General features: G+C 47.0%; 92 protein-coding genes, 1 tRNA gene and 1 riboswitch (2 of these 94 only partly in view). Of the genes, 45 read left to right on the forward strand and 48 right to left on the reverse strand.

The genetic code is table 11. The annotated features are described in order from the left end of the window. Together RIH33_RS08560 and RIH33_RS08565 are read right to left on the reverse strand one after the other, a co-directional pair. Positions 1-2060: the 5' portion of an ATP-binding protein gene (locus tag RIH33_RS08560; protein ID WP_406650477.1), read on the reverse strand. It extends 136 nt beyond the left edge of the window; only the first 2060 of its 2196 coding nucleotides appear in the window; its start codon is at positions 2058-2060; the stop codon falls past the left edge of the window. Positions 2061-2344: 284 nt separating this feature from the next. Beyond that, positions 2345-10219 (reverse strand): MBG domain-containing protein, encoded by a 7875-nt coding sequence (locus RIH33_RS08565; protein WP_406650479.1) that lies wholly within the window; start codon positions 10217-10219, stop codon positions 2345-2347. Between the two features lie 407 nt (positions 10220-10626). Between RIH33_RS08565 and RIH33_RS08570 the strand changes: the two genes are divergently transcribed. Continuing rightward, positions 10627-12750, forward strand: coding sequence for an ATP-binding protein (locus tag RIH33_RS08570; RefSeq protein ID WP_406650480.1), 2124 nt, complete (start codon positions 10627-10629; stop codon positions 12748-12750). Positions 12751-12814: 64 nt separating this feature from the next. After that, entirely contained in the window at positions 12815-13537 is a 723-nt protein-coding gene (locus tag RIH33_RS08575) for a LytR/AlgR family response regulator transcription factor (protein WP_406650481.1), read from the forward strand. 23 nt (positions 13538-13560) lie between these two features. Here the strand turns inward: RIH33_RS08575 and RIH33_RS08580 are convergent, their stop codons facing one another. Both RIH33_RS08580 and RIH33_RS08585 read right to left on the reverse strand, forming a co-directional pair. Beyond that, on the reverse strand, positions 13561-14403 hold the full coding sequence (locus tag RIH33_RS08580) for a DMT family transporter (RefSeq protein ID WP_406650483.1): 843 nt from the start codon (positions 14401-14403) through the stop codon (positions 13561-13563). Beyond that, the gene (locus tag RIH33_RS08585) at positions 14400-15050 is read right to left on the reverse strand and encodes an ABC transporter ATP-binding protein (protein ID WP_406650485.1); all 651 of its coding nucleotides are present in this window, start codon (positions 15048-15050) and stop codon (positions 14400-14402) included. Before RIH33_RS08585 ends, RIH33_RS08580 begins: the two co-directional genes overlap by 4 nt. 209 nt (positions 15051-15259) lie before the next feature. Between RIH33_RS08585 and sucC the strand changes: the two genes are divergently transcribed. Beyond that, positions 15260-16471, forward strand: coding sequence for an ADP-forming succinate--CoA ligase subunit beta (gene sucC / locus RIH33_RS08590; RefSeq protein ID WP_406650487.1), 1212 nt, complete (start codon positions 15260-15262; stop codon positions 16469-16471). An 87-nt stretch (positions 16472-16558) separates the two neighbouring features. Here sucC and RIH33_RS08595 read toward each other — a convergent pair whose 3' ends face one another. Together RIH33_RS08595 and RIH33_RS08600 are read right to left on the reverse strand one after the other, a co-directional pair. Beyond that, positions 16559-17611 (reverse strand): DUF4249 family protein, encoded by a 1053-nt coding sequence (locus tag RIH33_RS08595; protein ID WP_406650489.1) that lies wholly within the window; start codon positions 17609-17611, stop codon positions 16559-16561. Positions 17612-17787: 176 nt separating this feature from the next. Next, a complete protein-coding gene (locus tag RIH33_RS08600) occupies positions 17788-18345 on the reverse strand; it encodes a DUF3575 domain-containing protein (protein ID WP_406650490.1) in 558 nt (185 codons plus the stop codon). A 387-nt stretch (positions 18346-18732) separates the two neighbouring features. Here RIH33_RS08600 and ilvE point away from each other — a divergent pair, with 387 nt between their 5' ends. From ilvE to thrC, 9 genes are all read left to right on the forward strand, one after another. After that, on the forward strand, positions 18733-19623 hold the full coding sequence (gene ilvE / locus RIH33_RS08605; RefSeq protein ID WP_159582063.1) for a branched-chain-amino-acid transaminase: 891 nt from the start codon (positions 18733-18735) through the stop codon (positions 19621-19623). A 1-nt stretch (position 19624) separates the two neighbouring features. Next, entirely contained in the window at positions 19625-21301 is a 1677-nt protein-coding gene (ilvD, locus tag RIH33_RS08610; protein WP_406650492.1) for a dihydroxy-acid dehydratase, read from the forward strand. Between the two features lie 10 nt (positions 21302-21311). After that, positions 21312-23045: a biosynthetic-type acetolactate synthase large subunit gene (gene ilvB / locus RIH33_RS08615; protein WP_406650494.1), complete on the forward strand. Its 1734-nt coding sequence runs from the start codon at positions 21312-21314 to the stop codon at positions 23043-23045. A 19-nt stretch (positions 23046-23064) separates the two neighbouring features. Then, positions 23065-23658, forward strand: coding sequence for an acetolactate synthase small subunit (gene ilvN, locus RIH33_RS08620; protein WP_406650495.1), 594 nt, complete (start codon positions 23065-23067; stop codon positions 23656-23658). A gap of 28 nt (positions 23659-23686) precedes the next feature. Next, positions 23687-24733, forward strand: a complete 1047-nt coding sequence (gene ilvC, locus RIH33_RS08625) for a ketol-acid reductoisomerase (protein ID WP_406650497.1) — start codon at positions 23687-23689, stop codon at positions 24731-24733. Between the two features lie 8 nt (positions 24734-24741). After that, positions 24742-26013, forward strand: a complete 1272-nt coding sequence (ilvA, locus tag RIH33_RS08630; RefSeq protein ID WP_406650498.1) for a threonine ammonia-lyase IlvA — start codon at positions 24742-24744, stop codon at positions 26011-26013. Positions 26014-26109: 96 nt separating this feature from the next. Further along, complete coding sequence (gene thrA, locus RIH33_RS08635; protein WP_406650500.1) at positions 26110-28539, forward strand: bifunctional aspartate kinase/homoserine dehydrogenase I; 2430 nt, start codon at positions 26110-26112, stop codon at positions 28537-28539. 36 nt (positions 28540-28575) lie between these two features. Continuing rightward, positions 28576-29496 carry a homoserine kinase gene (locus RIH33_RS08640; protein ID WP_406650501.1) on the forward strand — a complete coding sequence of 307 codons (921 nt, stop codon included), beginning with the start codon at positions 28576-28578 and terminating at the stop codon, positions 29494-29496. A 15-nt stretch (positions 29497-29511) separates the two neighbouring features. Beyond that, positions 29512-30795, forward strand: a complete 1284-nt coding sequence (gene thrC, locus RIH33_RS08645) for a threonine synthase (protein ID WP_406650503.1) — start codon at positions 29512-29514, stop codon at positions 30793-30795. Between the two features lie 47 nt (positions 30796-30842). Here thrC and RIH33_RS08650 read toward each other — a convergent pair whose 3' ends face one another. Beyond that, on the reverse strand, positions 30843-31367 hold the full coding sequence (locus tag RIH33_RS08650; RefSeq protein WP_406650504.1) for a DUF6252 family protein: 525 nt from the start codon (positions 31365-31367) through the stop codon (positions 30843-30845). A 153-nt stretch (positions 31368-31520) separates the two neighbouring features. Between RIH33_RS08650 and RIH33_RS08655 the strand changes: the two genes are divergently transcribed. The 5 genes from RIH33_RS08655 to RIH33_RS08675 all read left to right on the forward strand — a co-directional run bounded on the left by RIH33_RS08655 (position 31521) and on the right by RIH33_RS08675 (position 39727). Next, entirely contained in the window at positions 31521-32012 is a 492-nt protein-coding gene (locus RIH33_RS08655) for a hypothetical protein (protein ID WP_406650506.1), read from the forward strand. A 30-nt stretch (positions 32013-32042) separates the two neighbouring features. Then, entirely contained in the window at positions 32043-35504 is a 3462-nt protein-coding gene (locus RIH33_RS08660) for a YHYH protein (RefSeq protein ID WP_406650507.1), read from the forward strand. A 169-nt stretch (positions 35505-35673) separates the two neighbouring features. Further along, positions 35674-36201, forward strand: a complete 528-nt coding sequence (locus tag RIH33_RS08665) for an RNA polymerase sigma factor (RefSeq protein ID WP_406650509.1) — start codon at positions 35674-35676, stop codon at positions 36199-36201. 54 nt (positions 36202-36255) lie between these two features. After that, positions 36256-37158 (forward strand): FecR family protein, encoded by a 903-nt coding sequence (locus RIH33_RS08670; protein ID WP_406650510.1) that lies wholly within the window; start codon positions 36256-36258, stop codon positions 37156-37158. Next, positions 37151-39727 (forward strand): TonB-dependent receptor plug domain-containing protein, encoded by a 2577-nt coding sequence (locus RIH33_RS08675; protein ID WP_406650512.1) that lies wholly within the window; start codon positions 37151-37153, stop codon positions 39725-39727. The genes RIH33_RS08670 and RIH33_RS08675 overlap by 8 nt, the downstream gene beginning before the upstream one ends. A 3-nt stretch (positions 39728-39730) precedes the next feature. Here RIH33_RS08675 and RIH33_RS08680 read toward each other — a convergent pair whose 3' ends face one another. Continuing rightward, positions 39731-40300: a nitroreductase gene (locus RIH33_RS08680; protein ID WP_406650514.1), complete on the reverse strand. Its 570-nt coding sequence runs from the start codon at positions 40298-40300 to the stop codon at positions 39731-39733. A 156-nt stretch (positions 40301-40456) separates the two neighbouring features. Here RIH33_RS08680 and RIH33_RS08685 point away from each other — a divergent pair. The 4 genes from RIH33_RS08685 (at position 40457) to RIH33_RS08700 (ending at position 43903) form a co-directional block, all read left to right on the forward strand. Next, a tRNA-Arg gene (locus tag RIH33_RS08685) sits at positions 40457-40530 on the forward strand. Positions 40531-41423: 893 nt separating this feature from the next. Then, a complete protein-coding gene (locus tag RIH33_RS08690; protein WP_406650515.1) occupies positions 41424-42017 on the forward strand; it encodes a DUF6088 family protein in 594 nt (197 codons plus the stop codon). After that, on the forward strand, positions 42017-43024 hold the full coding sequence (locus RIH33_RS08695; protein WP_406650517.1) for a nucleotidyl transferase AbiEii/AbiGii toxin family protein: 1008 nt from the start codon (positions 42017-42019) through the stop codon (positions 43022-43024). The genes RIH33_RS08690 and RIH33_RS08695 overlap by 1 nt, the downstream gene beginning before the upstream one ends. Before the next feature lie 684 nt (positions 43025-43708). After that, on the forward strand, positions 43709-43903 hold the full coding sequence (locus RIH33_RS08700; protein ID WP_406650518.1) for a hypothetical protein: 195 nt from the start codon (positions 43709-43711) through the stop codon (positions 43901-43903). Between the two features lie 12 nt (positions 43904-43915). Here the strand turns inward: RIH33_RS08700 and RIH33_RS08705 are convergent, their stop codons facing one another. After that, complete coding sequence (locus RIH33_RS08705) at positions 43916-44644, reverse strand: response regulator transcription factor (RefSeq protein WP_406650520.1); 729 nt, start codon at positions 44642-44644, stop codon at positions 43916-43918. Between the two features lie 103 nt (positions 44645-44747). Between RIH33_RS08705 and RIH33_RS08710 the strand changes: the two genes are divergently transcribed. From RIH33_RS08710 to RIH33_RS08720, 3 genes are all read left to right on the forward strand, one after another. Then, positions 44748-45491: a sulfite exporter TauE/SafE family protein gene (locus RIH33_RS08710; protein ID WP_406650522.1), complete on the forward strand. Its 744-nt coding sequence runs from the start codon at positions 44748-44750 to the stop codon at positions 45489-45491. 47 nt (positions 45492-45538) lie between these two features. Continuing rightward, positions 45539-46381, forward strand: coding sequence for an ATP cone domain-containing protein (locus tag RIH33_RS08715; RefSeq protein WP_406650524.1), 843 nt, complete (start codon positions 45539-45541; stop codon positions 46379-46381). A 322-nt stretch (positions 46382-46703) separates the two neighbouring features. After that, positions 46704-48530, forward strand: coding sequence for a tetratricopeptide repeat protein (locus RIH33_RS08720; protein WP_406650525.1), 1827 nt, complete (start codon positions 46704-46706; stop codon positions 48528-48530). 112 nt (positions 48531-48642) lie between these two features. Here the strand turns inward: RIH33_RS08720 and RIH33_RS08725 are convergent, their stop codons facing one another. The 5 genes from RIH33_RS08725 to RIH33_RS08745 all read right to left on the reverse strand — a co-directional run bounded on the left by RIH33_RS08725 (position 48643) and on the right by RIH33_RS08745 (position 52747). Continuing rightward, on the reverse strand, positions 48643-49302 hold the full coding sequence (locus tag RIH33_RS08725) for an energy transducer TonB (RefSeq protein ID WP_406650527.1): 660 nt from the start codon (positions 49300-49302) through the stop codon (positions 48643-48645). Positions 49303-49335: 33 nt separating this feature from the next. Then, positions 49336-50355 carry a potassium channel family protein gene (locus RIH33_RS08730; protein ID WP_406650528.1) on the reverse strand — a complete coding sequence of 340 codons (1020 nt, stop codon included), beginning with the start codon at positions 50353-50355 and terminating at the stop codon, positions 49336-49338. Between the two features lie 99 nt (positions 50356-50454). Further along, complete coding sequence (locus RIH33_RS08735) at positions 50455-50991, reverse strand: DUF4199 domain-containing protein (protein WP_406650530.1); 537 nt, start codon at positions 50989-50991, stop codon at positions 50455-50457. 82 nt (positions 50992-51073) lie between these two features. After that, complete coding sequence (locus RIH33_RS08740) at positions 51074-51502, reverse strand: response regulator transcription factor (protein WP_406650532.1); 429 nt, start codon at positions 51500-51502, stop codon at positions 51074-51076. Positions 51503-51505: 3 nt separating this feature from the next. Then, on the reverse strand, positions 51506-52747 hold the full coding sequence (locus RIH33_RS08745) for a M48 family metallopeptidase (RefSeq protein WP_406650534.1): 1242 nt from the start codon (positions 52745-52747) through the stop codon (positions 51506-51508). A 181-nt stretch (positions 52748-52928) separates the two neighbouring features. On the opposite strand from RIH33_RS08745, the gene RIH33_RS08750 reads away from it, so the two are divergent. Next, positions 52929-54293 (forward strand): hypothetical protein, encoded by a 1365-nt coding sequence (locus RIH33_RS08750; RefSeq protein ID WP_406650535.1) that lies wholly within the window; start codon positions 52929-52931, stop codon positions 54291-54293. Between the two features lie 57 nt (positions 54294-54350). On the opposite strand, the gene RIH33_RS08755 is transcribed toward RIH33_RS08750, so the two are convergent. The 3 genes from RIH33_RS08755 to RIH33_RS08765 all read right to left on the reverse strand — a co-directional run bounded on the left by RIH33_RS08755 (position 54351) and on the right by RIH33_RS08765 (position 58639). Then, complete coding sequence (locus RIH33_RS08755; protein ID WP_406650536.1) at positions 54351-55202, reverse strand: DUF4249 family protein; 852 nt, start codon at positions 55200-55202, stop codon at positions 54351-54353. Continuing rightward, entirely contained in the window at positions 55202-57532 is a 2331-nt protein-coding gene (locus tag RIH33_RS08760) for a TonB-dependent receptor domain-containing protein (RefSeq protein ID WP_406650538.1), read from the reverse strand. Before RIH33_RS08760 ends, RIH33_RS08755 begins: the two co-directional genes overlap by 1 nt. 69 nt (positions 57533-57601) lie before the next feature. Next, the gene (locus RIH33_RS08765; RefSeq protein WP_406650698.1) at positions 57602-58639 is read right to left on the reverse strand and encodes a type IX secretion system membrane protein PorP/SprF; all 1038 of its coding nucleotides are present in this window, start codon (positions 58637-58639) and stop codon (positions 57602-57604) included. Between the two features lie 173 nt (positions 58640-58812). Here RIH33_RS08765 and RIH33_RS08770 point away from each other — a divergent pair, with 173 nt between their 5' ends. The 4 genes from RIH33_RS08770 to RIH33_RS08785 are packed head-to-tail and all read left to right on the forward strand — an operon-like array spanning position 58813 to position 66830. After that, entirely contained in the window at positions 58813-63042 is a 4230-nt protein-coding gene (locus RIH33_RS08770; protein WP_406650539.1) for a PKD domain-containing protein, read from the forward strand. 2 nt (positions 63043-63044) lie between these two features. Beyond that, complete coding sequence (locus RIH33_RS08775; RefSeq protein WP_406658561.1) at positions 63045-63635, forward strand: hypothetical protein; 591 nt, start codon at positions 63045-63047, stop codon at positions 63633-63635. A gap of 25 nt (positions 63636-63660) precedes the next feature. Beyond that, entirely contained in the window at positions 63661-64020 is a 360-nt protein-coding gene (locus RIH33_RS08780; RefSeq protein ID WP_406650543.1) for a carboxypeptidase-like regulatory domain-containing protein, read from the forward strand. Further along, complete coding sequence (locus RIH33_RS08785; RefSeq protein ID WP_406650545.1) at positions 64020-66830, forward strand: FlgD immunoglobulin-like domain containing protein; 2811 nt, start codon at positions 64020-64022, stop codon at positions 66828-66830. The genes RIH33_RS08780 and RIH33_RS08785 overlap by 1 nt, the downstream gene beginning before the upstream one ends. Here RIH33_RS08785 and RIH33_RS08790 read toward each other — a convergent pair. Then, positions 66827-66982 (reverse strand): hypothetical protein, encoded by a 156-nt coding sequence (locus RIH33_RS08790; RefSeq protein WP_406650547.1) that lies wholly within the window; start codon positions 66980-66982, stop codon positions 66827-66829. The genes RIH33_RS08785 and RIH33_RS08790 overlap by 4 nt on opposite strands. A gap of 111 nt (positions 66983-67093) precedes the next feature. On the opposite strand from RIH33_RS08790, the gene RIH33_RS08795 reads away from it, so the two are divergent. The 3 genes from RIH33_RS08795 to RIH33_RS08805 all read left to right on the forward strand — a co-directional run bounded on the left by RIH33_RS08795 (position 67094) and on the right by RIH33_RS08805 (position 69965). Then, positions 67094-68053 carry an L-threonylcarbamoyladenylate synthase gene (locus RIH33_RS08795; protein WP_406650549.1) on the forward strand — a complete coding sequence of 320 codons (960 nt, stop codon included), beginning with the start codon at positions 67094-67096 and terminating at the stop codon, positions 68051-68053. Positions 68054-68115: 62 nt separating this feature from the next. After that, positions 68116-69303 carry a phosphoglycerate kinase gene (locus tag RIH33_RS08800; RefSeq protein WP_406650551.1) on the forward strand — a complete coding sequence of 396 codons (1188 nt, stop codon included), beginning with the start codon at positions 68116-68118 and terminating at the stop codon, positions 69301-69303. Between the two features lie 113 nt (positions 69304-69416). Further along, complete coding sequence (locus RIH33_RS08805) at positions 69417-69965, forward strand: hypothetical protein (protein WP_406650552.1); 549 nt, start codon at positions 69417-69419, stop codon at positions 69963-69965. On the opposite strand, the gene RIH33_RS08810 is transcribed toward RIH33_RS08805, so the two are convergent. The 4 genes from RIH33_RS08810 to RIH33_RS08825 all read right to left on the reverse strand — a co-directional run bounded on the left by RIH33_RS08810 (position 69962) and on the right by RIH33_RS08825 (position 75444). After that, positions 69962-71839, reverse strand: a complete 1878-nt coding sequence (locus tag RIH33_RS08810; RefSeq protein WP_406650554.1) for an ATP-dependent DNA helicase RecQ — start codon at positions 71837-71839, stop codon at positions 69962-69964. The two genes, RIH33_RS08805 and RIH33_RS08810, sit on opposite strands and share 4 nt — an antisense overlap. 13 nt (positions 71840-71852) lie before the next feature. Beyond that, positions 71853-73985 (reverse strand): ComEC/Rec2 family competence protein, encoded by a 2133-nt coding sequence (locus RIH33_RS08815; protein WP_406650556.1) that lies wholly within the window; start codon positions 73983-73985, stop codon positions 71853-71855. An 80-nt stretch (positions 73986-74065) separates the two neighbouring features. Beyond that, on the reverse strand, positions 74066-74500 hold the full coding sequence (locus tag RIH33_RS08820; protein WP_406650558.1) for a GNAT family N-acetyltransferase: 435 nt from the start codon (positions 74498-74500) through the stop codon (positions 74066-74068). Next, positions 74497-75444 (reverse strand): PhoH family protein, encoded by a 948-nt coding sequence (locus RIH33_RS08825; RefSeq protein ID WP_406650560.1) that lies wholly within the window; start codon positions 75442-75444, stop codon positions 74497-74499. The genes RIH33_RS08820 and RIH33_RS08825 overlap by 4 nt, the downstream gene beginning before the upstream one ends. Before the next feature lie 88 nt (positions 75445-75532). On the opposite strand from RIH33_RS08825, the gene RIH33_RS08830 reads away from it, so the two are divergent. Continuing rightward, positions 75533-76315 (forward strand): S-adenosyl-l-methionine hydroxide adenosyltransferase family protein, encoded by a 783-nt coding sequence (locus tag RIH33_RS08830; RefSeq protein ID WP_406650561.1) that lies wholly within the window; start codon positions 75533-75535, stop codon positions 76313-76315. Further along, positions 76312-76608 (forward strand): putative quinol monooxygenase, encoded by a 297-nt coding sequence (locus tag RIH33_RS08835; protein WP_406650563.1) that lies wholly within the window; start codon positions 76312-76314, stop codon positions 76606-76608. Before RIH33_RS08830 ends, RIH33_RS08835 begins: the two co-directional genes overlap by 4 nt. Before the next feature lie 174 nt (positions 76609-76782). Here the strand turns inward: RIH33_RS08835 and RIH33_RS08840 are convergent, their stop codons facing one another. Then, on the reverse strand, positions 76783-77274 hold the full coding sequence (locus RIH33_RS08840; RefSeq protein ID WP_406650565.1) for a hypothetical protein: 492 nt from the start codon (positions 77272-77274) through the stop codon (positions 76783-76785). A gap of 111 nt (positions 77275-77385) precedes the next feature. Here RIH33_RS08840 and RIH33_RS08845 point away from each other — a divergent pair, with 111 nt between their 5' ends. The 4 genes from RIH33_RS08845 (at position 77386) to RIH33_RS08860 (ending at position 84397) form a co-directional block, all read left to right on the forward strand. Further along, positions 77386-80319 carry a hypothetical protein gene (locus RIH33_RS08845; protein WP_406650567.1) on the forward strand — a complete coding sequence of 978 codons (2934 nt, stop codon included), beginning with the start codon at positions 77386-77388 and terminating at the stop codon, positions 80317-80319. A 1-nt stretch (position 80320) separates the two neighbouring features. After that, positions 80321-81262, forward strand: a complete 942-nt coding sequence (locus RIH33_RS08850) for a mechanosensitive ion channel family protein (protein WP_406650568.1) — start codon at positions 80321-80323, stop codon at positions 81260-81262. After that, entirely contained in the window at positions 81262-82149 is an 888-nt protein-coding gene (locus tag RIH33_RS08855) for a mechanosensitive ion channel family protein (RefSeq protein ID WP_406650570.1), read from the forward strand. The genes RIH33_RS08850 and RIH33_RS08855 overlap by 1 nt, the downstream gene beginning before the upstream one ends. Before the next feature lie 112 nt (positions 82150-82261). Continuing rightward, a complete protein-coding gene (locus RIH33_RS08860; protein ID WP_406650572.1) occupies positions 82262-84397 on the forward strand; it encodes a M3 family metallopeptidase in 2136 nt (711 codons plus the stop codon). 52 nt (positions 84398-84449) lie between these two features. Here RIH33_RS08860 and corA read toward each other — a convergent pair whose 3' ends face one another. From corA to RIH33_RS08900, 8 genes are all read right to left on the reverse strand, one after another. Further along, positions 84450-85424 carry a magnesium/cobalt transporter CorA gene (gene corA / locus RIH33_RS08865; protein WP_406650573.1) on the reverse strand — a complete coding sequence of 325 codons (975 nt, stop codon included), beginning with the start codon at positions 85422-85424 and terminating at the stop codon, positions 84450-84452. A 25-nt stretch (positions 85425-85449) separates the two neighbouring features. After that, on the reverse strand, positions 85450-86418 hold the full coding sequence (locus RIH33_RS08870) for a calcium/sodium antiporter (RefSeq protein WP_406650575.1): 969 nt from the start codon (positions 86416-86418) through the stop codon (positions 85450-85452). 120 nt (positions 86419-86538) lie between these two features. Next, positions 86539-86739, reverse strand: a complete 201-nt coding sequence (locus RIH33_RS08875; RefSeq protein ID WP_406650577.1) for a YwbE family protein — start codon at positions 86737-86739, stop codon at positions 86539-86541. Positions 86740-86800: 61 nt separating this feature from the next. Beyond that, positions 86801-87208 carry a DUF3124 domain-containing protein gene (locus RIH33_RS08880; protein WP_406650578.1) on the reverse strand — a complete coding sequence of 136 codons (408 nt, stop codon included), beginning with the start codon at positions 87206-87208 and terminating at the stop codon, positions 86801-86803. 103 nt (positions 87209-87311) lie between these two features. Continuing rightward, entirely contained in the window at positions 87312-87800 is a 489-nt protein-coding gene (locus RIH33_RS08885; RefSeq protein ID WP_406650580.1) for a gluconokinase, read from the reverse strand. 126 nt (positions 87801-87926) lie between these two features. Beyond that, on the reverse strand, positions 87927-88598 hold the full coding sequence (locus tag RIH33_RS08890; protein ID WP_406650581.1) for a bifunctional 4-hydroxy-2-oxoglutarate aldolase/2-dehydro-3-deoxy-phosphogluconate aldolase: 672 nt from the start codon (positions 88596-88598) through the stop codon (positions 87927-87929). Then, positions 88598-89815, reverse strand: a complete 1218-nt coding sequence (locus RIH33_RS08895; RefSeq protein WP_406650583.1) for a 6-phosphofructokinase — start codon at positions 89813-89815, stop codon at positions 88598-88600. The genes RIH33_RS08890 and RIH33_RS08895 overlap by 1 nt, the downstream gene beginning before the upstream one ends. A 78-nt stretch (positions 89816-89893) precedes the next feature. After that, a complete protein-coding gene (locus tag RIH33_RS08900; RefSeq protein WP_406650585.1) occupies positions 89894-90940 on the reverse strand; it encodes a PfkB family carbohydrate kinase in 1047 nt (348 codons plus the stop codon). Between the two features lie 164 nt (positions 90941-91104). On the opposite strand from RIH33_RS08900, the gene RIH33_RS08905 reads away from it, so the two are divergent. Next, on the forward strand, positions 91105-92142 hold the full coding sequence (locus RIH33_RS08905; RefSeq protein ID WP_406650587.1) for a LacI family DNA-binding transcriptional regulator: 1038 nt from the start codon (positions 91105-91107) through the stop codon (positions 92140-92142). Between the two features lie 95 nt (positions 92143-92237). After that, positions 92238-92651: a hypothetical protein gene (locus RIH33_RS08910; RefSeq protein WP_406650589.1), complete on the forward strand. Its 414-nt coding sequence runs from the start codon at positions 92238-92240 to the stop codon at positions 92649-92651. On the opposite strand, the gene thiL is transcribed toward RIH33_RS08910, so the two are convergent. Beyond that, positions 92648-93679 carry a thiamine-phosphate kinase gene (thiL, locus tag RIH33_RS08915; protein ID WP_406650591.1) on the reverse strand — a complete coding sequence of 344 codons (1032 nt, stop codon included), beginning with the start codon at positions 93677-93679 and terminating at the stop codon, positions 92648-92650. The two genes, RIH33_RS08910 and thiL, sit on opposite strands and share 4 nt — an antisense overlap. A 16-nt stretch (positions 93680-93695) precedes the next feature. Then, positions 93696-94103, reverse strand: coding sequence for a methylmalonyl-CoA epimerase (gene mce, locus RIH33_RS08920; RefSeq protein WP_406650593.1), 408 nt, complete (start codon positions 94101-94103; stop codon positions 93696-93698). A 100-nt stretch (positions 94104-94203) separates the two neighbouring features. Here mce and RIH33_RS08925 point away from each other — a divergent pair, with 100 nt between their 5' ends. From RIH33_RS08925 to RIH33_RS08935, 3 genes are all read left to right on the forward strand, one after another. Beyond that, positions 94204-94611 carry a hypothetical protein gene (locus RIH33_RS08925; protein WP_159582152.1) on the forward strand — a complete coding sequence of 136 codons (408 nt, stop codon included), beginning with the start codon at positions 94204-94206 and terminating at the stop codon, positions 94609-94611. A 2-nt stretch (positions 94612-94613) separates the two neighbouring features. After that, positions 94614-94940, forward strand: a complete 327-nt coding sequence (locus tag RIH33_RS08930; protein ID WP_406650595.1) for a HesB/IscA family protein — start codon at positions 94614-94616, stop codon at positions 94938-94940. A 591-nt stretch (positions 94941-95531) separates the two neighbouring features. Then, positions 95532-95741 carry a hypothetical protein gene (locus RIH33_RS08935; protein ID WP_406650597.1) on the forward strand — a complete coding sequence of 70 codons (210 nt, stop codon included), beginning with the start codon at positions 95532-95534 and terminating at the stop codon, positions 95739-95741. A gap of 88 nt (positions 95742-95829) precedes the next feature. Here RIH33_RS08935 and RIH33_RS08940 read toward each other — a convergent pair whose 3' ends face one another. From RIH33_RS08940 to RIH33_RS08995, 12 genes are all read right to left on the reverse strand, one after another. Then, positions 95830-96495: a phosphoadenylyl-sulfate reductase gene (locus tag RIH33_RS08940; protein WP_406650598.1), complete on the reverse strand. Its 666-nt coding sequence runs from the start codon at positions 96493-96495 to the stop codon at positions 95830-95832. A 5-nt stretch (positions 96496-96500) separates the two neighbouring features. Further along, positions 96501-97103, reverse strand: coding sequence for a bifunctional precorrin-2 dehydrogenase/sirohydrochlorin ferrochelatase (locus RIH33_RS08945; RefSeq protein WP_406650600.1), 603 nt, complete (start codon positions 97101-97103; stop codon positions 96501-96503). Continuing rightward, on the reverse strand, positions 97100-97867 hold the full coding sequence (cobA, locus tag RIH33_RS08950) for a uroporphyrinogen-III C-methyltransferase (RefSeq protein WP_406650602.1): 768 nt from the start codon (positions 97865-97867) through the stop codon (positions 97100-97102). The genes RIH33_RS08945 and cobA overlap by 4 nt, the downstream gene beginning before the upstream one ends. A gap of 3 nt (positions 97868-97870) precedes the next feature. After that, positions 97871-99991: a nitrite reductase gene (locus tag RIH33_RS08955; protein ID WP_406650604.1), complete on the reverse strand. Its 2121-nt coding sequence runs from the start codon at positions 99989-99991 to the stop codon at positions 97871-97873. A 344-nt stretch (positions 99992-100335) separates the two neighbouring features. Then, a riboswitch (SAM riboswitch) is annotated at positions 100336-100444 on the reverse strand. A 173-nt stretch (positions 100445-100617) separates the two neighbouring features. Further along, complete coding sequence (locus tag RIH33_RS08960) at positions 100618-102504, reverse strand: amidophosphoribosyltransferase (RefSeq protein WP_406650606.1); 1887 nt, start codon at positions 102502-102504, stop codon at positions 100618-100620. Positions 102505-102510: 6 nt separating this feature from the next. After that, positions 102511-103947 (reverse strand): NADH-quinone oxidoreductase subunit N, encoded by a 1437-nt coding sequence (locus RIH33_RS08965; protein WP_406650608.1) that lies wholly within the window; start codon positions 103945-103947, stop codon positions 102511-102513. Positions 103948-103950: 3 nt separating this feature from the next. Then, on the reverse strand, positions 103951-105579 hold the full coding sequence (locus RIH33_RS08970) for a NuoM family protein (protein WP_406650609.1): 1629 nt from the start codon (positions 105577-105579) through the stop codon (positions 103951-103953). Positions 105580-105592: 13 nt separating this feature from the next. Continuing rightward, complete coding sequence (locus RIH33_RS08975) at positions 105593-107557, reverse strand: NADH-quinone oxidoreductase subunit L (protein ID WP_406650611.1); 1965 nt, start codon at positions 107555-107557, stop codon at positions 105593-105595. Continuing rightward, entirely contained in the window at positions 107557-107865 is a 309-nt protein-coding gene (nuoK, locus tag RIH33_RS08980) for an NADH-quinone oxidoreductase subunit NuoK (RefSeq protein WP_406650612.1), read from the reverse strand. The genes RIH33_RS08975 and nuoK overlap by 1 nt, the downstream gene beginning before the upstream one ends. Then, positions 107862-108365 (reverse strand): NADH-quinone oxidoreductase subunit J, encoded by a 504-nt coding sequence (locus tag RIH33_RS08985; RefSeq protein WP_406650614.1) that lies wholly within the window; start codon positions 108363-108365, stop codon positions 107862-107864. Before RIH33_RS08985 ends, nuoK begins: the two co-directional genes overlap by 4 nt. Continuing rightward, a complete protein-coding gene (locus tag RIH33_RS08990) occupies positions 108352-109221 on the reverse strand; it encodes a 4Fe-4S binding protein (RefSeq protein ID WP_406650616.1) in 870 nt (289 codons plus the stop codon). The genes RIH33_RS08985 and RIH33_RS08990 overlap by 14 nt, the downstream gene beginning before the upstream one ends. Continuing rightward, complete coding sequence (locus tag RIH33_RS08995; RefSeq protein ID WP_406650617.1) at positions 109218-110273, reverse strand: NADH-quinone oxidoreductase subunit H; 1056 nt, start codon at positions 110271-110273, stop codon at positions 109218-109220. Before RIH33_RS08995 ends, RIH33_RS08990 begins: the two co-directional genes overlap by 4 nt. Positions 110274-110553: 280 nt before the next feature. Here RIH33_RS08995 and RIH33_RS09000 point away from each other — a divergent pair, with 280 nt between their 5' ends. Both RIH33_RS09000 and RIH33_RS09005 read left to right on the forward strand, forming a co-directional pair. Beyond that, positions 110554-111036, forward strand: a complete 483-nt coding sequence (locus RIH33_RS09000) for a hypothetical protein (protein ID WP_406650618.1) — start codon at positions 110554-110556, stop codon at positions 111034-111036. An 83-nt stretch (positions 111037-111119) separates the two neighbouring features. Continuing rightward, a complete protein-coding gene (locus tag RIH33_RS09005) occupies positions 111120-111596 on the forward strand; it encodes a gluconokinase (RefSeq protein WP_406650619.1) in 477 nt (158 codons plus the stop codon). 1 nt (position 111597) lies between these two features. Here the strand turns inward: RIH33_RS09005 and RIH33_RS09010 are convergent, their stop codons facing one another. The 3 genes in view from RIH33_RS09010 to RIH33_RS09020 are tightly spaced (at most 42 nt apart) and all read right to left on the reverse strand, a layout consistent with a single transcriptional unit that may run on beyond the window. Further along, on the reverse strand, positions 111598-114552 hold the full coding sequence (locus RIH33_RS09010; RefSeq protein ID WP_406650620.1) for a T9SS type A sorting domain-containing protein: 2955 nt from the start codon (positions 114550-114552) through the stop codon (positions 111598-111600). A 2-nt stretch (positions 114553-114554) separates the two neighbouring features. Next, positions 114555-115058, reverse strand: a complete 504-nt coding sequence (locus RIH33_RS09015; protein WP_406650621.1) for a hypothetical protein — start codon at positions 115056-115058, stop codon at positions 114555-114557. Between the two features lie 42 nt (positions 115059-115100). After that, positions 115101-115343, reverse strand: partial view of an ATP-binding protein gene (locus RIH33_RS09020; protein ID WP_406650622.1) — the 3' end only. 1656 nt of this gene lie beyond the right edge of the window; only the last 243 of its 1899 coding nucleotides appear in the window; the start codon falls outside the window, past its right edge; its stop codon occupies positions 115101-115103.

Consider the following 115343-nt stretch of genomic DNA (forward strand, 5'->3'; position numbering starts at 1 on the left):
TTGGGGTTGTCGGTGTTCCTTATTCGCTGGGAAGCTTCTATTCCATCCATACTAGGCATGTGGATGTCCATAAGGATACAATCGAAGACCTGGGACTCGGCCAACTTCACAGCTTCCTCGCCGTTTCGGGCATGCACGCTTTCCATACCCCAGTTGCCGAGAAGCTTCAGGGAAACCATCGCATTGATCATGTTGTCCTCTGCCAGCAAGATTGACTTGGGGTTGAGCTTCTTCCTTCTGATTTCGGTTTTCAAGCGGCGCGGCTCAGCTTTTTCCAGATAAAGGGTAAAATAAAAAGTAGCTCCATGACCCACCTGACTCTCCACATGAATATTGCTTCCGTGCAGTTCGATGAGCTTTTTCACAATGGCCAGCCCCAATCCTGATCCACCATACTTTTTGCTTTTGTGAAATTGCGGTTGGGAGAAACTATCAAACACCTCATGAATAAAGTCCTCCTCTATTCCTATTCCCGTATCCACCACACTGAACCTGAGCAGATCTTTATTGTTTTTCGTCTCTCCATACTCAATATTCAGGCTGACAGATCCTTTCTCGGTGAATTTGATTGCATTGCTCACCAGGTTGCCCAAAATCTGAGTGATGCGTGTTTCGTCTACCATATAAAAATCAGCTACCTGATCTGAAATGTGCATTTTCAAACTGATGCCCTTCTCTATGGCCATATTGCTATAGGTAAGGCGGATATTCTCCATTAGCCTTCTAAAGGCTACCGGTGATGGCTGTAGCCTCAGCTTACCCACATCCAGCTTGTTAAAATCCAGGATGTCGTTGATGATCCTCAATAGATTGTTGGAGGAAAAACTGAGTGAACTCAATAAGCTAACCTGATCCTCCCGGGCACTCTCCTGCAGCAACGAGGTAATTGTGGTCACTGCATTCAGGGGAGTCCTGATCTCGTGGCTCATGGTAGAGAGGAAGTCCTGCTTCATCTTGGAAGACTGCTCCGCTTTGTTCTTTTTATCCATGATTTCAGCCTTTTCGCGCTGATTCTCAGCATCCTTTTGCAGGCGCTCCATGGTGGTAATGGCATCATAGCTGTGGATAACTTTCTGGGTTTGCGCGCCTATGAGCACTTCTTTTTCTGTCACATAGTCTTCTATGTAGCCAAGCGCATTCTCAAAGTCCCCTCGCTCTTTGAAAATCCGATACAGGAGGTTATTACACTTAGATTTGATCACCACCAGATTATACAGCCCAGCAAAATTCAACGCCCCCTTCAGGGCCTCTATGGCTTTGTCAAGGTCACCCTCCTCATAGTACATGACCCCAAGCTTGTGATAACACATGCCTAACCCCAGTAACTCTCCGCTCTCCCTGTGCAGCCGTATGGCCTCCTGATAAGCCTCCTTAGCACGATTACCCTGCCCTTTTTTCACGTAGACTTTCGCCTTCCCGTATAGTGCGAATGCCAATCCCCGCTTGTCCCCCAACTCCTGCTTCATCTGAAATGACCGCTCAATTATCTGCTCTGCCTTTTCTGTGTTGTTTTGGTTCAGGTAAATTCCAGAAAGCGGGTTATAAGCGTCGGATTCCAGGTCTCTGGCGCCGATCCTTTTGGCCGCCTGCGCCGAGCGCTCGTAGGCCATGATGGCATTGCGCTCATCACCAAAGTACTCGTAAATCCCTCCGAGAAACTTCTGCACCCCGGCCAAATTATAGTAATCCTTTACGCGATTGTAGATATCCAGACAATCGAGCAGGTAGATAAGGCTCAGGTGGTAATTTTCAGTCTTATAATGGATCTCCGCCAGTTGGAATTTGCTGCGTGCAATGAGTTTCTCCTCACCCAGTACCTGATAAAGTCCAATGGCCTCACGGATATAGTGAATGGATTGATCGATTTCACCCAGGGCCTGGTGCATCTCAGAGAGCTTATACATACTTCTGGCCATCAGGCCGGTATCGTCCAGTTTCATGCTGAGCTCAAGCGCTCTACTGGCCAATCCCAAACCAATGTGCAAGTCAATGTCCTGCTGATTGGCCCTTGTCAGAAATTGTAAAACTCTTTTAGCATCTGTCAGGTCGGTGTAATACATTCGGTGGTCTGGCTGTTAGCAATCCTGAAAATACAAAATCCCCACCTTTTGGAATGCTTTCTCTGTAAAAAGAATTTGCAAAGTCGGTCTCCCAGGAAAACACACTCCATCATACCGTTTTGAATAAACATCCGGTGAGGCCTTGCTCCTCTTGATTTTTTGCAGCTGCTCTAAAACAACAAAGCCCTTCTGCATACACGCAGAAGGGCTTTGTGATTTCAAAAAAAACCAGCCCCCTCGGGGCTGGTTGGAGCAGACTCTGAGAGCCTGCCCCCGCCTTAGTATCATTTTTTAATCAGTCTAAAAACCTGACCTTCTACCTTAATCAGGTAAATGCCAGCAGGTAACTCACCAACCTCCATCTGTTGATTGGTTACGCCCGATCTTAGCAGATGACCTACCGCATCGTAAAGCTCCAATGGTTTCGATTCGGTAGTTTTTACCATCACAAAATTCATGGCCGGATTGGGGTACACCTCAATCAGCCCTGCCTTGTCAACACCCAGTATCGGTTCGCCCGCTTCGATAGTCAGCACCCCATTGATGAGCACAAAAGTATAGTTACGATCTTCCTCTGCTGTCAATACAATGGGGTATTCCCCGGGCAGACTCGAAGGAGTTGCTGTGGTAGAAGCCACCGGCTCCTTCTGGAGCGCAGCTTTGGTATCACCATTCACAAATCCTGAATACGTCATCGCCAGCACTGGAATAAGATCACCTTCTGTGATCACCACATCATGAGCGGTCACTGTCAGGGAGGCTTTCCCCACAGTCAATTCCGCACCTTGATATTGAACATCATAGTTGGCACCAGCTGACACACTGCCAAGGCCAATCGCATACACGCCCACATCCTCCCCGGATTCTCTTGTCAAAACTCCTGAGAGTACATCCTCCCCTATCAATACTCCTTCGGTAATCGAATAGGTCAGTGCAGGATCTGACTCGCCATAGACTTTTGACCTGGCATCAGCAGTCACAGTAAGAGGTGCCTGATCAATAATAAATTCGGCACTTTGATACTGAACATCATAATTGGCCCCAGCTGACACAGTACCTAAACCAATCTGGTATACACCAGCATGCTCACCGGCTCCTCTTGTCAAAGCGCCTGAGAGTGCATCCGCCCCTATCAATTCGCCTGTAGTAATCGAGTAGGTCAATTCGGGATCAGCCGCTCCGTAAACTTTTGATTTGGCATCAGCGGTCACCCCTATACTGGCCTGACCGATGCTTAGAGCAGCCGATTCAAACTGAAGTTCATAGTTAGAGCCGGCCGATAATGTTCCCTGATTGATCGGGTACAGCCCCACATTTTCGCCCGCTTCTCTTTCCAGTGAACCAGAGAGCGCATCTTCACCTACCAGATTTCCTTCGGTGATCACATAGTCCAGTTCAGGATCTACCGCTCCGTATACTTTTGTCTGATCATTGGCACGGACAGTAAGCCCTTTTGAACCCACAATCAACAATCCATCAGTGTAGCTGATCAGATAATTCGTGGCTGCAGCCCCTGAGACAGTGATGGCATATTCGCCGACAGAACTCTCCGTTGTGGCTGCGGTGACCACCATAGCAGGACTGCTAAGCACGGTTGCGTCCTCCTCTTTCACAAAACCCAGGTAACTCATGGTTAAGACCGGGTTCTCCTCTCCATACACCTTGGATGCATCATCAGCCGTAATCAACAGGTCGGCCTGTAGGACAGTCAATGCACCACTGACATAGGTAAACTCATAGTTGTTATCCTGTGCATCCTCGTTGGCGAGCAGCACATGGCCCCCTGCGTCCAATACCTCAGTAGAGGACATGGCACCACTACAAGGTGTATCGATGGCTGCCAGGTCATCTCCGTTGACAAAGCCGGCATAGCTCAGAGTGTAAACAGGTTCTTCAGCTCCATAAGTCATCTCAGCATCATCAACTGTCAGCTCCAGCATCGCCTTGCCGATGGTCATTACCTGCTGCACGGTAGCAGCCGCATCATAGATGTCCTCATCACCTGTCTGCACAGCGTTGATGGTCACACTGCCAGCTCCAGTCACAGTGGCGCTTGTCCCACTAATGGCTACAATAGACTCATCGGAGCTGGAAAAAGAGACTTCCAAGCCAGACGATGCCGATGCTACCAACTCAAATGCCTCGTCCCCATAGACCTTCACATAGGTGGTATCAAAAGTAATCTCCTGTTCGAGCAAACTCACATTCACGGTAAACTTGTCTGTGATTGAACCACCTAATGGATCGGTAGCAGTCAACGAAATTACAGATGTACCCACAGTCAGCTGGCCAATGGTCAGCACCGTGCCAGACAGACTCACTTCAACTACTGCATCAGAGCCATTCGTCATTGCATAAACCAGCTCCTGACCTTCAGGATCTTCAAAATTGGACGCTATATCCAGAGTTAGTATTTCAGAAACTCTGGTCAATTCCACGTCAGCGAGAGGTATCGCCACGGGATTTGCATTCACATTGATCTCGAATTTCTCTGTGGCGGTATTTCCGGTAGCATCACTGGCGGTGATTACAATGGATGACTGACCGTATCCTGTTTCTGTGAGCACCAGGTTTCCATCCAGAATGTCAGCAGCAATTGCAGATTCGTTTGAGTTACTTACCGAGAGACTCAGCACATCGCCTTGTGCATCTGCAAATACATCACTCACATCTATAGAAAGTGACTCAAACCCTTCATTTAGCTGCAAGTCATCCAGAAAACGATCGACAATGATCCCTTTGACAGAAAGTGAAACCGGTGCCTTAACGACTCTATTGACAGGGTCATTGCTCAAAATGGCCAGTGGCAATTCGAAATCTCCGTTAAAAGTTGAATTTGGATTGAAGGTGATCAGCACAGTCGCAGATTTGCCAGGAGCAATCACTCCATCGGTATCCGAAAAAGAAACGGCGTTGTACTCAGGGCCAAACGCCACCTTTCTTCTGTATGAAAAGCCACCGCCATTACCATCTGAGGTCCAGCTGTCCCAGCTGATATCATAGAACTGATCAGATTTGATGTCATGCATAGAAAATGTTTTACCAGGCTGCTCATCCGGTGGGTATGCGACATCCCTCCATCTACCATAATCATTCGCCTCAACCCTAATAGCAGGCCCTGACCCAGGCCCATCACCCAGCCATTCGGTTCCCTTTGGAGACTCATAGCTGGACCTGTTGAATTGAGTTTCAAGCGCAGCATTGAAAATACCCCGCTCATTTTGTCTCGTGATCCACAGGTGGTCCGCGATTCTATCCTGAAACTCTTCGAGTTTATAATCTGCATAATCCGGCTTCAAAAATGAAATCTCCTCCCCATAGACACCCAGCGACCAATTCAGGTCAAAATCTCCACTATTGGATATGGTGACGGATCTGGTGATCGTTTCGCCAAAAAACAGCGAGGCTTTAAGACTCGGTTTCGCCAAAGTGATGGTGGCCGCTGTGGCACCAGAACCCGAAACACCCACTTCGAATGTTGGATTGACAGCATCATCTGTGGTGATGGTGATGATACCACTGAAATCACCTGACGAGGAGGGATTGAAAACCACCTCTACCGTTTTGGTTTCATTGGCCTTTATACGTATATCCTCGGCCCCCACGGTAAACGCGGGATGGTCAGAAGATAAACTAATCACTCCACTGGATGAACCCGTATTGGTGATGGTTATTTCCTGATAAGATTCATCACCTATTGGGGATACCCCAAAAGCCAACGCCTCCTCAGCCACCGACAAGGCCGGAGCTCCAAGCACAGTGATTTTAGCGACCACTTTTTTGGATTGGGCCAGGGCATTGTGCATAATGGTATACTCCTGATAATGCATCCCGGCATCCAAACCGTCTGCACTGACACTCAATTGAACTATTTCCTCATCGCCTGGAAGGATTTCGCCTGCATTCGGAGAAATGCCGCCAGCCTCAGCATAGTAAAATGCCAACACTCCATAGTAGTTGTATTTGGTAAACAGAAAGTCAAAGTAACGATCCTCCTCTACCAGATACAGAGATACCACTTCACCCGGAAGGTTATTGAAATCGTAACCTATCCCATAACTCACAGTATACCAATCAGATAAATAGTTGTTGGGCAGGAGATTTTTGGAATAGCCCAGCGCCCATTTGATGGAAGTCGGGTAATACATATAACTGCTGGATTCCTTGATGTTGAAAGGCCCATTAGAGCCATTTCGGGTAATCGACACCTTATCACTTAAACGAAGCTGATTTGCTTCCAGCTTGTAATCGGTCAGTTCATCCATCTCAAAGAACCCAGCCCAAAAGCTCCACTCCAGGTTGGTACCTCCGGTATTGGAAAGGGTAATGGGCTTTTTAACCAGCCCACCACTTATCATGGTCACGGCTATGGTGTCAGCACTTACTATCAACTCTGGTCCATAAAAACCCGCTGCAGAAACCGCCAGATTGATGACAGACTCATCGGCATCATTGCTGGTAATGGTGATGGTACCTTCGTAAGCCAATTCAGCTTCCGGCGTGAAGGTCGGATAAACGAACCTGGAGCTACCCCCACGTATCACAAACGAGGCGCTTTCAAAAGTAAACGCTTCATTGTCCGAACTCAAAGTGATTTCCAAGTCAGCACCACCAATGTTATTGATTTCTATTCCGGTTTCCGGAGTGTGACTTATTCCGATAGGAAAAGAACCCAAATCCACAGGATCCAGTCCCACTTCAATCTCAGGCTCACCATCCACGTGCAGCTTGAAAGTGACAAGTTGCTCCGGGTTATTGGGGTCATTGGTGGCGATCCTGTAAGTAAATTCATGATCCCCGGCTGTGGTATTCAATGCACTAAAGTTAAGCGGAACTTCTACAGACTCCCCGGCTTCCACCACGCCTTCCATAAACTCCATACCCAGCCATTTAACTCCTTTGCGTCGTTCATAGGCAAAACCGCCTCCTCCTCCATCATCACCAGATGTCCAATTGGTAAAATGAAAGTCGTAATACAAATCATCGGCAATCATATGGATGGAAACCGTGGCACCATCTCTTAGGTCACCACCATCCCAGAAATCAGTAAAGTAACTGTATTCAGTAGACTCATAAGTGGATGGTCCATTACCCCACTCAAATGTCTGGGAGACCCGAGTGTACTCATCTGCCTCCAAAATATTGAAAAGTCCCCGCTCATTGGCACGGGTCAACCATACATGATCGGTAATTCTGTCCTGAGAGGATGCCTCAGTAGGTAAAGCAAAATTCTCCTTTTCGAAAAAAACATCGTAGGGCACAGTCCACTCCATCTGCCCCAATCCATTGTTTTCAATAGTAAGGTATTGTAAGGAACTGCTACCATACTGGAGGGTATCATAGAATACCACCTCGGTCATGGCAAAAACTGGTTTGTCCAAAATTTCCCCAGTGATCTGGATGGTAAATTCCGAATGATCAGGGTCATTGGTAGTCAGTGTGAGAATGGCAGTAATGGGCCCTGAAACCGATGAATTAACTGTCACGGGAAGCTTGTATGAAGCCCCCGCCGCCATTGAAAAACCTTCTGAACTTACCTCAAAACCGGCGTTATCAATAGCTGCAGCAGTAATATCCAGCACATCCGACCCAGTACTTCTGATGTTTAAATCAAAGGTTTTGGACACTCCCTGAACAGAAGACCCAAAATCGTGAGACTGATCGGTCTCAGAAATATCCGGAGTACCTGTGGTGGTAATGGTTATTGGCACCACGGCCGAAGGTAAAAGCGGATCGTTGGATTCCACAGTAACCGATCCCGAATAAGTACCCGCAGGCATATTGGCGTTCACATTGATGACCGCATAGTCTGTCAAGCCTGCTCCAGTGGAAGTTGGCAGTACCTCTCTGCGCACATACGAATAACCTCCCGGGGAGTAAGTGGAATAATTATCCGCTGTCCAGGAAATGAAATCCAGGTCAAAAAACCTCTCTTCAGATGGAATATAGATGGAAACTGTCTTTCCTGGTAGGTCGCTCGCATTGCTTACGGCACTCGGAAAGTAATTGACATAGTCTTCCTTACTCAGGTATTGGGCAGAACCCATCGCGTACCCGATTTGAACACTACTATTGTAGTTAACCATGTTATTAAACATGTTACGTGCCAGCGAGACGTTTGCCGTCAGACTGTCCCGGTATTGCGGTAAGTTGATGTTCACGTTTTCTGGCTTTTCAAAAAATACATCGAGCTCGGGGTTATACTTATATTCCGGGCCGATCCACTTGAATACCTCATAGCGGGTGTAAGACAGTCCGCCACCGTCTTCGCAGCACGTCCATGAATCAATGTGCAGATCAAAGTACCTATCCTCCGACGGAATGTAAATTGAAAGTATCTGTCCGGGCAGGTCACTGGCGCCTGTGTTTACCGCAGACCTGAAGTTACTCTGGTATTTAGAGGGAACATTGTCCTTAGCTGATTCCAATGCATATAATATGGGCTCAGAAAGGTAGTTATATACGCCGCCGTTATTGCCTCTGGTCAGCTCCACATTAGGCGTGAGCCGGTCACGGTTCTGCGATAAAGACACGTCCGCATAGTTCTTCTTTTCGAAAAAAGATCCACCTGATGAGACCACTCCGGCAACCGAGAAATCCCATATCAGATCTGATGTTCCGCTGTTGAAAATCGTCAAACTGTCCTTGGTGCTCTCTCCCTGACTCAAATCAAAATTGAACACAGTTTGAGCAATCGACAAAACTGGTGCTCCTATAGAAGTAGCAGATATACTGACATAAAGTGAGTCTTCTGCAGCGTCGCTCACGATTAGCAGTTCACCCACATGGGAGCCAGCGGACTTGGGGATAAATTTCATCGGCACAGACACGCTGGTGCCTGGTTTAACGGTGAACGTTTTCCTGGTGGGAGAAAAAACAGGGTTATCACTGGAAATATCTGTGATGTGCAAATCGGCAGTTCCTGTAGAATGAAGCATCAAAGTACCGGTAGAGGATACTCCGGCGTATGTTTCTGTAAATACAGGTGCGGTATAGTCCAGTGTCGCACTTCCGTCCACAGCCGTACTCAGCTGAAGGGTCACCTTCGGTCGGTCAGGATCATTGGATGTAATAACAAACGGCCATTGATAAGTCCCCTCGTTACATACACCAAAGGTAATGGTATACTCAGCCGACGCTCCTGGTTCGATAGAACCACTCAACGCGCTGAAGCTGGCGCACATTCCTTGTGAATTGCTGGCCGTGGTCCCGCTCCAGTTAAGCGTAGAACTCCCGTGATTAGAAAGGGTAAACACCCTCTCCACAGGCCCATCAGCATTGTTCATTGCTACGGAAATAGTAGACTCAGACACCACTATTTGTGCTGCAGGGAGTACCTCCAGTTTCACCACAACCGTGGTGACTGGCTGGATGGGGTCATTGCTCACAATGTCAACATGTCCATAATGGATCCCTGATTCCAATCCCGCATCACTTATCAGGACATTCACAGTCTTACCAGAACCCGCAGCTATCTCACCAGTAAAGGGAGCTGTCAGGCTGTAATAAGGAAGCATCTCTCTTCTGATATAGGTAAAGCCACCACCTGTTTTTCCACCGCTCCATTGCTGCATGTAAACGGAATAGTATTTGCTGGCAGTGCCATTCGCAAAATCAATTTTCAGTGTAGCCGTATCTCCCACCAGGGACTGAGGATCGTTGCCATGCATGGTATTGAAGTTGGTAAAATCCTCTGCCGACACCTGATTGACCGTGCCCAGTGCCCAGGAAGTACCTTCCGGTGAACTCCCCTCCGAGGCTACTTCACTTTTGGCGTTGAACAAACTTTTGGTTTCATCTCTGGTCAGCCAGACATGAGGTGCAATCCGATCCTGATTGGCCGGGAGAAGCCAGTTGGCATAATTGGCTTTCGTAAATACCACAGCCTTGCCGGCACCATAGGGATCGCGCTCCATGTAGGAGTCGATCACCAACGGGGCATCTCCGGCATTCGTGATACTGAAAGATACTGCTGCGGTCGCTTTTGATTGAATCACGACAGAAATAGTATCTGTGGAAACAACTAATTGCTGCTGAGCGGTAGCCATCGAAGCTCCAGAAAGGAGGATGGTCACAAGACATAACGCCTTCCACAACACACGCGCAAATCCGGGTCTTTTACCCGGTTCGGCTAGAAATAAATGGTAAACTTGATTCATAGAATTTATTAGAGAATAGAAAAACCTTGATTTTGAATTTGGATGATGATGAACTCGTTTTATGGGATTCGAAATCCCATTATTACAGGTGATCTCATGACTGATGGCTTGAATAGCATTTGTTTGAGCGTATGAATTGGTCATTCTGACCATAAAGAAGATCATTTGGCCAATCGCCCTTGGGTTTTTGTCCACGAATGCCGTGCTTTGTGGCGCCAACAATAGAATTCATGTCGCGAACCTGGCCGCCCCATCCCGACATATTTCAAAAAAGGACAAACGATAACAGATGAAACCAGCTCATTGGCAAGCCGCTGGATAATTGTATGGGGTACCCGAAAAAGCTACTGCTTTTAATTGTTCTAATCCTCACTTTTCACTTCAGCGGCTTTGGTCAAAGCCACCGGATGGACAGCATAAAATCAGTCATCCATCATACAGCCACGGCAGATAGCACACGCATAATTTTTTTGCTGGATTTGGCCGAGTATTACCGCCAAACCCGGATACCCGACTCCACGATCTTCTACGCCGAATGGGCGTTATCACTCCCGGAGCAGTCTCGTAAGTACCATCAACATATTCAGGCACTGCGCCTGATGGGGGCATCCTACGTCATCAAAAACGACTATCCAACGGCTCAAACCTATTTAGACCAGATCGTTCCGGAGGAAGCAACATCAGACAAGCCGACCCAAATGGAAATGGCCAATGCGCTCAATTACAAAGGCATCGTGGCGGGATATCTGGGAGACTTCAAGCAATGCATTCGTTATTATGAAGAATCGCTGATCATGCATAAGGCATTGGAGGACTCCAATGCCATCGCCGGCAGGTTGACCAACCTCGGAAACGTACACATGCGACTGGGTAATTACCCGGCTGCCATCAGTTCCCTTTTCGAGGCATTCAACTATCTCAATGAACACGGTAGCGAAACCCGGGCCATCCTCAATCTCAATCTTGGTGAGTGTTATATCCTCCTGGAAGACTATGAGAAAGCCAGACAACAGGCACAAAAAGCACTGGAAGGATTCAAAAGCAGTACCCAGTCACCGGTGGGTATCTCTGAGAGTCACTACATCCTCGGCAATGTGTATTCAAAAATGGGCCTTCAGGATTCCTGCATTCTTCATATTAACAGGGGTGTCTCTGTAGCACTCAGGGCCAACGACGGAGATCGGGTGGCTGAGGGGCATTACTATTTGGCACTTCACTATCAAAGCAACGAGGAATGGAATAAAGCTGTCGAGAATGCCATGATTACCTATCAGCATTTTGAAGAGGTGAAGTCTCCACGCAGATATGTTGCCGCATTGTTGGTTTTGTCGGAGGCTTATAGGAAGCTTCAGGAAACCCAAAAATCACTCTCACTGGCCGAAAAAGGACTCTCCCTCACCCGTGAACTTCAACTAAAAGGCACAGAAAAAGATTTTCTGATTCTATTATCCAGGCTCTACGCTTCACAGAACAAATTCTCCACAGCCTACCAGCTCAGCCTGGAATACTCCGCTGTGAAAGATAGCGTACTGAATCAGGAAAAAACCCGACAGATTGCCAGCATAGAAGCGCTTTATGAAAACGAGAAAAGGGAACAGCAACTGGCTCTGGCTGTTGCCAGGCAAAAAGCTGCACAGTCCAGGCTGGAAGAGCGTAAAACCCGGGAACTCTTTCTGATCGCAGGGCTAATGATGACCATGGTAGTACTCGCTTTGGGTATTTTTCTCTACGTCACCTTGCGGCAAAACAAAAAAGTGGTGGATGATCAAAACACCAGACTTCAGAACCTGATCGGGACAAAAGATCGCTTTTTCAGTATCATAGGGCATGATCTCAGAGGCCCCATCACCTCCTTCGCGGGCATCAATAACCTGATAAAATGGTACATAGAAAAGAAAGATGAGAAGAAACTAAGAGAGCTTGGTGAAAACATTTCTAAATCCGCCGAGCAGCTGGACACCCTCCTTAATAACCTCCTTAACTGGGCCATGGCTCAAACGGAAGGCCTCCCTTATCACCCTGAAAGCTTCTTACTGGAACCACTTATCAGCGAGATAGAGGCGCTGTTTAAAAACCAGCTGAAAGGAAAAAACATCACGCTGGTGGTTAAAATAACCGAACCCATCTGGGTGCTGGCAGATAAAAACGCACTGCTGCTGGTGTTGAGAAATCTGGTTTCTAATGCACTCAAATTTACCGCCGAAAAGGGTTCTATTGAGATCGTGTGCCTGCAGGAAGAGGAGCAGGTGATCATCAAGGTGCAGGACTCCGGGGTTGGTATTCCTAAGGAAAAACTGAAGACCCTCTTTGAGTTGAACGAAAGCAAGTCCACCTTTGGCACCTCCAATGAAAAAGGCACCGGGCTCGGACTCATCCTATGTAAAGAATATGTATCACTCAATAAGGGAACAATTACAGTGAACAGCCATCCGGGTGCTGGCACCGTGTTCACTTTCACATTGCCAGCATATCGGGTTACAGAGGGTGAGCCTGCCATTGCAGATTTCAATAACCCTGAAAAACGACTTTGACATACTTTTTTAACACCTAAACAATCGGTCACCCCCCGGGTTTGCCTTTGTACCCAAAAGCAATATGTCCAACATCAGAATACTCTCCGTAGAAGACGATCCGATATACGCAGAAACCATACGGTTCACAGTAGAGCAGGCAGGCTACCAGATCATAGACGTACTGGCAGACGGCAGGGATGCCCTGCGCATCATCGAATCCACCAAACCGGACCTGCTGCTGCTGGATATCCAGATTTCGGGACCTTACAATGGGATAGAACTGGCAGGTAAACTGGACCAGGCCATTCCTGTCATATTCGTCACCTCGCTGCGTGAGCGGGCCATATTCGAACAAGCAAAGAAAACCAGGCCTTTGGCTTTCATTCTCAAACCCTTTGACCCGCTCATGTTGACCAACACCATCGAACTGGCGGTGGCTGATCTTGCCGGAGAGAAAAAGGATGTCTGGAAAGAAAAAGACGTGATGCTGTCAGACAGCTTTTTCATCAAGGAAAAAAATGTGTTGGTAAAAGTGATGGTCAGGGACATCCTTTATATCAAGTCTGAAGACAAATATTGCATCCTTCATACCCAAAAAAGAAAGTACGTCATCCGCATTTCCCTGAAGGACTTACTGGCTAAAGTCCCTTCAAATTTCATGCAGGTACACAGGTCTTACGTGGTGGATACCCATCGCATCAGTCAGATCATTCTGGAGGACTTTATGCTCTATATAGAAGGCGAACCTGTACCCATAGGCATGTCATATAAGGATCAGGTGCTTTCTCAAATCAAAAAACTATAAAGGTCATTTCGTGGGTCATCGCTTCAATTTTTCTTGAAGACCACATTGCCAACAACACCTGCCAGCACCAGCCCCATGCCCACATAGGTCATCAGGTTAAATGTCTCATCAAAAAGAAGCCAGCCAAACCCCAGCGCATACACGATACCCACGTAATTGAGGATTGAAACCTTGGAAAGCTCTGCCGACTGGTATGATTTGGTCATGAAAAACTGGGCGATTTGTGTACACAGACCCACCGCGAGAAGTACCAGCCAGTCCCAGCCCACAGGCTGTACCCACACCATCACAGACCACAAACCAGCAACGGGCAGCATAACTAGAGGAAAATAGAAAATGATCACCAGTGGGTGCTCGGAGGTTTTTAGCATTCTGATAAAATTATAGGCTAACCCCATGAATAAGGAGGCCCCCACGCCCATGAGTAGATGTAATGTGGAAATACGCGGATCAAAACCCTGCACCACGACCACACCGGCAAAGCTTATCGCAAAGAAGACCCACTGCCAGGACCTCACCTTTTCTTTGACCAAAAAAATCCCAAGAATTGCCGTGAAGATCGGAGCCAGGTACTGAAGAGTGGAGGCAGTAGCCAGCGGTATTTGCTGCAGCAAACTGAAGTAGGTAATCAATGCGATGGCCCCTGTCACCCCCCGTAGAAGCAGGATTGGCTTGTTATTTCCCCATACGCTCACCTGCTGTCTGGTCAGATAGAAGACACTGATCACCAGAGAAATAACCGAACGAAAAAGGATAATTTCGATGGCCGGAATGTGTGGAATCAGCTTCACGCACACCTTCATCAATGTGAAGGTAAAAGTGGCCAGCAGCATGAACCTTACGCCAGCTGATAACCGGGCCCTCACAGGATCACCCCATCTTCGATCTCCAGCTTTCGGTCAGCCATTTCGGCCAATTCTTTATTGTGGGTCACAATCACAAAAGTCTGATTGAGCTCCTTTCTCAAATCAAAAAAGAGCTGATGCAGCTCATCTGCATTTTTGGAATCCAGGTTTCCGCTAGGCTCATCTGCAAACACAATAGACGGATCATTGATGAGTGCACGTGCTACGGACACACGCTGCTGCTCGCCTCCGGAGAGTTCGCCCGGTTTGTGATCTTTCCGCTCCAGCAGTCCGAGAAGCCCCAGAAGTTCCAGAGCTCTGCGTTTAATCTCAGCCGTTGACCGCTTGGCGATCAGTCCCGGGATCATCACATTTTCAAGCGCTGAAAACTCCGGCAGCAGGTTATGAAACTGAAAAATGAATCCGATGTGTTTATTTCTGAACCCGGCCAGTTTCTGCTGATTGAGCTGAAAAACATCGGTATCGCTGATGAAAATCTTTCCCTTCTCAGGCGAATCCAATGTACCCAGTAAATGCAGCAATGTGCTCTTTCCTGCACCGGAAGCTCCAACGATAGAAACGATCTCACCCTCCCTGATGTGGAGGTCTATCCCCTTGAGGACGGGCAGCTTGCCATACGCCTTATAAATGCCTTCAGCTTTTAGCATGGCGCAAATATAGAGATGTTCTTTTGTTGATTGACTTCTGTGGATGGTTTAGTCTATCTCAACCAATCGTATCTTTCCTTGCCCGGACGCAAATGGGCAAATGAACATCCCCTATAACCTCAGAATGTCTATTAACCATTGAACTTTCAATCACTTTAGGTTGAATAAGCAAGCCGTTTGCCGTAGATTCGCAAGAAAATTCAGACAGCATGAACATCCACGAATATCAAGCTAAAGAGATATTGAAAAGCTATGGTGTAACCATCCAGGAAGGAATCGTAGCTGATACCCCAGAAAAAGCCCACGAAGCAGCCAAAGAACTCAATAGAGAGACAGGCACAGAATGGTATGTGATCAAGGCGCAAATCCACGCTGGTGGACGCGGTAAGGGCAAGATCAACGAAACCGGATCCAATGGAGTGGTATTGGCAAAAGGTTTGGCAGAAGTAAAGCCAAAAGCGGACGCCATCCTGGGCGGCACACTGGTGACACACCAGACCGGAGCGGAAGGCAAAAAAGTAAATAAGATATTGATTGCTCAGGATGTATACTACCCCGGTGAGTCTGAGCCTAAGGAATACTACCTGTCTATCCTGCTGGATCGTGCAAAAGGATGCAATGTCATCATGGCCTCTACAGAAGGCGGTATGGATATCGAAACGGTTGCTGAAGAAACTCCTGAGAAGATCGTAAAAGAATGGATTGACCCGGCTGTCGGGCTGCAGGGATTTCAAGCCAGAAAAGTGGCATTTGCTCTTGGACTGGAAGGTCAGGCTTTCAAAGAAATGGTCAAGTTCATCTTTGCCCTTTACAAAGCGTACGAGGCTACGGACAGTTCTCAGTTTGAGATTAACCCTGTACTCAAAACCTCAGACAACAAAATTCTGGCAGTGGACGCCAAGGTAAACGTGGATGACAATGCACTGTATCGCCACAAAGACATTGCCGAAATGAGAGATCTTTCGGAAGAGGATCCTTTGGAGGTAGAAGCAGGACAGAATGGACTGAACTATGTGAAGCTTGACGGAAACGTGGGCTGCATGGTGAACGGTGCTGGTTTGGCCATGGCCACTATGGACATCATCAAATTGTCAGGCGGTGAGCCTGCCAACTTCCTGGATGTAGGAGGTGGGGCCAATGCACAAACGGTAGAGGCAGGTTTCAGAATCATCCTGAAAGATCCTAACGTAAAAGCCATTCTCATCAACATCTTTGGTGGAATCGTGAGATGTGACCGGGTAGCCAATGGAGTGGTGGAAGCTTACAAAAACATTGGCGAGATCAATGTACCCATCATCGTACGTCTGCAAGGTACCAACGCCGAAGAAGGTGCTAAGATCATCGAAGAGTCAGGCCTGAAGGTCACGTCTGCCATCGTGCTGAAGGATGCCGCTGAGAAGGTAAAACAAGTACTGGCATAACGAATAAGACTGTAAGACAAGCCTGGCCCAATCAGCCAGGCTTTTTTTGTGCCAATTAAGATGAAAGTACACATTCTAAAGTACCCTCTATTCCACCCGCTCGTATAACCTGGGCCTTTCAAAACTCCCTCCTATATTTTCACAATTGAAACATCGCGTATCATTGTAATATCCACAAACTTCGTTGACTGGAAATTCAATTTGATTCGGGTAGATCGCCAGTGCCATTGTATCTATATAAACTGCTCTTAAGTAGCCATTTACCCGGTCTTCAAGGGCAGATTCATTGTAATACAAATTACCCCGTAGCCTGCCCCTTGGCTTATCGAAGATTGAGCCCACATTCTCAATTAATTCCTCCATATCTATTAAAAAAGAGAAATATCCCTCAGAAACTGATTGCTGATAAATCAAAAAAACATGTTTTCGGAGAAAGGTTTCATCAATATCTCGCTGAATAAAGTGTTCCTTTGAATAAACCAGTTCTGATCCAATCGTCGGTTGCAGCAACTCCAATTGACCAAGACCCAAATCACCATAATGATAACAGGGAGGTGGTGGTTGAAATGGATAAATTTGATTCTTCTGGAGATACTGATACAGTTCATCAGCTGTCCAGTAAAGAAACAGTGGCTGCTTCACCAGAGGAATCTGAGCTCGCATTTTAAAATCCAGTATCTTCTTTTTAGTGTCTATCCCCAACGAGGAAGTTTCAGTTAACCACACCTCCTTCCAGTCAATTTCAACACTAACATCGCTTCGCATGGGCAATGTATCTGGTTCACTAAAAATCTCGGTACCGTCGTTAAGCAGCACACTGATCCTGTACGCACCACCGGACACCCCCCTCACAATTAAGCCGGGGCAAACATACCGGCCGATTTCAGAAGACAGACACGGCTCACAATTACCCAAATGATCATAAAGGTTCACTTCCGCTCCGAATACAACCGCACGGTCAGTGGAGTTTATCCTCGACCGCTCCACATCTACATAATAAGGTCCCGGCCCCTGATGTATCAAACCCGAAATCACCAATTCAGTTTCTGACCCGCGCCCAGAGAAATTCAATTCATAAGGCTCTTCACAACCGAAAAAGCAGCAAATGAGAATTGAAAATAAATAAACGATACTTTTCACACCTAACTTTTCTTTAAAAAGAAACGTATTTTAAAGTTACAAAAATTCCAATTATCCATTACATGTAATCAAATAGATGCCGTTTCATAAACTGAGTTAAGCATTGTTAACATCAAACAAAAAAAAGGCTTCCAGATTCGCTGGAAGCCTTTTTTTTGCGTTACTCAGTTGGGTAATTAGAATGCGTAACCGATCGCAAAGTGCAATTCCGGGCTAAAACCCTGAAACAGATTTTCATTATCAAAATCATCTTCGCTACCCTCTTTGACTTTCAGGTTAAAATCTGAGTATTTGCCACCAAAAGCCAGGTCCATTACAAAGTTCTTGCGCTTGCCCATCAGCCACTGAAAACCGGCCTTGGCACCAAATCTATAGGCATTCAGACTCCCTTTGAAGTCTTCATCGTCATTCTTCAGGGTGAAATTATTATACTTCATAAACGGAGCCAGATAAAACCCATCAAGGGCTTCCTTAGTCACATAAAACCGGTACTCAGGCAGCAAGCCAAGTCCTGAAAATGATGTGCCATCAGATGAATAGCTAAAGAAGGAAACACCCAGCTGAGCTGAGCTGGCATCACCAAGTTTGCGCTCGTAATTGATCTTACCCAGCCCAATAATTAAACCCAGTGGGTTAGCTTTCAACGTGTTCTTCTTGTCCGGTGCATCCTGTGCTGATACTGTGGCAACTCCGAATACTGCAATGAGAAAAAATGAGGTTAGAACCTTTTTCATAAGTATATAAGTTTGTTTGGCGGGAGGGAAACAAATGGCGTGCCAGACCCGCTATCAATACACTACACATCGTAGATAAAAAACCCCATTAATGCCATTTTAACAGCATTAAAGACCACTCTTTATAAATGAATCTGGTTTGATGTCGTAATTATTATCATTTCTGTAAAAAAATCAGGGAGGTAGGTTGTCAATTTGCTGGCTTATATATTAGCTTTGATTTCGAATAATGAAAAGAATAAACCTAAATATTGTCATTGTACCAATTATTATTCTGGTCACCACTGTGATTAGGAATGGGAATGGCTGTGTTTAGCAGAAAATATAAAATAAACACAAAGCGCCATTCCTTACTCGGAATGGCGCTTTTTTTTAATCAAATTGACTATGTACTACGACGATCGTACAGAAGTATTTTTGGATGGGGAATGGATCAAGGCCAAGGACGCAAAAGCCAGTCTTTTTGATCAGACCCTTCACTATGGCACAGGCGTTTTTGATGGCTTGAGGTCATATAACAATGGTAATGGGTTCAATATTTTCAAACCGGCCGAGCACTTCAAAAGACTGCACAAGGCCGCTGAAAAGGTTTTCCTGAAAATCCCCTATCCCATCGAAGACCTCATCAAAATAGCCTACGACCTGATAGACAGAAACAACCTGACCAATGCCTATATCAGGCCTTTGGTTTTTGCCGGACCCAATATGATCCTGGCACCCTCTAAGGAATCACACTTTTTCATGACCGCATGGAAATGGGCCAAATACCCCGGATACGAGCCACTCAACACCATGATCTCGTCCTACCTGAAGCCTAGCCCAAAATCTACCGTGGTAGACGCCAAAATCGTAGGAAACTACTCCGCCAATACCCTGGCATCCGCTGAAGCCAAACGACTGGGCTACGATGAAGCCATCCTACTGGATCACAACGGGCACCTTGCCGAAGGGCCTGGCAGCAACATCTTTTATGAAAAAAACGGAGAACTCTTCACACCCAAACTGGGCAACATCTTCCCCGGGATCACCAGAAGCACTGTGCTGGAGATTTGCGAAGAACTCAAGGTGAAGGTCACCGAAAAAGACATCACTCCCGAAGAATTTTACAAAGCTGATCACGCTTTTTTCTGTGGCACCGCCACTGAGATCACTCACATCAGTTCTGTAAATGGAGAAAAATTCAAAAAAGAGTGGGAAGGTTCCATCGGACACAACCTCCACTTGATCTACCAACAAAAAGTAATGTTTGACGAGTACCAGGGACTCACGATTGTATAAAATGGCGCAAGAACTCAACACTTTTAGCAAAGTAATCACGCAAGATCCTACACAGCCTGCCTCGCAGGCACAGCTCTATGCTACAGGCCTCACTGAGGAAGACATGGACAGAGCTCAGGTGGGCATCGTATCCACAGGCTTTGAGGGCAACCCGTGCAACATGCACCTCAACATCCTCGCCCATCAGGTGAAAAAGGGTGTAAGAGAAGCTGACCTGGTGGGTCTTATTTTTCACACCATTGGTGTCAGTGATGGTATTTCCAATGGTACCGTAGGGATGAAATACTCTCTCATTTCTCGCGACATCATTGCCGACTCTATCGAGACTGTGGTCAATGCCCAGTTTTATGATGCTGTGGTGCCTGTAGTGGGATGTGATAAAAACATGCCGGGAGCCATCATGGCCCTCGGAAGGCTCAACAGACCCGGACTGATGGTCTACGGAGGCTCTGTAAAGCCCGGAAAATGGAAAGGCGAAGACCTGAACATTGTATCGGCTTTTGAAGCTTATGGTGCCAGAATGCAGGGCAGCATGTCCGATGAAGACTACAAAGGCATTATCAAAAACTCCATCCCCGGGCCGGGAGCCTGCGGAGGCATGTACACTGCCAACACCATGGCATCAGCCATTGAGGCCATGGGCATGAGCTTGCCTTTTAGCTCTTCCAACCCTGCCGTGAGTGATGAGAAACAAACTGAAACTCAAAAAGTGGGGGCAGCTATCAGAAACCTGCTGGAGAAAAATATTCTACCAAGAGACATCATGACAAAAGAGGCATTTGAAAATGCCATTACCACTGTGATGATACTGGGTGGCTCTACCAATGCGGTACTTCACCTCATTGCCATGGCCAGATCAGTGGATGTCAACATCGGATTGGACGACTTTCAGCGAATCAGTGACAAGACCCCTTTCCTTGCCGACCTGAAACCTAGTGGCCGGTTCCTCATGGAGGACCTGCACATGATTGGCGGAGTACCCGGTGTATTGAAGCTTTTGCTGAAGGAAGGCTACCTTCATGGCGACTGTATGACGGTCACAGGCAAGACACTGGCCGAAAACCTGGCTGAGGTTCCGGATCTGCACGATGATAAAGGACTGATGTACAGCTTTGATAAACCAATCAAAGCCAAGGGACACCTTCAGATTCTCTATGGCAACCTGGCTCCAGAAGGAGCCGTGGCCAAGATCACCGGCAAAGAAGGAGAGGTATTTGAAGGACCCGCCCGAATTTATGAAGATGAATTTGATGCCATTCGCGGCATACAGGAGGAAGTACAAAAAGGAGAGGTCATTGTGATCAGATACTCAGGGCCCAAAGGGGCACCCGGAATGCCGGAAATGCTCAAACCTACGGGTGCGGTGATGGGCAAAGGCCTTGGCAAAGACGTTGCACTGATCACCGATGGCCGGTTCTCAGGCGGATCGCATGGTTTTGTGGTGGGTCACATCACCCCGGAAGCTCAGGAAGGGGGCCCGCTGGGGTTGATTCAAAACGGTGACATCATCCGCATAGATGCCATCACCAACAAACTGGAAGTGAAGCTTTCGGATGAAGAGTTGGAGGCCCGAAGAAAGTCCTGGAACAAGCCGCCATATAAGGCTACCAAGGGCATATTAAGGAAATATATTAATTCAGTAAAATCAGCCTCAGAGGGTTGCGTAACTGATGAATAAACATAAGACTATGAATTCACCATCTTTAGCGGTAGAGAAGGAGCCCAAACAGTCCACGATCAAGGTATCGGGAGCAGAGGCGGTTTTATTGTGCCTGATCGAAGAAGGAGTTGATGTCATATTTGGCTATCCCGGAGGTGCCATCATGCCTATTTATGATGCGCTGTATGGTTATGCCGACAAGCTCAACCACATTCTGACCAGACACGAGCAAGGTGCAGCGCATGCTGCACAAGGATATGCCAGAGTCAATGGACGTACCGGAGTCTGCTTTGCAACCTCAGGTCCCGGAGCGACCAACCTCATCACCGGCATAGCCGATGCGCAAATCGACTCTACACCTTTGGTGGCCATTACCGGCCAGGTGCCTTCACACCTTTTGGGCACGGATGCCTTTCAGGAAACCGACGTGGTAGGCATCTCCATGCCTGTCACCAAGTGGAACTATCAGGTGACACGGGCGGAAGAAATCCCTGAAGCCATAGCCAGGGCCTTCTATATTGCCGGCACAGGCAGGCCAGGTCCCGTATTGGTGGATATCACCAAGGATGCACAGTTTGGTGAATTTGAGTTCAGCTATAAGAAATGCACCAAAATCAGAAGCTATCACCCTTATCCCATATTGGAAGAAGATAAGATAGCCGATGCTGCCAAAATCATCAATGAAGCCAAAAAACCATTTCTGTTGGTAGGGCATGGCGTGTTGATCTCGGAGGCTCAAAAGGAACTCCTTGCTTTTGCAGAAAAAGCCAATATCCCAATGGCCTCTACCTTGATGGGACTCTCTGCAGTACCAGTGAACCATCCACTCTATGTGGGGTATCTGGGCATGCATGGTAACTATGGGCCAAACATCAAAACCAACGAGTGTGATGTGATGATCGCCATAGGAATGCGCTTTGACGACCGGGTAACCGGTGACCTGAAAAAGTACGCACGCCAGGCCAAGGTCATTCACATAGAAATAGATCCGGCTGAGATTGATAAAAATGTAAAAACTACGGTGGCCATCAACGCAGATGCCAAGCAGGCGCTGCAATCATTGATTAAGCAGACGGAGTCCAACAACCACGAGGCATGGATTGCAGAATTCAGGGCATGCGACAAGCTGGAAGAAGAGAAAGTAACTAAAAAGGAGAAATTTCCTACGGAAGGCCCCATTTTGATGGCTGAAGTCATCCGAATGATTTCTGACAAGACAGAAGGTAAAGCGGTGATAGTAACCGACGTAGGTCAGCATCAGATGGTAGCCAGCCGCTACTATGAATTTGCAGACACCGACTCCAATATCACTTCGGGTGGATTGGGCACGATGGGCTTCGCCCTGCCCGCCTCTATGGGTGCACAGGTAGGCCGCCCGGACAGAATGGTCATTGCAGTGATCGGTGACGGTGGATTTCAGATGACCATACAAGAGCTGGGTACGATCTATCAGAACAATCTGCCAGTGAAAATCCTCATTCTCAACAATAACTTCCTGGGAATGGTACGTCAGTGGCAACAGCTCTTCCATGACAGAAGATATTCTTTCACCGAGTTGACCAACCCTGACTTTCAGAAAATCACTGAAGGCTACGGCATCAAAACCAACAAAGTAGTGGAGAGAGCCGCACTGAATGCAGCAATCGACGAATGGCTGGCTGACGAAGGCCCTACCCTGCTGGAAGTAGTGGTAGAGAAAGAAGAAAATGTATTTCCAATGGTGCCATCAGGAGCCTCAGTATCTGACATCAGATTAGAGTAACCCATTTAATAAACAAACCATGTCAAACTCTATATATAGCGAAGACAGCAGTGAGAAAGTGGAAAAAGACTTCACGCTTTCGGTCCTTACCGAAGACAAGGCGGGGCTCTTGAACCACATCACCATCATTTTCACCAGGCGGAAAATGAACATTATCAGCTTGAATGTATCCACCACTGAGGTAGCGGGAGTATCCCGGTTTACCATTGTGCTGCATTCCACCCGCGAAACCATCGAAAAAGTGGTGAAGCAGATCAGAAAGCTCATTGATGTGCTCGGTGCCTTTGTCTACGAAGACAGTGAGATCTACTATCAGGAAATAGCCCTTTACAAAGTGCCCACCAAGGTGTTTTTGAATGGGAGCAAGATAGAAGACCTGGTGAGAAACAGCGGCGCACGCATACTCGTGATCGAAGAGGATCACATCATCATAGAAAAAACCGGTCACAAGAAAGACACGCATGACCTTTACAAAAAACTCGAGCCCCATGGTTTGCTGGAGTTTGTGCGGTCCGGAAGGGTGGCCATTTCAAAATCAAAAAGAAAGACCGAGGCCTACATCAAGCAATTGGAGGATGCCCCGTCACATTATTTAAGCATAAAAGATTTTTAAACTTATTTTATTACAAACAAACAAAACAATGGCGAAAATCAATTTTGGAGGTGTAGAAGAGGAAGTAGTAACAAGAGAAGAATTTCCTTTATCAAAAGCTCAGGAAGTACTAAAAGGTGAGACAGTAGCAGTATTGGGCTACGGCGTGCAGGGTCCTGGTCAGGCACTCAACCTCAAAGACAATGGCATCAACGTGATCGTTGGTCAGAGAAAAGATTCTAAAACCTGGGACAAGGCAGTAGCCGACGGATGGGTACCAGGTGAGACACTTTTCGAACTGGAAGAAGCTTGCGAAAGAGGCACTATCCTTCAGTTCTTACTTTCAGATGCTGGTCAGATAGCACTTTGGCCTACCGTAAAGAAATACCTTACTCCAGGAAAAGCACTTTACTTTTCTCACGGATTTGGGGTGACTTACAAAGAAAAAACCGGCATTATTCCTCCGGCAGATGTAGATGTGATCCTGGTAGCCCCTAAAGGTTCAGGAACTTCACTCAGGAGACTTTTTGTAGAAGGAAAAGGGCTTAACTCCAGCTTTGCCATCCACCAGGATGCTACTGGAAAAGCCAAAGACCGGGTAGTGGCTTTGGGAATCGCAGTAGGATCAGGATACCTGTTCGAAACCGATTTTTACAGAGAAGTTTCTTCTGACCTGACTGGTGAAAGAGGTACATTGATGGGTGCTATTCAGGGAATCTTCCGTGCACAGTACGAAGTGTTGAGAGCCAATGGTCACTCACCTTCTGAGGCTTTCAACGAAACGGTGGAAGAAGCTACTCAGTCTCTTTATCCGCTGATCGCTGAGAATGGCATGGACTGGATGTATGCCAACTGCTCTACCACTGCACAAAGAGGTGCTTTGGATTGGATGGGACCTTTCTATGAAGCTACCAAACCAGTTTTTGAAAAACTCTATAAGTCAGTGACCGATGGCATAGAAGCTCAGAAATCTATCGACAGCAACTCTCAGCCAGACTACAGAGTAAAACTGGAAGCAGAATTGAAAGAATTGGAAGAATCTGAAATGTGGCAGGCCGGCAAAGCTGTAAGAAAGCTGCGTCCTGAAAACAGTTAATTAATAGAATGACTACAAATACTACCCATACGGCTTTTTATCCGGAGGTAGAAGAGGTAAAAAAAGCACACAATATACTCAGCAAGGTGATCTATAAGACCGCCTTGCAGTATAGCTTCAATCTGAGCGAGCGCTATGACGCTCACATCTATCTCAAACGAGAAGACACCCAGATTGTACGCTCATACAAGATCAGAGGTGCTTATAATAAAATCACTTCGCTTTCTCCTGACCAGCTCATCAATGGGGTAGTATGTGCCAGTGCTGGCAATCATGCACAGGGTGTAGCATTCTCCTGTTATAAACTTGGGGTGAAGGGCGTGATATTCATGCCCGCTCCCACCCCCAAACAAAAAGTGCAGCAGGTCAAAATGTTTGGCAAAGACAAAGTGGAAGTGATCCTGGCAGGAGACACCTTCGACGATGCCTATCAGACAGCCATGGAATACTGCACAGTTAATAAAAGCACGTTTGTGCACCCCTTTGATGACCCCAAAGTCATAGAAGGTCAGGCCACCATCGGCCTGGAATTGTTCAAGGATGCCAACTTCAGCATCGACTATCTGTTCTTACCTGTAGGTGGTGGTGGATTGTCTGCCGGAGTATCCTCCATCCTCAAAGCCCTGAGCCCGCACACCAAAATGATCGGTGTGGAACCCGCCGGAGCGCCGGCCATGTACGAGGCGTTTCAACAAGGCAAAGTGGTGACCCTGGAGGAAATTGACAAGTTTGTGGATGGTGCGGCAGTGAAACGAGTAGGTGAACTTACTTACCCGCTCTGCAAGGCCAACCTGGACGAAATAGCGCTGGTAGACGAAGGCAAGCTTTGCTCATCACTCATCAGCATGTACAATGAAAGTGGCATTGTGCTGGAACCCGCCGGAGCACTTTCCGTGGCGGTATTGGATCAGTACGAGGATGTGATCAAAGGCAAAAACATCATCTGCCTGCTGTCTGGCAGCAACAATGACATCACCCGCACCGAAGAAATCCGGGAGCGATCGCTGTTGCATGAGGAACTCATGCATTACTTTATTATCCGGTTTCCACAGCGCGCCGGAGCACTGAAGGAGTTTGTGGCCGAAGTACTGGGCCCTGACGATGATATCGTGCATTTTGAATACACCAAAAAGACCTCACGAGAAAAAGGCCCCGCACTCGTAGGTATCGAACTCAAAGCCAAAGAAGATTTTGAGCCCCTGTTAACCCGAATGAAACAAAGGAATTTTTTCGGCGAGTATCTCAACGAAAAACCAGACTTATTTAGTTATATGATCTGAAATATTAGACTTTTGGCATTGGCTTTACCAAGTAGCCAAAGATTTTTTATAAAACCTGTAAATGCTGAGGCAATGAGCCGAAGCTAAGCGTCAAATATGAAAGTACTAAAATTTGGAGGTACCTCTGTAGGTAGTGAGGAAGCAATCAGACAAGTAGCCAGAATTGTTCATTCATCCATCGATCAGTTGGTGCTGGTCACATCTGCCGTAGGTGGGGTCACCGATCAGCTGGTGCACATCGGAGAGCTGGCAGCATCCGGTCGCAAGGATTACGCTTCGTTTATAGAAGGGGTGAAAGTGCAACACGAGCAGCTCTATTACAACCTCATAGAGAACAAACCCGACGAGCAATTCTACAAAATCATTGAAGAGTTTGAAGACATCTGCAAAGGCGTGTGGCTCCTGCGTGAGCTCACCCCGAGGAGCGCAGACTACATCTACAGCACCGGTGAGCGACTTTCTACCCTGATCATTTCAGAGTTTTTCAGAAATGAAGGCATCGACGTAACGCTCTACGACAGCCGGAACTACATCATCACCGATGACCATTTTGGTCATGCCCATGTAGATTTCAAAGAAACCACCAAACGACTTAAGGAAGTCAGCAAGACATTCAGCAAAGTCAATCTGTTTCCGGGATTCATTGCGTCTACGGCTGACAACCAGACAACAACCCTCGGACGTGGGGGATCAGACTACTCTGCCGCCATACTGGCCGGGGTGCTCAATGCAGATCATTTTGAAGTGTGGACAGATGTGGACGGACTCATGACTGCCGACCCACGGATGGTGAAGCGTGCACATTTTATTGAGCACGTTTCCTATGAAGAAGCCTTGGAACTTTCGCACTTTGGTGCCAAGGTCATCTATCCGCCGAGTATCCAGCCTGCGCTGGAAAAAGGCATCTCCATTACCATCAAAAATACGTTCAACCCTGACCACCCCGGCACGCTGATCACCAAAGAATGGGACCAGGACAAGGAACTGATCAGAGGTATTTCCAGTATCAAAGACATCTCACTGGTTACACTCAGTGGCAACAGCATGGTGGGCGTACCGAAGTTCTCTTACCGCTTTTTCAGGGCACTGTCAGAAGCACACATCAATGTGATCCTGATCACTCAGTCCAGCTCGGAGCATTCCATCACGGTGGGTATCGACACCAAGGATTCCAAAGCCGCAGTGAAAGCCCTCAATACGGAGTTTGAAGAACAAATTGAAAGCCATAAAATCGATCCCATACAGGCAGAGAACAGTCTTTCGATCATCGCCCTGGTAGGCTCCAACATGAAAAACCAGGTGGGCGTAAGCGGTCAGATGTTCAACGTATTGGGTAAGAACGGCGTGAGCATCAAAGCCATCGCCCAGGGATCCTCTGAGCGGAACATCTCCGCCGTGATCGCCAAGGATGATCTCAGCAAAGCGCTGAACGTGCTTCACGAGAGCTTCTTTCTTTCTGTTACGAAAAGAATCAACCTCTTCATCATTGGTACGGGCAATGTGGGTAAGGCTTTCATCGAACAGCTGGTGCAGCAATTCACTTACCTCAAAAAGCACCATCAACTGAACATCAAAATCATCGGACTGGGCAACTCCAGACTCATGCATTTTGAGAATGACGGCATTCCCCTTTCGAAATGGGAATCGATCCTACAGGCAGGAGAAAAATACTCCAGCGAAAAGTTCTTGGAGAAAATGTACAGCGCCAACCTGCGAAACAGCATTTTCATTGACATTACTGCCTCTGAAGATGTGGCGGCACTCTATCCGCAGATTCTGAAAAAGAGCATTTCGGTGGTGACACCTAATAAAATAGCGGCCACGGGCCCTTATGCAGACTACCTCAGCCTGAAAGGCATGAGCAGACGCTACGGCAGCCGCTTCCTGTTTGAAACCAATGTATGTGCCGGCCTGCCGGTACTCTCAACCCTGAGCGATCTGGTGCGCAGTGGAGATCAGATTCATCAGATCGAAGCGGTGCTTTCCGGTACTTTGGTCTTCCTTTTCAATGAATACAACGGCAAAACCAAATTTGTAGATGTGATCAAAAAAGCCAAGGAACTGGGCTACACAGAGCCGGATCCACGGCTGGATCTATTCGGGTCCGATGTGAAACGAAAGATCGTGATTTTGATCAGAGAAAGTGGATACAAATGCGAGTATGAAGACATCCAATTAAACTCATTCTTACCAGAAAGTTGTCTGGAGAGCAGTTCCGTAGAAGACTTCTACACCAAAGTGGGAAAAGAAGAGGCTCACTTCAAAAACCTGTTTGAAGCTGCCAACAAGGAAGGGAAACGCCTGAAAGTGGTAGCCAAATATAAAAACGGGCACGGCTCTGTTGGGCTGGAAGCGGTGGATTCAACTCACCCTTTTTACAACCTGGAAGGTAAGGACAACATTGTGCTTTTCTATACCAACCGCTACAAAGAGCAGCCTATGGTGATCAAAGGTGCAGGCGCAGGTGCCGAAGTGACCGCCTCTGGCATATTTGCCGATGTACTAAGGCTGGCTCAGACCGACTAGTAAACAAATTTTTTTCGAACTCTTGACTTTAGAAACTTGGAAAGCATTCAAGTATTTGCACCGGCTTCAGTGGCCAACGTAGGACCGGGTTATGACACTTTTGGCTTTGCCATAGAGCAGCTGGGAGATGTGATTACACTCACCAAACGAAATGATCATAAGCTGAAGGTGCTGAAAGCCGAAGGTGCCGACCTTCCGACCGATCCTAAAAACAATGTGGCCACGGTGGCCATCCAGTCACTGCTGGACTATCTGGAGAGTGATCAGGGCATGGACGTGCACATCAAGAAAATATTCAAACCGGGAAGTGGACTGGGAAGCAGTGCCTCCAGTGCCTCAGGCGCCGTGTTTGCGGCCAATCATCTATTGGGTAATCCGCTGAAAATCGAAAAACTCCTTGATTTCGCCCTGGAGGGCGAAGCCCTGGCTTCCAAAAGCTATCACGCTGATAATGTGGCTCCTTCCCTGCTTGGCGGCTTTCAGGTGGTGCGGAGTTACGAACCTTTGGAGCTCTTCCGCATTCCCACCCCTGCTGCATTGCGGGTGCTCATCATTTTCCCGGATGTGGAAATCAAGACTTCAGAAGCCAAGGGCTTGATTCCCAAAGAACTTTCAGTGAAGGATGCCCGTGAGCAGTGGGGCAACGTGGGTGCGCTCATCCACGCCATGCATAGTGAGGATTATTCGCTACTTTCCCATGCGGTGAGAGACCGCATAGCTGAGCCTGTGCGCAAGCAACTGATCCCGGAATATGGCAAGGTCAAACAAACCACACTTGATTTTGGTGCTGTAGGATTTAACATCTCCGGGTCTGGCCCGAGTATGTTTGCCTTTTTCAAAAGCTCGGAAGCCGCCAAAGCCTGTATGACTAAAATTGAGAAAATGTACCAAAAGGTGAATCTCCCGGTTATGCTGCATTTGACCAAAATCAATCCGAACGGGTGTCAGATCCTTTAAAAGAACCAAAGCAAAATGAAATTTTACTCTACCAATGGCCAGTCCAGTCCGGTATCCTTTAAAGAAGCCGTCATCAAAAGCCTTCCCTCAGACAAGGGGCTTTACTATCCCGAGGAAGTACCGGAGCTAGATTTCCTGTTTTTGGAAACCCTCGATTACTACTCGCTCCCACAAATTGGGTTTGAGGTACTGAGACAATTCTGCAAGGATGACATTCCTGAAGCCAAGCTTCAGGAAATCCTGGAGGGTGCCCTCAATTTTGAGCTTCCGGTGGTAGAAGTGGAAAAAAACATCTATTCCCTGGAGCTGTTTCATGGCCCCACCTATGCCTTCAAAGACGTAGGTGCCCGGTTTCTGGCCAGGTGTCTGGGTTACTTCAACGAAACAGAAAACAAAGAAGTCACCATACTGGTGGCCACCTCTGGTGATACCGGCGGGGCAGTAGCTTCGGGCTTCTATGAAGTACCCGGAGTGAATGTAGTCATCCTGTACCCGAGCGGTAAGGTGAGTGACCTTCAGGAAAAGCAGCTCACCACGCTGGGCAAAAACATCAGAGCCATCGAAGTTCAGGGCAACTTTGACGACTGCCAGGCCATGGTCAAAAAGGCCTTTCATGACGAAGACATCAATGCAAGGCTGAACCTAAGTTCGGCCAACTCTATCAACATCGCGCGGTGGTTGCCTCAGTCCCTGTACTATTTTGAAGCGTACAAACAACTCAAAAAAGACAAGCTGGTGGTCTCTGTACCATCCGGAAACTACGGCAACATCACGGCCGGTATGCTCGCCAAGAAAATGGGATTGCCCATCCATCGGTTCATTGCTGCCAGCAATGCCAACGACGTGGTGCCCAGGTACCTGATCGACGAACAATATTCGCCCCGGCCTACAGTGCCTACCTTGTCCAATGCCATGGATGTGAGTGATCCAAGCAACCACCCCCGGATGCTGGAACTGCACCAAAAGCGCTTCAAAGACATCATCCAACACATCTCTGGTTTCACACTCAATGATGAGCAAACCCTGAGAGTGATGAAGGAATGCCATGATGCCAATGGCTACACAATGGACCCGCACGGAGCCATTGGGTATGCCGCCCTGAAAGCTGGTCTACAAAAGAAGGAAACAGGACTCTTCCTGGAAACCGCTCACTACAGCAAGTTTCTGAGTACGGTAGAGCAAGCCCTGGGAAAAAACATACCACTGCCCGACTTTGTGTCAGACCTGATGAAAAAAGAGAAAGAAGCCGCACTGATCGGTAATGACTACCAAGCTTTTAAGGAATACCTGATTGGGTAACAAATGAAGTTTTCTGAAAGGAAACAATCACTGATTCCACAAACTATCTAAGGAATGTATTGCATATCGAAACGGCCATCGGTGATTTTTACAGTATCGCAATCCGCTGTGACCGTGGAAAACTCGAAGGTGCCGGAGATAGTGAAATCAGACTTATTGATATTTGTAAACTCTACGAACCCTTCATATGTATTTTCATACTCATAATAACAAATTGGCGGATCCATTCTTGTTCGATATCTTGACCGAAAGTTAGATGTTACACCTAGTTGATAGTTTGTGTTTTCTAATAAGGGGTCATCTAGAATGAGGCGAATACTCTTTGTTATGTTAGACTTTTCTTGCTCTGCTCCAAACTGAACAACCCCCCCCTGATATATTGCTGACATTCGTGACGTATTTGTCACTACAAACGCCCCCCCATTTACCAGGCAGCCAAAAGTATTTTCACCGGTGGTCGTCAGAGGCGGGAGTTTTTCCAGCTCCGTAGGTTCGTGAATGCCCAGGCCCAGGTCGCAGGAGATGCACAGACCAAGGGAGATAAACAGGGCAAAAGTGAGTAGGGTCTTCATAGGCAATGGTTCTTAACTCTAATATAGAAAGAGAAATTAATTGGAAGCTAATGGTTGTGTGAAGTTTTAGTTACCGTGCGCTCGGCCTCACCTCCAAAGTAGGGTTTTTTAAACACCTCCCGTTTTACACTCAACTAATCGGAAATCCAACCTATGATGAGTGTGAAAAAAGCCGTGGGCCTGCTGGGCCTCCTCCTTATCCTCCAGACTCCCTCCTCCGCACATAGCGAGATGGCAGGTCAGCTGACCTTTGAGAATTTCAGGAACGAACTCTACGTCAAAAGCATCATCGACAAGCGCATGCTCAGTCTGGCACTGATGCAGGAAGCAGACTGCACACCTGATCAGATGATTTCCATCTGCGGAGATGCGTACCTGCAGGCGCACATCCAGATCACGGTCAATTGTCAGCCGGTTACTTATGAGAAGCTTTCGGTAACGCTCGAAAAAAACACGGTGGTCTATGCCTACCGAATGATCAAAGCAGATGAACCCATTGCTTCCATAGGTGTTAGTAGCGATTTCCTTCTCCAATACAACGATCATGCTTTTGTGCGTACTCAGTTTGCCATCGATGATGTGACCAAATCATTTGACCTCAAGGCCTCCAGGAAAACCATTGAAGCCTCCTTCATTCAGCCATAAACCATTTTTCTAACCCGCAACCCCTGACTTATGAAAAAGTTGATACTCTTAATTGCCATGATGCCACTCTTCGCCTACGGACAGACCTGTGTGCCGGAGGATATCTACGCCGTGGAAGATGCCAATGCCGTGTGCTACGAAATCGTAGACAATGTCCGGCATTTCTATACCAACAACTACCCTGACCACACGGACAGTTACAACTCACCCTTTGATCTCCTCACCAGTGATGCAGAGTATTCCATCTGTGCCTATCCGGAAGAAGCGAGTGAGTTCACACCGCTGTATGAAGAAACCGAAACCACCAAAGGTTGTACTTTCACCTACACCTTTGGGGTGGGCGTGAATGGGGTGAAGTATGATCCCAGCTCTGCTGAGTATTTTGAAAACACCTCCACCGGCGAAAACAACATAGACTGGCACGTGGAAGCCCGCTACATCTTTAGCGCCAACTTTGGGAACAATGGTGGCCACCTGAATCCATTCGGAGAATACCACTACCACGACGTGCCGGCAGATTATTTCGCCGATGACCTGAGCATTGATGGCTCGGCACACTCGCCCATCGTGGGCTACTCGGCCGATGGTTTTCCCATGTACTACAAATACATCTATTCGGATCCGGAGGACAACACCAGCGCTATCATGGAAGCCGGTTCGGGCTATACCCTCAAATCTGGCACGCGCCCGGGAGATGGGGTATCCGCTCCTGATGGAGACTACACAGGCCTTTATTATGAAGACTATGAATACTTCTCAGCCAACACCGTCCTCGACGAGTGCAACGGCAGATATGGGGTCACGCCGGAGTATCCCTACGGTACATACTACTACGTCCTCACGGACACTTATCCGTATATCCCACGTTGTTTCAAAGGCACTTCCGTAGACAACACCTTCCGTGTGGGGCCAGGCCCCTCCTGTCCGGAATCCACAGCAGAAACGGACTGTGCAGTGGCAGTAGCCGGCTGCATGGATCCATTTTCAACTAATTACAACCCTAATGCGAATGTGGACGATGGTAGCTGCACCTACTCCTCCACCTGTGAAACCAGCATTTTCGTTGCCTCACAGGTCGATGCTTCCTGCTTTGGAGAAGCAGACGGTACGGTCACCATTTCCGTCTCCGGTTTTGGGGACACCCCCACCTACGAATGGACAGACGGGGGTACTTCCGAAAGCAGAACCGGACTGGCTGCTGGTACCTATACGGTGACAGTCTCCGGTGACGACTGCACAGATGAACTGGAAATAACCATCACCGAGCCAGCTGAGATCACCTACTCTGTTTCCGCTACGGATGCCACTTGTGGCGGCACTGACGGCACCTTAACATTCGCAGCATCAGGAGGCGCCGGAACTGATTACGAATACAGCATCGACAATGGCTCAACCTATCAGGGTTCCGGTCTCTTTGACAACCTGGCAGCAGGTAGTTATTCCGTACTCATACAGGAATCTTCGTCAGGTTGTGAGATCACAGCCTCTGGTACTGTGGGCGAATCAGGTGCGCCGGATGCCCCGGCTACCTCAGGAGATGCCAGCTATTGCTTCGGCGAAACACTCGCCGCAATGACTGCCACAGGAGGGAATGGCACCCTCACATGGTACGCGGATGCTGATCTGTCCACAGCACTTGCTACAGGTGGAGCGTACATGCCTGGTGAGTCCATCGGTACGACAGTCTATTATGTTACAGAAACGCTTGACAATTGTGAAAGTGTAGCTTCCTCTGTTAGCATCACAGTAAATGCCCTGCCGGAAGTTCAGGCTTTGGCAGATAATACAGCCATTTGCGCTGGAGAATCCGTCACGCTCACGGGCTCAGGAGCAGCCACCTACCTTTGGGATCAAGGCATCACTGACGGTGAAGCCTTCATCCCGGAAGCAACAGCCACTTACACATTAACCGGTACTTCCTCCGAGGGCTGTTCTTCTTCCGATCAAATCACCATTACGGTACTCAACCTGCCGGAGGTAAGCGCGAGTGCATCGGCAACTACCCTATGCTCGGGAGAGACCGTGACACTCACCGGATCCGGGGCCCTTACCTATGAATGGAGTCAGGGCGTAGAGGATGGGATAGCCTTCACGCTGGAGGAAACTACCACTTTCACGGTCACAGGGACGAATTCGGATGGCTGTACTGCCTCAGCGGAAATCACCATCAACGTGGAGGATGCAGAGGTTCAGGCCAATACCTCCTCAGAAAGCATTTGTCTGGGCGAGTCTGTCACCCTTTCCGGGTCCGGCGCCACCACCTATAGCTGGAGTGGGGGAATCATAGATGGTGTGCCCTTTTCTCCTGAAGAAACCACCACTTATACAGTGACTGGTACCGGGGACAACGGCTGCAGTGCGTCAGATGAAATTACCATTGTGGTGAATATGCTGCCCACGGTAGTAGCCAGCGCCACATCCCTATCAGTGTGTAGCGGAGAGGAGATTACCCTCACAGGATCAGGTGCGGATACTTATATGTGGGATCACAACGTGACGGACGGGGAAAGCTTCATCATAGCATTGACCACCACCTTTACTGTCACAGGTACGGATGCCAATGGCTGTACAGCCTCAGATGCAATCACGATCACAGTCAATGAGGCTCCGCAAATCACTGCTACGGCCAGTACTACGGAGATTTGTGCAGGTGAAACCGTAACACTCAGTGGATCCGGAGGGACCACTTACGAATGGGACAATGGCGTCACCGATGGAGTGCCCTTCACTCCCACACAGACAACAACGTACACGGTCGTGGGAACAGATGATCACGGCTGCTCGGGTACCGCTCAGCTCACCATCACAGTCAACCAAGCCCCAATGGTGACGGCCAGCTCCACAGCCACCACCCTCTGTAAGGGTGAAAGCATAACCCTGACAGGATCCGGTGCCAGTAGCTATACATGGAGCGGTGAGGTGGAAGATGGGGTGCCCTTCGCCCCTACGGCAAGTGGGGTGTATACGGTGACAGGTACCGACACCAACGGCTGCTCTGCGAGTGCAGACATTACACTTACTGTCGTGGATGTTCAGGTAGAAATCCATTCGGAAGACTCCAAACTAATCGCCAGTGCCACAGCTGGAGTGACCTATCAATGGATCAATTGTGCCAGCAACACACCCATTGAAGGAGCAAATGCAGAGGAATTTTCTCCTGAAAAAAGCGGGGGATATGCGGTCATTGCCGAAATGAATGGATGTTCCGTTACTTCTTCCTGTCTCGAAGTAAGTATCATGGTACTGGAATCAGAACCCACCGCGGCGTGGGCTGAAATTTATCCAAACCCTATGTTAGAAAAACTCTCGATCACCAACCCAGACGGTGAGCCACTCCATGTGGAGATCATCAATCTGTCCGGCGAACGCTTGGTGCAAACTACTCTGAAGCAAAGTCAGACCTTTGATGTGTCCACCTGGAAAACGGGGATTTACCTGGTTCACCTCACATCAGCGCATCAGGAAAGCTGGACAAGGGTGATCAAAGATTAATGTTGCGGTGATAAGACGTCATCGGGTATAGTGGCTGCCCGGTGCGTCTTTTTCCTGTTGTTAGGCTAAACCATGTGTTGAGTAGGTAATGTATCTTAGTGAATCTTGGTCCATTATTTTTTCCTGCCAAAATTTTTACCTTTGGCAAACCAACCAATCAACCCTATTGATGAATCACCAATCGGTCTGTGAAGAACAAACCTTCCACCAGGTGCATAGTGATCACGCTACACCACTGAGAAATTTTCTGTTCTACAAATTTGGGGACCTGGAGAAAGCCAAAGACTTTGCACAGGATGCCTTCATCAGACTTTGGGACAATTGCAGTAAAGTTCCTTTCGAAAAAGCCAAAAGCTATTTATTCACCATCGCCAACCGCCTTTTTCTGGACGATGTAGATCATCAAAAAGTGGTCCTGAAGTTTCAGTATCGGCAGGGCACCTCAGAAAAACAGATGGAGACCAACCCCGAATACCTCTACCAGCATGACGAGTTTAAGGAAAGACTTGAAATGGCCGTATCGGAGCTGCCTGATAAGCAACGGGCGGTTTTTCTGCTCAGCAGAATCGATAAAATGAAAAATAAAGAAATAGCAGAAACACTGGATATCTCTTTGAAAACAGTGGAAAAACACATTGCTAGCTCGCTCCAAAATCTGAAAGGTAAACTGGATGAGCTATCCAATTCAAAAATCTGAAGTAGGGTTTATTGCGAGGTGCCCGTTACACTAGTAGACATAATCTGAGTCAAGATGGCTGACAATGAACACAATGATCAAATTATCAAATGGCTGAACGGTGAGCTCCGTGAGGAGCAGCTGATCCAGGAAATAGGTGCGGAAAACTTCCTGAAATACAAGCAGATCATTCAGGAAGTGGATCAGTGGACCCCGGACAATGAGGCGGTGGTTTTCGACCCTGCAGTGGTCACCAAAAAAGGAAGGGTCATGACCATGACCCGCTGGCTGTCTCTGTCTGTAGCAGCATCCGTAGTGTTGGTGGCGCTATTTAGCATCTGGCTTCTGCGCCCCGATCAGACTGTGCATTTCACCAATGCCGGGGAAATACAGAAAATCACACTGCCGGATGGAAGCTCCTCTGTTACCCTGGCGGCGAATTCCAGTATTTCCTGGGCAGAAGATGACTGGAGCTCATCCGGAAGGAGACTCCAGCTAAAAGGCAAAGGTTTTTTCCGGGTAGAGAAAGGCAGTCCTTTTTCGGTCGGTTTTCAAAATGGTGAGGTGACGGTACTGGGCACCTCTTTTGAAGTTTCAGAGTTTGATGAGTCCTTTCAGGTCATCTGCTTCGAGGGGCTGGTGAGCGCCAGTGACAAGCAACAAACCTCTCGCAAAGTAGCTGGCGGAGAGGGTTATCTCTACCATCACTACCAATGGGAGGAAAAAGTTAACATCACAGACAGCATTCCCTCCTGGCTACAGGAGGAAACAAAGTTCACCAATGTGCCCCTCACTTTGGTGTTGAAAACCCTGGAAAACGAATATGACCTGACCATCATCAAAAATGCGGTGAACCTGGAGCGAAGGTTTACGGGATCTATTCCTAATAAAGACCTTGACCTGGCGCTGAAAATCGTGTTTGACCCACTGGGTATTAACTATGAAGTAAAAGCAAACAAACTATACCTGAGTGAGTAAGCTTATGACAAAGGTGCTTTTGGTCTCACTGGGCGTATGCTGGGCAATTCACACCAGTGGACAGTCCACCGATGACCCTTCCTTAACCGCCTACCTCCACCATTATCAGGAGCAAACAGGTATGAGGTTCTCCTACGATCCGGAGCTACTGGAGCAGATGGAAATGCCCATGACTTCAGACTCCATGGATATCGCCGACTTTGTTGCGTTCGTTGAAGGGCAGTATCCCCTCAGGGTAAGTCAGGTAGATGAGCTGTATTACACCATTGCACTGGCCGAGCGGTTATATTCCATCAGCCTCACGGACTCCATAGATGGAAAGATGATCTCCCCGTCCCAGTCCGTAGCACTGGTGAATGGGCAGCCTGTGGCCAGCACAGCATCAGACAGTACCCTCATTATTAGTTATAAACCCACTCCGACCGATCAGCTGGAAATTTACGCCCTCGGCTATAACCGCAGACCGGTCTCTTTTGACCAGCTTATCAACAGCAGGTCAATCGCGCTTAGCCTTCAGTCTCAGATTATTGAATTGAGGGGAGTGACCATAGAGGACTACCTCACCAAAGGGATTAATATGAACCCCTCCAGCCAGAGCATTTCCATCAAAGTGTCGGATCTCCCCCTCCTCCCTGGCGAAACTGACGGTGATATCTTTGCTTCCCTGGCGGCACTTCCCGGCATTACCACGCCGGACAACCGCCCGGGTAACCTTTTCATCAGAGGGAGCTCTACGGACCAATCGCTCATACTTTTCAATGACATCCCCATCTACCACAGAGGTCACTACTACGGCACCATTTCGCCATACAACCCCAAGATGGTGGACGATGTGAAGGTATACCGCAATGGCTTTCACCCCAAAATGGGCGGCCGTGTGGGCGGCGCCCTGGAAATCAACTCATCCGATGAGCCACAGCAGACCCTGAGTGCTGGTATCGGATCCAATACCCTCTATGGAATGGGCTATGCCAAGCTCCCATCCAAAAACAAAAAAATTGGCTTCTCTATAGGTGCCCGGAGATCCTATCCATACTCCTTCAGCTCCCCCAAGCTCAGATCGATGTCCGAGATGGTCTTTGCCGCATCTGCCTTGCTGGATTCTGTGGGAAACCTACAGGAAGATATCAAGGTGATTTTTGAAGATTATGTAGGCAAAATGACCTGTCAGGTGAACAAAAACAACCTTATCACCCTCACCTCAGTCTACTCCCGATCCGATGTAGCCTATCAGGTTTCTCTCAAAAATTCGGATGAATCCAATCGGATCGATAACCTGGGACTTAACCTGAAGTGGAAATCGGTGATCGGCCCCAGGCTGGTATCCAGGCTCTCGGCCACCTCCTCCAATTACCAGTTTGCCTTTAGGAATCAGATCACACCGCCCCAATCCGGAACTCCTAAACTACCTGAGACGTATTCGACCAACGAACTTACGGATTTCCGCATTCGGGAGGAATTTTCCCTTGACCTTGCACGGGGAAACCGCCTGCAATTTGGCCTGGACTATAAGTATCAGAATGCCTATTTTGATTATCAGGACATCAACACACGTGACACCCTTGTGCAAACCCGAAGCAGTGATGAATATGCCCACACCACTTCTCCGTTTGTGAATTTTGAATGGAACTCTTCCAAAAAACTATATGTCCAGATTGGCGCCCGGGCCAACTACTATAGTCGACTGAATGACCTCAAAGTAGCGCCTCGCATTTTCATGAACTACTTTGCCAACAGGCAACTCACCCTGAAGGGCTCTACAGGATGGTACTACCAGTACCTGAGCCAGGTAAAGGTTTTGGAGTTTAGCGGAGGTGGGTTTGACAATGAGCTTTGGCTGCTTGCCGATCATGAGGATGCCCGGATCATCCACGGCATGCAGTCTATGACAGGAGCGATACTTAACCTTAAATCATGGATTATTGACATGGAGGGCTACTACAAGACCGCCGACAACATTTCCTACTACAGTGCCGGGAGGTTCTCTTCACGCGGGCAATTTTACTTTGCCTCGCACCAGATGTATGGTGTAGACCTTTTGATCAAAAAGCAACTCAACAGCCGTACTTCTGTATGGGCCGGGTACTCCTGGGCCGAATCAAAAATCAGGGTGGATACAGCGAGCGACACCCGATATGAATCGCAATTCAGCCAGCCGCACGTATTTTATGTAGGTGGTGCTTTACAGCAACAGGGTTGGAAATTTTCACTGGGATGGAACTATGCCTCCGGACAGTATGCCCGGTCGTTCCGTGTGAGTGAGGCTGAAACCAGCTATTACAGATTTGTCAACCGGCTGCCCCCCGATGCGCCAAGACCCATTGACAGCTATACCGATCTGGAAGACAGGTATCCGGCCGTGCACACGCTGAACCTGTCCACCTCCTACCAACTGCCCAGAACAGCGGAGCGAAAATGGAGCGCTACCTTCGGCCTCTCCCTGATCAATGTGTACAACCAGCAAAACCTCACCGATAAAGCGGTCAGGGCCGGCAGACCCACGGCCTTTCTGGTAGATCGCTATGCCATTGGCTTTGCGCCCAACCTGATGGTCACCGTGGAATGGTAATGTCTACAGCCACTTGACCTTTTCCTCTATTGGTTTTCTTCTGATCCGACCACTCGGTGGGTTGGCATAGCCCATGTAGAACAAGCCAATGCAGCGCTCCTCATCTGCCAGCGGCTCAAATTCAGAGAAATACTCCAGCAAATCAGGCGTGCTCCAGTAGCAACCAATGCCATAGGCGCAGGAGGTGATCCACATGTTTTGCACGGCCATGGCCACAGAAGCGATCTCTTCCCACTCAGGCACTCTTTTCCGCGGATCACGCTGCATGCAAATGGCAATCAGCGCCCCGGCCTTCTGAGGGTTCATCTTTAGCTTCTCGTATTTGGCTACCGAGAACGATTCCAGGCCATTGAGTGACCGGTATTTTTCTGCCATGAAGGTGCCAAATTTCTTAAGGGTGGCCCCTTTCATGACCTTAAAGCGCCAGGGCTCTGTGAGCTTGTGTGTGGGGGCCCAGTTGGCATTTTCCAGGATGTTTCGGATCAGCTGGTCGGGTATTACCTTGTCTAAATACTGATCCGGGTATACAGATCGTCTGTTTTGCAATAGCTGGTGCACTTCTTCAATCGTCATGCCGCAAAATTATAAGTCTCAGGCTAGAGTGGTGCGGTATTTATGCATGAATTTCTCCATCTTATTGAAATGTAATCCCGGGGCATTGACTTTATTAAATGTTTGCTTCATTCTTAATCAGATAAGCCGTTATATTTGCATTCCAATTTTGGAAATGCACTCGTAGTTCAACTGGATAGAATACCAGATTTCGGCTCTGGGGGTTGAGGGTTCGAATCCTTCCGAGTGCACAAAATAGTGAAAGCATCTTCATTAGCGTATGGAGATGCTTTTTTTGTTTCAAATGTATTTTAGGGAAGGATGAGAACCGTTCGAAATGAGCGTAGCGAATTCACGAGAGGCTAAGCGCATGGATGTGCGTATGAGTAAATGGAGTACAGCGGAATTCACGGATCAAGCAACATTCGTGTGGGGTATTACTATATAGTTATATTCTGAAAAAACGAATTAATCCACTGTGAATTAAGAAACGTTAGGACGCAAAGGTGGGTGGGGCATCCAAGGCTTGCCCGGCCGGGACAAGTGTGAATCATTTTGACTCCAGAAAGTTTTAAAAAAGGGCCAAAAACGATGAGTCAAAATGATTTTTTGCGTGCGACCGGCTAGGTTGGTGCCTATTGTCGTTTAACGTACTGTTTTCTTTGCCTTCGCGGCCCGGGGCAAGCAAAGAAAATGAAGGGTTAGTAGCCAATCGGTTGGATTGAGTCATATGAGATGTCAGATTGCGGATCACTATCAACCTTTAATACAATCTCCCCACAACTTTATTGCTTGATCCGAATTCACGAGGGGTAGCGCGCATGGTTGTGCGTATGAGTAATCCTTCCGAGTGCACAAAGAGACACTTCATTATGAGGTGTCTTTTTTTGCTTTTAGGGTAACAGAATCTTTAATTCCTTATGAGGAAGGATGAGAACCGTTCGAAATGAGCGGTTCAAATTCTCTCAAATAGCTTTTAATGTTTGCATTGCCAAATAGTCCTATATCAGTAAAGAAGATTTGCTGTCACATATTATTAGATTCTGGGACTCCAATTTATTGCAACCATAATATCACATTTTGCAACTATTTTGTTAAATCTTAGTTGCAATACATATATTTGATAGTTTCATATTTCAAGAACATGCCAAGTACAGTAGATATACATGATCTAATTGCCAGCAAACCAGACAAGGAAATTCTGTTCACAGAGGATTTCCGTGAATTTGGAAGTAGTGAAGCAATTAAGAGTGCTATGCACAGATTTGTAAAACGAGGGGTACTAAAGCGATTAGCCAAAGGGATTTATGTAAAGCCTGGTTATAGTGACTTGCTAAAAATGGAGACCATGCCACCCTTGGAAGCCCTGGCTCAAGCCATCGCCAAACGTGATCATGCAAGAATAACCCCAACAGGAGCCATGGCTATGTATAAACTGGGACTTACTACTCAGGTACCTTTGAAGTTAACATATCTGACAGATGGTAGTGCAAGGAAAATCAATATTGGAAAGACAGAAATCACTTTTAAGCGAGTGACACCTAAAAAGCTTGCATTCAAAGGTAAGCTCAGCTCTTTGGCAATACCGGCATTAAGTGAAATAGGCCAGACAAACCTTGATCAGGATCTGGAGAAAAGAGTAATCACACAACTCAAAAAAGAGAAATACGAAGACCTAAAACATGACATTCGGCTTGCCCCGCAATGGATAGCAGAGATCATGGCAAAAGCATTGTAATGGGATACTTGGAATTTTACAAATTGAGCGATAGTGACAAACTGGATATTTTCACAAACGTCACCTATACAACAGGTCTTCCAGAGTTCGCTGTTGAAAAGGATTGGTGGGTGGTTCGTACTCTTGAGGCTGTATTTCAGACACAAATTGCACCTCATGTGGTTTTCAAAGGCGGTACCTCATTGAGTAAGGCATGGCAGCTGATCTCAAGATTTTCCGAAGATATTGATTTGGCCCTGGATAAAAAGTTTTTAGGTTTTTCCGATGAACTCACCAGAAAAAAGGAAATAAACAAATTGAGAAGAGCCTCTTTCTCTTTCATTTCAGAAACCTTTCTACCGGAGCTGCAAAATCAATTTGCACTAAACGGGCTTGAAGTGGAAATTCGACAAAGGTCTGTGACATCCACAGACCAGGATCCGCTAATTCTTGAAATCTACTATCCGAATGTGGTTGACCCATCAAAGTACATGGAGCCAAGGGTTTTGGTTGAGCTTGGCAGTCGTTCTCTGAGAGAACCATTTACCATCAGACAAATCAGGTCTGCAATTGCCGAAGAATTTGGAGATGTTCCCTTCACGGATGACCCCATATTAGTGCCGTCAGTGAATCCGGAGCGAACTTTCCTCGAGAAGTTATTCTTGCTCCACGAGGAATTCCAGAGACCAAAGGATAAAATACGTATTGATAGATTGAGTAGGCACCTGTACGATATTCATCAGATCAGTCAGACAAGTTATGCTTCTCAGGCAATTGAAGATCATGAATTATACAAATCAATTGTAGAACATAGAAATGTTTATAACTATTTGTCTGGCATTGATTACAACTCTCACTATCCTCCAAACTTGAATTCCGTCCCACCGCATCACTTGATTGAGGCTTGGGCCAAAGACTATGACACCATGCAGAAAGAGATGATCTATGGAAATAGTCTTAGTTTTAACGAATTGCTCGAGGAGATCAAGTTGCTATTGGCTCGAATCAATGGAAGTACACCCAAATAATCACCCTCAAATTCCAATTATTCCAATTTTACATCACCAAAATCACAATAAAATCAACCCGATTTCCCAATAATTCCCGATTTATTCAACCAAAATTCAACCAAATTAAAGCGTATACAACCCATAAACACGGTTTTTGAGTCAAGCTAAGACTTCCCCCAAAGGGTACCCCTATGAAAGCATCATCCACGGATCTTAATACCCCTTCACCGCTCCCCTTGATATGACATTCATCCTACCTAACACGATCCCCCGCAGCTAAAGCGGTATTCCGTATCAGTTGCCTGCATCAGCCGCTATAAGGTGTAGTCACACCAGCATTCGCCTACCACCTGTAAGCCACTCCACAACCCTTTCAAAGTACGGGCAGTTAGTTAATGTAATGTTTTCGCGTTTTTCTTTACTTTACTTAGATGTCATGCAACCATTTTTCCATTTTCTTTACATTGTAGATCAACAAAGTGAAAAGTTATCATTTATTTAACAGTCGTTCGAGGGGCTTCCAGATCGTTGCGGTTTTGATCCATTAATTGCTTGATGTCCTTCTCTCCATCTTTCCCATTGACCGAGATGCAGTCTTTTTGCATGCGGAATAAACATTCAAATTAATTGGATGCCCATCCCTTTCAAACAGGTCCTCCCAAATAAATTGGCCATTCCAGCTACATCTTTTATCTTAGGGCCATGGTAAGAAAAATACTCCTTTCAGTCTACTTATTCGGTATGTTCATGATGGCCCAAGCCCAGGAGGCTGCAGCCGAAGCGCCTGAGAGTGGCGATTACTTCTCTGAGCAAATCAAATTTTATATGGTGGCTTTTATTTTTGCCTTGTCAATCTTCTTTACGGTTCGCACTTTTAGAAACAAGCCGGAAGCCTAAGCGCTCAGGTACCTAGATCAACTCAAACGCCTGAGCAAAACGCACGAGCTCCGCATTGCTGGAGATCTCCAGCTTGGCCAGGATGTTCTTACGATGAGTCTTCACCGTATGCTCAGACAAAAACAGCAATTCTGAAAGTTCTTTGCTGGTATATCCACGTGCCACGAGCGCCAGTACTTCACGCTCGCGCTTACCAAGCGTCTCAAATCGCTCCCAGGCATTCTTCTCCACAAACACCTCATCCAGTAAATCCCGAATCATGGCACCCGGCTTACCCAGGGTCTGAATATCATACCCACAGTTGAGGTACGACTGATCATCAAAAATGGTCTTGTGCGTGGAAATCCACTGATAGCCACCCCGAAAGTAAATGCGCTGTAAATAGGAGCAAAATCGCTGCCCATCAGGATAGGTGCGCTCAAACCGCTGAACCTCACGAATGGCCCTGTTCAGCACTTCCGTATCTGAAATCTGACGAATGCGCTTAAAACCAAGTGCTATGATCAGCTCCCGATCCAGTTCCATCCAGTTTTCCAGGGTTTGGTTGGCGTAAGTGGTATTCAGGGTTTGGCGGTCGTTGAAGGTCACAAAGAAATTCACATGATCACACACGGCTCTAAAAGTAGTCTCATCTTTAGACGCAAGCTTTGCCAGTCGATAAATTTGAATTTTATCAGCATTGATCAGTTCCCTCTCTGTATGAAGCTTTCCCAAAATCGCTACGACAAGTTTTCTTTGCATAATTTTAGTGAATCGAACCTTGAAATCACAGCAAGGAGCTGAAAACCTCACCGTACGGTCACTCCTTACGACTATGTTTTCTTCACCTTAGAATCAATGTCCCATGGACCTAGAGTACCTGTTTACCCTCCTCCTACTGCTGCTCAGTGGCATGGTAGCTTTTAGCATATCCACCCTTACGGCTGGCGGCGGAGCTCTGCTCCTGGTACCCATACTGAACCTGCTGATAGGCGTCAATAGCACTGCGCCGGTGCTGAATGCCGGCAACCTGCTGGGGCGCCCAGTGCGGCTGGTTCTTTACTGGCACCACATCAGCTGGCGGGCAGTGCTCTGGTATGCACCGTTTGCCGTCCTCGGTGCGCTGGGTGCAGGCTTTCTTTTCTCCAGAGCCAACCTCCCGGTGCTTCAGTTAATCGTCGGTCTGTTTCTGGTCAGTACGGTGTTTCAGTACAGATGGGGCAAAAAGGAACGCTCCTTTCCTATGACCTTCCCCCTACTGGCACCTTTGGGTGTGGTGATCTCAGCCATCGGCACACTCATAGGAGCCGGCGGACCATTACTCAATCCCTTTTACCTCAACCTGGGTCTTTCCAAAGAAGCTTTGATTGCCACCAAAACAGCCAATAGCTTCTTTATGGGACTGGCGCAGATCGGGTCCTACACCTATTTCGGGCTTATGTCCACCGTAGAGTGGCACCAGGCCCTTGCCCTGGGCATCGGCATTTCGGCAGGTAATTATCTGGGCAAAAAGGTGCTACACAAAGTCAGTGACCTAAGTTTCAGAAAATGGGCGATTGCCTTTATGGTGATCAGTGGACTCATGCTAATCGGGCAGGCCATTGGGTGAAATATCAGTAAACCATTTTATCTTGAGTAAAATCAATCATACAGTAAATGGAGCCATCGTCGGTACAGGTAGTAAAGTATTCGGGAGAAACCACCCCGTTTGACATTGATAAACTGCGGCAAAGCCTGCTGGATGCCGGGGCCACCGAGTCCGCCACAGCGCGAATTTCCCGGAAAATCACTGACGAACTCCACGATGGCATCACCACCCGGCAAATTTATCAGCGTGCTCACCGCCTGTTGAAAAATCATGCCCAGTCCAAGGCTTCACGGTACGGCCTGAAAAAGGCCATCCTGAATATGGGCCCCACAGGGTATCCGTTTGAGCTGTTCATAGGGGAACTGATGAAGGCCCAGGGGTTTACCGTGAAGGTGGGCACAGTAATGCCTGGCAGGTGCGTGACCCACGAGGTAGATGTATATGCCGAAAATGAAAAAGTGATCAGGATGATGGAATGCAAATTCCATAACCGGCTAGGCTACAAAACCGATGTGAAGGTGACGCTGTACATCAAGTCCCGCTTTGAAGACCTGGAGGCCGTCTGGAAAAATGATACACATATCGGTCACAAAAAACATGAAGGCTGGGTGGTGACCAATGCGCGGTTTACCAAAGACGCCATTGATTTCGGCACATGCTCCGGACTGCAGCTACTCAGCTGGGATTACCCTGCACAGGGCAGCCTGAAGAGCCTTGTAACCAGATACGGGTTGTATCCGATCACCACCATTGCGGCTCTTTCCAAATCCAACAAAGAATTCCTGATGGGAAAAGGAATCGTGCTGGCCCAAACCCTCTGCGATCAACCAAACGCCCTGGAAGGACTAGGACTGGAAAGGTCCAAAATGGAGAAAATCATTAAGGAGGCTGGGATGATTTGTGATTTGTGAAAGAGTAGGCCACTTTGTAGACAATGTCAAGAATTATTTTCTGCCTTGTGCGGGCATGCCAGAAACCTCCAAGGTTTTAAAAACCTTGGAGGTTTGCGGAAACTTGCGTTTAAGGATGATAGAAAAAATTCAAACGGATAAAGTAGATGGATCGGCGTTGTCTTACACTCTGAAGGCTCGAGCCTGACAATGCATCAACGTCCTAAAATGTCAAGGGGATCTGTCAATATTCACCACCCCAGAGCAAGCTGCAGGCGCATCGCCTTCCATTTTTTTGAAAAAATCCTATTATTGCACATTGAACCAACCGCCACCCATGATTATGAAACGAATTGTGCCTATCTGGATTTTTGTCTTGATTACTTTTTCAGGATATTCACAATCATTCAGAGTCGGGTTTAAGCCCATCATTGAATTCACCAGAGATTTTCACCTGGAAAACTCCAATCTTTCGACGGATGCAGAAAAGATCATTAATCTACTCAGAAGCAACCAATTTGACTCTGGACTGCTGGCTTCGAATGATCTCATAGAGTATGGCGCAGAAAAAGCGCTGGGTTACTACTTCAAAGGCCTTTGTCTTCAATCAATGTTGCTGACTGACTCGGCCCTGCAACAATACGATCGAGCGATCTTCAGTGATCCTTTTTTAATAGAAGCAAAGTACCAGAAAGGGGTTCTATTAACAGCTCTTAACCGAATAAAAGAAGCTGAATTAATATTTCAGGCCATCAAAAATTCATCGAAGGATAGTCCATTAGGCTACATTGGGCTGGCATTTGTGGAAGCAAACCAGGGTCATATCAAAGCTTCCGAAAGCTTTCTGGAGAAAGCAGAAAGAATAAACCCGGACCTTATACAAGTCAAATTGCTTTTGATAGAAGTTCATGAACGAAGTAGGTCATGGTTCGAATTAAGAACAACACTCGACGATGTGCTGCAGTCAGGTTTTGAAAATGAGAGAATCTATTTCTTAAAAGCAAAATTAGACTTTGACGAAGGGCCACAGCTTTATACCGCCCTTGAGTATATCAACAGGGCCCTTGAATTCAATCCTGAATCAGATGAAGCTTTGGAGTTAAAAATCAAAATACTCATTGGTCTCAACAGTTACTTCGAAGCCTATACCTCGTTAAGAGAGTTGTCATATCTCATCGTTCAGGAAAGAATAACGAGCCCTCTCATGATAATGGGTCCTCTTCTTCTCTCCCAATCCTCCAATTACAGCTTGAAGACGCCCGGCATTTATGACTTGGTCGTTTTATTTGAGCACGAACGAGAAAAGTATGATAGACCAACATCTCAATTATTAGAAATGACGCTGACCATGGGGTTTGTTGATCAAAAACTCAATGCAATTGCGATGCTCAAAGAGAAAGAGGATTGTGCCATTTGCGCCCTAATCATTTCTAATTACTTCAATCAAACCAATCACCCTGGATACGCCAACAATTGGAGAAAAAAAGCGCTAAAGCTTTACCCCAATAATTGCATCATTTTGGCCATTGACGCTCTAAATCAGCCTAATCAAAACTTAGTAGTTCCCGGACTTGACTCTGCCCTTTCGCTTTGTCCGGACAATCCGGAAATAATAAAGGAGAAAATCATTTTCCTGCTAAAACAAGACGAAACTCAAGTAGTACTCAAACTAATCTCTGATTGGGAAAGAAATAATAAGCTGAGCTACCATCTCCATCAAATCAGGGCCGATTTACTTTATAAAGATGTAATTGTAGATTTGGAGCAGGGCCGTGATATCATAGCCATAGAAAAACTGGAGACTATTACATCCGGCGAATACTTCCATTTACAGGCATTTATGCTTCACTCAAGTTTGCTCGTAAAACATATGAAATTCGAGGAGGCATTGCCAAAACTCGACCTATTGATTGAAAAGAACCCAGAAGATTTCAATTCACTCATCAATAGAGGAATTGCCCGTATCTACACTAAAAAATTTGCACTCTGCCTCATTGATTTTAGAAGAGCCAACCTATTAGATCCCACTCATACAGTTCCTATGTATTACCTGGGCCTTGCTCATATGGCAACCGGCCACAGGTCTGAAGGGATTGATTGGATCAAAAAAGCATCCATTGCAGGCAGCGTAGATGCTCGGAATTTCTTAGAGAGCAATGGGATCTATTAGAAATCATGCTGGTTCGTCTGGTCAATAGCCTATGGCTGGTAATCGAAGGCTCGAACCAAGACATTAGCTGATCTAATAGATGAAATATACTTTTTATCGTCATTCCACTGAGTTAATGCTTTGATCTTGGGGTAGTTACAGTTACTTCTTCCAACTTTTTTCCATCAAGAAAATTCAAAGTGTTTGTATCAAAAACGGAGGATTCTTTTCCTCCTGTGAGCTTAAAATAAAATGGCAAAACGAATTTAGAGCAGACATTCTTTCCATCGCAGGCAGCAGTTAACCATAGGTTTGGAATCAGGTTGAATGTATCTATTATTTCGTCGGTGAAATAACCACCACTATCGTTCAAAACTTGAATATTGACTGCCTTGCCAACTTGGTTCACTTCAAAGTTGAGGAAGACGGTTCCTTCCACCTCATCTCTTCGTGCCTCTGTCGGATAATCTAAATTATTTCCCAAAATCGTATAAAATTCGCCGTAGCTACCAAGGTACCTGGGGTGAGGATTCACCTTCTTATAGGTCCAGACAGAATCTATCATCACTAAGTATTTGTTAGTGTCAGGCTTAAGGTAAATTAGTGCCCCTCTATCGTAATCTATTTTGAGTTCAACTGACCGGTCAATTCCCATATACTCCCAGGTACCTACTTTATACCCATTTTCCATTTTTCCCCTTTCATAGCCATTATCAACATCAAGTGGTTGAGTGAAGCCCGGGAAGGAGTTTACCAATACCATCAGAATCACTAAAACAAATTTTCTACTCATCTATATCAAATTATGAATGGGAACCAATGAAACTCATAAATCACTATAATTAAGCACGGTATACTCCTTCACAAATGCCTTCAGCTTGCTATCAGAGCCGAGAACGATCAGGTAATCATCTTCGCCAATGAAGGTGTCAGGTGAGGGTGCGGGGATCAGCCCTTTGATGTTATCCTTTACCCCCAGCACAATCACACCCGTGGAGGCGGCTATGTTCAGCTCTTTCAATGTCTTGTCCTTATACTCGGATTTCAGATTTTGATAACCAACCTCCTCCAGGTGGTAGCTGGTTTCAGACACTCCATTCAGCAGGTCCAGAAACTCAATGACAATGGGCTTGGTGACCAGCTGAGCCATAAACATCCCCCCGAGTATATCCGGCATCACCACTTTATTGGCGCCCGCCCTGTATAGCTTATTCTCAGTGTCTTTGCTGGAGGCCCTCACTATGATCATGATTTTATCATTGAGGTGACGTGCCGTGAGCGTAATAAAGACATTGGCGGCATCTGAGGGAGTCGTGATGATAATCGTGCTGGCCTTTTCGATGCCCACAATACGCAGGTGATCATCTTCTGTGGCATCTCCTATGAACTGCTTCATCGAATCAGGAATCACCTGAGACATCTCCGGATCCTTTTCAATGATCACAAATTCTTTACCACTCCTTTGCAACTCATCACAAGCCATACTCCCATTGCGTCCAAATCCGCAGACAATCACATGATTTTTTAGTTTACTGATTTCCATACCCGATCGATAGCTTTCAAAAATAGTTTTTAGTTTTCCCTCGAAAAAATAGCTGGAGACTACAGAGACCACATAGGCAAAAAGCCCGAGGTTCATGAGGATATAAATCGAAGTAAAAACCCTTCCCGCCGAGCTCAGCTCTTTCACCTCAGTGAAGCCCACGGTGCCCACGGTAATGATTGTCATATAAAGGGCATTGACAAAGTTCAGTTCTTCTATGAGGGTGAACCCGGTAAGACCTACCACCAGGCTAAATATAAAGAGGGCAACCGCTGTAATGAGGCTCTCCAGTTGCTTGTTCATTCCGTAATTTGCTTAAAGCCAGACATTCTCCACATGGACGTGACACTTGGATGGGGCTTTCAGAAAATTACGGAAATTTTTCTCAGGACGGCAACCGACTCACTTTTTCTTTTTCAAAATGACCGCAGAGATGGCCGATATCAGGAAGCCTACCGGAAAAATCTCCATAAAAGTCAATCCCGCCATCACCAGAGGATTCTCATAGAGTTCCATCCAATCCTTCATCTCCTGTTGCTTCACCGCTATCTCCCCGGCGCTCATTCCCTCTTTGGCATACTCCTGCATTTGGTGGGCTGCGTACTGGTCCATAAAGTCGGGCATAAAATTGGGGTAGTAGATCATCCAGCCCACTACATAAATACCGGAAGCCACCAGCACAATGTAAAGTCCCATGAAGAAAGCTTTTTTGAATGAAATCACCCCACCTAGGGTAGTGTCTCTATAGTTTTTAACTCCTATAAATACGGCAGAAAGCGCCAGAATCATAGTCAGGTAACCCAAAAACTCACCCTGGGAAAAGTCATAGGGTTCGCCTTCTGCCGGAGCGAAAAAGAGTTGGGTAATCCACCAGCTGGTAATGACGACCAAGCCACCGACCAGTCCAAATTGTAAAGCCTTTTTAAGTTGCGTATTCATGTTTTCTGTTTTTAGAATGAATGAAATAAGGCTCCAAGGAAAATAAAAAAACTAAAGTACCTGTCATACTTTCGGGTGATTTCTACTTTTTAGTACTTTCTGGTGAGCTCAAACTGGCAAGCTCCCGCACCTTCTGAATGGCCTGTGTTCGGCTGGATACATTGAGCTTCTGGTAAATATTGGAGAGGTGGGTTTTGGTGGTATTGAGCGACACGAACAGGCGGTCGGCGATCTCCTGATTGGAGCAGCCATCCACCAGCAGGCCGAGCACTTCAGTCTCCCGGGCACTTAGCTGAAGCGCCTGCGCCCTGGATCGATCAATAAGGGTGGTCTGGCGTCGCTTATAGAGTTGGATTCCTACCCACACTCCCAGCACCATAAAAATCACCGCAATGACCACCCCGAATACTTCCAAACGAAGATCTCTCACTATGGCGCGGTAGTGGAGTACTTGTAACAGCAGCAAAAGTATGCCTGTGGCCCCTCCATATATCCAATAGCTCTTTTTCATGACTTACATTTTTTGCCGCATGGCCCTTACGCGCTCCAGCAGCGGAGGATGCGAGTAGTGCACGAATACATAGGCCGGATGAGGGGTGAGGTTGGACAAGTGATCACTGCTTAGTTTCTTCAGTCCATCTATGAGCGGCTGACCAGCATAGGTAGTTACCGCGTATTCGTCCGCTTCAAACTCATTTTTTCGGCTCAGCGCATTGCTAAACAGTCCAAGCATCCTGGATACCGGGGTGTACAGGATCGCAAACGCCAGCATGTTCAGGTGAAGGGCTGTGGTATCCCCGCCCATGGCCCAGCTCACCTCACTGTTGAAGATCATTTTGGAAAGAAGGAACAACATCAACCCAATGGTGAGTATGCTGATCACCGTACCCAGGATAATGTGCTTTTTCTTAAAGTGACCCACCTCATGCGCAAAAACAGCCGTGAGCTCTTCGGTAGTATGTTGCTCGATCAGCGTATCAAAAAGCACTACCTTTTTCTTCTTCCCCAGTCCTGAGAAAAAGGCATTCCCTTTACTCGATCTTTTGGAGCCATCCATCACAAAGATATTCTTCAGGGGAAAATTCACCTTCTCACTGTAGGCCTGTATGGATTCCTTCAGAGGTCCCTCCTCCATCGGTTTCAGCTTATTGAAAAGCGGCAGCAGTAGCGAGGTATAAAACATATTCAGGAACAAAATAAACACGGTGATGATGATCCAGAAATAGACCCAAAAGCCACTCCCCATAGCCATCACCAGGTATATGAGCGCTGCCAGCAGGATACCTCCTATTAGAAGCGTGAGTACATAGCCCTTCACTTTGTCCAGCCAAAAGGTTTTTTGGGTCATCTTATTAAACCCAAATTTCTCCTCAATCACAAATGTCTGATACCAGGAAAAGGGCGTCCCAAAAACATCAGAAATAACGAACACCGCCCCAAAAAACATGAGGGTGGTGAGCGGCGCAAAAGGTGAAAATCCACGCAACCACTTATCCAGGAGGCCAAACCACCCAAAATAAATAGCTGCAAACATGAGCACAAAGCTCATTGTGGCTGTAAGGGTGCCAAATTTTGAAGTGGCGCGCTGGTACGCCTGCGATTTGGCATACTTTTCGCTATCGTAAATTCCGTCCAGCTCCGGGGGGATCGGTTTTTTAGAGCTTCTGTTGTTGAGTGCAGTGATGACCCGCTCAAATACGAAATCGATGGTGATGATTGCCAGCAGGACAATGAGTATTGTTTGTTCATTCCACATAGCTCAAAACTAGGCAGAACAAGCGAATAAAGCCGAAAAATGCATTTTAGAAATTACCTAAATAGGGGTATATGAAGTCATCTAACTTACTACTAACTTTGTTTCGTACTTAGAATATTACAATTAATATATCGAATACTACAATCACATTTTTTAACTGTCTACAATCACAATCACTACTATGAAACAATCGCTTAATTTATTACTCGCACTCGCCATGGTGTTGACTCTGTCATTCTGTAATAAGGATGATGATCCCAAACCTGGTGACAAAGACCCGACTGACACTACAGATACCACCAGCAACGTAGTAAAACTCACTCCTGAGCAAAACAAAGACCTTCTCCAAACCATTGGAGTCCAGTTTGTAAACGAAATGTCCGCTATGCAGCAGACTGAAGGTATACAGGCGCTAACTTCCTTTGGTCTTTTAGTAGAAGGTGAAGATGAAGAAGATCCGGGAGCTCCCAACCAATTGATAAAGATCAACAAAGCCATCGTCGCTTTTGCCCATGGTCAGATATCAGCTAATCAATTTGGGGCCCTGCCAGTAGCTCTGAGAACTAGTAATGATGATGACGATGACTTTGAGTCCCTGGAGGAGCTGTTTGATGAAGCCACAGGTACTTACGACTGGAATGCTGCAACTGAAGAATTTGACTATACGGACAACAGCAACGACAAGATCATTTTCAAGTACCCCACACCGGAAACCGCGGCATCAAATAACACCACCCTCACATTGAGCAATTACACCAGCATACAGGTAGCTAACCCCATAGATGAGGAATACACCGGTGACCTTCCAACAAGCCTGGATGTAGAGCTGAAATTGGATGGTGTCACTCAGGTGACCTATGGATTTGAGGTGGACTACAACAGCGAGGGAGTTCCTGAAAAGGTGGAAACAGCACTTTTTGTGAACCCATTTACTTTGTCTGTTGACCTTACCAACAACAAGACCAAAATTGGAACAAGCGTTGATTTCTCTAATGGCACCAAAACGCTGATCGCCACAAGTGTAGAATTCAATGGTGACTTTTCCGATGACGCCATAGAAGCGGCTGAAGAAGATGAAGATAAGATTGCAGATGTGTTGAAGGATGCCAATTTCTCTTTCACCCTGCTGGATCTGAAAATGGTGGCTGCAATTGATTTTGCGAACTTCTACCCTGAGGTGGCGGATCTGGAAACCTACTATGACGAATATGATGGCAACACTGATCCAATGCCAAACCTGGAAGCCAATGCTACCACACTAGAGGCCGCACTCAACCAGTATGTAAGCCTGACAACCTCTTATGTAAGCACCGGTAAAATCGCTGCAGAGGTCGAGTGGTATACCTTTGTAGAGTCAGAAGAGTACTGCTGTGGTACTGACCACTCCATCGAACTTGGTGCCCGTATGATCTTTGAAGATGGTAGTAAGGTAGATCTGGAAGATTATCTGGAAACTGGCTTTGGTCAGCTGGAAGGAGCCATCAACGACTTGCTGGATCAAATCAGCGAAGACATTGGTGAAGATCTGGAGCACATAGAATTTTAATTTTTTTTAGTAGAGTTTCTCATAAAAAATGGCTGCCCGGTTTCCGGGCAGCCATTTTTATTTTAAGATCAGCCGATGGTAGCTTGCTCCATATCCACCCCACACACCCAGAGCGGGTTTTGTTCCCCGGATATTGCTCTCCACCTCATTTCCTGACGACCCAAAAGGATTACCCGCGGAATAGAGCTCCCGCTCCAGCGTCCTCCAAAAGTCAAAATGCACCTGATCCAGGGTGCAAAACTTCACATTCACGGTATCCCCAAGCGTGAAATACACATCCTGAGCCACCTTGGTGAAGTCATCAGGTTGCTTCAAAATGGGATAACTAAATGATTCTCCATTAAATGCCCGGTCGGAAAGTGTGGATTGATAGGCCGGAATGTACCGGTCATTCCTGCTAATGATTCTGGTAAAGGAGCGGTATCGATTGGCCATGCTCCCATCGTCTTTAAATCGTACCCAAATATTGACCAGGGAATCGGATAGTCCATCCTGTAAAAACCACAGGCTATCCAGAGCCACAGGAGCGGGAATGGTAGTAGTAGCAGTGTAGGTCTCCCCTCTGCTTCGCACCTCCAGGGTGTACTCCTTACCGATGGCCCCGCGCAAATCTGTGCCCCGATAGTAATATGGTGGGAAATAACCCTCATTTCTGAACAGCGTGAGTACCTCTTCATTTTCCCCATCAGACACTGAAACCCTCGCGGTGGTAACAATCAGATCGAGTAGGTTCATAGAGTCTACAGGATCATAAAAGCCCGAGCTGAGTGTGAGGTACACAATGGGAAACTGGCCCTGTTCAATCGCTCCGTCTATGACCAGCTTCTGCTCAGCAGATGGCAGTCCCTCCTCTATGGACTCGCATCCCCAGATCAAAAGCATCGATATGATGAGATAGATAGGTTTCATCAGAAGCTATATTCAAAACTAAGTGAGGGCAGCACAGGAAAGAGTGCCACTTCTTTCAAACTAATATCCAGTTCGTAGGCAGCCACGTCCCCTTTCACATCGAAGTACACAAAATAAGGATTTCGACGATTGTAGACATTGTACACAGAAAATACCCAGGTCACCTGCTCATTGCCCCTTGGGTGCCAACTGGCCGCAATGTCCAGCCGATGATACATGGGCAACCGAAACGCATTTCTGTCAGAGTACTCACTCACGATACTCTCATTAATGACATATTTGGCCACAGGCACCGTCAGGTTATTGCCAGAACTCAGCTTAAATAATCCTGAAAATGACCAGTTACCCAGGTGATAAGTGCCAATGAGATTGAGGTCATGTGTACGGTCATACTTGGCGCGAAAGGTCTCGCCTCCCTGTACCTCCTTAAAGCTTCGTTCGGTTTTACTGAGGGTATAGCTGGCCTGATACTCCACCAGGCCCACATCTCTGGTTACAGAAAATTCAATACCGTAGGATTTACCCTTTCCGAAGATAAAGTCATCATCAAAGTTTTTACTGCCGGAGTAGCCGGCAATGGCCCCATTCCGATACTCAATCTGATTTTGCAGCAGCTTGTAATACCCCTCCACAGAATACTTTATCTGGCTCGGAAGAAGGCTGTAGTAACCCAGCGCCACCTGATGTGCCTTTTGAGGGCGAATCCTCTGAGAACTGGGCACCCAAATATCGGTGGGCAAAGAAACTGACCCCAATGGAGAAAGGTGGATGTACTGAACATTCCGGTCATAGGAGGCCTTCAAAGCACTGTTTTGATTTATCAAATAGTTAACCCTCACTCTGGGCTCCGGATTGACATAATACTGCACCCATTCGCCATGTGAAAAATGTGTGGAGTCCACAGATACCAGATTTTCTGTGGTCTCATAGCGTGTGAATGGCCCCAGATGAACAAAGCTACTCAGACGCAACCCCAGCCCGATCCGCAATTGCTCAGTGAGGGTGATCTCATCATCGACACTCAGAGCCAACTCAGCAGTCGGCAGCCAGGACACCTCGGAAAGGTTAAACTCCTCCTGAGTGGATTCTATATGCACCTGACTGGGCCTAAAGCTCCTGTAAGAATACTCCGCACCAAAGGTCAGTTGATGAGCTCCCCTGGTCAGAAAGGCATTGGCTCCCGCTCTGGCATTGGCAATGTAAGAATCCAGATCGATCTGATAGATGCTCAATCCCGCGCCATATCGCTGTTCGTAATGCCCCACGGTGGCATACACTTCACCATCCAGATTGGCATTGGCCATCCATTTCCAGTTCACCGCGCCATTGAGTGTTTTCCAATAAATGTGATTTTCGAATGTGCGCTCACTTCGGAAAAGGTAATCGTCCGTACCCATGAAGCCAACCAAAGAAATGGTATGATGTGGATTGATCCGATGATTATACTTCACGATTAAGTCTGAAAACCGATAGTCGGTACGTCGGCTCATCTCGCTTTCATCATCCATCAGATTTTGCGTAATCAGATCGAGGTATGACCTCCGCGCAGCCACCAACAGCGAAGACTTCTGTTTGATCACCGGTACCTCCAGGCTGACTCCCCCAGCCAGCACTCCTACTTTCACATGCCCATGAAAGGCATTCACATCTGGGTTGATGGTCTCTATTCGCATCATGGAAGAAAGCCTGCCGCCTATTGATGCAGGGAACCCACTCTTCATAAAACTCACCTGATCAATGGCTTTGGGATTGAAGGTAGAAAAGAAACCAAACAGGTGATTGGTATTATACAGCTCTATATGATCCAGCTCAATGGCATTTTGATCGATACCGCCGCCACGTACGTAATAGCCATTGTTCCCATCCGTACCCGATGCCACTCCTGACTGACTCTGAATAAATTTGAGGGGATCCTGCTCACCCAGCAGGTAGGGCAACCCACTCTCACCTTCCATACTAAAGGTGATATAGCCGGTGCCAGACTCCTGGAGCTGCTGCCGGGGCTGGTTCCCCCTGATCTCTACGGCGTCCATCACCACTTCATCCGGCTCCAAAAGAATCACATGGGTCGTATCACCGTCTATCTCAAAAGCATTTTGCACTGGTTTGAAACCCACAAAAGAGATTTGAAAACCGATCTCAGAAGCTGCGGTTGTCTTTCTGACCTTTCCATCAATGTCTGTGATCAAGACCTCCCCGCTCTCCAGCAGGACGGTAGCCCCCAATACGGGTACCCGATCGTTGTCCTTCACTTGCCAGGTAACGACAGATTGTGCAAAAGAACCACCAGTCAGGGCAAGAAAAATGACCAGCAAGACACCTCGAATCATTTGACTAAGATATTCGGAAAAACACACCTCCAAAAGTCAGAAGTGAATAATCACCATAAAGAGGTATGCTTAGAAAATAAAAGGAACGGGACACCTCAGCTGACGCACCTCGCGTGATGGTTTTCTGGGATCAGAAAGATCAAAAGCATAAATAAGGGAGATCTCATGAGCGCCTCCACTGCCTATGCCCAGGTCAGAGATGGTGTAATCAAAGCTATATCCAATGGTCAGATTATTTTTATTGATTCCCACCATCGAAATGATGGCTTCACTGTTTTTGGTACTCGTAAAGCCATCAATAGGCAAACCACGATACCATGCGCCCAGCAAAATAGGCTCCAGCGTGAAGTAAAGTCCCACATCCAACTGCTTAAATGACCCTTGTTGCTTATAGTTCACCGAAGGGGTCATGCTTCGCTCACGGCCTTTGCCCTGTGGCCTGGCCCGCTTGTTCAGCTCAGTAAAGAGAATTTTATAACCTCCATGCAGGGAAAATTTCCGGGGAAGGGGCGCATCACCGCCGGCTACGGCCTGGTTAGGCTCCAACACGTGGTGCATGGATGCTCCAAACCACATCTTTTCATTATACAAAATTCCCCCAAAGGCCAGATCAAAGAACCTGGCACTGAAGCCGGTATCGAAAGTCTCACCGGTGGTAGGGCGCACCTGACCCGAGTTGTCAAACTGGTCCCCAAAAGTCAGCCTATCAAAATTCAAATCCCTGAAGTAGTAGGATGCTTCTACACCCGGTCTAAAAGTCCACGTGTCGGTGAGGTTCAGCTGATAAGCATATTGCAGGCCAATATTCGTTGATCTGAGTCCTGCGATCCCTTCCTGATCGGTATTTACAATCAGCCCGAGGGCACTGAATTCGTCTTCAAAAAAGTAGTCGATAAAAAAGGAATAAGTCACATAATTTGCATCGATCGATGGCCATTGATTTCGATAATTCAAACCTGCACGCCCTATCTGATTGATCCCTACCAACCCCGGGTTGAGGTACATAGGTGCCGCGTAGTACTGCGAAAACTGCGGGTCTTGAGCTTTTGAATTGTTTGAAGAAAGTACACTAAACAGTACAAACAAAAAGCTCAAGCGCCGGAACACAGGCAGCTGAAATGAATTAAAATGAATCAAATTAAGTGTCAAATTGATTTTTGCCTTAAAGTTGCTAAACTAGGTAATGTAACGTAAAGTTTACCGTTAGTATTTTATGCTAAATTTACATAGTGTTGTGATGCTAAGGACATTTTCCCTCTAAATAACCCTTAATAAGTTTAATGTCAAAGATTTTGCGTTCAGGTGTAATCAAATTTATTCTCTGCTTTTTCATGGTCCCATCTGCGGTAGTGGCCCAAAACATCACAGAGACTCAGTGGTATTTTGGAAATTCCCCGGATGCCTTTATAATAGATAAAAGCGGGCGAACACCCAATATTGTGGACGATCAGGTGACCCCTTTTGGCACCAACGGCTCCACAGTGATCAGTGATCAGGAGAAAGGAAACCTGCTATTCTATTCGGACGGACAGCTGATCTACGACAATACGCATCAGGTGCTCCCCGGTCTGGGTGCTGCCACCCTGAGTGCAGACCTTACCAAAATACAGCCAGTGGTCTCCTGCCCTTTTCCTGACGGCACACCTCAGTATTACATTTTTACCAACACCGGAAGTGCCATTGAATTCACCGTGGTGGATGCCTCCCTTCCGGGAAATTCCACGATTCTTCAATTCCCACTGGGAGATGTTTCCGGCACGATCAATCAGCCAACAGGTCTGACAAATCCCGGAGAACTGATGAAAATACTGGAAAGTGCTGATGGACAGCGCTTTTACCTGGTAACCCAGGAAGCCACCACTTTGAACTTTCAGGTCACCGAGATCAACAGTACAGGCCTGGGTGCCACGACCAGCTATGATGTTTTTCCATCAGCCCTGCCCCGGTTTCAGGCCACAGCCCTGGCGATCAAAACAGATACCACCGGTACTTATGTAGCCGCATCACCCAAAAACGCCAACCGAAACACCATCATACTGGACTTTGATCCACTCACCGGAGCATTGACCTTCAACCAACAAGTGATCGGCTCAGGCTTTGACGACTCAGGGGCTTCGGTCATTTATGATACAGAATGGTCCAACGATGGTTCCAAACTGTACATTTCCCGAACAGGAGATGCCACCAATCAGGGAAATATTTATCAGATTGATTTTGCGGACACAGTCAACGCCAATCCGCCAGTCACACCCATCCTGAACAATGCTTACTTCCGAAGTTATGGCCTCAAAAGAGCCATAGATGGCAATATCTATCACCTTTATCAGAGAAACAGCACAGCTCCTTTTATTCTGGGCAGAATCAATCGTCCGGACAGCTCAGCAGCCATCGGGGTGTTTTATGACAGTCTGGTTTTCAATAATGATTTCAACGGCACCCAATTTCCTGAATTTGCGCCTTCCTACCTGCCCACGAACTTCTTTACCATGAGCTTCACCTATCTGGACTCGTGCGTGGAAAGCGCCACGAAGTTTATAGCACTCGTTGACCCCTTGCCCAACAACTACTTTTGGAACTTCGGTGATGGAACCGGTAGCGTGGGACCCGCCCCCATTCATACGTATGATCTGCCCAGTGGCTACTTTGTAACCCTCACAGCAGAACTCAACGGCACGTTTCAGTCGGTAACACTGCCCGTGGACATTCTGCCCGGAGACTCTGAAGTAGACCTGGGAAATGACACCACCATCTGCGTGGATGAAACACTTGTACTGGATGCCGGAGATGGAATCGCCTACCTCTGGAGTACAGGAGAGCTCACACCAACCATTGAAGTGGATACTGCAGGTACCTACTGGGTGGAAGTGACCGGCCCATCAGGGTGTACATCGTTTGACGACATTGTGGTTACCGAATACGGAGTGCAGCGGCAGCTCTACAACCAGTGGTACTTTGGTGAAATGGCCGGACTCGACTTCAACTTTAATCCGCCAGCGGCCTTGCTGGATGGAATGATCTTCTCGGAGGAAGGGTGCGCCACGGTGTCTGATGAAAATGGTCAGTTGCTCTTCTATACCAATGGATCTACGGTCTGGAATAAGGAGCATCTGGTGATGGCCAATGGACAGGGAATAGGTGGAGACAGTACAGCGGCCCAATCAGCTATCATACTCCCACTACCGGATGACAACACCATGTTCTACATTTTCACGACAGAAGAGGTTTATGGTGACTTCACCTTTAACCTGAAAATGTCCATTGTGGACATGAAAAAGGACACCGCTCGCGGACAGGTATTGGTCAAAAACATCCCGATCATCGAGTGTAGTACAGAAAGAGTCACCGCCTCAGGATTTGGTGGTACGCCCTGGCTCCTGGCTCACGAATACGGAAACAACAACTTCAGAGCCTATCAACTCAACACCAATGGGGTAATAGGCGCCATACACTCCTCTGCAGGCGAACCCCACGTATTTCAAAGTGAACCACGTGCTACGGGCTATATGAAGTTCTCGCCTGCAGGTAATCTGGTGGCTGTGGTGGTACCCGGCAGTCCCAACTACATCGATCTGCTCGATTTTGACCTGACCACCGGAGTGGTAAGCAACTCCCGGCTGATTGACATTGAAGAAGCTGGTGAAGCGTATGGATTAGAGTTCTCCGGTGATGGACTCAAACTGTATGTGACCACCACAGGAGTAAATTCCAAACTGATCCAGTATGACCTGGACAGTATCAACTCGCAAAACCCGGCCGCAGACATTCAGGCCACCAAATTTGATGGGTATAATGTGACTTTGCCGGGTTATGGTGCGCTGCAACGTGGACCCAATGGTGTCATTTATCTGGCCATCGATGGGCAAGTCCAAATAGGGTCTATCAGTAGCCCCGGTGGCAATGACCTGGCTGCATCCTATCTGGAAAACAACACTGATCTCGGAGGAAGGGTATCCAGACTGGGTCTGCCTAACTTCACTCAGCAGATCACTGCTTCTCCGCAACAACCCGGAATCACCACGGAGGTAGCCTGCGCCGGCCAACCGACCTCCTTTACTGCGGTAGGCCGTGACAGTAGTATAGAAACCTATAGCTGGGATTTTGGTGATACCACTGGTGTGGTTACTGACCAGAACCCTCAACATACCTACCTTAACCCAGGGACTTATATTGTGACATTATCCCTCTTAAATCGATGTGACACCTTGCTAGAGCTTAGGGATACCATTCAGGTTTTCAATATCCCAATGCTCCCTACAGTACCTACAGACACTGCACTCTGTGGCGGCCCGGTAACGCTCTTTGCATGGGATACAGATGATCCAGGCCTCAACTACTACTGGTCGTCCGGGGACACCACCCGAGCGGTTACTTTTACCTCTCCCACTATTGTGAATGTGGCCATCATCAATGATGACGGATGTAGCTCTGATACGCTTACCGTATTCATAGGAGAGGATGAGTCATTCATTGATCTGGGGCCTGATCGGTTGATTTGTCAAAATGACACCCTGATTCTGGACTCCAATGACCCAGGCCCAGATTACACCTGGTACCGGGATGGCGTAGTGGTAGGTGACCAACGAACTCAGCTGGTGGCTTCCGGTACCCCCGGGGACTTTCTATACGCCGTGGAAGTAATCAACGATTTCTCAGGGTGTATTTACAGGGATACCATCCAGATTACTATACAGGGTGGCCCCCAGGCCATTCAGTCTAATGTACTCACACCCGATTGCGGGCAGGCCAACGGCTCCTTTACCCTGGACATCAGCACCACAGGCAACTACAGCTATGCCCTATCGGGCCCTGTGAGTGCCGGACCGTTTAATTTCGACGGACCAGGTACCACATCAGCCTTCACAGACCTTCCGGCTGGCACCTACACCTCCACTGTTACCAATACTGTGACGGGATGTAGCATTGATGAAATTGTGCTATTGGAAGACAATGCGCCGTTTGAAATGGAAGCCATCGCAGAGAATGCCTGCGCCCTTACCGGTGATATCTCCGTCCGGTTCAGTAATCGCATTCCCGCCCGGGTGGAAATAAACGTGGTGAATGAAGCAGGGAATAATGTCTTCAGCTCCACGGAAACCCTGACCCGTAGCAACTTTACCATCAATGACCTGGATAGCGGCCTCTATTTCGTGGAAGTGCGCGATACGAATCCACCCAACTGTATCCAATCGGACACTGTGCGCCTCAGTGTTTCCAACGAATGCTACCGAACCATCTTTGTTCCCAATGCTTTCAGCCCAAATGGAAACGGCACCAACGATGTGTGGTTTGCTTTCCCCAATGAATTTGTAGATCAGTTTCAGGTCTATGTATTCAACCGATGGGGAGACCTGGTTTTTTATTCTAACAATAAAAACTTCAGTTGGGACGGCTCTTTTGCCGGTGGAGAAGTACCCATGGGTACCTATGCATATCGCATGCTTTTCACCAGCACGCTGGAGCCGGAAAAAGGCACCTTTGAACAGTATGGTTCGGTGACGGTTGTAAAATAAGCATGATGTCATTTTTCGATCAGGTATATCAAAAACTCTTTTCCAAACCGGAAACCGCCAATGAGGTACTGGTGTATGAGCCCATCTCAAGAAATGAGCATTACAGCGAGGGTTATGCCTTCTGGCTGCATTCTGTCAATCATAAAAGCCTAATCCGGAAGGTAGCAGAGTCCTATTTGTTAAAGCAAAATAACATGGTGGGAGAACCTGATGTACACTTGCTGGCTACCAGCGTATCCAATGGCTTTGCTATTTCCTTCAATGAAGAAATAGACAAGAAGGAATTTCAGTTTTTCTTCGACTGGCTGGGCGAAAAAGTAGAGGCACTGCCTTACAAACGATCCAACAGTGATGTAACCATCACCGATAAGGGTAATGTGGTTGAATCCAAAGAAAAGCATTACTTCAAACCCATTCAACAATCACAGGAACCTCCGCTGGATCAGCAGTTTGGAAACATCCTGATCGAACACATCTCCATTGATAATCGTCCAAGTTTTATCAAATTTGTGGCCAATACGTATAATGACAGAATGTATAAAAACCCGGACAGTTTTGAGGTTTTGGCCAAATATTTGTTTGAGGTAAGTTGAAATTAAGAATCTAATTATGAAAATTATGAAATACGTACTTTTTGTCCTCTCCACCGTGCTTTTGGTAGGTTTGTTCTCTTTTAGGCCCGCACAGCCCGAATTGCTGCCAACCAAGCTCCGAATCACGGTAATTGACGGACTCGGTAACCCTGCAGAAGGTGCCACAGTGACCATCTACCTCAATGAGGATGATTACAGGAACAGTGAAAACCCTGTGGCCAAGGCCATATCTGACAGCAAGGGAAGAGTTACCTTCAAGGACCTGAAGCCGGTTCCTTATTTTATCGATGCCCGAAAAGGTGATATGAATAATGACTTTGAAGGAGTGCGGACAGCAGCACTGGAAGAAGGCAAACTCAATAAAGTAAACACCGTCATCGAATAGTGAATAGGGTCACCGGTTTTCTATCCTTTATCCTATTTTTTAGCATAATCCGGGAGCAGAAACCGCTTCCGGATTATTCATTAGTACTCGATCAGCAACCATCGGCCATCGGCACTATCGAAGACCCTCAGGCCCGGGCGCACTACGAAAACAAACTCCTGGCTGACCCTTCTACCGGCCTTATCCCCATTGACATCAGAGAGAAAGAGCTCCGCTTTGCCGAGCAGCTACTTTCCAATCAGCGCCGGGCTGGACAACACCAGCGGGCAATGGCCCAGGAGTATGAACTGGCCGGCCCCTTCAATGTGGGCGGACGTACCCGGGCAATCTCTCTGGACATTCGAGATGAAAATACCATTCTGGCTGGTGGTGTTTCCGGTGGGATATGGAAAACCACCAATGGCGGAACGGATTGGAAAAGAACTTCCAACCCGGCATTGAGAAATAGCGTGACCGCCCTGAACCAGGACCTGAGGCCGGGAAAGCAAGACATCTGGTATGCCGGCACCGGTGAGCTCGTCGGTAATTCTGCCAGGAGCATTGCCGCACCCTACAGAGGTGCGGGTCTTTTCAAATCCACAGACGGTGGAGAAAGCTGGGAAGTACTCCCGGCTACCATAGACAATGCCACCCCTGATCAGTTTAGCAGCCAGTTTCAGTACATATGGGCCATAGAAACGAACCCATCAAACCTCAGCGCGGATGAAGTATTGGTGGCAGCCTATGGAGCCATTCTCAAATCCTCAGATGGAGGCATGACCTGGGAGGTCGCACTTGGTCAGAAATTATTTGACCTTCCGGAAGAGACAGACCTCAATGAATCTGACGCACCATTCTATACCAGTTTAAGAAAAACCCCTTCGGGTTATTTCTTTGCTACACTGAGCAGTGCCTCCTCATCCAATGACCTTTCACCTTCGGCCGGTTTCTACTTCTCCGCAGACGGAACACAGTGGCAGGCAATCACTCCACCGGGTCTGGCGCAATTCCATGAGCGTACGGTCATTGGTATTGCCCCGGATGAATCAAAGGTATATTTCCTTACCCAGGGCGAAGAGACTTCACTCTGGAAACTCAATGTGGCCCATATTCAGAATGGGATACTCTCAGGATCCTGGACAGACCTGACCAACAATATACCAGCACTGGGGGGCGAATACGGTGATTTTGAAAGCCAGGGTGGTTATAACATGCTAATAGAAGTCCACCCCCAGAACCCCAACGTCATGTTCATAGGTGGCACCAACCTCTACCGTTCCTCCGATGGCTTTTCATCATCCAAAAACACTCAATGGATAGGTGGGTACAGCCCGAAAAACGATGCATCAGTGTATCCCGGTCATTATCCCGATCAGCATGCTCTGCTTTTTTATCCCTCAGATGCCAAACGAATGATCTCAGCCAATGACGGGGGCATCCGGCTCACCACCAATGTGCTGGCGGACTCTGTTTCCTGGAAAAGCCTGAACAATGGATACCTGACTTCACAGTTTTATACCATCGCCCAGCGGGCGGATAAAGACACCGATGAAATCCTGGGCGGGATGCAGGACAACGGCAGTTATCTGAGAGATGCTCTGGGTGAAAATCCCTCATGGAACAGAATCCTCGGTGGAGATGGTGGCTACTGTGCCATTTCGCCTAACCGTGATTTTGTTTACGTTTCCTTCCAGAACAGTCAAATCTACAGACTGTCACTCAGCTCCAATTATCAGCTCAAATCTTTTGCAAGAGTGGATCCAATAGGAGGCGGAGAACGAGAAGGACAGGGCTACCTTTTTATCAATCCATTCATTTTGGACCCTACCAACGCCAGTCGCATGTTCCTCACCGGAGGCGATGTGATCTGGAGAAATGAAAACCTGCTCCAGATTCCTGGTGGAAATCAAAAAAAGACCTCTGTCAACTGGACGGAAATCAAGGATACCCAACAGGCCTCCGGCCTATACACTGCCCTGGATAAGGCCCGGGATCAGGATATTCTCTATGCTGGCATATACAGCCAAAGTCCTACCATTGCCAAGGTGGAATATGCTACTGATGCCACCCGGGAAACGGTTACTTTTATGTCACCCTCCATATTTCCGGAAAATGGCCACATCGCATGTATCTCAGTGAACCCGGAAAATGCAGATCACGTGATCATCATCTTCTCCAACTATGGCATCCCATCTGTCTTCATGACCACAGACGGAGGTGCATCCTTCTCAGACATCAGTGGAAACCTGGAAGAAAACCCCGATGGCTCAGGCAGTGGCCCCAGCATTAGGTGGGCAGAAATTGTGCCCACCACAGTTGGCATCAGTGTCTTTGTGGGTACCAGTACCGGATTGTATTCTACCACCGCCACGAATGGTGATCAAACTGTATGGATCAAAGAAAGTGAAGGCAAAATCGGCAATGCGGTGATCACCATGATGGATTATCGTGACATAGATGGCCGTTTGGTGATTGCTACACATGGCAATGGTACTTTTCAGGCCTTTCTGGAAGACGCACGTCCCTTCACCAATCAGGTCTCTCCTGGTGAAAAACTGGTCAGTCCACAGAATTTTCCAAATCCATTTACCCGGGAAACCACAATCACCTACTCACTGCCACAAGATGGTGAAGTGAAAATAGACCTCTACGACGCCTCAGGGAAACTGATCAGAAATTTGATTTGGGGCCCGCAATATGCAGGGGAAAACAGAACGATCTGGGATGGCACCAACAACTCCGGAACACGCCTGAAGCCAGGCATCTACACCTATGTACTCCAATTCCAAGGCCAACAGATCAGCAAAAGAATGATTTACCTACCGAACTAGCGATAGGTAATCAATGCCAGGGCATAAGCTGCTACCATAAACCAAAACTTATAGTTCAGCAGGTCTGGGATTACATTCAATTCCATCAACACCAAAGCCAAAACGATAATGACAGAAATCAATCTGAGGGTATTTCTAGTACTTTTACTCATATCTACAGTTAGTTGGTTTTATACAACTGGCGGTGATGTTGCACTCGTAAATATATAGACCTCTCATAAGTTGTCAATAATTTTCAAGATAATTGTGCATTGAATTACCAAATGGCAGAAATAGGTACCAATATCGATCAGGCAGCGGCCCTTCTTCAATCGGGTAAACTGGTGGCAATTCCTACGGAGACAGTATATGGTCTTGCAGGAAATGCCCTGGATGAGTCCGCCATTCTGGACATCTTTAAGGTCAAAAAACGACCCAAATTTGACCCACTCATTGCGCATACAGATTCATTAGAGAAAATAAAGGGCATAGTCACACACATCCCCGAAAAAGCGCTCATGCTGGCAGAAGCATTCTGGCCGGGCCCATTGACGATTTTATTAAATAAAAAACCACACATCCCAGACATTCTGACCTCCGGGCTTTCAGATGTGGCCGTGAGAATTCCCCGTCATCCGCTCACACATGCGCTGCTTTCACAGCTGGATTTCCCGTTGGCCGCACCTAGTGCCAATCCTTTTGGCTACATCTCCCCCACCTCGGCGCAGCATGTTCAGGATCAGCTCGGCGCCCATATCCCCTATATCCTGGATGGCGGCACCTGCGCGGTAGGTATAGAATCCACCATCATCGGGTTCAATGAGCACGAACAACCCATCGTATACCGGCTTGGTGGAAAGAAAATAGATGATATTGAGCAGGTGGTTGGTAAAGTAAAACTACGGATCAATCACAGCTCTGACCCCATTGCACCGGGCATGCTGAAATCTCATTACGCCCCTTCCAAGCGGCTCATCATCGGTAATCTGAGTGAGTTGGTTCCCCGGTTTCACAAAAGAAATTTCGGAGTGATTAGCTTTCATCAGTCATTTGACGGGTTGACAGCAGACCGACAGATTATTCTCTCCAAAACCCGTAACCTGGATGAAGCCGCCCGTCACCTTTTCGGAGCACTGCGCACCATGGATCAGAAGGATGTGGAGTTTATCATTACTGAGAAATTTCCCGATATGGGCCTTGGACAAGCCATAAATGACCGCCTGAAGCGAGCTGCCACAAGATAAGTCTCCAGAAGCTTTGCTTTTTTGCCCAGATCAGACAATTTAGCACTCCAAAATAAGTGGATATGAGAACCATAGATGATTTTAACTTTAGAAACAGAAAGGCACTAATCAGGGTAGACTTCAATGTACCCCTGGATGAAAACAGCCAAATTACCGACGATACACGACTAAGAGCAGCCATACCTACCATCAAAAAAATAATTGATGAGGGTGGAGCCGTCATACTGATGAGCCACCTGGGCAGACCTAAGACAGGACCAGAGGAAAAATATTCTCTTAAGCACATCGTGGCAGACCTGAGTGAAAAACTAGGCGTCAGCGTTCATTTTGCTAGTGACTGCATTGGCGAAGAGGCGCAGGAAAAAGCCAAAGCCCTCGGAAATGGTGAGGTGTTATTACTGGAAAACGTACGTTTCTACCCGGAAGAGACCAAAGGCGACGAGGCTTTTGCTGAAAAGCTGGCCAGTCTGGGTGATATCTACGTCAATGATGCATTTGGAACAGCTCACCGGGCCCATGCCTCTACCACCATTGCTGCCAAATTTTTCGCCGACAAATGCTGCGGGTATGTGATGCAACAGGAGCTGGTCAATGCCGAAAAAGTTTTAGGTGAACCCACGCGTCCTTTTACGGCCATCATGGGTGGTGCGAAGGTGTCTGACAAAATATTGATTATCGATCGGTTGTTGGATGTAGCCGATAACCTCATCATAGGTGGTGGTATGTCTTATACCTTCTCTAAAGCTAAAGGTGGAAATATAGGCAAATCTCTCCTGGAAGCAGATAAAATGGATCTTACCAAAGAGCTGGAGGCGAAAGCGAAGGCCAAAGGTGTGAACCTTATCTTGCCTGTAGATACCGTAATCGCAGATGATTTTAACAAAGATGCCAACAAGAAAACGGTTCCTGCAGGCCAAATTCCTGATGACTGGCAAGGATTGGACATAGGACCTGAAACCATTAAGTTATTTTCAGAGACCATCAAAAACTCCAAAACCATTCTATGGAACGGCCCAATGGGTGTTTTTGAGTTCCCGGCCTTTGCCATAGGTACTGAGGCCATTGCCAAATCACTGGTGAGTGCCACTGAGAACGGCGCTTTCTCATTGATCGGTGGCGGAGACTCTGCTTCGGCTGTCAACAACCTTGGGTTTGGGGACAAAGTATCTTACGTAAGTACGGGTGGGGGTGCACTTCTGGAGTACATGGAAGGAAAAGTACTACCCGGAGTAGCCGCTCTGGAGGAATAAGAATCAGATCGATCAGACATAAGTAAAAAGGGTGAATGCATTAATTCACCCTTTTTTTATCCCCTTGATTCTTAAAAAATCGGTACTTTTGATTCAAAGAACCCTTCTTTTTTATGGAAGAGTGGAAAGTTTGGGAAAGCGATGAGATTCGCAACAAGTTTCTGGTAAGCAGCTACGGTGAGGTCAAATCACTGTATTTTGACCCACCAAAACTCCTTAAACACTACAAAAACATGGGCTATCGGGCCATTCCCACCAGGAAAAAGGATGGGAAAAACACCCTGATATACGTGCATAAAGTAGTGGCAGAGCTCTTTGTTCCCAATCCGAAAAACCACACCCACCTTATTTTTATCGACGAAAACAAAGGAAACCCGGAAGCGGATAACCTGCGATGGGTGGATAAGGCTACCTTCAAAGACCACATGAGTAAGTATCATAAGTCTGCATATACTTATGATAAGGACTTCACCCCCAACAACAAGCTCACACGAACGCAGGTAGCGGTAATCAAAAAAATGATGGGTGACCCCAACCGTAAAACCCGTGTGAAAATCATAGCTAAGCAATTTGGGGTCTCTGTAGGTACGATCTTCAGTATCAAACGTGGAGACTCCTGGAAACACGTGAAAGCGGCTGGTTCGGATAAATCCTCCTCCTAGGCACGCTTTACTTCGAACAATTCCTCTTTGGTCAGTCCTATCCTCTTCTGATCCATTAATACGCGCAGGGAAGTGACCAGATCATCCAGCGCCAGTCGGCTAAATTGCTGAATCAACTCACTCTCCTTTTTAGGGTGTTCCCGGATAAAGGCCTCTATTTCATCCAATGGCATGCTCTGGATTTTCTTATGCCTTTGAATACAGATATCACAAACCCCACAATTCTGATAGGTGAGCTCGTCAAAATAATTTTGTAATACCCGGGATCTGCACTTGTGCTCAGAAGTCACGTATTCTTCCACCATTTTCGCTTTGGTGAGTGTTACCTCTTTTCGCCAGGCCATTTGTTTTTGGTCTATCGGCAGGTTATTAGCCTCCACGCGCGGTGTTAAAAAATTAATCCTTGGCTTATCACTGGCCTGCTGATAGATCAGTACTTCAGCCTGGTGCAGGTACTGAAGCTGATTTCTGACCATATCTACGGGTTCTTTTAGAAGTTTGGCCACGTCCTCCTCCCGAATGGTCACAAAGTCCGAAAACATCTCTCCACCATACAGTCGCATTAGCGTTTTGATCACGGGGTCCATGTTTCTGTTGGCCACCTGATATTTGTACACTTCGGACTGTTCTAATAGGAAAATCACTTTGGAGGACTCCTTGAAAGATTCATTGAGTTCAATCAGCCCTTCATCGGCCAGCTTGCCCAGGGCGTGGTAGGTCTCCACCATTGGAAGGTCAAATGTGCGGATAAAGCCCTCATAGTCAAATTCAAAACTGGTAAAGGCACTGCTCCCTACAGCCAATTTGAAGTGATTGGCCAGAGACTGGTAGACTTTGCGCATAAAATCGACAGACACTGCTGACTGCTCAGCCCTTCGCCTTAGATTGGTCAGATCATTCTGAGCATAGAGCTGAATCGCATAGGCTTTTCGCTCGTCCCGACCTGCTCTGCCCGCTTCCTGATAATAGGCCTCCAGGGAGTCCGGCAAGTCGTAATGAATAACCGTGCGCACATCTGGTTTGTCAATCCCCATCCCAAAGGCATTGGTGGCCACGATCACCCTGGTTTGTCCCGAAACCCACTGGTCCTGCCGTCGACCCCTGATGTGACCCGGAATACCAGCATGGTAGTAATCTGCTGAGATGCCACTGTTTCGCAAAAACTCCGCCAACTCTCTGGTTTGCTTCCTACTACGCACATAAACCACACTGCTCCCGGGAACACTGCGTAAAATCTCCAGCATCTTTTGCTCCTTATTCTCCAGTTCAAATACCGAGTAGGACAGATTGCTCCGGGCAAAGCTTTTTTGAAAGACCCGTGGTTCTTCCATCCCCAGCTTTTCCAGTATATCTAATTTCACCTGGGCGGTAGCCGATGCTGTAAGGGCAATAATCCTGGTGATTTTAAGTGCTTCTATAAATTGAGCAATTTCCAGATAAGAGGGCCGAAAATCATACCCCCACTGTGAGATACAATGTGCTTCATCAACGGCAAGGAGAGAAATATTCATCTGGGCAGCGCGGGCCAGAAATAAGTCTGTCTTGACCCTTTCGGGAGAAACGTATATGAACTTTATGGCCCCGTATATGCAGTTATCGAGTATAATATCTATTTCCTTCAGGGACATTCCTGAATAGATAGCCGCTGCCTTGATGCCACGTTTCTTCAGTTGCTCCACCTGATCTTTCATCAGCGCAATCAGCGGTGAAATCACCACGCAAACCCCTTCAAGACACAATGCCGGCACCTGAAAGCAGAGGGATTTGCCTCCTCCTGTGGGCAGGAGCGCCAGCACATGCTGGCTATCCAGTACTGCGCCTATTATCTCTCCCTGCATAGGCCTGAAGGCATCAAAGCCCCAGTATTGTTTCAATATTTCCTGTGGTCTACTCACTGATAGTTGCCAGCTGATTGTTTCTCTGGCTAAAAGGTCTTGTTTGATTCAAATCTAACTCCAAGAAGCCATCCTGCGACAAACTGCGGGCTTCAATTTTCATGCTTCCAAATTTGTCCTTGGCAGAACGAGTGTCATAATAGTTAAAACCAGTACCCAGAAGGACCATTCCTGGCAGCAACCCCTCATGTGAAATCGTTTGGGGATCCTTAAAATAAATAACATCCGCCTCCAGGGGATGAGTGAGTTGGTAGTCTTCCATGTGCTTCATTAGGATCACCCTCACACCATCCCATTCAATCAAATCGAAGCAGGAATGAACCTCCACCCACTCTGAATTGCTCATGAGCTGCCAGGAGTCATCCACCTTTGGCAGTCCGCTAGCCAGTCTGTTGGGGTTGACCTGAAAAGCAATCAGCTCTCTGTTGGCCTCAGAAAAATCATCGGTAAGTAATACGGCTTCCTTCCCATTGATCAGGTCAATGGCCGTCACTCCATCTATTTCATAAAAAACCATTCTCTTTTGATTTCCCTGCTCAAAGGATTTGACATGGAGCCAAACTGTCAAGGTCATAGCTACCAAACAAGCGAGCACCATGTAGTGATAGCTGTATTTCCAAATGGCCAACACAAGAAAACTCATGATCAGATAGGTGAAAATGGTATCCAGGGGATCGAAATACAACCAATCAAAGATCGGATAGGGTAACCACTTAATACCCAGTATGAGTTCATTCACCACCCATGAAAAGCCCTGTAAAACAACACCAAGGAGCCCGCCGAGAGCCGGCAGTATGCTCCCAATCAGGAGCATAGAGATCCCACCACCCAGCATCAAAAATGCCGCCGGGATCACAATGAGATTTGACACAAGAAAGTAAGTAGGGAACTGATGAAAATAGTGCAGGGCCAAGGGAAAGGTAGCTACTTGAGCCGCAATGGATACACACGTAATGGACCAGATATAATCCGGAACCCTACCGGAAAAATCCAGCAACCTGTATAAACGGGGATGTAGTACCACTATGCCAATCACTGCCGCAAAGGATAGCTGAAACCCTACCGCATAAATGACATAGGGGTTATATAGGATCAGCACGAAAGCGGCCAGGCCTAGTGAATTGTAAATATTGGCCCTTTGCTTGAAAGCGCTGCTGACTATGATTACCGTGAACATAGTGGAAGCGCGCATTACCGAAGGAGTAAACCCGGTAACCAGGGCATAAAGCCAAATGATCGCCACAGACCCAATCGTAAACACTACGTTTCCCCACCTGGTCTCCTTCCATTTCTGAAAAATAACACTCAAGATCATCACTACGATGCCCACATGTAACCCGGATACGGCCAGCACATGCATGGCGCCTGCTGCGGCATAAGCCGAGGTGGTATCTTCATCCAGATAATCCTTCACGCCCAAAATCAGTGCTGTAAGAATGGCACGTTCGCGCTGCTGAGGGATCCAGTCTGCGATCTTCTGCCTGGCGTATGTTCGTATGCGGAGTGCCTGAGCCAAAAGGGAATTCGGGGCCTCATGTCCTATTTTCCGGATCTCGGAATGATCAGCGAAAGCATGGGCATAGATTTTTTGTTTCTTCAGGTAGGCCCTGTAGTCAAATTCATGAGGGTTTTTAGGGCCTGAAACCGGGAAGAAATTTTTATCTACAGCCACCACATCGCCGTACTGCAGGTGGGATCCGGCATCCGGGGCCTTCTTTACATAAAGAAAAACCTTACCGTGGGCCCGACTCAGGAAATCCGGCTGAGCAACCATGCTAATGGCCACCTCATATCTATGATAGTGATCGCGCTCAGTCTGGTCTGAAATGACCACTCCTGCAAAACCCTCCACCCTCTCAAAGGAAGAATAATGCCCGGTGACAGCAGATTCATCAGCCAGCATGGCCATTAATCCACCCATGTACACCATCAGCAAGAGGTAAATCACTCCTTTGAGCATTGGCTTTCCGAGCCAGAAAGGGATCACAAGCGCCAATAAAAACATCACAGCGATCTGCGGCCACGGTAGCCCAGACCAAATCCCTTCATGGAAATCATAAAGAATGATGCCCAGAGAAAGGAAAAAGGAAATACGGATAAAAGGAAAGGCGGTCCACTTAAACATAAAATTCCTGCAAAACTGACTCGATCAATTTCAGAAATTTTGCCATATCAAACAACGGGAACTGGAGAATATTTAATCAATCAAGACAACCTGAACATCAGGTAATGCAGAATGTCACACTCAGAAAACTGGTCACCCTTTTTCTCAAACCCAAACTTCTCGTAGAGGGGAACAGCCGTCAGCTGGGCGTGCAAATAGAGGTACTGGCCAGCTCCTTCTTTAGATCGGACATCGGCAATGACTGCTTCTACCAGTTTTGAACCGACCTGTTTACCGCGCTGATTGGCCTTCACAGCAAAGCGCTCCAATTTGATGCCTTTTTCCGTACGGCGCCACCTGGCCGCCCCCACGGGCTCCTCGTTTTCATCCAGCGCAACAAAGTGGGTGCTGGAAGCTTCAAACTCATCAAACTCATCGCGCGTGGATACCTTCTGCTCCACCACAAAAACTTCCCTCCGAATGGCAAAAGCCTTCTCCTTCAATTCCTCAGAATCTGCTGTAACTACCCGTATCATTCTTTTTCTCCCTGTTTGTTATATGCTTTCACTATTTCCTTCACCAGCTTGTGCCTTACCACATCCCGGTCATCCAGCTCCACAAACCCAATGTTCTTAACCTCCTTCAAGACATCCAGTGCGTCTATTAGCCCAGAGCGCTGATTTCTGGGTAAGTCTATCTGGGACTTATCCCCGGTGATGATCACTTTAGACTCCGGGCCCATCCTGGTCAAAAACATCTTGATTTGCATGGGCGTAGTATTTTGGGCCTCATCCAGCAGGATATAGGCATCATTCAGTGTACGGCCTCTCATATAGGCCAGTGGCGCTATCTCGATCACCCCGTTTTCACGGTAGTACCTGAGCTTTTCGGTGGGGATCATATCATTGAGCGCATCATAAATCGGTCTGAGGTAAGGATCTATTTTCTCCTTCAGGTCGCCTGGCAAAAAGCCCAGGTTCTCTCCGGCTTCCACGGCCGGCCTGGTGATGATGATTTTCTTCACTTCCTTGTTTTTCAGTGCCCGCACCGCCAGTGCCACCGAAATGTACGTTTTACCTGTCCCTGCAGGCCCGATAGCGAAGACCAGGTCATTGGCATCTACGGCTTCTACCAGGGCTTTCTGATTCTTGGTTTTGGGAGTGATCTTAAATCCTCTGGTACCAAATACCAAGACATCATTGGCTCCGGCATGCGAAGAGCTATGCTGCTCCTCATTGATATAGGAGACCACATTTTCATGAGTTACCTTACCGAACTTATCATAATGGTTCAGGAGTGAGTTGAGAATGTCATTAATTTTCAGAATCTGAGGTGCGGTGCCCTGTATCCGGATCTCATTGCCCCGGGAGATAATTTTACTCTCGGGAAACGCAGAAGCGATCTCCTTAATGTTTTGATTTTGGATCCCCAGAAAATCCACCAGGGAGATATTATCGAGTGTTATGACCTTTTCTAGCAAATGAATGAGTGATTTATAAGCGTTTAATTTTTGTTGCTTTTAGAATTTATATTTTTGTGTCAAAATAAAGAAATATTCCGTCGCTTGTATGGCTCTAGTCACATTTATGTCAGATTTTGGTACTGAAGACCATTACGTAGCTGCGGTAAAAGCGGTTGCCCATAAGATGGGCCCTGAGACGCACATTGTTGACATCAGTCATGAAATTTATCCTTCAGATATAGGGCATGCTTCCTATGTTCTGAAGAGCGTTTTCAGGGATTTTCCAACCGGCACTGTCCACCTCTGTGCCATAGATATGAACGGTCGCGAGCCTTCCAAACTCGTAGCGGTACAACTAGAGGAACATTATTTTGTTGGCTATGATTCCGGCCTGTTTAGTTTATTAAGCGATCAGGCCCCTACAGCCATGGTGGAGCTCAGCACCGACGACCTGAAGAGCTCCACTTTTTTGGCCAAAGACCTGCTGGCACCAGCAGCTGTGGCACTGGCCAATGGTAAAAAAATATCCGAGCTGGGAAAGCCTCTGGAAGTGCTCAAGACCCTGTATGCACGCCAGCTCAAAGTGACCAAGCGGGAGATTTCCGGCAATATTGTACGGGTAGACCATTATGGAAACCTGATCACCAACATCGTACATTCGGCATTTGAGACCATCATGAAACTCAATGGTGAAAAACCCTACGAAGTGTGCTTTGGCAGGGAGCGCTCCCGAAAAATACACACGGCCTACCATGAGGTGGAGTCCGGAGAATACTTTATTCTTTTCAACAGCAACCAACAACTACAAATAGGTATCAACAAAGGCAATGCGTCAGAGCTGTTAGGTCTCCATCTCGATGCGCCAGTCATTATCAACTTCCAACTATGATTACCCGTATCGTACGTATGTCCTTCATCCCGGAAAAAAAAGATGACTTCCTGGAAATTTTTCATGGAGCCAAAAATCAAATCAGGGCCATGGAGGGGTGCCAGTACCTGTCTCTCCACAGAGATTATCACCACATCAACGTGTATTATACCCTCAGCGAATGGGATTCACAGGAAGCACTGGATCAATACCGTCATTCTGAGCTTTTCAAAACCACCTGGGAGGCCACCAAAAAATGTTTTCATGAAAAAGCTCAGGCCTATTCCCTGAAAAAGGAAGTGGAATTAAGCTGATTGGAAGTTTAGATGGAGAGAAGGAGATATTCACCGATGAATTCTCAGGGTCTACCGATTAATTAATTGTCATTTCAGGAAAACCAATAATTTTGATCTCGTATAGGTTACACAGGTTATTTGTACATAGCTGGTTAAATCCCCTTCATTCATTTGTTGGGGATTTTTTTATCGCTAGTGCCCCGTACAGACAGCAACCCCATCAAAGAAATAATTCTCATTTTTCCCCACATTGCCGAAGGATAGCACCATGTGTTTGAAATAATTATCATTCATATGCACCTTGATGCTGGCGTCCATTTCCAGAAAATTGTCATAGGTAAGCAACTCACCATCACTCAACTGTACCTGATCCAGGACGGTAATGCTCTCACCCGTGGTCCCGTCTACAGGGTTGAGCGCAAACGCCAATTCGCCTACCTCCCGAACAGTACCAAAATGAAGATGCGCCGGATGTTCGCCGCCTTCAGCGGTATTTTGTAATTTGATGGAGAATTGCAGTTTCCCAGGTGCCAATTCTTTCACAGTCACGTCCCCACTCACGGGGTTGAAGTTGGCCCTGTAAAGCAAATAGGTAGAGCTCCGCTCAGTAGTTCCTGGCTCATCACCTGTAGAGCAAGCACTCAAAGTGACCAAAGCACATAAAATCAGGAGAACATTCTTCATAACAAGGTATTTTAGTTAAGTTAACAATCATACAACTGTTATCATTTATTTGGGGTGACTAAAAACTAATAAAAACATTTTCCGTTCTGTCATTGTCATGAATTTAACCTAATGCAAGAGCTCATTAATTCACTGGAAGTAGAATTAGAAAAACTGATCGATGACAAGCTGTACACCAGCTTCAAATCAGAGATCAGAAATGAACATTCAGACTTTGAAAGTTTGCAAAAATCGATTTTTCAAACTTACGAAACCAGTGCCGGAAAGCTCAGCAAAGCGGAACTCAAGGGTGAAATTCTGGCTTTGATTTCTCAATCCTGGAATGCCTCCGACGGACTCCCTTTCAGTGAATTTTCGAAGCCCTACCATGAGGCTGTACAGGCGTGCCTTCTATCATTACCGGAAACCCTGGAAATACCGCAAGAAAAAGACCGGTTTAAGGCCCTCAAAACAGACGCTTTCCTGCTCAGGATCACCAAAGGTGTGAAGTCCTTCGCTTTCAGTGTCTCAACAATACCCGTCCGTACAACTAACCTATTTAGGAAAAAGAAACGGCCGATCCGCTACTGGAGTCATCGGGTTCCACTTAGAGCCATAGCAGAATATTATCTTCTGGGAGAATATGTGAAGTCCATTTTGGAGGTTCGGGCAAAGTATTATACCCTTTTTTCTCAGGCTTATCAGGAACTGAAGCAATGGGAAGAGTCCACGGACACTGCAGAATTCACCAGGCTTGACTTTAGCTACCTTACCAAGTCTTTCACTAAAGTACGGAAAGAACTGAAAGCCGAACTACATGACGGCCTTCGTATCCAGCTACAGCAACTCAGGAAAGTCGCTTCCACAGTGAATACCCTTGAGCATAGTGCAAAGCGGTATCAGGAAAAGCATTTAAAAGCACAACTCCAGTCAGCTGAAACACTTTGGCAAAAGGAGGATGCAGGCTGGCACAACACCTTCGATGCCTTCTTCGAAGAATGGCGTGCAGACCTGGAAGTATTCAGGTTAATTAACCTGGCCGAATCAGATTTTATCACCTATCAGGCCGCACAATCTAACAACCTGAGCGAGGACATTGGCGAGGAGCTGGAAGCGATTTTCGACTACATACACTCTGCCATTGCTGATTTGGAAAAATCTAAGGATGAAGATTTTTCACTCACCTTGAAAAAATGCAACTATAAAGCGCAAAAAACCCTGGATCAGGAGGTAATACCGCTATTGGTGGAGAAGCTCGGCAGCAATCAGATCATCAATGCAGTCAACCGATTTGAAGCTGATCTGAGCAGAGCGCTGGAAAATCTGACCACAGAGCGGAAAATCGCCAAAATTCCCACAGACTATCTTGCGCCTATTGCGATTGCCAATATTACAACGATTTCGCCCTATGAACTCATAGCCTTTGAGATCGTCCCTACTTTCAAGTCCCAGTTGGATCGCATCAAGGGTGAATTCATCAGTCAGCTGGATGAGAGTGTCACCGTGTCCAGAGACCTGGATCATATGATTACCTTTGGACTCACAGCAGCCATACAGCAGCTTCAGGAACACCCCGATGCCATAGAAGAAGCACGGAAAGTGGCCATAGATAGCCTCCTGCGCTCTGAGCAGCGGGTGCGTGATATCCAAACTGCACTGGGGGAAATCATAGCCTCCACCAATGAGCAGCTGACTACTGCGCTGAAAGACTATATAGAGTCACTCCGGCAGCTCACCGTCAACGAAAATGTACGGGAGATAAGAATGCGGGTGATGAAAGCCAAGGCCATCCAACAAACGGAAGCCTACAAGGCTGAAATGAAAGATTCGGCAAAAGCCTATACCTCCCAGGCGATTGAGCATATCAAGGCATGGTTCAACAAACTGAAATTACTTCAACAGGACCTCAGCCAGCGCTTTATACTCACTTCTAAAAAAGAAGCCGCCTCCAAAGAGGTCTCTGACTTCCTGGCTGAGTCTCAGGAGGTGATCAACGCTCTGCCCGTCATCTACAGAAATCTGTACAGAATAGAACCACTCACCGATCATGAGCTTTTTGTAGGCCGGCAGAAGGAATATGACCAGCTGACGGGTGCTTATACCAACTGGGAAAAAGGCAGAATGGGCTCTGCTGTGATTATTGGTGAAAAGTGGAGTGGGCTGACCTCATACCTCAACTACATCCAGCATCAGTCACCTTTCAGATATGCTGTTAACCGGGTCACCTGTGAAACAGAATCCTACGGTACCCAACAGCTCCTGACTTTCCTGCATGGACTGCTTGAAAATGACACCACTGAAAACCTCATCCAGTGCGCCACTGCTCTCAATGAAGGCCCCCGGCGAATCATCATCGTGGAAGATATTCAAAACCTCTACCTCAGAAAGGTAGGCGGGTTTGCCAGACTGAAAGACCTGCTGGAGCTGATCAGCCATACTTCCAAAAATATCTTCTGGATCGCCACGAGCACATTGTATACCTGGAACTACTTTCAGAAAACCCTTGACGTTCAGGATGTATTCAGCTACCACATCAAACTCCAGCCTCCTACAGCTGTGGAGCTGGGCAACATCGTGGCAAAACGAAATCGCATCAGCGGTTACAAGATTCTATTCGACCCTTCTGAAGAGGACCTGAGGTCCAAAAAATTCAAAAATCAAAGTGAAGCAGGTCAGCAAACCATTCTAAAGGATCGCTTTTTCAAAAAACTGATAGACTTCTCCGAAAGCAATATCAGCATGGCCCTGATGTTCTGGTTGCTCTCTACTAAATCTGTAGACCAAAACGGTATTGTCATCGGTGATTTCCGAAAGCCTGATTTGGGGTTCCTGATGGCTTTTGATATGGGTAAGGTGTTGGCCCTGCATCAACTGATTTTGCACGACGGACTCACACTCAATCAATTTACCATCGTCAACAGGTCTTCTCATCAATCAGCTTTTCTGATGCTGTCCATGATGCTCGAAGATGGTATACTGATTTTTAAAAATGACATCTACACGGTTAACCCACTGGTATACAGAAGTGTCATCAGTCTACTCAAAGCCAAAAACCTGATCTACTAAAATGAGACTATTTACATACGTCAGCATATTCTTCTTCGCCCTCTGCTTGGCGGTTCCGGCTTTTGCACAGGACAGTCTGGTAGTAGACAATAGTGATACCTCCATCCTTAAGATCCAGGTGCAGGATGCCAGCCCCAAAACCAGTGTGAGAGACGAAGCTCCTGACTTGTCCGAAATTTTCTCCATGGCTAAAATTTTCTGGGCGCTGGTATTTTTACTGTCAGGTTACATAGGCATCAGGATCATCTCCAAAATACTAACTATTCTAGCCGAACGTAGCGCCCAATATCGCATCACCCTTAAAGGGTTAATCCCCGTGGTCCGTATTCTTGGTTGGATCTTCATATTATTCATTATTGTAGCGGGGATCTTTCAACCCCCGGCAGCCACCATCCTGGCCCTGTCCGCATCAGTGGGTGTGGCCGTTGGTTTTGCCTCTCAGGACATCCTCAAAAACATTTTTGGTGGAGTGATGATCCTTTTTGACCGGCCTTTTCAGGTAGGAGACAAAATTGAAGTGGGCTCCTACTATGGTGAAGTCACACAGATAGGCCTACGTTCTACCCGGGTGGTCACACCAGATGATTCCCTGGTGTCTATTCCCAATAGTGAGATCATGAATGGATCAGTGTCTAACACCAACGCGGGAGAAGCCAATTGTCAGGTAGTGGCTGAAATTTACCTCCCGATCAGCATAGATACCGTGCGAGTGCGAGAAATCGCTACACAGGCCGCGCAGGTAAGCAAATATGTCTACCTGGCCAAACCCATAGCCGTCCTCTTTTTCAACGAAGTAAAAGATAGGAAGTCTTTTTTGAAGATGAGACTCAAAGCCTATGTAATGGACATCCGCAGTGAATTTGCCTTTAAAAGTGAGATGACGGAAATTGTGATCAAGGCACTTGTAGATGAAAAACTGATCAGCGATAAAGACTTTAACTAATGGAAAACATTCTGGATTTTCTTCAGGGGCCCACAGGAGCCAAATTGGTGCAGGTGGTGATTGTACTGACCTTAGCCTTATTCACGGTGAAGGTGCTACAAAAGGGGCTCAATAAGTACATCAAAAATAGCACTGCACGATATCAGGCCAGAAAGGTGGTTTCCTTTGTGGGCTACATCCTTGTGCTGTTCGCACTGATGTTCATTTACAACTATAAGTTTTCAAACCTGACCTTGGCACTTGGGGTGGCCGGAGCAGGTATAGCTTTCGCACTTCAGGAAGTCATTGTGAGCATCGCCGGGTTTCTGGCCATTCTTTTTGGTAATTTCTATAAGATTGGCGACCGGGTAAAACTCGGTGGTATCAAGGGTGATGTAGTGGACATTGGCATACTGAGGACCACGCTCATGGAGATTGGAGACTGGGTAGGTGGAGACCTTTACAATGGTAAAATGGTTCGGGTAGCCAACAGTTTTATTTTTAAAGAACCAGTATTCAACTACTCAGGGGATTTTCCTTTCCTTTGGGACGAAATCACCATTCCACTCAAACACAGTAGTGACCATCAACTGGCCCGGCAGCTCATGCTGGACATCACTACCAACCTGGTGAAGGAATTTACCCTGGAGACCAAGGCTCAATGGAACAGGCTTACCGACCAACTCTATGTGGAAAATGCCCAGATCGATCCGATGGTTACCCTGACGTTCGATGAAAATTGGATCACTTTTACCATTCGCTATGTAGTGGATTTCAAAAAACGCAGGACGACAAAGGATCAGCTGTATACACAGATTCTGGAAGCTGTCCAAAAAGAGCCGGATCGACTTCCGATCGCATCAGCTGCTTTTGAAATCACCCATATGAATGAGGCCATCAGGAAATAATTCTTGACTCATCCTCCTTTCAGACCATTGATAGAAATCTGTATTTCTACCTCCCGGGCATTTGTTAAATTACCTCAAATCAACAACCCCGAAAGGAATGACTTACAAAACAATGAAAATCAGTAAAGCACTTTTTGCTTTCATAGCGCTGGCAGCTATCAGTTGCCAGGGAACCAAAGAGACCGCACCCCAGGTCTCAGATAATGTACTATTACAACCATGGACAGGCCCATACGGTGGCTTACCAGCTTTTGACCGAATGAGCCTGACTGATCTCAAACCAGCTTTGGAGCAGGGAATGGAGGCGAATCTGGCAGAAATAGAGGCCATTGCCAACAACCCTGAAGCACCTACTTTTGAAAATACCATTGTGGCGATGGAGCGATCAGGTAATGACCTGGGCCGGGTGTATTCCTACTATGGCATCTGGAGCAGCAATGTCTCATCTCCGGAATTTAGGGAAATACAGACCGAAATGGCCCCCAGGCTCTCAGAGTTCAACTCTAAGATCACCCAAAATGAGAAGCTCTTTGCCCGGATCAAAGCGGTTTATGAAGCTTCCCGGCAGAATCCTCTTCCTGCTGATCAGCAACGCGTCGTAGATCTTACCTACACCAGTTTTGCCATGAATGGCGCAGAGTTAGACGAAGCCTCAAAGGCCCGATATAGCGCCATCAATAAAGAACTTTCCTCCCTACACACCAGCTTTTCGAACAACATCCTGGCCGATGAGGAAGGATACGTGACCTACCTCTCTGCTGATCAGCTGAGTGGATTGCCAGAGTCGTTTGTGAAGGCCGCTGCCAAAGCCGCAACGGACCGGGGTAAAGAGGGCATGTATGCAGTGACCAATACCCGCTCCTCAATGGATCCCTTCCTTACCTACTCTGATGAGAGGGGGCTCAGAGAAAAAGTATGGAACATCTACTACTCCCGCGGAGACAACGGAGACGAACATGACAACAACAAGCTCATCGCTGAAATCCTCAAGCTTCGCGATGAGCGTGTAGGGCTCCTGGGTTTTGATAATTACGCTCAGTGGCGTCTACAGGATCGCATGGCCAAAACCCCTGAAAACGCCATGGCGATGATGGAGGCTGTTTGGCCGGCAGCCATTGCGCGTGTAGCCGAAGAAGTGGCTGACATGCAGGCGGTAGCTGATGCCAATGGGGACAAAATCAAGATTGAGCCCTGGGACTATCGCTACTACGCAGAAAAAGTAAGAAAGAAAAAATACGATTTGGACTCAGATGAGGTAAAACAATACCTGCAACTGGACAAGCTTCGGGAGGCCATGTTTTTCGTAGCTGGTGAGCTTTTCAACTTTCAGTTTACTCCAATCGACTCTGGTGTGGTGCCGGTATTCCATGCGGACGTGAAAGTATGGGAAGTGGCTGACAAAACCTCCGGTGAGCTCATTGGCCTCTGGTACCTCGATCCTTTCGCCCGCCAGGGTAAGCGCTCCGGCGCCTGGGCAACTACCTATCGTAGTTATGACTCGTTTGATGGTGAGAAAACCGTACTGGCCTCTAATAACTCCAACTTCATCAAGCCTGCTCCAGGGGAGCCTGTGCTGGTATCATGGGATGATGCTGAGACCTTTTTTCACGAATTTGGACATGCGCTACACTTCCTGTCATCGAATGTGAAGTATCCCACACTGAACAGTGGTGTGCGTGACTACACGGAGTTTCAGTCTCAGTTGCTCGAAAGATGGCTGGCTACTGACGAGGTAATCAATAACTACCTGGTACATTACAAAACCGGAGCGCCTATCCCGCAGGAGCTGGTGGCCAAAATCAAAAAAGCCGCTACCTTCAATCAGGGATTTGGTACCACGGAATACCTGGCGTCCGCACTGATGGACATGTACTATCATACCACAGATCCTACCAATCTGGATCCGGATACATTTGAAAGGGAAACGCTGGAGAAGCTGAAAATGCCTAAGGAGCTGGTGATGCGTCATCGATCCCCCCATTTCGGCCATGTGTTCTCTGGTGAGGGCTATGCCACAGCCTATTATGGATACATGTGGGCCGATGTGCTTACGGCAGATGCAGGTGAAGCTTTCCAGGAGGCTCCTGGCGGGTTTTATGACAAAGACCTGGCGGACAAACTGGTGAAATATCTTTTTGCTCCCCGCAATTCTATGGACCCGGCAGAAGCCTACCGGCTCTTCCGAGGCAGAGATGCAGATATCAAAGCGCTGATGCGCGATCGGGGCTTTCCGGTAACAGATATGTAAATCATTGAGAAAGGCCCTTTACGGGGCCTTTTTTTATTCCATTTGATCACCATCAAAACCACCTCTTTATTCTCATATAAAGCGCCATGATCATAGCTACTGCCACCATGGCGCCAATGGTGAGGGGGTAGCCCCATTGGGAGTTGAGCTCCGGCATGTGCCGAAAGTTCATTCCATAAACACCCGCCAAAAAAGTGAGCGGGATAAAAATAGCGGATACTACAGTGAGGGTTTTCATCACCCGGTTCATCTCACTGTTTTGGTTAGATCGGTGCAAGTCCATCAGGTCTTTCAGCATCTCCCGTGAAGTCTCAAAAGAGGTGATCAGGTACAGCAGGTGGTCAGCCACATCCTGAAAGTAATTGATGGAGCTCTTCTGAATAAAATGATCGGCCTCCACCCGCATCTTATTGAGTGCATCGCGCATCGGTACAGTGTACTTCCTCAAAATGTTAATGTCCTTTTTGATCTCGATCACCTGCTGCATGACATCATAGGAAGGATCCGCCAGTGATCGGGCCTCCAGTTGCTCTATCCTGGCCCTCAAGGTTTCCATGATTTGCAGATAATGATCCACTACGGCATCCAGGATGTGATAAAAGAGGTAATCCTCCTTATACTTTCTGATCAAACCCTTGGACAGCTGGATCCGCTTACGCAGCTCGTTGAAGGCATCCCCGGGGAGGCCCTCCTGGAAGGTGATCACCAGGTTTTTGCACATCACCACACTCAGGTGCTCCTCCATGATCTGGTCCTGGTCTGCATCGAAACTAAGCATCTTGGTGCTGAAAAACAGATGGTCATCGAAGAGCTCAAACTTGGGCAACTGGTCAATGTTGAGGATGTCTTCAGCTATGAGATGATGGATGTTGAAGAGCCCGGCCGTATCATCCACATAAGTCTGGCTGGTAATCTCTACATCTATCCAGTTGATAAAATCTTCCTTCACCAGGGCAGCTGCCTCGGAAGGGCTCAGGTGTTCCTTTGTGAGATACCCGGGATCATTATATTGGATGAGGGTGAGCAAGGCGGTCTATTGAATGAAAGTAGAACTACCCGCGCATCACCAGGTAGGCCAGATAAGCTACATAGGTGAGTACGAAGATCCCTCCCATCAATCTGCCAATGCTGGCTTTCCTGCCAAGGACAATGGCCACAATCAGCAGCGTACTCGAGGCAATCACCATGAGTATATCTGAATTTGAAACGATATCAAACGGCAATGGACGAATCACCGAACTAAGCCCCAGAATCCATAGGATGTTGAATATATTGGAACCAACCACATTACCCACTGCCATATCCGACTGGCCTTTTTTGGCGGCCACCGCAGAGGTCACCAGCTCAGGAAGGGAAGTCCCAACAGCCACCACAGTCAGACCTATGAACGTTTCGGACAGACCAAAAAACAGCGCGATTTCAAAAGCTCCATCCACTACCCATTTTCCACCCAAAAACAACGCGAGAGAGCCTATGACGATATAAGCAATGGATCGTCCTTTGGGGAGGGTACTTATGGTATCTAAAGAATCTGCCTCTTCCTGAAGGCTCTGTTTGGATTTGGATACCACATAAATATAGGTCATGAAAAGGGCGAAGAAAAACAAGAGGATGCCTCCATCGTACCGACTCAGCGTGAGTCCCTTGACATCCACAAACAAATTGGCATTTGCCAAAAAACCTACCATCACCGTGGCAAACAAAGAAATGGGAACTTCGGTAAAATAGATACTCTTATGAATGGTCAAAGGCCGAATCATGGCAGCCACCCCCAGGATGAGGAGTACGTTGGCAATGTTGCTCCCAAGAATATTTCCGATGGCCAACTCTGAACTCCCATCAAAACTGGCCAACAGGTTGACGATAAGCTCGGGCATACTGGTACCGAAGGATACAATGGTTAACCCAATGACCAACTCCGGAATATTGTTCCTTTTGGCCAGAGACGAGGCCCCTTCCACCAGAAAATCTGCACCTTTAATGAGCAGCACAAAGCCAATCAAAAACAAGAAATAAACCATAAGTTTCCAGAGGGTTAAGACAATAGTTTAAACCTCTAAAAGTAAGAATTTACTTTGATTCTGATCAACTTTTTTTTCGAAGTGGGAATCTCACCCTAGCGCCGAATCATTCAGCAGATTTCAGTCCTCCAAAATATGCCTGACCCGGCCTACTTCACCAGTGGTGAGCTGTACTTTAATGCCATGTGGATGATTGGGTGAATTGGTAAGGATGCGCTTTACCTCACCGGCAGTAAGCTCTCCGGTTCGCTGATGATGCTTCTGTACTATTTCTACCTCCTGCCCCACTTTCACATGGCTTCTTATCGTTCCGTCTGGCATATTTATAGTTTTTTAAGACACCAAGTTCGCAAATAATGATGTGCCCAATAATTCCTTGCGTCTACCGGATCTTTATCCCTTGTGTGGTAAAAGAAATCCCCTGCTGACCGGACGTGGAAATCATCACTGCTTCAAAAAATGGCTCAGGAGTACCTGGGTTTACAGCCCATTCAAAAATAAAATTACCACCAGTCCCACCTTCATTATCCACTTCCTGTATAACTATCTCCACAGTCTCCAGCGGTGAGATGAAAATAGGCTGGTCAAAGTAGGTCCGGATCAGCTTACCCGCCGTATCAAAAAACTGAGCCCGGGTCACAAAAATTGCATCTTCGCTGCTGATATTCCGAAGACTGACAGTAGCCGTAAGATCATGTGTTCGATGTTCAGACCGGCTGTAAATTTGTGAGTAAACTGAGAGGTACGTAACACCCGTCTGCAGTGAATCGGATGCTGTCAGGTTTGCCATCCTTTTGTTCCAATTTACGGGAGTAACCTCCTCGGAAACTGGTTTTTCCTGACAGGATAGCAAGATCAAAAAAGCGAATAACAGCGGAAGAGTCTTTTTCATATCACACCTGATTAATTCTGACTAGGATTTCACCGACGATAGTCTCTACAGGATTGGCCACATTATAAAACCAGCCATATTTGGGTCTTTCAAAGATCTCAAACTGAGATCCAAGAATTCTCTCATCAAAAAAATGACCTTTTCGTCCTCGAATTCTCCGTAGAATAAGGTTTCTATCTCCCTCTAAGATAATCCACTGCACGTGATGTGTGGGAATGGGAGTCAATATATTCCGATAAAATTCCTTGAGTGCAGAGCAGGCCAGCACACATCCACCCTCCTGATCCCACCGAACCATATTCAGCGATATCTTTCTGAGCCATGAGATGCGATCCTTGTCCGACAGGGGGATCCCAGAAGCCATTTTCTCAATGTTTTCGGGTACGTGAAAATCATCCGCATCATAAAAGGGAACGCCCAGTCTGGATGCCAGCAACTTGCCGACGGTGGTTTTTCCACTTCCTGCCACACCTCCGATAATATAAATCATCCCATTACTGCTTTTGGAAGTGACAGATCTCACTCCTGTCTACTAAGATGACTAAACCGACCCTAAAGCCAAAACATCAACGTCCTTTTCCTCTGCCGCCAGGCCCAGGGTCGGTTCTGAGATCAATTATTTAGACAGCCGCTTAGCCAGTGCTACTGCCTGGCTTACACTCGCCTGCAAAGCCGCATAATCCTTATTCTGAAGGATCTCTTTGGTAATGAGCTGAGAGCCCATGCCTACGCAATGCACGCCTGATTCAAACCACTTGCTCAGGTTCTCTTCAGTGGGCTCTACCCCTCCGGTAGGCATAATGCTACACCATGGGAATGGCCCTTTCACACCCTTTACAAACGATGGACCGCCTACCTGAGAGCCAGGGAAAATCTTCACCACCTCAGAGCCAAGCTCCTCCGCATAGGAAATCTCAGTCACGGATCCGCATCCAGGAGACCAGGAGATCTTCCGACGATTACAAACCTTGGCCATTTCCGGGTTCAACACCGGAGACACTATGAAGTTGGCTCCCAACTGGATATACAATGAGGTGGTGCCGGCATCCACTATCGAACCCACACCAAGGATCATCTCAGGAGTTTCCTTTTCGGCATACTTGTTCAGTGCAGCGAACACCTCATGGGCATAATCTCCCCTGTTGGTAAACTCAAACACACGCACGCCACCCTCGTAGCAGGCTTTCAGTACTTCCTTGCATACCTCCACATCTTTGTGGTAAAAAACCGGCACTATTCCGGTTTCCTTCATCTTTAACGCTACTTCTATTCTTGTAAATCTTGCCATTATTGCCAGTTTAAAATTTTATTGAAATCGTATTCTTCGGGATGATCCAGCAAAGCACCTGCTGCCGTATAATCCTTTTCGGTAATGAAATGCATGTTCTGTAAACAGAGCTTTGCGATCTGTGAATCCATGTCCACCAGGCGTGGGGGGATCTTTCCATTGGCATCCTCAAATTCTGAAAGATACATAGGCGAAATATCACCTTTGGAATTGGCTGTGACGATGCATCCGGAGATGCCCTCATCGTAGAGTTTTTTCACCCCAATGCCCAACAAAGTGCATAACGTGAGGTCGTAACCAATGGGTCTGCAACACCTCAGTTCATATCCGATCTCCACGGGTCGGCTTTTGATGCTAATGCCCAACTTTTTGAGTTTCTCCTGCACCAGCACATTGAAAATATTGGATTTACTCACATTGCCCAGCTCAGGGTGACCATGGTCGTCATAAGTGAAGAGTATGCCGCAATTCTTGAGCTCTTCCACATCGATGATATGAAAAACCCCCTCACTCACCAATGCTACCCCATATTGTATATCAAGAATCCTTCGCTTCACCATGGAGGAAATGATCAGGTTAATGATCTTATCCAGCGTAGGCCTAGTCTTGTTGAACATCTCAGGGATGATCATCATAGGGAAGTGACATCCCGTGGCGATCCCAAAAGCCAGGTGTCCGGCTGAACGGCCCATGGTAGACATCACAAACCAGTTGTGACTGGTGCGGGCATCTTCGTAGACCGTATTGCCGATTTTCACTCCTTCATCTTTGGCAGAATGAAACCCGAAAGTAGGGTTCCGGTCTGGTAGCGGAAGGTCGTTATCTATGGTTTTGGGCACATGGATATTCTTAACATCCAGGTTGTTTTTAGCCAGAAATTTAGAAATCCGATTGGCTGTGCTGGCCGTGTCATCACCACCAATGGTGACCAGCAGCTTCACGTTGTTTTTGACAAAAAAATCCACCGTAAACTCATCATCTTTAGGCTTGTGCCTGCTCATGATCAAAGTGGATCCACCCCGACTAAAAATCCTGTCAGCATGCTCAAAATCGAATTCTTTGATTTGTGGTGACTCAGCGAACAATCCCTTGTAGCCTTCCTGCACGCCCAACACCCTGTATCCATCGTTCAAAAAGACTTTGGCTACCGTACTGATAACTGTATTGATACCCGGTGCAGGACCGCCACCACAGATGATTGCTACTGATTTTTCCATAGATCAAAAATTTGGGCCGGCCCAGGCTCTTTTTATACAACCAATATATTATACTTCAAGGACCGACCCAGTTTCTTATTAGCGTGCTACTCTACCAGAAGCGTCTCCACCCATCAATTTCTCGACTTCAGAAACCGTTACCAGGTTAGCATCACCTTTGATTGTGTGCTTCAGGCAAGAAGCCGCTACCGCAAAATCCAGCGCATTTTGATCATCTTCAGGGTATTTCAACAATCCGTAGATCAGTCCTCCCATGAATGAATCTCCGCCACCTACTCTATCTACAATATCCGTGATTTGGTACTGACGTGTTTCCAACATTTTGGTGCCATCATAAAGCACACCAGCCCAGGTGTTGTGAGAAGCTGAGATGGAACCACGAAGCGTCGTAATCACTTTCTTGGCTTTTGGGAATTTCTTCATCATTTGCTGACATACTGAAAGGAAAGCCTCCGCTTTCACATTGTGCCCTTCAGTTTGCACGCTCACGCCTTCTGGCTTGATATGGAAATGCATTTCAGCGTCTTCCTCATTACCCAAAATCACATCGCAGTAAGAAGTCAGTTCTGTCATGATTTCTTCACGTTTCGCTCCATCACAGTACTGCCACAACTTTGCCCGGTAGTTTAAGTCTGTAGAAATGGTAACACCCATTTCACTAGCTACCTTCAGTGCCTCCAGACATGCATCAGCAGAACTTTGAGAAATAGCCGGAGTGATACCCGTCCAATGAAACCACTCTACACCTTCAAATACTTTTTTCCAATCAACCATTCCTGGCTGGATGGTGGACATGGAAGAATGCGCTCTGTCATAAACCACCTTGCTGCCACGAGATACCGCACCAGTCTCCAAAAAGTAGATACCCAAACGTTCTCCACCCCACACAATCTTGTCCACATTCACCCCACGCTTGCGCATTTCCATCATGGCACACTCGCCAATGTCATTCTTGGGAAGCCTGGTTACAAAATCAACAGGAACACCAAAATTGGCCAGTGATACTGCGACGTTAGATTCCCCTCCACCATAGACTACATCAAATGAGTTGGCTTGTGAGAAACGCAAAAAACCCTCTGGGGCAAGACGAAGCATGATCTCGCCAAATGTTACTACTTTTTTCATGTCTTTTTACTTTTAAGAATCCTTCGTGTTCGTACACGGTCTTTGGTAAAAAATAACCCCCATTTAAGGAGGATAATGTGATCGTGTACGATAACGATTCGTACAAATGTAATATATTGCATCGGATATCAAAAAAATATTACCCATTTTCATAAAAATATTCCATGGCAAGAATCACCATCAAGGAAATAGCGAAAAAGGCCGGAGTTTCGGCTGGCACGGTGGACCGTGTATTACACAACAGGGGGGAGGTGGCCGAAGCCACCCGTGAGCTCGTGCTGAAAATAGCCAAAGAAGGAAACTATTCTACCAACGTATTTGCCAGAAACCTGAAGCTAAATAAAATATATAATCTGGCAGTGATTTTGCCCAAAGACAATGAATACTGGAAAAACCAAAGTGAAGGCATCCAGGAGGCCGCAGAGGAATATGCCTCTTTAGGGATGCAACTGAGCTTTTACACCTTTGACCGGCAGGACAAGAATTCATTTCTTACCCAGTCGCACATCGCACTCAACAGCGCACCGGATGGTGTGATACTTGCGCCCCTCCTTCAGGGGGAGGCCACGATGATTTGTGAGTCGCTCCACCGGGCTGACATTCCATTCATTTTTGTGGATTCGAATCTGGATAACATCAAACCACTGGCATTCATTGGACAGGACTCCAGGCAAAGTGGTTTTTTGGCAGCCAAGCTCCTTAATCTGGGATATGCCAAAGGCCAAAAAGCAATTGTGGTCAAATATACTGATTTTGACAGCCTGAATAAAACACTGGATGAGCGCATAGAGGGCTTTAAGAAATATTACCAGCAGGAAAATTTTGGAGCAGAGCTGATTCACGAAATAACCCTTGAAAAAGACTTTGTCGGACTACCTCCGGGGATAGAATCCCTCCTCGGCAATCAGGAACCCATCCATTTTTTTGTGCCAAACTCCCGGGTGCACCAAATCGCAAAAAGTGCTGAAAACGTTATCCCAAGGCATTTGAGCAGAATCATAGGCTATGATCTGGTTCGCGAAAACATCGTTTACCTCAACAAAGGATTAATTGATTTTATCATTTACCAAAATCCAAAAGTACAGGGCAACCTGGCTGTACAGGCCTTTTACAAGCACCTGATACTTAAAACTGAAGTCCCTCCCACACACTACATGCAACTGGACATCATTACCAGAGAGAACCTGATGTATGGGAAATAATCCGTCCCCTCTTTTAACTCCGTTTTCGCTTCAGTCCTTTTTTTTAGGGCTTTATCGGGTTAAATTTAGGCATCGCCCATCCTAAACCAACGACCTTGAGCAAATCCATCACACTTAAAGACGCAAGTGGTCAGTCTTTTTTTTCCTGCGTTCCCATTCATGAAAGTGGAATCATTAAATGCACATGGATCGGTAATCTTATGGAGATCGCTCCTGCCAAAGAGGCAGCTATGAGCATCGTGCGGCTGCTGGAAGCTACTGGATATACCAAAGTAATCGATGATAACCGCCTCGGGTCAGGTCCATGGCCGGATTTCATGGATTGGCTCAGAACTGACTGGATCAATGCCCTGCTCAAAACCAACCTCAAATCTTATGCCCATGTGGTCTCACCGGACACAAGCGCCAAGCAGCCTGCCTACGAGATATTCAATCAAACCATCCTCAACGTGGATTTTGTCACATTCGGAAGCTACGACATGGCCATGAACTGGCTGGATGAAAATTAAAAGTGCTTCCACCCCTGAGCTGTAAGGGGTATGGTATTGCCAGACCTGGTAACCAGTGCCTTTCCCTTATCAGCAGCCTGCATGTAGCCTATGGTATGAATCTCTGCGTGATTCTTTATTTTTTCAAAGTCTGCCTGAGTGATGGTAAACAGCAGTTCATAATCCTCACCTCCGTTGAGTGCACAGGTATTGGGGTCCAGCCCAAATTCAGCTGCAGTCTCATAAGCCTCTTTGTCTATTGGGATTTTATCCTCATAAAGAGCCGCTCCCAGGCCTGACGCCTTGCACAAATGGAATACCTCCGATGCCAGTCCGTCCGATACGTCTATCATGGATGTGGGAACAATGCCCAGGGCCCTGAACTCATGAATCACATCCATACGCGCGGTAGGCCTCAACTGTTTGCCCACCACAAACGGATAGCCATCCAGTTTAGGCTGCATATTTGGGTTGGCCAAAAATTCCTGCTTTTCACGTTCCAGCACCTGAAGCCCAACGTACGCTCCACCCAGATCACCGGTCACACACAGAATTTCACTCTCTTTGGCTCCGGAACGATAAGCCACCTTATCTTTCTCCACCGTGCCCATGGCTGTCACTGAAATCACCAGCCCTGAACGGGAAGTGGTAGTATCTCCACCCACCAGGTCCACATTAAACGCCTCACAGGCCGCTCTGATCCCTTCATACAGCACCTCTACTGCCTCCACAGAGAACCGGTTGCTCAGACCCAGGCTGACCGTCATTTGTCTGGGTGTGCCATTCATAGCGGCTATGTCTGAGACATTCACAGACACTGCCTTATAACCCAAATGCTGTAAGGGTATGTAACTCAAATCAAAATGAACGCCTTCCAGAAGCATATCTGAGGTCAGGAGCACCAAATGATCTCCCGCATCGTAAACAGCCGCATCATCCCCGATTCCTTTCACAGTGGTATCGTGATAAATCTTCACCCCTTCCGAAAGCTTATCGATCAGGCCAAATTCCCCCAACTCCCCTATTTCTGTTCTTTTTTCCTCGCTCATTCTTTTTTGATTTTCTTTAAAGAGTTTTTATTTCCTGACACAGCTCTACCAGCACACCATTGGTACTTTTGGGATGTAAAAAACACACCAACTTATTGTCTGCACCTTTTTTGGGCGTTTTGTTAATCAACTCAAACCCTTCCGATTCCAGTCGCTCCATTTCCACCAGAATGTCATCCACCTCAAATGCGATGTGATGAATGCCCTCTCCTTTCTTATCAAGGTATTTGGCAATGGCACTCTCCGGAGCCCCCGCCTGCAGCAATTCCACCTTATTGGGCCCCACCTTAAAGAAAGATGTGGTCACGTGTTCGGAATCTACCACTTCCTCTTTATAAGAAGGTGATCCGAAAAGTTTCTCAAAAAGCGCATTGGCTTTATTCAAATCCTTTACTGCGATACCAATGTGCTCTATTCTAACCATGATGTGTCGATTATGTATTAATTTCGCAAAAATGAGGAAACTTTTCGTGTATTTGAAAGGTTCCTTGAGTTGTTGTATTTTTATGTAAAGTCAACATAATATGGAATTTAGGACAGACGTCCACGTAGAGGCTGCTCGCATTCAAAATGAAATCAAAAATTTTCTAGGTCTGAAAAGCAGTGACCTGGTGTTTGAATTTGCCAGCAGTGAAGGTAAGGTAAAACTGGATCTGATCACCATCAACCCAAGGCATAACCAGTCTTTTCTGTTCAAAACCATAACAGGTTTTGACAAGACAGATGCCTTGAATAAGATGTTGGATTATGTGAAAACACATAAGGAGAAAGAAAGCTCCTATACCATACAGTGGACCACAAAGGGGATGAACGAACTTCAGACCTCCTATTTCAGAGCAAAGAATATCTATGATGCCATGGACAAACTGTACTATGGCCGGGATATGAATAACATCACAGTGTTTAGTGTAGTACTCAACCCAATAGCTTGATTATGATTAATGTAACCGATAAAGCAAAAGAGAGGCTCGCAGAGCTGAGAATAGAAGAAGGACACTCTCCAGCACACAACGTGCGTGTGGCCGTAAAGGGTGGCGGATGCTCTGGTTTGATGTATGACTTACTTTTTGACAATACGCTTTCGGAAAGTGACGAAGTGTTTGAGGACAAGGGTGTAAAGGTCATTGTTGACAAAAAAAGCATGCTCTATTTATTGGGCACCACGCTTGACTTTTCTGATGGCCTGAACGGCAAAGGATTTCAATTCATCAACCCGAATGCGTCCCGCACCTGCGGGTGTGGCGAAAGCTTCGCAGTATAGGCCTACTGACGTAGGTAACCAAAAACCACCCTGATTTTATCAGAGTGGTTTTTTTGTGCCCTCTCCTTTGTTGATGACATGCCCACCGAGCAATGGGCCCAAACCACAGTGCATATCTTGCCAGCTACCGAATAACTACTATTCAGCAACCCCCCTTTCATAATTTCGCGGTGGAAAACACTTCAACCAACCGCATGAAAATTACCCTAACAGCAATGCTATTCCTTCCGCTTCTGGCCTGCCAAAACAAGCAAATTCATTCAAACCAGAAGGCATCAATACAAGAACACTCCAGTGAGTTCTCTTCTCCTGATATTGATCCGCTAGAAACTGATAGTGGGAACGAAAACAGACCAGGACGAAAAAAAATCTTCTCCGAAGGGTCTACTGATCTCTTTAAGTCCAGACTTCAGAAGTAGTTTCTCACATACGGCAGCACAAGGGTTGTTATTATAGCTATTCCGTTACGTAAAAAAATAATTTATCACCCGTTCGGAAAATACTCGATATAACAATTTTCAATAAAATTAGCAATATTTTAATATTCGCCGTAAATTGTGAGCACTAAACCAACAAATCAACCTTTTTATCATGAAAAACAAAATTTACCTAGTACTCATTTCTCTTGCTTTCTTCGCCTGTGGCGGAACCGGATCTTCTCAAGCTGAAAGTGCAGCAGCAGACAGTGTAGAAGTATCAGAACCTGTAGCTGTTGTGGAAGAAGTTGCAGAAGTAGCAGACTCTGTTGCAATGGAAGTATCTGATTCTGTAGAGGTAGTAACCGAAACAGTAGAGGAATAATCGTTTTTAGAACTTCTCAAGATGTAAAAAGCCCGGAAATTCCGGGCTTTTTTTGGTTTAGCAAACGCTATATAGAGGATTCAAACATTCATAAGTGTAGACCGCACTCGGTTTTTTCTTTACCTTCCCATCGCCCCGTTCTTCCCACTCCTTTTTTGGTACACTGCACACAGCCAATAGACCCAAATCCTTTATACAGGAGGGGATGTGCAGGTAGCTCATAAATGGTCCGATAGAGATTCAGGTCCTCCTGGCTCATGTCAATGATGGGATGAAACTTCAGCAAACCCTGTGATTCTTCAAAAATTTTCTTTCCGGCACGATTTTCATTTTGAAAACCCAGCAGACCCGACACCCAGATTTTCTTGCCCTTCTTCAATGCATTCAGTGGATCCACCTTATTGATGAAACAGCAAAAATCAGGATTGCCCTCCCAAACCTTATGGTTGCGGGTAAACTCATGGGAGCGTTCATTGGGCTGAACATCCAGCACATTCAAATCAAACTCATTGATAAGCTGATCGCGATACTGAAGTGTTTCTTTAAAAAGATATCCTGTATTGATCAGGTGAATCGGGTGGCGGGACGCCACTTTGTTGATCATATGAATGAGCGCGATAGAGGTACTTCCAAATGAGGTAGTCACGAGTATTTCTCCTGAATCAAACTCATCAAAAAGCATTTTCAGTCGATCCAGATAAGTGAGATTACCATAGCGGTCATTGAGCTCTAAAAGCCTCGAATCGGATTCCATATTTTCTATTTTCTTTTCTTTGTAAGCACTGAAGTGATTTCATTGAGGCGCTCTACCTTCTCATTAAAATCGCCTTTTAAATCATCCCGTATGGATTTCAGTTGATTCAGTAACTCTGGTGTACTGTCTGGTAGAATATCCTCCAAAACCTCTCTGAATCGCTTGGCGAAAGTGGGAGACTTTCCGTTTGTACTGATCCCTATCTTCAGGTCTCCTTTTTTCACGGTAGACCCCAGATAAAAGTCGCAAAGGTCAGGGGTGTCGGCAACATTTGTCAGCAACCTCAGCTTTTTGGCCTTTTTCTTCAATTTCTCATGAAGCGAATAATCATCAGTAGCGAGTATCAAAAGGTCAGCACCTTTCAGGTCGCCACCCCTTACTTTGCGATTTAATATTTCTATGTACTCCGATCCTTCAGCGAGCGTCTGCAACGCCGGAAGGACCTGGGGAGCAATGATTCTTATTTTAGCATTGGGATCATTCTTCAGCAGTGCTTCTACTTTTTCCAGGCCCACATTTCCGCCACCTACCACCACGGTCTGTATTTGATGGAGCTTTAGAAAAACCGGAAATAACACGTTTCCATCAGAATGACCTACTTCGCTCATGCTACCTCAGATTTTGCCGCCTCCCACCATGTATTCACCTGCTGCTGGTTGCTGGCATGGGCTGCCCCCTCACCGAAAACCAAAAGTGCCGGTGCCTCAGGTTTGGCCTTGGCTGCTATGGCCGCTATGTTTTTGGCCTTTCCTTTGATCACATCTCCATCAGCATGCGAGCCCTTGCTAATAATGGCTGCAGGTAAGTCCCCTCTCCCCAACTCCACATAAGCCCTGGCAATCAGGTCGATTTTACCCAACCCCATAAAAAACAAAGTAGTGGGTGAGTGCTCAGCTGCTCGGAGCACATCTTCGCTGAGTGTCCCCTCACTGGTGGTAGCAGTTACCACTGTGAAGCTTTGGTTGACACCCCGGCAGGTAAGGGGTATTCCAAAATAGCCCGGAAGCATCACACTACTGATCCCCAGCACCACATCCACCTCTATTCCGTGCCGCTCGGCAATCTCCTTCTCTTCGCTTCCTCGTGCAAAAACAAACGGATCTCCACCCTTAAGACGTACCACATGGCCCATCTCCTTGGCATATTGCACAATCAGATGATTGATCGTATCCTGCGAAACACTGGACTTGCCGGCTCTTTTGCCCACAGGTATGTGAACCGCATTTGGTGCATAGCTCAAAAGCTCAGGATCCACCAGTGCATCATACAAAACCACATCGGCTTTCTGCAGGGCCTTCACACCTTTCACAGTGATCAGTTCAGGATCTCCGGGGCCAGCGCCCACTAGCGTAAGTTTTGGTGTTTTCGTCATCGCTTAAGCTTTATAAAATTCATTTACTACCAACTTATCTTTTGCTTCTTTGCTTCGGAAATTACTCACCTGAGCAAAGAAATCGATAGCCTGACCCAGGTATGCCGTAGCAAAAGCTTCGTCAGGCTCATACTTATTAATCTGGAGTACAAGGTCAGAGAATGATTCTATTCCCTCAAACTCCCCAGTCTCCACGCAGTATTTCTGGAAATCTTCAATGATCCCAATGTGGGTATTACACTGTACATCCTTGCTGAGCAAAATAGCCTTGGCACCAATGACAAACGTATTGTAGCTATAGTAGATGGCATCAGCCCACTTACCCTCTGCCAGGGTGCTTTTACCACTTGCTAAACGGTCTCCGGCATCATTGAGAATAGTGCCAACCAGATCCATCATCACTCCTGCACACTCTCCCACGCCTATTTCCGGCACAAAATCATCCACCTTGCCCCAGTCCTGATAATCTTCATCACGAAGTGTTTTCACATCGGCAATGTGTTTCAGAATATCATAAAAATATCGCTTTCCCCTTCTCCTGAAGTAGGCGTTGAAATACTCCTCCTCTGTAGCGTTCTCCTCATAGTCATTGAGCAAAGTTCTTACCGTATCTGGAATTCGTTTGGTAGGTATTTTGATAACCTTCTCGGCAATATTGCCTTTTCCGTCCGGATCAAGTCCGCCACCAATAACCACCTGCATAGCCGGTGATACCTTGTCTCCATTTTTGATACTGCTGCCATGAAATCCAATATTGGCCACCATGTGCTGACCACAAGAGTTCATGCATCCGCTAATTTTTATTTTAATCAGACTTTCGTCCACCAAATGGGGAAACTCATCGCGTATCAAATCCTCCAATACCAGCGCCAATGCGGTACTATTGGTCACCCCCAGGTTACAGGTATCTGTACCGGGGCAGGCCGTCACATCGGCCAGGGTATCAAACCCTGGAGCGGCATAATCCAACTCCTGAAGCGCCTGATAAACAGCCGGAATATTCTCGAGGCGTACATATTTCAGCAGCAATCCCTGGTTCAGTGTGAATCGAATGTCCTCAGCCGCATAAGTTCTGGCGATATCGGCCAGCTTTCTAGCCTTTGGTGATTTGATGTCTCCAAGGGGAATTCTCACTTTCACAGCGTAGAATCCTTCCTGCTTCTGCTCAAAGACGTTGGTTAGAAACCACTCTTTATAAGCGGTGTCAGGCTCAAAATCACTCACGCCCAATATGGACTGGTCCTCCGGCACTTTGGTGATCACCTTTTTTGTATTGATTTTGTAGGTCTGATGCTTCAGAGACTTACGCTCCTCTTCTATCAGTTTCATAAATCCTTCAAGCCCAATCCCCTTATTGGGCTCTATCAGATACTTCAACCTGGCTTTGTGTCTGCGCTCCCGCTCACCGTACCGGTCAAATACCCGCAGACCTGCTTCTATAAAAGGAATCAGCTCATCCTGAGGAAGAAAATCATAGGCCAGCTGACCCATAAATGACTGAGCGCCAAGTCCACCGCCCACGATCACTTCAAATCCATAAGCGCCATTTTTGACTTTAGGGATAAATCCAAAATCATGGATATAAGTAAATGCCGCGTCTGACTTAGAGGAAGAAAAAGCAATTTTCACCTTTCTACCCATTTCCTGACAAATGGGATTTCTCAGGAAATACTCAAACACACCCTGAGCATAGGGTGACACGTCAAACGGCTCCTCAGGATCAATACCGGCGAAAGGAGAAGCCGTGACATTCCGAACAGTATTTCCACAAGCCTCCTTGGTGGTCACCCCGACAGACTCGAGTGCCTCCCACATTTCGGGAGTATCCTGCAACCGCACAAAATGCAGTTGGATGTTCTGCCTGGTTGTCAGGTGAAGATTGCCGTTGGTATATTTTTCTGAAAGATCAGCCACCGTCTCCAACTGATCCGGGGTGATTTTGCCAAACGGCAGCTTCAGTCGAAACATCTGCACTCCCTGCTGACGCTGCCCGTATACTCCTCTGGCCAGTCGAAAAGACTTGAAACGCTCCTCGGGAATTCTACCAAGATTAAAGTCCTGGATTTTATCCTTGAGCTCTTTGATGTCGGCTTTGGCCTCTTTGCTGATGTCTTTTGTGATCATGTTTTTGTTTTGTTCTATAAAAAAAGCCCCTGAGTGAAGTCTCCCGGGGCTTTTAGTGACACAATGAAAATATTTTTTTACTTAATTTCTAGTGCTTCCCGGGATGTCATGTACAAATGCAGCATACGCAACACATGCATGCGTGGCAACAACATGACACTAAAGAGAATAAGGGCTTACAATTGATATGAAAAGGCATTGCTATAAAGTTGTTGGATAAAAAAGGTACTGCGTTTCGGTAAGGGATAGGGATCACTTACAACAACAGCAACAACAACTCATCGAATGTCTCGTGAGGTCAATTGATTGAAAGAAGAAAGTTGTTTTTAATTTCATGGTTAATCAATTCATATTATCCTGACACTTGCCAGAAACAGGAATTAGCACCTTAAACATTGCTTTCAGGTTGCTAGCGCTTCACAGAGCCCGTCTCTCCACGCTTCTTTATAAATCAATTATACGCTAATTGATGAGGCAAAGGTGAGTCACAAAATTGAGACTTCAAAACTTCCGGATCAAAATAACGATAACTTGTATTGAAAAATTCAATTTTTCAAAATTTTACGCTTTCATTTTCGTTTTTCGCAAATGAACAACTGGCGTTTCAGCCATTCCGCGATTATTCATCAATACGCACGTACCTCAGAACCTTTCATGAAATTCATAAAAGCCTTGTTCACCACTCTGTTTCCTCCAGGCGTAGGGTAATCGCCGGTGAAATACCAATCACCAATATGGTTAGGACACGCTTTGTGAAGGTTTTCTACTGTCTGATAGACTACCTCCAGTTCAGCCTTCATGCCTTTAGGGCGAACGATATTGGTAATCATCGCCGAAACTTCATCATAAGTGAAAGGTGCGTACAATTCTTTCACATAGTTGGGCTGGTTTTTATCTCCGGTGCTGGCCAGGCATTTTTCGAAAACCTCATCCAACAGATACTCCTTGTCATGTTTCTTGAGCAGTGCTAGCACCGCCCTGAAGGCCACAAAATCCTTCATCCTGCTCATATCTATCCCGTAGCAGTCAGGAAACCGTATTTGAGGAGCCGAGGAGACGATCACCACTTTCTTGGGCTCCAGTCTGTCCAGCAGGGTCAGTATACTTTTCTCTAATGTGGTTCCTCTCACGATGGAATCATCGATCACCACCAATGTGTCTTTTCGCTTATTGATCACCTCATAGGTAGTATCATACACATGGGCCACCAGGTCATCCCTATGAGCATCATCCGTAATGAAGGTCCGAAGTTTAGCATCCTTCAGCACGAGCTTTTCTACCCGTGGGCGAAAGGAGAGCAACTCCTCCAGTGAATCGGCACTGGGTTTCTGATCCAGAATAATGTCTTTGCGCTGGGCGATGAGGTAATTATCAATCCCTCTCAGCAGGCCTAAAAATGAAGTCTCTGCCGTATTGGGAATGTAGGAGAAAACGGCATTTTTCAGGTCAAAATTGACGGATTTCAGCACACTGGGGATCAGCAACTCCCCCAATTTCCTGCGTTCATTGTAGATGTCCGGATCGGTCCCTCTGGAAAAGTAAATCCGCTCAAACGAACAGGACTTCTTCACCCGTGGCTCGATGAACTTCACCTCTCTGTAGCTGCCATCTTTCTCTATGATCAGTGCATGTCCCGGTGGGATTTCCTTGATCTCAGTGTAATTACATTCAAAGGTGGTTTTAATGGCTGGCTTCTCAGAAGCCACCACCACCACGTCATCATCGGCGTAGTAATAGGCCGGCCGTATGCCGTTGGGGTCACGTGCCACAAAGGCGGCACCATATCCCAGCATACCAGTCATGGTATACCCCCCATCAAAGTCGCGGCAGGACTTTTCAAGAATCCGTTGCAAGTCGAGTTCCTGCTCAATGATGTCGGTGATTTCAATATTGCTTTTGGTTCCTCTGTATTTATTGAAAACTGCCTGGTTGGCTTCATCCAGAAAGTGGCCAATCTTCTCCATTACCGTGACGGTATCCACCATCTCCTTGGGATGCTGCCCCAGTGAGACCAGCTTATCAAAAAGCTCATCCACGTTGGTCATATTGAAGTTGCCGGCCATCACCAGGTTTCGGCTTCTCCAGTTATTTTGTCTTAAAAACGGATGGCAGCTTTCGATGCCATTTTTACCATGGGTACCATACCTCAAGTGCCCCAACCAAACCTCACCAGTGAAGGCATAGTTGTCCTTCATCCACTGAGCGTCGTAAAAACGGTCGCCTCCTTCTTTCTTTGCTTTATTGTATTTTCTGCTGATTTTGCCGAATATGTCCTCGATCGGCTGCTGATTGGTGGTGCGGTATCTGCTGATGTATCTGGTGCCGGGCGGCATATCCAGTTTGATGTTGGCTACTCCCACACCATCTTGCCCCCGATTGTGTTGCTTTTGCATGAGCAGGTACATCTTTTTTGCTGCGAACGCCGGAGATCCGTATTTATCAATGTAATACTGGAGGGGCTTTCTGAGGCGAAGTACAGCTACTCCACATTCGTGTTTGATAGGGTCGCTCATGGTTAGTTACCAATCAAGGAATTTAATAATTTCTGCAATGTTATTCAATATTTCCGGCCTAAAGAAAAACCACAACAAACCGAAGGTGAAAATAGTTGCAATTATCCGCTGACTGACAGAGATTCTGACCTGAAGCTCAGAATTTTCCTGCTTAAGAAAATAGAAATAAGGAATCTTCAGGTAGAAAAACAAGGAGAAAATCACACTTAAAATAGCTACAATCAAATAAGTAAGCATCAAGGGGTCACCCACCTGCTGATACCAGTCCCACATGACCGTAAACAGGTAAAATTTAGCAGTGAAACCTGCGGTGGGAGGAAGACCAATCAAAGCGATCATCACTATCACTATGAGGCCACCCATATAAGCCTCGGCTTTAGAAAGTCCTGAGAAATGACTGATTTCTGTTTTGCCATGAAATTCGAAAACTGAAACCAGATAGAATACCGCCACATTCATCAGGGCGTACACCACCGCGTACCAGGCAAAGGCCACCGCGCCATTTTCAAAAGGAATGAGCAAAGTAACCAAAAGGAACCCTGAATGCGCAATGGCTCCATAGGCAATCAAACGCTTCACATTGGTCTGACCCAAGGCGCCCAGTGTACCCAGGACTATCGTGGAAATACCGATCACAGAAATGGTGACATACAGCCAGTAAAGTTCCTGAATCTCCACCGTCATGAAGATCCGATGAAGCAGCACAAAGCCGCCCAGCTTTGGCACTACAGAAAGCACCATTACCGCATCTGTTGGTGCCTCCTGATAGGCTGACGGTACCCAAATGTGAAATGGCACAGCACTCACTTTGAAGAGTATACCGCCAATGAAAAGTAAAATTCCTACATTGAGTAGTACAGGGTCTCCTGTCAAATGAAGGTCCATTTCGGAAAGTGAGAGTGTTCCCGTATAGCCATAAACAAGCGACATCCCGTAGAGGGCCAGGGCGGAAGAGACCCCTCCAAAAATGAGGTATTTCATTCCGGCCTCAAAAGCTCTTTTCCTGAAGTTGAAATTAGTGAGCATGTAGGCTGAAAACGATGTAAGCTCTACAGCCAGATAAATCACAAGGAGATGATTTACGGAGAGCATCAGGGTACTTCCTAATACCAGGGAGAGCATCAGGAAATAATACTCAGACCTGTGTGTTCCAGTGGTAGGAAAAAACACAACCCAAAGAGAGGTGATGCCAAACAAGAGTTTCATGATTTGTCCCATTGAATCAGTTGCGAGGGTATCACCGAACAAAAAACCAGAAACAGCATCTACCCGAACCAACCACATGGCTCCCAAAAGCACCATCACGTAGATAACCTGGCTCACCAAACCTTGCTTCCATATGAGGCCAGCCACCAACAGGATAAGGGCTCCCACAGCCAGCGAAATCTCAAAACTCAGGCCTCCGAGACTGTCTAAAATATTGTTGAGCTGATTAGTGAGCATAAACTATCTATTTAGAAAATAGTGCCCTTGATCCAGCACACGCGCTACAAAAAACTGAATGGAGTTGTCGATGGGGTCAAGAATGAGTGACGGAAACACCCCAAACAGTACGACCAGCACCGCCAATGGGGCCAGCATCAACCACTCCCGTATGGTGAGGTCCCGCATCAGCGACTCCCATTCACGCTCTCTGGTCCAGAATTTACCAAAAAACATTCGCTGAAGCGTCCACAGATAGTATCCCGCAGAAATAATGATTCCCAGCACTGCCACCATACCTATCCACCTCGGAAATATGCCTGTGAGTGATTCTGTGCCAATGGCGCCCATAAGCACCAAAACCTCCCCTACAAATCCGGAGAGACCGGGCAATCCCAGGGAAGCAAAAAAGAACAAGACTACAAAAAAGGTATACTGAGGCATTTTACCTGCCAGACCACTCAGGTTTTCTATTTGCCTGTCGTGGGTACGGTCATAAATCACCCCCACAATCAGGAACAGGGCACCGGAAATAAAGCCATGGGACACCATCTGAAACAATGAGCCAGAAACCCCTTCGCTGGTGATGGCAGCCAGACCAAGCAGAACAAATCCCATGTGAGACACGGATGAATAGGCAATCAATTTCTTAATATCATTTTGCGCCATCGCCACCAGGCCTCCATAAATAATAGAAATGAGGCCTACCATAGCCACCGGGTAAGCCATAGAAATGGCTGCATCAGGAAATATCGCATAGCAAATCCGGAAAAGCCCATACCCGCCTACCTTTAACAGTACTCCTGCCAACAGCACTGAAATGGCTGTTGGAGCCTCTACGTGAGCATCGGGTAACCACGTATGAAAAGGCACCGCGGGTAGTTTGATCATAAACCCAACCAGCAACAGGATAAAAGCTACAGACCGCAGGGGCATTCCCCAAAGCATATATCCACTTTCCGGTGAGAGCAGTGTATTGCTCAGGTAGATACCATCCATCATCTGAATCAGACTAAAAGTATTCGTCTGTGCTCCGGCTCCATCTATAGTCCCCACAGACAGGTACAGACCGATCATTACAATGAGAATAAACAAGGAACCCAGAAGGGTGTATAAGAAAAACTTGATGGACGCATAGGACCTCCTTGGTCCGCCCCAGATTCCGATAAGGAAAAACATGGGCAGCAGCATGAATTCAAAAAAGACATAAAAAAGGAAAAAATCCAGAGAAGCGAAACATCCGATCAGACTCCCACTCAAAATCAGGTAGAGCATAAAATACCCCTTCACTTTGGTAGTCAGCTTCCAGGAGGAAACCACACCGATCACGAGCAAAATAGTACTCATAACGATCAGGGGCATACTGATACCATCCACGCCCACGGAATAATCCACCTGAAGTGATCCATAATTGCCCAACTGAAGGGAAAACCAAGGTGCGATCTCCACATACTGAAAGGCCTCTGACCAAGCCTTTGGCTGAAGGGAGCCATCAAATCCAAAAAACAGGAGCAGGCCCAAAACAAACTGGAGCAATGTGGCACCCAGTGCAATCAGCCGAATGGCCTGACGGGAGGAAGCCGGCATGACGCCCACCACAAACGCCGCTACCAACGGCAAAAAAATCATCCAACTAAGCAGGTAGTTCATCATATTTTCCACTTAACTAAAATTGAGACCACAGCACAAGCACCAACAGCAGGAGCACCATCCAGATAAGCTGATTCTGAACTTTGCCCGATTGTATTTTGGTAAACACACCCCCCACACCTCTGAATAGCCAGGCCACGAAATTAACCAGTCCATCCACAACTTCACGATCTATCACCGCCAAAGCTTTGCTGAAAACCACGGTGGACACTCCGGCTGCATTGACTAACCAGTCAATCACCTTTCGATCAAAAATACGGGCTGCTTTTGCCACCTTTATATAATTTCCAGACAAACCGTCGTAAATACTTTCCAAATACCATCCCTCAAAGGTCAAGCGTCGGTACCACTTGGCTGGCACCATAGCCATCTGATAGCCCAAGCTGCGCATGGATCCGGGTCTGTAAAAAATATAGCTAATGGCCAGTCCGCCAACCGCCAGCGCTATTGATAACATCATGGTCCAAACCTGAATGCTTCCGTGTCCAGGACCGGCAGAGTCCCCAAACAAAAAAGAACTCAGCCACCAGCCACCTGCATCCAATGGATTGAGTGCATTGACCAGCCATAGTGCCCCTACTGACAAGACCATCAAAGGAACCTTCACAAGTCCCAGTGGCTCCATATGTGGGAGTTTTTCAAGTGCGGTACGAGGGGTTCCATGAAAAACCAAAAGGATTTGACGCCCAATATAGATGGGAGTAAGCAGCGCGGTAACGAAGGCCAGATCAGATACCAGATAGGCCCACCAGTATCCGTTGGCTGAATGATCTATGGCCCAGAGCCAGACACCTGACAGGATACCTTCTTTCGAAAGAAAGCCCGAAAACAGGGGTAGGCCGGAGAGGGCCAGTCCGCAAATGATAAAAGCAACGTGAGTAAAAGGCAATACTTTTTTCAACCCGCCCATCGTTCGCATGTCCTGGGCATCAAAAGTGGAATCTGTATGCTTTAGGGTGTGGAGATAATGAATCACAGCGCCTGCCGCCAGAAACAACCCTGCCTTGAAAAAGGCATGGGTCCAAAGGTGAAAAAGCGACGCCTGATAAGCACCTGCCCCAATGCCCATCACCATGTAGCCAAGCTGTGAGATGGTGGAGTAAGCCAATACCTTCTTAATGTCGTGCTGGGTGAGTGCGGAAACCGCCGCCATAAATGCGGTGACGGCACCAATTGCGGCAGTGGTATTCAGTACCGGTGGGGACAAAAACGGCGCCACGCGGATCAACAGGTAAACACCGGCTGCCACCATAGTGGCAGCATGGATTAGCGCCGATACAGGCGTTGGGCCGGCCATGGCTTTCGGCAACCACCCAGAAAACGGAAACTGAGCTGATTTGCCGAGCGCTCCGATCATGAGGCCAAACCCAGCCAGATGTACCAGCAGGGATGATTCCCCTCCGACCAAAGAAGATAAAAATGGCTGATTGAGCTCAGTTACCATCAAAATTACCCCTATCAGCAGACCCGCATCAGCCACCCTGTTGACCATGAAAGCTTTTCTGGCAGCTACGGCTTTCTCCACGTCCTCATACCAAAACCCAATCAGCAGGTAAGACGAAAAACCAACCAGCTCCCAAAAGATAAAAACGAGAAGAAAATGATCCGCAGCGAGCAGTCCGATCATCGAAGCAGTGAAAAAGCCCAGCTTGCCAAAATACCGGTGAATGGCACGGTCATGGCTCAGGTAATGGGCGGAGAAAAGATGCACCAGCAGAGAAACCAGATAAACCAACCCAATCAATACTGCACTTATTCTGTCTATGCACCATCCAAATTCATACCCGGGAAGCCACTCCCACCGAACCACAAGGCTGGCATCATGACTCTGATAAATCAAAAAACCAGCGATCACGGCTCCAGGCAACATGCCCATCAGCGACAGCCTGCTTGCATTTTTGGATCCTGACAAATAAGTGATCACTCCACCCAGCAGTGGAAACATAAGGACAAGTGTTATATAAATGGCTGGGGTTGTCATTAGTGCTTCAGCGTATTTAGGTCATCCAAATCAGACGTGTCATAGGTCTTGTAAATATTGAGCAGGATGGCCAATGCAATGGCTGCCTCAGCCGCAGCGATCACCACCGAGAAGATGGCAAAAACCTGCCCGTTCAGTTCCGGATCAAACTTTGAGAAAGCAACGAGATTCAGATTGGCAGCATTCAGCATCAGCTCTATTCCTATCAACACGAAAACGGCATTCTTTTTAATCAATACAATGAGTAAGCCACTGCACAGCAAGAAAGCCGATAGAATCAAATAATAAGTTAGAGGAATCTGAGTCATGCGTTTCCCGATTTTTTGGCCAAAAATGCCGCCCCTACCAAAGCTACCAACAGCAAAAATGCGATCACCTCAAAAGCGATTAAATGATCCGTGAGAAAGAGAATTCCAATTTTCCTTACCTGGTCCTGTCCTGAAACTTCCACATTCGGCCATTTCAGCCCTGCGGCTAGTATCCATTTGACCAACAACAAAAAGAAAACCGTGGAAACCGCCCCGCCCAGCACCACACCTCGGTGTTGGGTGAAAACGCCGGCCTCACTTACCCGCTTGGTAAGCATGATTCCAAAAATCAGCAATACAATAACCCCACCCGCATAGATCATGATCTGAACCACAGCCATCAGTTCCGCATGGAGCAGCACATAAACAGCTGCCAACCCCAAAAGTGAAATCACAAAAGCGAATGCCGCCCTGATGATGTTGTTAGTAAACAGGAGATACAGGACGGGCAACACAATCATCAGCCCAAAAAAAACCGTCAACACTTCACTTATCCCCATCGCTATCTTTTGGTTTCTTAGGAATCATCGGCCTGGGCTTAAACTTTGGCTTGTCATCCGACTTGCCACCTTCACCACCGGTAGCTTTAGGTTTCAATATCGGCTTCATGACAGGTTTTTTCATAACCGGACGAGGCATTTCGGCCTCATCAGACCTGGTGGACTGTCCAGCGTCAGGGGTGGGCTTAGGCTTCATGACCGGCTTTGCTCCCGCCACTTTAGGCGCCATGGGTTTAGGACGCATCACAGCCTTCGCTTTTACCGCCCCACTTTCAGGTTGCGCTGTGGCTGAGGCCTTAGCAGCCGCCTTTTTCTCCTCAAATTCCGCGAGCTCCTTTCGCTTCTGAGCGATCTCAGTCAGGCTCATCTCAGCAAAAGAGTAAACATGATCATTCACATCAAACTCACTGAAATCATACACCTTAGTCATGGTGAGACACTCCGTAGGACATACGGTGGTACATAAGCCACAAAAGCAGCATTTGGACATGTCTATGTCAAACTTTGCGGCGTGTATCCGCTTGGGTGTACCGTCTGAGGTCATCCCAAAAGTCTCAGGAGCCAATATGGGCTCGATCTCAATACAATCTACCGGACATACCTTCGCACACTTATCACATACGATACAGTCATCGATCTCATTGTGCAGCCGATAGCGGGCATTGTCGGGCACAGGCAATGACTCGTAGGGATACTCCAGTGTCACGATCCCTTTGTCCGCATCAAAATACTTTTCATCGGACACCCCAATAGGTGTTCTTGATTTTCTGGCATCCGCCAAATAGCCAAAAGTGAGTTTTAATCCCTCACTCATGGTGCTAAATGCCTCTTTTATATTTTTAAAGTATCCACTCATAACATCCACAGTTTCCAAATACCAACCACAAACAACAGCAGAATGGCTGCAGGAGTTAAATATTTCCACGATAACGACATCAGCTGATCCACCCTTAGCCTGGGATAAGTCCAGCGAACCATTATTTGTAGAAAAATGAAGAAAGTCCCTTTGCTCACCAACCAAAATGCACCCCATACAGGGCCAGTGGTCCAGTCGGCCAGCTTAAGGACACCCACATTAGGCAAAGGTGTGTTCCAGCCACCAAAAAAAAGAATAGCGGCCAGGAAAGATACCAATAGCATCATGGCATACTCTGACAGCATAAATATCCCCCAGCGAAAGCCACTATACTCAGTATGATAACCACCGATGAGCTCAGACTCTGCCTCGGGCAGGTCAAAAGGAACCCTATTGGACTCAGCCAGGCCCGATATGAAAAAAATCAAAAACACCACCCACATGAAGGGCATGGTGAATACATTCCAACTAAGAAAGCCACCAATACCGGTCACCTCCAAAGATGCTATGCCCAAGAAATAACGTGGAGCCTCACCCAGAATGCCTTGCTGCTGGGTGATCACCTGCAGGTCCATGGTCTGTGCGTACATCACCACGGCCAGCACCGAAAGTCCCAGTGGGATCTCATAAGAAACAATCTGCGCTGCGGAGCGCATGGCGCCATACAGGGAATACTTGTTATTAGAGCCCCAGCCAGCCATCAGAATCCCGAGGACGTCTATTGAGACAATGGCCAGCAAATAAAACACCCCTACCGAAAAAGCTGGGGTAAACGCCTCTGTAGTCAGGGGCAGCGCAGCAAACCCTCCGAAAATGGAACCAAATATCAGGATGGGTGCTAAGAGGAATAATGCCTTGTCAGCTGCCTTTGGTCGAATATCCTCCTTTTGCAGCATTTTTAACAGATCCGCCACCGTCTGAAACAGGCCCTTCGGCCCGACTTCCATAGGTCCAAGACGATTTTGTACGAACGCCGCAATCTTACGCTCACCGTATACACCCACCACGACAAACCCCAATAAAAACGGCAAAAAGAATATAAAAGTGATCATTAGACTTCAAACATCGGTCTTTCTAAAAATGTTAACGGCTAAGTTAAACGAAGACATTGACAAGCAGAAAAGTTTGCCTATTTCTCATCAAAGGACACGTCTTATTGGAAAATCGTCAATATGAAATGTGGATGTTCCGGTATCTTTGAGAGAATTGAAAAATAAAATAAAATTATGCAAAAACATACTTTTAAAATATAATCTTTGGATTTTAATGGTTAATTTTGCTTAGTTGTTATATAAAAACTGGGATTTTACAGAACCATTAAGCAGCGAAATTATGAAGAGGATATTAATGTTTTTTTTGGCCATCACCGCAGGTACTGCAGTATTGGCCCAGTCAGGAGATGAAGAGATGTTTCACTTCAGAGCCATGGAAGACAAACTGGATGACTCGGCCATTGATTTGGCATTCATCAGAGGGCATTTTATGGGTGAGGATGTAGCCAAGAAACTTTACCTCCTTCGTGAACGATACACCTGGGTAGAAGAAGAATCTTCAACCAACCCTACACCAAAGACCTACATAGATAAACCTGCTATCTACAACTCTGTGAAGAAGCTGGAGCGATACTACAAAAAAGGCATCAAGAAAGGATACATCAAAGAGGAGATGGCCATTGCAGAGTTTCAGCAAATCCTGGACATTGCCATCTTTATCAGAAACCAGCAGACCGCTGAGTTTGAGGACCTGCTGGATCAACTCAAGGAAGAAGAGCAGATAGTGGGAATGTACACAAAAAAGGTCCTTTTAAGTTATTAAACTAAAGATTCCTCCAATTTAGTCATGAAAGCCGGCGATTTCGCTGGCTTTTTTATTGTCCTTTTCGGTAACTTCCATAATAAATGGCACATCCAATTATTATCATGGGAGTATCCGGCAGTGGCAAGACGACCATCGGCAACATGGTTGCTGATCGGCTGGGCAAGACCTTTCTGGATGCAGATGATTTTCATCCGGAGGAGAACAAGGCCAAGATGGCTGATGGCATACCCCTCAACGACGATGACAGGCTCCCATGGCTTCAAACCTTAAAAGAACAACTCATATCCACTCCTGGTGTGGTACTGGCCTGCTCGGCACTCAAGGCCAGCTACCGTTTCATACTGGACCCCAACCAGGCCTACTTCTGGATTTACCTGGATGGCAGCAAGGAATTGATCTTTGAAAGACTCAAAAAAAGGACCGGTCATTACATGAAAGAAAATCTGCTAGACAGTCAATTTGAAACGCTTGAGGTCCCTGCTGGCGCCCTGAAGATCAGCATTGACCAGAGCCCGGATGAAATCCTGTCGGCCATCCTCAAAGCCGTGAAGAGGTAGCCTACTTTTTGATAATCCTGCGTGTGACGTGAAAGGATTCTCCCTGTATTTCCAAAAGGTAAATCCCGGCTGGCCATTCATTTTCGATTTCCATTTTCACGCTTTTCAGAATAAGCTGACCACTCATATCATAAACGGTAACGGAGGTAAACCGATCCCTCAAATCATTGGGAATTTTGATGCTCAAATGATTCCCGACGGGATTCGGAACAATCATAATCTCAGACCACTTACTCAATCCCAAAACTACAAACGGATCTGATCTCACCGAACAGCCTCCATCACCCACTGTAAGGGCCACCTCATAAGTACCCGCTCCATATAAGACAGAGGTGCTGACTTCCCCTACCATTAGCTCACCATCGTGATACCAGCTAATGTCCGCATCTGTATCCGAGATCTGCAAGTGCCCATCCACTAAATTGATCACAGGTTTTTCCGGGAGCCCATATTGATATTCAACCGTGATTTTCTGTAAGTATTCACAACCGTTTCCGTCTACTACGGTCACCTCATAGCTGCCTGCCTCGTCCCTATCCAACACTGCTCCTGACAGGGGTACATCACCGACCCAAAATGAGTATGGGCCCAACCCTCCTACTCCGGTCATGGTCAACTGTCCCTCTGGCTCTTTTGTGCACAAAAATCCCTCTACCTCATAGGTGAAGTACAGCGAATCGGGCTGTGCAATCGTAAATGAGTGCTGCAATTCGCATTCATTTTCGTCTTTGACTGTCAGCAGGTGATCTCCCGCCACCATGGCATAGGAGGAGTTGGAAGAAAATCCCCCTTCATCTACCTGATAGCTGAGCGCGCCACTCCCTCCTGTGGCCTCCACGTCTACTGTCCCTTCACCTCCAAAGCATTTAGGATCAATGATCAACACTTCCACAGCCAGGGGCTCGGGAGAGGTAATTTCAAAATCCTCCATAAGGAAGCATCCATTGTCTGTGCCCTCCAGAGAGACGGTATGTGTCCCGGCGGTTAAGTCCGAAACATTATTACCCGATAATAACTGACCATCCACACTAAACTGATAGGTGCCTCCTCCTGAAACGGTAAAAGTGGCTGACCCATCAGCAGCATCATAACAGGAGGTAGGCTGTACACTTTTATTAAACAATCTACTCTCAATGGACAGGGACTCACTGTAAGTTCTCTCCAATTCGTCTTTGACTGTGACGCTATACACACCTGCTGCCAGGTCCGCAAACGTGCCCTCAGCCACGAACGTCTCACCATCCAGGCTAAAAGTGTAATTCTGCGTGCCACTCGTTTGGACAGTAATAACGCCATCACTGGTATTAGGACAGGTGTATGGAGTGGCTTCCATTTTCACGTAGGCCTCAAGACGAATATTGTCGATGTAAAGGTTATTTCCATACCCATTGGTAGTTCTAAATGCCACCTCTGTTCCTGCCAGGTCTTCCGGCACAGTAAACTCCAGTGACACAGACCTCCATTGTGCCAAAGTGGGTGAAAAAGGCCCGGTTTGCGGTGGTTTAGTGGCCAAAGCCGCTCCTGATTTATCCCAAAGGCTCACCCAATCTGCCTCGCAGCTCCCGCGATACAAAACAGCCAGCTGATCAAAATAGGTATTGTCGTAATAGGTGTATGCATAATCGAAGGTAAGCCTGTAGTCTCTGGAGAAAGAATTATCCGCCAATGGTAAAACCAGGTAATCCTGCGCCCCTACTGCACCATATTCATAGAAATTTACAAAAACGCTCTTCTGCCCCTCTGAAGCAGCCCCCGAAACCTGCTCAAAGGTCTTCTGCTCGTCTTCGTTGATCACTTCCAAACCAATTCCCGTGCCCTCAAAACCGGCCTCCTTAGAAATCAGTGTGGTCTGAGGAACATCTGCCACCAGTACCTGATCCACCATCAGGAGCGTATCCTTATTTCCTCCCGCTCCTGACACGATGAGCTGCACATCAAAAGTCCCACCGGTCTCGTAAAGCACTTCCGGGTTTTGCTCCGTAGAAGTCTCCGGCATTCCCCCTTCAAAATACCAGCTCCAGCTGGTGGCATTGAGTGATATGTCGTAGAAACTGACGGATGTCCCGGCGCAAGCCTCCTGAAGGTTTTGGGTGAAATCTGCAGAAACAATTTTCTTATATAAGTAAGACCGATAAGCATCATAGGCCTGATCTATCCGGGAATACTGCCCATCAGTCAGGACATCCCGGCAAAACTTGAGGGAGTAAGACATAATATTTCTGGGATCCGGCGTGAATGGGTCGTTATTGGCGTCTACACTTGTGCCGGTATAGGTACAACTCGCATTCACATTGGATCCGCCCAGCTGAGGATCGGCCGGCGTATCGCATAGTTCATCCCCTGCGGTCTCACAGTTGACACGTGCCACCAGCTCATCCGTAAGTTCGCTATTGGAATTACCATGGGTATGATACAGGGTGAAATAATGACCTATCTCATGGGGAAGGGTGCTTCCATTCACCGCACAACTATTGTCCATCAGGACACGATCAGGTCCGCCTGGGAAATAGGCATACCCGCAATAGCTGCCACCCTGACTGTCTCCTACGGAGTTCGCAAAATAGACGTTAATGGTTTTGGCCACATCGTATTTCGTACCCATAGCCACCTCGTCATCGGTATTAAAGTCAAAATACTGGGAGTCGTGTATTTCATTGGTCCCGGCTAAAAAAAACACGAGGTTAGCATGACTATAGTAGGCATTGAGCACCTCCATGGCATCACTGAGTTCCTGCTCAGTCATTCCTCCGGTACCATCCGTACGTCTGATCAGGTGGGCAGTGATTGCTACGTTTCTTATGGGCAAACCAGCCATCCGCCTGCCCGATCTCACATCCGGATGAAAATCCCTCAGAAGCTCCAGCTGTCGCTGAGTGATGGACGTAGCACATGGCTGTAGCTGTGCATGAAGCTGGGAAGCTGTAATCAACGTAAAAAGGAAAAGAATTTTTCTCATATCTAACCCGGCAACCAGCCTACCGCCATGCCTTCCAACCGGAAAGAGAGCGGCTCTGCAAGCCCATCAATTAATACATCGGTTAATACTACATTCACCCGATAGGTGACACCTTTGCGGTAAAGCTCCAAATCTTCAGGCCCCATCGCAATGCGAACCACTCCACTCTTAGCCGGTACCCGTTGCAGCTCCTTCGGCCTCCTGACGGTCATTACGTCATTGCAAAGGGTGTGGGAAATGTCCTGATCAAATTCTAGGTATTCTACCGACAGGATATCCTCCTCCAGGTTGAATGTGTTTTCCTGCTTCAACTGATAAGCCTGATCGTCCATGAAAATCCTGAGATAACCTGTTCCGGACTGGGTGAGTACAAAAACCTGGAGATGACCACATGAAGCTGTAGTGCCCGTAAATGGCCCAAAATTGAGTTCGGGTTCCTGAGAAGGCGGTGGTGTGCAGGCGGAAAGAACCAAAAACAAAATGAATACTGACCGGGGTGAGTTCATAGACACAGTCAAATTTAAAGGAATCAGGTGTATCGGTGCGTATTAGGCCATGATACTTTCTGTCTCTCCAAAAGCGGGAAGTTCAACGACAAATTCGGTCCCCACGCCTTCCTGACTTTGTACATGGATGCGGCCATTATTCACCTCGATAAACTCATGAACCAACTGCAGCCCCAGCCCGAGCCCCTTTTCGCCAGCGGTACCATAGGTGCTTTTGTCATCTTCCAGCATAAAGATAGTCTCGACCTGGTCTTCCGTCATTCCCACGCCGGTATCAACCACACG

Origin of the sequence: Marinoscillum sp. (assembly GCF_040222955.1) — a bacterium.
In the GTDB taxonomy this organism is placed as follows: Bacteria; Bacteroidota; Bacteroidia; order Cytophagales; family Cyclobacteriaceae; genus Marinoscillum.

Coding starts and splice junctions, on each gene's coding strand:
- RIH33_RS08565 (WP_406650479.1), bottom strand. CDS start 10,219: ATGAATCAAGTTTACCATTTATTTCTAGCCGAACCGGGTAAAAGACCC.
- RIH33_RS08570 (WP_406650480.1), top strand. CDS start 10,627: ATGGACAGCATAAAATCAGTCATCCATCATACAGCCACGGCAGATAGC.
- RIH33_RS08575 (WP_406650481.1), top strand. CDS start 12,815: ATGTCCAACATCAGAATACTCTCCGTAGAAGACGATCCGATATACGCA.
- RIH33_RS08585 (WP_406650485.1), bottom strand. CDS start 15,050: ATGCTAAAAGCTGAAGGCATTTATAAGGCGTATGGCAAGCTGCCCGTC.
- sucC (WP_406650487.1), top strand. CDS start 15,260: ATGAACATCCACGAATATCAAGCTAAAGAGATATTGAAAAGCTATGGT.
- RIH33_RS08600 (WP_406650490.1), bottom strand. CDS start 18,345: ATGAAAAAGGTTCTAACCTCATTTTTTCTCATTGCAGTATTCGGAGTT.
- ilvE (WP_159582063.1), top strand. CDS start 18,733: ATGTACTACGACGATCGTACAGAAGTATTTTTGGATGGGGAATGGATC.
- ilvD (WP_406650492.1), top strand. CDS start 19,625: ATGGCGCAAGAACTCAACACTTTTAGCAAAGTAATCACGCAAGATCCT.
- ilvB (WP_406650494.1), top strand. CDS start 21,312: ATGAATTCACCATCTTTAGCGGTAGAGAAGGAGCCCAAACAGTCCACG.
- ilvN (WP_406650495.1), top strand. CDS start 23,065: ATGTCAAACTCTATATATAGCGAAGACAGCAGTGAGAAAGTGGAAAAA.
- ilvC (WP_406650497.1), top strand. CDS start 23,687: ATGGCGAAAATCAATTTTGGAGGTGTAGAAGAGGAAGTAGTAACAAGA.
- ilvA (WP_406650498.1), top strand. CDS start 24,742: ATGACTACAAATACTACCCATACGGCTTTTTATCCGGAGGTAGAAGAG.
- thrA (WP_406650500.1), top strand. CDS start 26,110: ATGAAAGTACTAAAATTTGGAGGTACCTCTGTAGGTAGTGAGGAAGCA.
- thrC (WP_406650503.1), top strand. CDS start 29,512: ATGAAATTTTACTCTACCAATGGCCAGTCCAGTCCGGTATCCTTTAAA.
- RIH33_RS08650 (WP_406650504.1), bottom strand. CDS start 31,367: ATGAAGACCCTACTCACTTTTGCCCTGTTTATCTCCCTTGGTCTGTGC.
- RIH33_RS08655 (WP_406650506.1), top strand. CDS start 31,521: ATGATGAGTGTGAAAAAAGCCGTGGGCCTGCTGGGCCTCCTCCTTATC.
- RIH33_RS08660 (WP_406650507.1), top strand. CDS start 32,043: ATGAAAAAGTTGATACTCTTAATTGCCATGATGCCACTCTTCGCCTAC.
- RIH33_RS08665 (WP_406650509.1), top strand. CDS start 35,674: ATGAATCACCAATCGGTCTGTGAAGAACAAACCTTCCACCAGGTGCAT.
- RIH33_RS08670 (WP_406650510.1), top strand. CDS start 36,256: ATGGCTGACAATGAACACAATGATCAAATTATCAAATGGCTGAACGGT.
- RIH33_RS08680 (WP_406650514.1), bottom strand. CDS start 40,300: ATGACGATTGAAGAAGTGCACCAGCTATTGCAAAACAGACGATCTGTA.
- RIH33_RS08690 (WP_406650515.1), top strand. CDS start 41,424: ATGCCAAGTACAGTAGATATACATGATCTAATTGCCAGCAAACCAGAC.
- RIH33_RS08695 (WP_406650517.1), top strand. CDS start 42,017: ATGGGATACTTGGAATTTTACAAATTGAGCGATAGTGACAAACTGGAT.
- RIH33_RS08700 (WP_406650518.1), top strand. CDS start 43,709: ATGGTAAGAAAAATACTCCTTTCAGTCTACTTATTCGGTATGTTCATG.
- RIH33_RS08705 (WP_406650520.1), bottom strand. CDS start 44,644: ATGCAAAGAAAACTTGTCGTAGCGATTTTGGGAAAGCTTCATACAGAG.
- RIH33_RS08710 (WP_406650522.1), top strand. CDS start 44,748: ATGGACCTAGAGTACCTGTTTACCCTCCTCCTACTGCTGCTCAGTGGC.
- RIH33_RS08715 (WP_406650524.1), top strand. CDS start 45,539: ATGGAGCCATCGTCGGTACAGGTAGTAAAGTATTCGGGAGAAACCACC.
- RIH33_RS08720 (WP_406650525.1), top strand. CDS start 46,704: ATGAAACGAATTGTGCCTATCTGGATTTTTGTCTTGATTACTTTTTCA.
- RIH33_RS08725 (WP_406650527.1), bottom strand. CDS start 49,302: ATGAGTAGAAAATTTGTTTTAGTGATTCTGATGGTATTGGTAAACTCC.
- RIH33_RS08730 (WP_406650528.1), bottom strand. CDS start 50,355: ATGAACAAGCAACTGGAGAGCCTCATTACAGCGGTTGCCCTCTTTATA.
- RIH33_RS08735 (WP_406650530.1), bottom strand. CDS start 50,991: ATGAATACGCAACTTAAAAAGGCTTTACAATTTGGACTGGTCGGTGGC.
- RIH33_RS08740 (WP_406650532.1), bottom strand. CDS start 51,502: ATGAAAAAGAGCTATTGGATATATGGAGGGGCCACAGGCATACTTTTG.
- RIH33_RS08745 (WP_406650534.1), bottom strand. CDS start 52,747: ATGTGGAATGAACAAACAATACTCATTGTCCTGCTGGCAATCATCACC.
- RIH33_RS08750 (WP_406650535.1), top strand. CDS start 52,929: ATGAAACAATCGCTTAATTTATTACTCGCACTCGCCATGGTGTTGACT.
- RIH33_RS08755 (WP_406650536.1), bottom strand. CDS start 55,202: ATGAAACCTATCTATCTCATCATATCGATGCTTTTGATCTGGGGATGC.
- RIH33_RS08760 (WP_406650538.1), bottom strand. CDS start 57,532: ATGATTCGAGGTGTCTTGCTGGTCATTTTTCTTGCCCTGACTGGTGGT.
- RIH33_RS08770 (WP_406650539.1), top strand. CDS start 58,813: ATGTCAAAGATTTTGCGTTCAGGTGTAATCAAATTTATTCTCTGCTTT.
- RIH33_RS08775 (WP_406658561.1), top strand. CDS start 63,045: ATGATGTCATTTTTCGATCAGGTATATCAAAAACTCTTTTCCAAACCG.
- RIH33_RS08780 (WP_406650543.1), top strand. CDS start 63,661: ATGAAATACGTACTTTTTGTCCTCTCCACCGTGCTTTTGGTAGGTTTG.
- RIH33_RS08790 (WP_406650547.1), bottom strand. CDS start 66,982: ATGAGTAAAAGTACTAGAAATACCCTCAGATTGATTTCTGTCATTATC.
- RIH33_RS08795 (WP_406650549.1), top strand. CDS start 67,094: ATGGCAGAAATAGGTACCAATATCGATCAGGCAGCGGCCCTTCTTCAA.
- RIH33_RS08800 (WP_406650551.1), top strand. CDS start 68,116: ATGAGAACCATAGATGATTTTAACTTTAGAAACAGAAAGGCACTAATC.
- RIH33_RS08805 (WP_406650552.1), top strand. CDS start 69,417: ATGGAAGAGTGGAAAGTTTGGGAAAGCGATGAGATTCGCAACAAGTTT.
- RIH33_RS08815 (WP_406650556.1), bottom strand. CDS start 73,985: ATGTTTAAGTGGACCGCCTTTCCTTTTATCCGTATTTCCTTTTTCCTT.
- RIH33_RS08820 (WP_406650558.1), bottom strand. CDS start 74,500: ATGATACGGGTAGTTACAGCAGATTCTGAGGAATTGAAGGAGAAGGCT.
- RIH33_RS08830 (WP_406650561.1), top strand. CDS start 75,533: ATGGCTCTAGTCACATTTATGTCAGATTTTGGTACTGAAGACCATTAC.
- RIH33_RS08835 (WP_406650563.1), top strand. CDS start 76,312: ATGATTACCCGTATCGTACGTATGTCCTTCATCCCGGAAAAAAAAGAT.
- RIH33_RS08840 (WP_406650565.1), bottom strand. CDS start 77,274: ATGAAGAATGTTCTCCTGATTTTATGTGCTTTGGTCACTTTGAGTGCT.
- RIH33_RS08845 (WP_406650567.1), top strand. CDS start 77,386: ATGCAAGAGCTCATTAATTCACTGGAAGTAGAATTAGAAAAACTGATC.
- RIH33_RS08850 (WP_406650568.1), top strand. CDS start 80,321: ATGAGACTATTTACATACGTCAGCATATTCTTCTTCGCCCTCTGCTTG.
- RIH33_RS08855 (WP_406650570.1), top strand. CDS start 81,262: ATGGAAAACATTCTGGATTTTCTTCAGGGGCCCACAGGAGCCAAATTG.
- RIH33_RS08860 (WP_406650572.1), top strand. CDS start 82,262: ATGAAAATCAGTAAAGCACTTTTTGCTTTCATAGCGCTGGCAGCTATC.
- RIH33_RS08870 (WP_406650575.1), bottom strand. CDS start 86,418: ATGGTTTATTTCTTGTTTTTGATTGGCTTTGTGCTGCTCATTAAAGGT.
- RIH33_RS08875 (WP_406650577.1), bottom strand. CDS start 86,739: ATGCCAGACGGAACGATAAGAAGCCATGTGAAAGTGGGGCAGGAGGTA.
- RIH33_RS08880 (WP_406650578.1), bottom strand. CDS start 87,208: ATGGCAAACCTGACAGCATCCGATTCACTGCAGACGGGTGTTACGTAC.
- RIH33_RS08885 (WP_406650580.1), bottom strand. CDS start 87,800: ATGATTTATATTATCGGAGGTGTGGCAGGAAGTGGAAAAACCACCGTC.
- RIH33_RS08890 (WP_406650581.1), bottom strand. CDS start 88,598: ATGGCAAGATTTACAAGAATAGAAGTAGCGTTAAAGATGAAGGAAACC.
- RIH33_RS08895 (WP_406650583.1), bottom strand. CDS start 89,815: ATGGAAAAATCAGTAGCAATCATCTGTGGTGGCGGTCCTGCACCGGGT.
- RIH33_RS08900 (WP_406650585.1), bottom strand. CDS start 90,940: ATGAAAAAAGTAGTAACATTTGGCGAGATCATGCTTCGTCTTGCCCCA.
- RIH33_RS08905 (WP_406650587.1), top strand. CDS start 91,105: ATGGCAAGAATCACCATCAAGGAAATAGCGAAAAAGGCCGGAGTTTCG.
- thiL (WP_406650591.1), bottom strand. CDS start 93,679: ATGAGCGAGGAAAAAAGAACAGAAATAGGGGAGTTGGGGGAATTTGGC.
- mce (WP_406650593.1), bottom strand. CDS start 94,103: ATGGTTAGAATAGAGCACATTGGTATCGCAGTAAAGGATTTGAATAAA.
- RIH33_RS08925 (WP_159582152.1), top strand. CDS start 94,204: ATGGAATTTAGGACAGACGTCCACGTAGAGGCTGCTCGCATTCAAAAT.
- RIH33_RS08930 (WP_406650595.1), top strand. CDS start 94,614: ATGATTAATGTAACCGATAAAGCAAAAGAGAGGCTCGCAGAGCTGAGA.
- RIH33_RS08935 (WP_406650597.1), top strand. CDS start 95,532: ATGAAAAACAAAATTTACCTAGTACTCATTTCTCTTGCTTTCTTCGCC.
- RIH33_RS08940 (WP_406650598.1), bottom strand. CDS start 96,495: ATGGAATCCGATTCGAGGCTTTTAGAGCTCAATGACCGCTATGGTAAT.
- RIH33_RS08945 (WP_406650600.1), bottom strand. CDS start 97,103: ATGAGCGAAGTAGGTCATTCTGATGGAAACGTGTTATTTCCGGTTTTT.
- cobA (WP_406650602.1), bottom strand. CDS start 97,867: ATGACGAAAACACCAAAACTTACGCTAGTGGGCGCTGGCCCCGGAGAT.
- RIH33_RS08955 (WP_406650604.1), bottom strand. CDS start 99,991: ATGATCACAAAAGACATCAGCAAAGAGGCCAAAGCCGACATCAAAGAG.
- RIH33_RS08960 (WP_406650606.1), bottom strand. CDS start 102,504: ATGAGCGACCCTATCAAACACGAATGTGGAGTAGCTGTACTTCGCCTC.
- RIH33_RS08965 (WP_406650608.1), bottom strand. CDS start 103,947: ATGCTCACTAATCAGCTCAACAATATTTTAGACAGTCTCGGAGGCCTG.
- RIH33_RS08970 (WP_406650609.1), bottom strand. CDS start 105,579: ATGATGAACTACCTGCTTAGTTGGATGATTTTTTTGCCGTTGGTAGCG.
- RIH33_RS08975 (WP_406650611.1), bottom strand. CDS start 107,557: ATGACAACCCCAGCCATTTATATAACACTTGTCCTTATGTTTCCACTG.
- nuoK (WP_406650612.1), bottom strand. CDS start 107,865: ATGACTCAGATTCCTCTAACTTATTATTTGATTCTATCGGCTTTCTTG.
- RIH33_RS08985 (WP_406650614.1), bottom strand. CDS start 108,365: ATGGGGATAAGTGAAGTGTTGACGGTTTTTTTTGGGCTGATGATTGTG.
- RIH33_RS08990 (WP_406650616.1), bottom strand. CDS start 109,221: ATGAGTGGATACTTTAAAAATATAAAAGAGGCATTTAGCACCATGAGT.
- RIH33_RS08995 (WP_406650617.1), bottom strand. CDS start 110,273: ATGATCACTTTTATATTCTTTTTGCCGTTTTTATTGGGGTTTGTCGTG.
- RIH33_RS09000 (WP_406650618.1), top strand. CDS start 110,554: ATGAAGAGGATATTAATGTTTTTTTTGGCCATCACCGCAGGTACTGCA.
- RIH33_RS09005 (WP_406650619.1), top strand. CDS start 111,120: ATGGCACATCCAATTATTATCATGGGAGTATCCGGCAGTGGCAAGACG.
- RIH33_RS09010 (WP_406650620.1), bottom strand. CDS start 114,552: ATGAGAAAAATTCTTTTCCTTTTTACGTTGATTACAGCTTCCCAGCTT.
- RIH33_RS09015 (WP_406650621.1), bottom strand. CDS start 115,058: ATGAACTCACCCCGGTCAGTATTCATTTTGTTTTTGGTTCTTTCCGCC.